Genomic DNA, 115,343 nt, shown 5'->3' with positions numbered 1-115,343 from the left:
TAAGGAAGAATGCAGTACGGTCAGAGATACGACGCGCCTGTTGCATTGAGTGGGTTACGATAACGATGGTGTAGTCCTTCTTCAACTCTTCCATCAGTTCTTCAATTTTGTGTGTCGCAATTGGGTCCAGTGCCGATGTTGGCTCATCCATTAGGATTACATCCGGTTCCATTGCAATTGTACGAGCGATACACAGACGCTGTTGCTGACCACCAGAAAGCCCAAATGCATGCGACTTAAGACGATCTTTCACTTCATCCCAAAGTGCTGCGCCACGAAGTGAACGTTCAACCACTTCATCAATGTGCTTTTTGTCTTTCACGCCTTGAGCACGTAAGCCGTAAGCCACGTTCTCGTAAATGCTCATTGGGAATGGGTTCGGTTTTTGGAATACCATACCGACTTTGATACGAAGATCCGCGACATCAATGTTGCCGTAAATGTCTTCGCCATCCATTGCCAGTTTTCCGGTGATCTTAACGCCTTCGATAAGATCGTTCATGCGGTTCAAACAACGTAGCAATGTTGACTTACCACAGCCTGACGGGCCGATAAGCGCCGTTACCTGGCGAACAGGAATAGGCAGGTGAATGGATTTCAGTGCTTGGTTTTCGCCGTAGAATAGGTCTAGGTTTTCAATGTCAAACTTGTTCATGTTCTTAATCTCTTAAATCTTGAATTCGTGTCTTTTAACGTGCGTTCTTAATTTATTTAGTTAGTAAGTTGCGGTGTTAAAACGTCTTGCAATCAGTTTAGTTACCATGTTGATCAAAAGCACAACCACGATAAGTACTGTTGCGGTACCGTATGCCTGATTCCATTCTTCAACGGTAAACAGTTCGGTAGTTAGTTTGTATAGGTGAACGGTTAACGTACGACCTGAATCGAATAGAGAATCAGGAATACGAGCCACCATACCTGCTGTCAAAAATACTGGAGCAGACTCACCAATGACACGACCAATACTTAGAATGACCGAGGTTAAGATACCTGGCATTGCGCTCGGAAGAATCAAACGCCAGATAGTGTAAATTTTAGAAGCGCCAAGGCCGTAAGAACCTTCACGATACGTTTGTGGTACTGCCATTAGTGCTTCTTCCGTTGTACGGATGATAACGGGCAGAATCAGAATACTTAGTGTCAGTGCGCCCGATAGAATCGAGAAACCAAGACCAAGAATGGCCACGAAGAAAGTCATACCAAACAGGCCGAAGATAATCGACGGGATACCTGCCAGGGATTCGGTACAGAATCGAATCACTTTCACCAAGCGGCTGCCCACTTTTGCGTATTCAGTCAGGTAAATTGCCGTCATGATACCCAATGGTGCTGCTACTGCGATTGATGCGATAACCATGTAGATGGTTGACACAATCATCGGGAAGATACCGTGCTCATCACCGGTACGTGTGTAGTCGTCAGTAATGAAGTTCCAGTCTACGTGTTGTAGACCGTTTGATAGGATGTACCAGATAATCCAGAACAAAAAACCTACCGTTAATCCAGCCGAGATCCAAACGAAAGCGTTAAAGACGTTATCTTTGAACTGGCGAGCTTGTTTTAATTTTGCGCGATCCATAATTGTCACCATTAACGAGCGATTACTTCGCTTTTTCTCGGTTTAGGTAAAGAAGTACAGCGTTCAACGTCATGATGAAGACCAGCAGTACCACACCTGTAGCGTAAAGTGCGTTTGCGTGAACACCACTTGCGTAAGACATTTCAATCGCAATGTTCGCCGTTAGTGTACGTGCAGAGTCCAGAATGCCTTCTGGCATAGCTGGTGCGTTACCCATTACCATGATGATTGCCATCGTCTCGCCTAAAGCACGACCGATACCAAGAATCACACCCGTCATAATTCCTGAACGAGCCGCAGGCACAAGTAATTTGAAGATGGTGTAAATCTTTGAAGCGCCAAGTGCCAGTGAACCTTCTTTGTATGCGCGAGGTACAGCACGGATAGAGGTTTCAGAGACCGTAATAACCGTCGGTAGAATCATCACACCAAGAACGATGATACCGGCAAGAATCGTGTTACCTGCTGGCACGTTGAAGATATTTTGAATCAATGGAACGATGATAACCAAACCAAAGAAGCCATAAACCACCGAAGGGATCCCCGCCAACAGCTCTACAGCCGGACGAATGACGTCAGCTAAACGCTTAGGCGCGATTTCAGCGATAAAGATTGCAGTCAAAACACCAACCGGAACACCGACCATTACCGCGCCAGCGGTTGAAACGATGGAGGCCACAATCATGGTTGCTACGCCGTAAAGCGCAGGTGGGAGCCAGTTTTGACCTAAAACGATGCCCGAAACCCCAACTTCTTGAAAGGCGGGAATACTTTCTCGAACAATAAAGTAGGCAATTACTGCTAATGATACGATGCCGATAACGGCACTGGTGAGAAACAAGCTGTGGAAGATACGCTCTTTCCAGTCAATGCTACGTTTTTCTCGTAGTCGTGGCTTGCTGATAGCTTTAGCGTCAGTATTCATAAGCTTTTCACTATTTGTCGCGATGGTCATTTTAAAATCTCACGGTTCTGGGCAATGGCCAGTGAACACTATGGATAGAAAGGCTCAGCCCTAAACGGCGGGCTGAGCAAATTTAAGCGTCTCGATGGGATTAGTGAACTGAGATGTAACCGTTTTGGTCAACTAGCTTTTGAGCATCTTCAGTTAGCATCCAATCTAGGAATTTTTGCGTTTCAGCAGATGGCTTGCCTTCTTTGTAAAGAACAAGGAAAGGACGAGCTACTTTGTAAGAACCGTTCTTAACGTTAGCCACTGTCGCATCTACGCTGTCGATTGCTAGCGCGTGAACTGTGTTGTCAACAGTACCTAGAGAGATGTAGCCGATTGCGTATGGGTTAGAAGCAACCATCGTTTTTAGAGCACCGTTACCGTTAGCAACTTGCGCACGTTGAGAGATTGCAGAAACTTTCTTACCAGAAACTTTCATTTTAAGAGACATGATGTCTTCGAATGCACCACGAGTACCAGAAGCAGTGTCACGAGTGATAGCTACGATTGGCTTGTCTTCACCGCCCACTTCTTTCCAGTTTGATACTTCACCCTTGTAGATAGAAGTTACTTGTTCCGCAGTAAGACCTTTTAGGTTGTTCTGTGGGTTAACGACAACCGCGATACCGTCGCGTGCAACCACTTCTTCAATAAGCGTTGCTTCTTTTTCAGAGTCTTTCAGGTTACGAGAAGACATACCTAGGTCAGCCGAACCATTTTTTGCTGCTTTAACACCAGCAGAAGAACCAGGACCCTGAACTTCGATAAATACTTCTGGGTTTGTCTTCATGTACGTTTCAGAGAAAACTTCCATCAGTGGAGTTACGCTGCTAGAACCCACTGCAGAGATAGTTTCTTTAGCAGAAACAGGAGTCACTGCCATTGCGCCTAGAAGTGCGATTGCACCGATTACTGTCTTTTTCATCACAATTTCCTTAAAGTGGCTTTATTGCCGTTGTGTTTCACTTGAACGGTGCTCACTTTAGAACTCGAATGTGACAGTTGTGTTTCACTTAGTTGAAGCCTCTATGACACATTACCTATCCAGCATGGAAATTGACCGATTAATCTGACGCTTACACATTTCCTCTCTATTCATTTTTACCACTTACTTACATTTCCCTTACAACTTGCATAGCCAATTAAAATTTAAACGTTTTTTATAACTACAGACCATAAGGATATAACTCTAACCTATTGATTTAAAAAAGAGATTGATTAGAATTCAAATCTAGAATAAAACACATAATAATTCATTCAGTTTGAGGGTAATCATGCGTCAATTTTTAAGCACGCTATCTATTAAATTACAGGTCTTTTTGCCTGTTTTGTTTACTGTTATTTTACTTGTTATAGGACTCACTGTCGGAATAAATAAGTTAGATCAAGCATTTAATAAGGTTTCAGTATCCACTCAAAGTCTTATCGTTCATAAAGATGAACTGAGCGCCATTGTCGATAATACCTATGCGATGCGCATTAAAGCCATTTACAGCCTTTTTCAAGCCGAGGATGTGCAATCGTTAAATCAAGAGTTATCGCAAAGACAAACAGAAAGCCGTGAATTCTTAGATTCCATTAATGATCTGCCTGGAGTTCAGTCAGAAGTCACCGCCATGCGAGAAGCAATGAACCATTATGTTGATTTCACACGTATCACCATGACGCCATTACTTGCTCAAAAGCACGCAAGTCAAACCACCACAGCTAGCTTTGATCAAAAATTCGAAATTGCCATGGAAAATTATCGAGTCGCGGGCGAGGAAATGATTACCGCTATTGATACCCTGTCTGAAAAGCTGAATCAGACTGTAATGAGCGACGTCCAAGCCAACGGAAAGGTGCATTCTGACACCTTGGCTCACAGTGCAATATCCATTGCAATTATTCTGTTAGCCGCATCCTTGATTAGTTGGATCTTAGCCAACTATATTGTGACTCCAATTCGTAACTTGCAAAACACCATGCGTGAGGTCGCGAAAGGAAACCTGTTAGTTACCGCTGAAGAAATCGGAAAAAACGAAGTATCCCAACTTTCTCATGATGTGAACCAGACTATCGTTCAGCTGCGTAGCACCGTAGGCTCACTGGTTCGTATCAGCGAAGATGTCGCTTCTGCTTCCACCGAGCTTGCAACGGTCATGACCCAGAGCAGTGCCAATTCCGATCAAGAAAAGCAGGAAGTCGAACAAGTGGCTTCTGCGATCAATCAAATGGAGTCTGCAGCGACAGAAGTTTCCAATAATGCTCAACTCGCAGACGGCGCTTCGACAGAGGCTAGACAGATCGCAACAGAAAGCTTAAACATGTTCGAAGAGAGTACTCGAGCAAGCGCGAAAATGGCCGAGCAGCTTAATGCAGCCGCAGTGGTTGTCACTTCATTAAAAGAACAATCTGAGCAAATTGGCCGTGTCATTGACGTTATTGAAGGCATTTCTGAGCAAACGAATTTGCTGGCTCTCAACGCAGCAATAGAAGCGGCTCGCGCAGGTGAAAGTGGTCGTGGCTTTGCTGTTGTGGCAGATGAAGTGCGTATGCTCGCGGCCAGAACTCAAGAATCCACCAAAGAAATCCAGGTCATCATTGAGGAGCTTCAGCAACAATCAGGGACAGCAAATGAAAGCATGCACTCTAGCCTGGCTATGTTGAAAGACAACCAAGCCATCGCAGAACAAGTCAGCCTTTCACTCAATAATATCAGTCAGTCTATTTCTGATTTGAATGCCATGAATACCCAGGTAGCCACAGCCTCAGAAGAGCAAAAGCAGGTCACTACAGACATCAACAATAACTTGTCAAACATCTATCAGCTGGTCAGCGAGAACGTTACAGGCATTACTCAATCAGCAGCTGCCGCGCAAGAACTGTCTGGCTTGGCAGAAAAACAGCAGCAGGAACTGAAGCAATTCCAGATTTAGTCACTTGTGCTTTCAAATTCGTAATATAAAAAAGCTCCGCGATTTTTGCGGAGCTTTTTTCTTGGTTAAAACAGGGTAACTATTCTAGAAATTAATCTTCTGCTTTCGGTTCTGCTGGCTTCTTTTTAGGGATGAAAACATCATCACCAACAGACACAGTTTTGTAGAAGGTCTTGTCTCGCTTAACTGGCTTCTTCGCAACTTTCTTAGCTTGAGGACGTGCTTTTTTCGGCTCGCCTTTCTTATTACGCATATCCGGCTTGCGTGGCTTCAGACCTTTGAACTTGCCTTTTAAGTCTTCGAAAACGGAGAACGACAGATCTTGCTGCAGGTATGCTTCAACACGTTTAAAGCTATCCCAGTCTTTTGGACCAACAAGAGAAATCGCGTCACCTTTATTACCCGCACGACCAGTACGGCCAACACGGTGAACGTACTCTTCCGTATGCTTCGGCATATCAAAGTTAATAACGTGCGTCACTGTCGCGATATCCAACCCACGAGAGGCGACGTCGGTGGTGACAAGAATCTTAAACACCGCGCGCTCAAACTGACTCATGATGGTATTACGTTGAGTCTGGTTTAAGTTACCGCTCAGAGCTACTGCCTTGAGTTTTTTCTCGTTCAGCTTCGCGGTCAAACGCTCAGTATCGTCTCGTGTTGCGGTAAAGATAATCACCTGACGGTATTCAGCTTCAGCCAGAACGCGATCTAGAATCGCTTCTTTATGATCAAGGTGATCACACAAGTAGAATTTCTGCGTGATATCTTTGTGCTCTTCGTTAGAAACACCGATAGAAATGCGTTTTGGCGCATTCAGCATCTCAGAGGCAATACTATTCACTTCCGCGTGATCGAGCGTTGCCGAGAACATCAACGTCTGACGACGGCGGTGTTTAGCAGCGTTGTGAATACGACGAAGCTCAGGTGCGAAGCCCAAATCCAACATACGGTCAGCTTCATCCAGAACCAGAGTTTCTAGTCCGTCAAGAAATAGAGAGCGGTGCTCCAGATGGTCCGCTAAACGTCCTGGTGTTGCCACGATGAATTTAGGGTAACGACGTAATGCTTTGACTTGATCGTTAAAGTTTTCGCCGCCAAGAATCAAAGTTGCTTCGTAAGACAAACCGACCAGCATCGAGCGCAGTTCACCATAGACTTGTTTGGCCAATTCACGCGTTGGCGCCAGAATGACCGCTCGAGGATCTTTCGCAGAAAACGATTTTGTCTTAAGTGACTTGTGAAGCATCGGCAATACAAACGCCAAAGTCTTGCCCGAACCCGTTTTCGAAGATGCCAATAGATCCTTGCCTGCAATCGCAACAGGAATTGCTTGCTGTTGGATCTCAGTCGCTTTTTTGAAATCGTAGTGTTTTAGGTTCTTCAACAATCGGTTGTCTAGGCCTAGATCTTTAAATTGCAAAGTATTCTCCAATAAATCAGTCAATATGAGCGCTGTGTAATGTCATTCCGCTCTAACGTAGCAAAAAATAAAAGCCCGCTATAATACCGCAAATCATAGGAGTATAGATAGAGATCACACAAACTAATTATTGAAGATAAGATAAAGGTACTTTTTAGGCTCAATTAAGTTAAAGCTGCACAGCAGCGAACTATGCCCTAAACTTAAGTGCATCAATACATGGCTGTGATATTGATAGCGCAGATTTTTCGGACTGATCCATGCATATTGCGTTTATTTGCGGATAGAAGCTTTCATTTGCGTCAATATCGTCTAAATTATTGATATCAGGAAGGTGGCAAAAATACCTGCTAAATGGACTGTTGTGGGAGCCAATGAAAGGTTGACTATTGCTTTTTGTTAGGCTCAGGTAAAAGTTAACGTCAGGTACTCCATGAAATTCTTGGATTTTTTTGACTTTTGCTACATCATGTACTGATACAATGTTTCCACTTTTAACCTCGCCTCTAATAAAAACTGTGGAGCGAGACTTTAACTATAAGCAAGGAGTTCTTATATGAACAAAACGTTGATCGCAGCTGCAGCAACTTCAGTACTTTTACTAGCAGGTTGTGCTTCTTCTGATGATGCAGCAACAGCTACTAAACTAGACGAGCTAAGCAACCAGGTTAGTATGCTAAACCAAGATGTACAATCTCTTAAATCTGACGTTCGCATGTCTAAAGACGCTGCAATGTCTGCACAAGAAGAAGCAGCACGTGCAAATGAGCGTATCGACAACATCGCTCAATCTTACACTAAGTAAGACGAATAAGTATAATAAACCATTATTTATCAAATACTTAAATATTTGATGCGGTTTAAATGGCGATAAAGTGGCGACATAAATTTATGTCGCCACTTTTGTTTTATGGGTACTGTCAGTTAGCCCCACAAACTATGGCCACTTAACGAGCGGTGGTTTCTGCTCACTCGCATCATCTCATCAATCAGTTTTTCAAGTTCTTGCTGTTGCATTTCTAATCTGGCTTGGAAGCTTTGATAGTCTGACTCATTAACCAAACGTAAACCTTTGAGCTTTGCCATTGCCAGTAAATGACGCATGTCTGGAGATGTGTTTTCCAATTCTGCCTGCATATCTCTACGGAGCACTGTTCGTGCGGCAGCTGCAATTAACTCGTTTTCTTTTGTCCAGTTTTGAGAATTAAACACGTTGCTATAATGGATACGAACCTGTTCAGTGCTAACGCCACGTAGTTGCGCGATTTCGTAGATTAGATCGTTGATTGGGATGTTACGGTCTGGCTTGTAATCGAGTAGCTGAGGTTCTTGGTCTTGCTGAAATACGATTTGGTCAAACGCGCGAATTACTTGGAGGTGAAATTTAGGGCTAATCCACATGGCATATGAGTAAACCAGTTCTTTGCATACCCAAGTTCCAGCATTTGCCCCACCACGCTTTGTCTTAACTGCAAAGTAAGAATTCTTACTTTGCTCAATCTCATCAACTAATTCTTGGGTTTGTTTGTTCTTTAGGAAATGAACAGGCTTATGTGTTTGCTTGCCACCGCTTGCTTTATGTAAATCATTTAATGAATACAAACCGTCGAACGAGCGAACATCGTTTGAAAGAATAGTTAGATTAGACATGATAGCCTCCTTTGTGATTTTTAAATCACCACTCAAAGGTACCAATCAATGGGTGGTGAACTGAACAGGGTTGGTACTACCGTCACAAAGGAACCGGCCAGCCGAAGCTGCCCCGCCCAGCCCACCATAATTCAGATAGTACGGTTTCTACGCGAAACGTCTATGTTCAGATGTGCTGAAGCCACACATAAAAAAAACCAGCAAAACGCTGGCACTTATGTGCCTTTGTGAATAATTCGGGGTACCAATCCCATCACTGGATTTTGCCAGTGAGTTTGTAGCGTAGGTCATAGCCCGTTTTGTGTCAATGGGTTATATTGGTGTGCATTGACTGTGTGGCAAGTTCGGGAAACGGGAATGTATATAAATAAGGCGATTAGCTTTCATGGTGGTTGGGAGTTGTTACGGAATAAAACTGGAGCAATTGATGAAATAAAGCAATTGCTCGACAAAGTCTCCTACTATTCCTTAAGTGAGTTGCAAAATAAAAGCAGTAATTCTAGCTCAGTTAATCGGGAAAACATAAGAAGTACGACAGTAAGCAGACAACTAAGAGTTGCAACTCGCCGTTCTGGTTGGTATCAAGCGAACAAAGACAGAAAAACAGCACTAGTACCTGATATTCCTTTGTTAAAATATGGAATTTCTCTAGCCTTTTCATTTGGCTCGGGACCAGCTCTGGAAAAGCACGTTGACCGTTGGTGCCTCGTTGAGACAGTAAGAGATCAGAACTATGACGAATGCGACATCAATCTACTTATAGTATTAGACGCGGTTCCTCAATGGCTTCATATCCCTCTATATCAGAGAGAAACCAATCCAGAATATAACAGTCAAACACTCATTCACTACATTGAGAGTAAAGTTCTTCCTCTGTATCACAAAAAACCTATGGTGATATTTACTGTATCTGAAGAAGACTCATCAATAGAAGTTATTGAGTTGAAGAGTAACTCTGAAACACCCACTTTCGAACGAGTACTGGAGTTCACTCCTGAAAACTATCAAGCAGGTGTTGGGATTTTGTCGTATTTCGGTGAAATTCTTAAGCAAAAATACCCTGATATAGATGCAAAGGTTCGGATTGAACAAGATGGTTGTCTTGTTCGGATGATCATTGACACTCCTGATGGTAATCAAGAAATCGTTGAAGAAGCATTGGATACCTATACACAAGTTGTTATTCGAGAGAAGGAACCTGAAGAGTTACTCGACAACAAAATTCAAATTAGTGAGCTCAAAATGCAACTTACTATGATTGAAACTCAGCTCGAGCATAAGAAAGAACTACTGATGTTAGCTGATGAACGTTACAAAAATGATGTAGTAGCCACTCGAAATGAAGTCGAATTCCTGCGCCAGTGTTTGAGTAATCAAATGCAACTCACACATGGTTCTCAAGTTCTTATTGGAAAACAGATAGACAAAGAAGAAAAAATCACACTAGCCCAACTGAACTGCTTCGACAACACTATACAATCCCTTGTTGACCAATCTTCTGGTAATCAAAAGCTTGCCGATGCACTTGGCCAGATCCAAAGCTTGTTGGATAACGGTGTTAGTGATAAGGATGAACAAGCTTCTAAAGAAGCTCTTGAGGTAATTCAAAAAGAGTCACCCAACACCTACAGCCAATTGTCAGAACTACTGAAAAATTCGATGTACGGCGTTAGTGGAAATATAATTTTCAATTGGATGACAGAACTAAGCAAAGTTCTGAGTTAGTTTATTTAAATGTAATAATTGAAATTTTTGAAAAGGCCTGAAGATCCCCTTTAGGCCTTATTCCATCTGGCTTCACCACAAATAAGTTAGATCTTTCATTCTACACACCAGATCTTCAAAAACCTGAAAAAAATCACAACACCCCATATAATTCAATCGGTTACAATTCAAACCAAGATCTTTTCTGATCATCATTTTTTCAGTTCATCGAAAAAAAGCGCAATTGTTGAAATTCTATCAGACACAATATAAGCCCTTTTCAGCGGATTTCCGTGTCTCTCGAAGCCCAGACAGCAAAAGGCTTTAGAGCGTGTTCTACGTCTATCTTAACCCAGTAGATTTTCACTAAATCAAAATTGCGAAAAAACCAGATCGAAAACGTCGCAGGTGGGGAGGAGGAGTGCGGATTCCGTCACCTATCGGTCGCCTTCCGTCACTGGATGCTCCTATTTGTGGTTTAGCCGCATCGGGCGCGTAATTGCTGCAGATGTTCGAGGTAAAAGAAAAGCGCCCTAAATAGGCGCTTACTTTGATAATTGTTATGGGCTGGAAGCTAAAGCTTTGATAGCTCGTTGATAATCAGAATAGAGGTATGAATTATTCCTAGGTATATCAGTAGGTCGTTTGGTGAAATGTTCAAGTTTCTTTGCTCCTATAGATTGGTTGATTTATCTATAGGGCAACGTAAAGATGTCTAACGCTGTGAGACAAGGTGTTAGGTGACTTGATAAGTACCAGCAGAGCTACCGCCAGTCACGGGAACCTCGGCGTTTTGCGTGATTTCGTCATACACAGCATTGGCGATTGCTTCTGCCATCTTCCCTGCCATGGCGAATTCGCCTGTAAGAACGAACCCTTGTGCTTTCAGCTCGTTCTCTAACTTCTCTTTGAGTGATGCTTTACTCATTGCCATGTTATTTACCTGCCTTAACTGTTGATGACAAATCAGAGTGAGGTTTGCCTGTGTAAGCACAAATGCAGTCACCTTGCACAACCCCTTTACCGCCATTCATGGTGATGAGGTCAGCGACTTCTATGATCTTCTTAGCAGTAGTGGTTTTGTTGTTTGTGATTTCTTCTATTTTGTCTTCCAACACTTTGATGCGTTGGTTTAAACATTCGGTGACGTTGTCTTTGTCTGTCTTGCTTTCGAAGTTGCCCGCTTCATCTACCAGGTGGTAAACACCTTGGCGTTGTTGGTAGCGGCTTTCACCTTGCTTAATCGCTGGTAACTTGAATCCCAATGGCAGAACACAACGAATGAAAGGCTTATCCGGTTGGCCGAACATAAAGCCTATTTCCACAATGCTACCGATTGCAGGCGGCTCAAGTCTTCCAGCATATTCGCCCACACCTGGTATCGGAAGCGGAACGGCCTGAAGTGGTGATTTGTCTTTGAACTCCACGCCCTTCTCATCAAGCAGCTGAACGTCCACCGCGTAATGCGGGTAAAATCGATCAGAGATGTCGCCCTCTTCTGGCAGCTCAGGTAACGCAACCACCTTACCCCAACGCGGTAAATGCCAGCGTCCGGTCAGCTCAGGAAACAGTCGGAAGATGATCCGCTTAATTGCATTTACGTCCATGTCAGCTTTACCTCTGTTCCTTGAAAATCAACGCCAACCAAGCGCAAGCCATTGACGATTGCACCCGGTCTTAGCTTAGGGCTCGCGGGTATTTTCACTGACTTGGCCGTGGTGTGCCCGGTCATCAAGTTATCTGGAATGGTAACCAGCTTATCTGCCCAGTAAGAGTCTTTCCAAGTGCCCACATAGATTTGGCCGTTGCCCTGTTGCTGCCAAAATAGATCATCAATACCGAAGGCTTGAGACAGCTCATCCATCACTCGATATCCATTACCATCACTGTAAAAGCAAGGGATTGATGTTTTACTGTAGGCCGCTTCTGGTACCACAAACTGCAGTCCGGTTTTGTTGGTCACATCGCTGAGTAATTGCATTAACGTTGGGTGGCGAAGCGTGATATCGATCGGCTTAAACAACAATGCCGCCAACTCGCGACAAAACAGTTCTGACCACCCTTTTTCTGATGCTTGAACCCGTTCGATGTAACCAAGAAATACCCGCGAAATGCTGTCACCCCACCCGATATCCACCGAGATAATGGTATTAACCTTCGGAGAACCTTCAACAGAAATCGAGCAGCGACCAGGTGTATTCACATCAAAGAGAATGCGATGGTTCTTTGCTTTAACCTTTTGACTACCAAGATAGGCTCGGCAAACAAACTTATGGTTTGGTTCCATAACCTCCCCTATGACAATATTTCGTCTAGTGATTTGAGAAATTTCATGATGCCCGTGAGTTCGACGCTGGTATCCGGTGGAACGTCTTCACTTTGCCCCGTTTCAACCGGAGTGGTTACCCCTTGCACCTGCTGTTGAGTTGCTGGCTTATCTTCCTGTCGCTGTTCAACACGCTCAGGAACGGACAAGTGCTCAACCAACTCGAAAGCGACGTTCCATTGTCGGTTGCTCTCTTGTTCATCGGCTCGAATCGTGCCTTGGAACTTTACCTGGCGAATTTTGAGTGCCGCGGCCGTGTTGTTGCTGATGCGGTAAATCTGGCGGGCACTGTTATCTTGCCCGCCAGCCATGGTGAAAAGGTTACTTAGGGTTTCACTCTTATTGAATGGGATCACGCCACTGACGGACAACACTTTGCCTTTGTTGCCCGTTTCGGCTTGGTCAGTCGATGAAGACTGGCCGGACATATCTTGTCCAGCAAGCTGCTGGCGAACGCTAATGCGCAGGTTCTTAAGTGAGATTTGAGTGCCGTTAAGGGTTAGCATGATGACCTCTATATACTACTCGACATAATAGAGTTCAGTTTTTGCATTGAAGCCCATTGCATCGCATATAGCAGCTCAATGTGGCGAATATTCCAAATCTCCTTAGGGTTACCAGCTTCATCTTTAATTGGCTTCGATTCATAGATTGGAGAATAGGTGCCATCTTCATTTTTTTGCTCACCGACTTTCACCATCTCCGTGACAGGGTCTTTACCAACAAAGCCATATTGAAACGCATCAATACCAATAGCTTCGAACTTACGATAGACTTCTTGTGCGGTTGGGCCCACATGATACCGAGCTTTGTCACCTTTTTTGGCGATTGCAGTAATCCAGCGCCAAATTCCTACATCATCTGCAATTTCACAAAGTGCATCGACGTACTCTATAGGAATGGCTTTGAAATCTGTTTTCTGAGTTTCATCGGAAGTCCCGGCAGGTGAGTCGACAAAGAATCCCCCTTTCCATCGCAAAGATGGGGTACCTAAGTCACTTTGACCATCCGTACCACCCGTTGTCGCATTCATTGATATCTTGAAAGCGACTTCAGCATTACCTCTCGGCAAGACTTCAACCGCTTTGCTATTGTCATAAGCGGATGAAGCATTGTATCGAATCGTCGCAAACTGATTGGACGAACCATCTCGTGGGTCTCGAATTGTTACCGCTGAACCAGACAAACCCATAGTTTGGCATTGAGACCTAAACGGATCAGGCATACTGTTACCGCCACTATCCGAATCATTGCCAAACTGATCATGCTCTGGATTGGGGATAGATATGTTAGGGCACTTCTCAAACTTCACTAATTCATTTTTGTTGGCTGATTTTGGAGTACCAACAATTTTTACTGCGCCGTATTCTCCCGTTAAGTCTGGGTTAAACCATAAGCCTGTGATTTTTTCGCCACGCGTACTCGAACCTTCGCCATCATGCCAAACTTCCCAATACCTACTGCTCACTCCATCAATTTTAGCTTCATTACAGTTGCGTTCTACATAACCGCCACTACTGATGAGACCACGGGTATCTGAGCCGCCGGCATTGGTTCGATAAATTCCTGGGCCATAGTTGTGCTCACTATTCGGATTCGTCTGCTTATAGCCGTGAACAAAACCGATGCCAATCCCCCAGTTAGCAACTCTTCCTTCAAATTCGTTAAATCGACGAGCCTCCCACTCCAACTGACTTTCATCCGGTAACTTACGGCCGTTAGAATGCGCTCTTGGACGTTGTATCTCAAATCCATTGACATCTAACCTCTCTGTCGTATCTGGTATCAAATTATCAAGAGGAATGCCAAAAGACAGCCCCGAACCATAGTTTTTGTAGGCAACAATATCTTTGAGCTTGTTGTACCAAGACTTAACAACATGCACACCACGGTATCTCGCGTTGACGACTACAATGTTTTCAGCCGAAGAATCATCACTGGCATAGTTTTCATACAAGCCAAATCCGCATCGAGCGTTACAATCCAACTTAAAGTTCTTTGCTTGATAATTTCTCGAATTGTTGGTGTCATAACCTATAGTTGCTCTAGAAAGCTTTAGCAGTGCAAAGACATCGATGATTTGGCCGATATACCTTAAAATCGTATGACCTGTTTCGCCCCCCCAACTAAAGCCAACCCCCTCATGGGTGGTTCTATCTCGTGAAGGAGAAAAACCCTGCGGATGTTCCGGATGATTACCTACGGCATAAATTACCGGACGATATTTAATATGGCGACTTGGAGACGATTTATCCGCACTTGATATAGCAAATATATCGTCGGACACGCCATCACCCTGAGCGCCCCACATTTCTGGTGTTTCATAGTTAGTTAGTTTCCTAACAAAACACCCCATACCGTCGGGGTCACTCTCTTCAACACCCCCAAGGAAGCTAGGTAACTGCTCTAAACTGCCATCAAATGGAACCGTTGGTGAAATGACAATACCGCCATCATGCTGACTCTTAGGCTTATTGGCATCATAAATGTATTCGCCTGCGCCAAGCTTGCTCTGCTCATCATCAACGATTAAATAAGCCTGAGTACTCCAAGTTTGACCATGCTTAAACTCAACAACTCCCAAGCCTGCTGAGTGTCCTTTAATCATGTCCGAAATTGTTTTGGTTGCTAAGTATGTTCCATCAGATATGCTTTTTTTAACATACATCTTCCCTTCATCTTCTGGTCGCAAATCACTCACACTGCCATCCGCCAACACCTCGGCAATCTTGCACACGAAATGCGGGATATATTTACCTGTTGATGAATCGATGTAATCGTCTTTCTCTTCGGCCGTGATAACAAAATCAAAAAGCGTAACCTGCTCACCTGTTGGTGTACCTTCACGGTGTGCATCGATGTAAATAAACGATGGTTTGTTGGGTACCTGAATGCTGCGGTCAAACTCCAAGCTCACACGATTGCCGGAAACATAACCGGCACCCGCTTTGATGTTGTAAGCGCTGCCTGATGGTGTAACCAGAAAGCCATCTTCGATAAACCAGTCTTTACCGTTCTGGTCGATGATGGATTGCGCCACATCGCTGTCCATCTTCTTCATACGGTCAGTGGCGTTATATTGCCAGCTGGATGCATCCACCGTGATGTTGGTGATTTCCGCGATGTCTTTATATTCAAGAACGACCGAACGCACCAAGGTATTACCCGCAACACCCGGCTCATCGGCTGTTTTAGGTGTAAGCGCGTGATGGTCAATCGTGACTAATACGCCATATTCAGAGCAGTAAGCACCCGTCCAGTTAAACTCAAACGGACCAACATCGCTGGTCAAGGTCGTGCTGTAAATCACCGAGTCTGCAGAAAGTCTGCCACGTTGTTCAACCTGCTCTTGATGAACAATGTCATCAGTTGGTACCACATCATCTGGCTGTGGGAACTCTGGGCGGTTTGGTACATTCGCGAATATCATCTTGTCGATGATTAGTGGTTTTTCTTCAGCGTTGAGCTGTGCCAACAGTGCTTTACCTGCGGCGGTTAAAATTGACTTGTCAGTGGTATTTGCCATTTTTAGTAATTCCTTAACCCTTCACTGTGGCTTGGTAATATTCGCAGTCGACGTTCAGCACACTTGGAAGCATGCCAACGTTGAGCCTGGTCTTAACGTGAGACGTGGTGTATTGCGCTTCGACGTTCTTGCTTCGCGCGGCCAACGGCATTTCGACATAACTGGTGTATTGATAGCGGCGGCAGGTTCTGCCGTATTGTCTGATTACTGTATCTAGCAGCTTGGGAACGTTGGTTAAATCGCCGTCGCGGATTTTTAGACTGATTACATCCCAATCCACATTGGCCAAACGCTCGTCTTGCCCAATGTGCGGATAACCCAACTTGGCGAACATATCTTCCCAGCCAGCTATCGTGCCTGCGTCACGCGCGAAGCCATAAGCGTGAGCTACACGGATTCGAAATAACTCTTCCGGCTCTTGCCCTAAGCGTTCTATCTCTCGTTGCCACGCTAAAATATTCACCAGTGCCATTGGGGCGGTTAACGGTTCATGCTGCTGCAGTGGCATTTCGAATGCAGCTCTCACATGTTCCCAGTAGTTACACATGGCTCTGGCGAACTTTGCCAGCTCGCCTCGGCCCATCCAGTAACGCAGGTTAATCTCAGGAATTTTCAATCGTCACCCCCAGAGTATTAATTCGCGGTACCGTTAGATTGTTAATGATGTCAGCGTTATCAAACTCGAGGGATTCAATCTCTGAGAACTGCGCATGCAGCTCCTGCCCTAACCTTGAGAAACTGAATCGAAGAACAGGATTGGTCACTGTTGGGGAGTAATCAGTGTTCTCACGGAAAGCAGCACCAATGAACTGCTCCACTTTTACGCGTAGTGCGTCTCGGTCTTCCATCGTTAGTGAACGCAGCGGCCAAACCCGGCAGACAATATCGTGGGTCGTTTCTGGCATGGCGAGCACCTGCAGATCATCACCATGACCGTGCTGACCTTCGACACGGATGTACTCATTCAAATCCGCTAACATTTCTGCAGATGGTTCACCCGTGTCTAAAAGGATGAGCGCGTTTGCAGTACCTGGTCCACGCGGTGCGTTGTGCTCAAAATAGACATTGTCGTCGTTGATGCCTGCGCGACTGGTGAGCAGTGAGCGATAAGCTGCATCGATGTGCCATCTTGCTACTGCGCTCCACTGGTTACGAATACGTAGGCGGAGTTCGTCATTGCTCTCTTTGTCTGCCCCTGCTTCATTCAACCATTCGGCAGGGTTGGTCACCGCGCCAATGCCCGGAATTGCAGTAGGCAAAATGTGGTAATAACCTTCACCTAAGTTGTAGGCCGCACCCTCGTTCTCCGCCTCCACTTCTGCCATTACCATGGTTTCGTTCTCTGGCATCGTGGTATCAGCAAGCACCTTCACTCGGTAAATCGTGCCGTTAATCGGTTCGGTTTGAACCCATGTATCTTTGGGGATCACTAACGCAGGGCCTTTAGCTGCGGAACGTTGAAAGGCGATCATGCCTTTGGCTTTGGTTGCGCCTTTTCGGGTGAGTTTGCATTGCCACGCCAACAAATCGAGCCATTGGTCAACGGCGGTTGCGACAAACATGTTCGGCAAGACATAGCCAACCAATAAGGTATTGATGAGCCACATCGTGACTTTCACTACCGTGGCTTCAATGAGTCGCCAAAATGGAGAGAACGGTGAGTCATTTGAGATGATGGAACCTTCTTTGTCCATTTCCTCTTTGAGTACTTTCTTCCATCCTGCTTCATCGGTTGGGATACCGGATTGCTTCACCAGTTCGGAATAATCTGGTTTTGGAATATCAGTCATTAACGCTCTCCGTTATTCACTATCTTTAATTGCAACTCGCCAAAGTCCATGGTGTCGGCGAACACGTAAATCGTGCCCTCGGTTGGTTCATCCAAACGAACGGTACCTGGTACCAATCGAACGTCTTCTTCAACGAGCAATTCCAGCTTGGTGCGGATATCGGCTTTCTTTGACGGGCTTCGCTCAGCGATTAAATCCACCGCTAAGTTGCTCTCGATGATGGCATGTTTGATGTCTTGGGCGATCACCGCTCGGTCTTGAATCAAGATTGGGTTGCGGCCTGCATCGAGCACCACATCCCCGTTCTCAATCAAAATGTCTTGGTATTTGTAATCCGCCATTAGCCTGCCGCCATTTCTATTTCACTCGCCATGTCTTGCGGGCTGTTCATGTAGGTTGGATAAATCGCCACTCCACCGTAGTTGGTCGAGCTGGTTTGGTAGCTGGCAATATTCTTGGCTGCGCCACCTGGTTGAATTTGTGCACGAGGCGTAGCGCTTTGAACAGACTTCGATTTCACTTGAGTAGATTCATCATCACCGCCGAAGCCAGGTATCCAATCAATGAGCCCTTTCACTGAGTCCCAAATTCCCGCCAGTCTCTGGGTAATCCAATTAAACACTCCGGAAAAAACTTCCTTCATTGAGTTGGCCATATCACCGATAAAGGCAAAACCACTGGTGTCGGTAAAGCCGCTCATAACCCATTGCCAACCTGCCTTGATGAACTCAAACATCGCTCTGAATGGGAGTGTGATTAAAGTGATCGCCCCTTCGAGTACTTGGAACCATGTTGTGTCACCAAACGAGGCTTTCAGGTCATCCCAGTAGAAAATCAGCGCACCAACTGCGGCGATTGCGGCAACGACAGCACCAACAATGAATCCAATGGGGTTCGCCATCATTGCGATATTTGCCGCTAACATTGCAACTCGAAGCGCTGCCATTCCTTTGGTTAGTAAAAAGTTCACCCCTGTAAACATCTTCATGGTGAGCATATAAGTCGCCATGGCTTGTTTACCGACACCCATCATTAAGGTAAAAGCACCACCTGCAGCAGCTGCACCTAAAATCGCCATGGCAGCAAAACCAATGTACTTTGTCAGGTTCGGGAACATCTCTGTCCATTCGATGATTTCCACCGCCCCATCGGCCAAGCTCGAAATCACTGGCAAGAGAGAAGGCAACAACGCCGCACCGAAAGCAGTGCGAACCGCAAATACCCCCTGTTCGAGTCGTTCCCATTGGTCGGTCATTGCTCCGGCCATATCAATTGCCGTATTTAGGTTACTGGCATCATTTAACTCTTTTACACTCGATTGCAGGTCACCCGTTTTATTGATCAAATCAGCGACAAGTAGCACTGCCTCATCAGATCCAAAAGCATCTTTTATCTGTCCAACTTCAAGAGAGTCTAAGTCACCAAATTTGTTACGCAGTTTCGACATAATGTCGAACATTGGCAGCATCTTCCCGTTGCTGTCGGTAAACGCCATGCCTAGCTTGTCTTGCGCTTTTACCACGCCGCTCATAAAGGCTTTATAACGAGTCCCCGCTTCACTTCCCGTCATAGAGCCTTGCAGCAGGCCAAGAACTGCCATTTGCTCTTGAATAGCCACGCCGTGAGTTTTACCTAACGCGCCTACTCCCTTAAACGCATCTGACATGCCTTGCCCCGTCGTTTTGAACATCTCGACGGATTTTGCGGTCATACCTGCTACTTGTTCAGCCCAGTTGTCTTTACCAATCCGCTCTGCTTGGTCTTTAAACACCGAGTACATGGTACCCATGTAGTTGGTAATGGTGGCCGTATCTGCTTTAGTCGCAGCGGCTAAAATAGCCGAGCTTCTTGTGACACCCGCCAGTTCATCACCTGTCATATCCCCCATCGCAGATTTGATATCATACGAAGCCGCCACGAATTCCGTTGCCGACTTACCGTACTCAACCGAAAACTTCATTGCAGTTTGGGTTAGGGTTTTTAGTTGATCATTAGCAACGCCAAGAGATTTCACTTCACCTAACGTCCTGTCCATTTCAATCGCTGGCATCAAGGCTTGTTGCAATGCAAAGCCAGCACCCACCATGCCTGCCGCTCCTGCCATCATGGTATGAGTACCCTGACGGTAGGTATTGGTGACATCATTCAAATTGCGTTGAATATTGCCCAGAGGTTTAGAAATCTGGTCAATCAATCCAACTTGAAATCTGAGTGCTTCTGGTAACATCGTGTTCCTTATCAGCTAAACGCCTTGGCAACCCCGTTAGCGGTGGCAGCTTGCATGTTTTCCCAATACTGACGCTCTAACCAAATTGCCCTTGCAAGGTTCTCTTCGCTGTCTGCCTCACCCGGCAACCACTTACGGCGCCAGGTGAGCATTTGTTCGAGCTCGTTGGAGTCCATAGCCCGAACAAGGGCATCTATTTTTTTACTTTGATTTGCAGCTTCGGCGTGTATTCCTTGAGAACTTCACCCACAACCTGAATCGCTGCACCTGGGTTATCGTTCGTCAATTCACGGAAGGCTTCTTTGCTTTCTTCTGTAACGGTGTTCATCAAAAAGTTATGCGCAGAGTTCACGATTTCACCCTGTGCCAACGCGTTCATGTAGTCGTTGTAATCCGCTTCTGTTGGTACGAACGTGATATCTGCATCACTGACCGTTAGTACAATTGATTTGCTCATGCTGCTTCTCGCTTTAGTGTTTCGTAAATTCGTGTGAGGCCATTTTCCAACTGACGTTCCAGACGCTCGAAGCCGTCATTCACTTCGTCTTTTTTGGCGTAGTACTCGGCCACATGGGTTTTGTATTCAGCAAGCTCTTTAGAAAGTGAAAACAGCTTGCTGATAAGAGCACCGGTTAACATCACCAAAAGGGTGGCAAGCGCAACCAGTGCTGATAACCAGGTTGGGTCCATCGCTATTCCTTCTGTGGAATTTCTTTCAAGCGTTTGCCTTGTAATGCATTGATGATGTCGTCCACGGTTTCTTGCAGAACATCGTTTGTGCTAAGGCTTTTCAAGGTTTCCAAGCCCCATACCACAAGGCGCGTGGCGAAACGTTCAAGGATGATTGACCAACCAATTTGAAAGAACAGGCCTTTCAGTACTTCCAACAATGTCTTGCCAACGATTCCAGTTAAGAAATTCATGTCACTAGTCCTTTAGAATTGTCAGGCTTGCAGGCTCACCGCCCAGCTCAGCCATTAGGTTGTTAAATGCAGCGGTTGAGTTCATAACTGCCCATTCGTCACCCACAAAGCCAAAATCAACACCGGGTGCTAAACAGCCTTGAAGCTGCTTTGGTGAATTCGCTTTATGGATCAAAATATGAGTTCGAAGGCTTGGCCCGTATCGAGTTACTCCAAGGTTTTTGCTTTCCAACGCGTAGCACTCACCAAACTTTGGCGATTGGTGTAGGTAAAGCGTGTAGTTACCTTCTGGGATACACGATTGAGATGGTTTGTTGTTTAGCCAAGGACGCTCAACTACACAACAAACCTGGCTACCATCGGCACGGTGCAGTGTTGAGTAGGTGCCGTGTTCAAAGTAACGGCGTTTCATCAAAAAATTCTTCATCGGGTCATTCGCTCCATTTCGCTTTGACAATGGGTGCAGTAGACGCAACCTGGTACTTTTTGGCGGCGTTCTTCTGGGATTGGGTCGCCACATTCGCCGCATTCATGTGCGCTTTCCCGTTTTTCAATTCGCTTAGCCCTTGCCAATTGGTTGGCAAGCGCCACTTCTGTGAACTGGGTTTCAAGACCGCAGGCATGGTCGATAACATCTGCCATCATGCCTCCTTGTTATTGAACCAAGTCTTCAGTTTCATCCGGACGCAGGTACGGCACACCGTTGATGCTGACAAAGTCCGGGCTGGTCACTTCGAACGGAAGCTTGTGAACTAATGCACTACCTCCATTCGAATCGGCATCAAGTAGATCAGAGATTTTGATACGGCATCCGAAGGCTTCAATTTTGAGCTCGTCTTTATCAATCTTGCCGTAGAACAGCGCGTCAAAATCAGGCATTCCACGCCAAGATCCGGCTTGTTTCGCTGCTTTGCTTAACAGGTTGAATTGCTGCGTGGTCAGCTCCATTTCACCACTAGCCTCAACATCCCCGTCAACGTAACCATCTGGCACACCAGAGGTTTTATTGATGGCGGAATTGTCGGTAATGGATAACGTGACTTTTTGTGCTTTGAGCTTGTAGTCACCCAAAGAGAAATGCATGTTCTTGCCAGAAATTCTCATGGATTACGCCTCCGAATCTGCAGGGTTAGTAAGATCAAGCGCGATGTTGACCACGATATGTTTCGGGCAGTTATGAGGGCGAACCATCAAACCGATCACTACTTTGGTTTTAGTCATCCACTGAATAGTCACATCACCATCTTCTGGCGGCATGATTTCACCAGGGAACGTAATCCCGCCAATCTCAGTGGTCTTCGACATATCACGCATGTCTTTGCGGAAGTAAGTGCGGTTCAGCTCAATACTCGGTGGCGTTGAGTTGAGAATGCGGTCGGCAATACGGCGAATCGCTTTGATACGTACACGGCGGTTAAGCTTGTGAACCGGGCGAACGTATTCGAGGTACTGATAATCACCACCTTTGGCTTCTAAGGTGGATGCATCTGACCAATACACTCCTTCTAAGTCGGCATACCATTGCGGCAGTGAGTAACGGGCGTCGGCCAACGTAGCGATGGTGCTCATCTGTAACGCTTTACCTGCACTGTCCGTTGGCATGTCACCCAAACTCAATACTGAGCCAGTTGCCACGCGCATTGGGCTGTCTGCTACTGTGACGCTTCGGTCACACAAACGACCAGCCAACACACCTAGGTTATTGCCGTTAAGCTGAGGAACGGGTGTCACGAGGTTGGCAGAAACATCTTTCACCAGATCAAGCATGGCGGTTTCGTACTCTGCCCACGTTTGGCCTGTATCAGGCGTTGAATCGATACCCGCACAAGCGGCAAGGAAGAACACCCAACGACCAAGTTTGCTGGTCAGCTCGGTTGCTTTCGACTGCATATCGTTGAATTCAGTTTTAACTGCGACCGGGTCACAAATGGCGATGCCTTCGAAAGAGTCGCTCAGGTTCGCTAACTCAACGGCGGCTTGCCAGGTATCATCGACACCTAAGCCGACAATCGCACCCGTCCAGTTTTGTTTGCCGTTAAGTTGGGCGGCTTTCACGTTCAGACCAAGCGCATCATCAGCGACAACTTCGTCAAGGTTGGTCATGTTATTAATGCGGGTAACCTGGCCTTGCAACTCTGCCTTGTCAGTACGCCCGATGAAAAGCACGTGACGTTCTATCTCAGGGATACCGCCTTGTGCCAAATTGAGATTGTTAACCTCTACCTTTCCGGTTGCCATTGGTTATTTCCTCTGTTTTGCCTGCTCAAATATCTTGATGAGCTGGCGGTTCACTTCACGTTCTTTACTACCGAGAATCTGACGCTCTGCTAATGGAATATCCCAACTGGTGATATTTGGCTGATTAGAGAGTTCTCGAATAAGTTGTCCTGCTTGTCCATGGGTGATGGTTGCCATCAACTCACGTAAACTGGGTTTCTTTCGTCCTTTACCGCTTTTTCTCGGTACCGTGTAACCCAGTTCTCTTAGCTTTCTCGCTTGCCCTTTGGTACAAGGCGCTGAGTAATCCGGTTTGCCCCATCGCTTTTGCATTTGGCGCTTGGTCATTTTTTGCTTTTGACCAAGGTGGTGCCTTGCTGCTATTTTTGCGGTTAACTTGTTACTCCAAGTCAAATCAAGCTGGTTGGCGTTTCTTACATAAGGCGTTAAGCCCTTTGCCATCCGCTTTAAAACTTTGCCTTTCTTTTTTCCTTTCCTTGGCTGCAGAGCGCTTCCGTTAATGTCTTTTTGGGAGCGAATGCGTTTGCGTGTATTGGCTTTTTCCCAACGGCCAAGGGTTTTCAGTATCCAAACTCGCTTTTTAGGTGGCAGAGCCAGCATGGCCAGCTTTTCCTGCATATTGAGCACATCGCGCTCATTGACCTTAATTTGCGGCTTCATTCACCAACTCCGCTTCTTCTGCGGTGTAGATTTCAACTGCCTGCACTCGGTAGGTTTCCCCTCGCCAAGTGATCATTCCCGCTGGGTCAGGAATTAGCTCTATCGGCTCCATCATTTCCAGTTCAATGGCAACGTCGGCGACTTCACTGCTGATCACATCAACCGAAAGGTCTGGGTCGCCTAACTCATCTTCATTACGCGTGGTGTCGTAATCGCTCAGCCAACAGGCAACCAATGCCAGCAGACAACGAGGGTCTAACAGACGATGCGGAAACTCTTCAATGCTGATCACTGCGTTGTACTTCCAGTGACAAGCGATGTAACCGCCGTTCCCTCGGTCTTCACCGTTTGGCACGATGGTGCCGTTTTCCTGCCAAGCGTCGATTTTGTTATCGAGCACATTGGAATTCAGGTGACTGACGATGTAATCCGTCAGGTGTTCCAGCTTGGTTTTGTTGTAAGTGGTTTCGCTCATATCGAGTCAATCCCATTAGCACTGCGGCCAAGTAGCGCCCGCACATCTTTGTTACTCTGGGCGAGAAAACGTGCCTCTTGTTCCGGTTCATCCGTTGCTACGCTTTCACCCTCTTTTCGGCGGTCTTGGGTCGCAAACTCTTTCAGCAGCTCAGCATGAGCCCGACCATAAACCGCACGTTTGTAGAGCATGGTTTTCGGTGCGCTCAGCACTGGCTTTTCGCCGTCGATGATCATGCTTTCTAATCGTTCTTGAATGTTCAGCGCGGCGATGGTCATCGCATAGTTCAAAGAGTCGTTATCAAACGTATGGGGAACACGGCGTAAACTGCGGAATTCAGCCGTGGATAAATCCGGCCACCCTTCACCTGGTATGGCGATATCGACTGCGCTGTTAACATTTCCGCCAAAGCTCATAACGGTTCCTTGCTTATTTAAATTAGGGCGCCTCTAAGCCACTGGGTCGACGGTATCGAGTTAGCCTATTGGCTTCTCTTACCTCACCAGCCGAGGCGCGGTGGCGTAGGAGTCTTTACAGGTTCTTGCCTTCGTTAATGGCGCGAATACGGGCTTCAATCTTCTTGATTTGGGTAGCCACCCCCACTTTGCTGTTCTTATCGTGCGCGTGTTGAAGTAGAGTCAATGCTTTTTCCAACGTTTCTACGTTGCCAACAGCTGTAGCTTGCGGCTGGCCTTCTTCATTTCGAATCAGGTATAAACCCGCGAACTTGTACCACTTAGCGTGAACCTTCTCGTGCAAGCGCCAATCTTTCTCTACCTTTTCGAATACCTGGGAGAAATAAGGCTCGATGGAATGACCACGTTCAGATTCTTGCTCCGCCCATGCCAACACTTCGTCAGCACAGAATGTCGGCCAATCACGGCGAAAGTTTTCTGGTGTTGGCAAGTCCAACTCAATGGCTTTCATGCACCACTCAATCGCGGAATCCAGCTCTTTAACGTCGAATAGCCAAACCACCAAGTTGGTAAAGATTGGGTTTTCGAACGCTTCGCCACTTTCTAAGTAGGCCTGAACATACGGCTTGTACTTCGGTACCAGCACTTCACGCTTGTGCTTAATTCGATCAGCGATGGCATTTAATGAGCGCAAATACTTGCGGTCTTCTTCAAATTCAATCAGCTTGATGTGCAGGCTGTCGGTATCTGCACCGGAAACGGCTTCCGGTGCAGACTGGTTAGCTTGCTTTTCAATGAGCTGTCGACGCTGTCTTGCTAATGGGCTAACCATGCATCACTCCTTAAGCTGCAGGCTCAACAACGGTCACCGCTTCAATCGCAGCGAACTTGTTCAGGTTGCCGATTGCATAACCTTCCATACGGATATGGTTTTGCTTGAAGCGAAGTGTGTCTTCATCGTTCTTTTGCTTGCGCCACTGCGTACCTTCCTGCGTGAGTACTTGCAGGTTTTTAGTGTTGGTGACCAAAACCATATCGGCAGGGAAGAAAGGCGGCGTATAGGCCTGTTTACCCGCAATGGTTTTAGCTAACTGCTGTGCGGCTTTGTGTTCCGTTGGTGTATTTGCCGCTTCCAATAGACGGTGCTGTTCTGCTGCAACCAGGTTAGAACCAACCATCACGACCAAATCAGGATCTTGACGATGCTCTGGTGCAATCGTGGTATTGATCAGGTCTTGAACCAACGAATCTAGGTTCTTGTAGGAATCCGCGGTTGCGCCAGTTGGGTCGAGTTGCGCCGAGGCAAGGACTTGGCTCGCTTTCTTCTCTTTGGCGATGGTCAGCCAGCCTTTGTTAACATCCTGACCAAGCGGATTAGCCACTGGGTCTGTTACCGCTGCAGCCGATGTACCATTGAAACCAACGCGCAGAATATCGAGAGCGAAACGGCGCGAGATGGCATTTTGCATCATCTTCAACCATTCATTTTTAGAGCCTGAGTTCGCCCATTGAGTCATGGTTTCCCAAAGAATGTGCGCGCCAGAGTCAGTTTTAACCAACTCGTAAGTGTTACCGCTTTGGCCTACTTCTACGCTAAAGCGCTCATTGTTGCCGCGACCTGTTGATAGACCATCGTTACCGACATCAACAACCTGGCCTTTGATTTGCTGTACAGGCAGCAACGCGATCATGCCTAAGAAGGCATCTGACTGCATGATTGCCTGACGCAGCTTGGTTTCCATTGGCGGCGTTAGGTTAAACATGTTTTGACCTGCTGACGCGCCTGCACTTGTCAACATGGTTGCAGAGAACTCTTGTAGGTATTGAGTTGAAATCGCATTCAGCATTACATCATGTCCTTAATAGAGAATTTATCGTCAGCACCAGAACCGTCTGGTTCTTGCCCCGGAACTTCTTTCGAAAGTTCAGCGAATTGGTTTTCAAGACCGTTCACTTTCTCAGCCAACGGTTTTAGTTTTTCGTCCAGAGTGGCAGAGAACAGCTCAACGCTTGTTCCCTTCTCTTCTGGCTCTGGCGTTTCTGGTTCGTCTTGCAAGTTGAACTCTTCTTTCAGCTCTTGCTTGAACTCGCCTTTGAATGCAGCAAACTGTTCTTTCAGTGCTGCTTTAAGTTGCTCTTCGGTCACGTCGGTGTCCTCTACTTTTGATGGAGTTTCTGGCACTTCATCGCCAGAAGAGAAAAATTCATTGAATGCCGCGAAAAAGCGGTCTTTGCGTGTGAAGCACTCGGAAAAATCGACTTCTTCCAACACGCTGCACTCTAATTCGGTGGTTTCACCAGATTGGCGAGAGAATTGAAGGAGCGAGGTACCTGTGGAGGCTGGGGAGTCAGTCGCAGCTAGGCCCGTTAAATAGCAACGCCCTTCACCCTTGTAATCGGGATTTGGCTCGATGGATGTGAACAACTTTTGCTTTTTGCGGTTGGCTTCCAGCATAAATTCGTTTGGCTCAAGCTTCGCAAACAGACGCATCTTGCCGCTTTCTTCTTCCGCTTTAAGCTCAACAACTTTGCCCCAGTTTTCACCGTAGCCATAAAATCGACGGTGCTCTGGCCAGATTAGCGCGGTGTACTCTTTCGGGTCATAGCTTGCCGCCATTTGCTCAATCCAATCACGGGTAATCTTGCGCCCGTCTACGGTTGGCCCCTCAGTAGCAATGATTTTCCAGTCACTAATCTTTGGCATTTTCGTACTCAAATTTGTCATTCACATATCGGTGTGAGCAAACAATACGCCTTTGAATAACGGCTTTCAGCCACTTCATTTCCTAAGAATTCGGATTTAGCCAAAATCCGAATTCATCCGAATTTTAGTTAGTCATTTGCGAGTTTTCGGCGCGTATGATGCAGCTATGGCATATTCAGATGAAATAAGAGAAGCCGCGAAAAAGCTCTATTTACGCGGTGTTCCTCCAAAAGAAATTGCAGCGCAACTGAACCTCAATAGTGAGCGCATCCTTTATACCTGGGCGGATAAATTCGGCTGGGCTTTGTTGCTGGATGAATTGTCTGTAGAGCAGATGATTAACCGCCGACTGGCGGTGCTGATAGATAAAGATGAGAAAACCGATCAGCAGCTCAAGGAAATGGACAAGCTTATCGATCACCACGTTAAGCTGTTAAAAGCTCAAGCTGATGCAAAAGCCAAAGCAGAGCGACACCTTTCGCAAGGCAGCTCACCAAAGAGTGATGGAGACTCATCAAAGCAAGGCAGCAGTAACGGCAACCGTAAAAGAAGCCGTAAGAAAAACAGCATTGAGCACCTGACAGAAGATGACTTTAAAGGCTGGCACGAATCTCTGTTCGAATACCAGCACACGATGCGCAATAACATCAAACAGCGTATTCGTAATATTCTCAAATCTCGCCAGATTGGTGCTACTTACTATTTCAGTGGTGAAGCCTTAGAAGATGCGATTCTGACTGGTGACAACCAAATCTTTCTTTCTGCATCACGCGCGCAGGCTGAAGTTTTTCGCAGCTACATCATTGCGATTGGTAAAGAGTTTTTAGACATCGAGTTAACCGGCAACCCTATCATTCTCTCCAATGGTGCCGAACTTCGCTTTTTGTCCACCAACAGCAAAACCGCGCAGAGTTATCACGGCCACGTTTATGTCGATGAATATTTCTGGATCCCTAAGTTCGACGAGCTGAACAAACTTGCCTCGGCAATGGCAACACATAAGAAGTGGCGTAAAACCTACTTTTCTACGCCATCGTCGAAAATGCATCAGTCTTACCCGTTCTGGACTGGCGACCAGTGGCGCAAAGGTAAAGACTCCCGCGCCCACATCGAATTCCCGACTTTTGATGAATTTCGAGATGGCGGGCGACTCTGTCCAGACAAACAGTGGCGTTATGTTGTCACCATTGAAGATGCGGCAAACGGTGGTTGTGACCTATTCGACATTGACGAACTGCGTGAAGAATACAGCGATGATGACTTCAAAAACCTGTTTATGTGTGTGTTTGTCGATGGTTCACTGTCTGTCTTCAAATTCTCTGACCTCGAAAAAGGCATGGTGGATGCCACTCACTGGCAAGACTTCAAACCAAATAACAAACGACCTTTTGCCACTCGGGAAGTTTGGTTGGGTTACGACCCAAGCCGAACCCGAGACAATGCCTGTTTGGTGGTTGTCGCTCCGCCTGTCGTAGCGGGTGAACGTTTCCGTGTATTAGAAAAGCATTATTGGAAAGGCCTGAACTTCCAATATCACGTTGCTGAAATAGATAAAGTCTTTCAGCGCTACAAAGTGACGTACATCGGAGTAGACACCACGGGCATTGGTGGCGGTGTTTGGGACTTAATTTCGAAGAAATATCCACGTGAAGATCACGCCATCCACTACAGCAACGAAAACAAAAACCGCTTGGTAATGAAGATGATTGATGTAGTAGAAGCCAAACGCCTGCAGTTTGATGCCGAACACAAAGACATTGCTATGGCGTTTATGGCGATTAAGCGCGTGCCAACGGCCAGCGGTAACGCCATGACCTTTAAAGCAGAGCGTAGTGAAACGACCGGACACGCCGATGCATTCTGGGCAATCTCTCACGCCATCATCAACGAGCCGTTAGATCACTCTAATCCAACTAAATCAACCTGGGCCACTGCAGCATGACCGAGCAAATGAACACTTTAGTCAAACAAGAAGAACACGCGCCAGAGTCGGTCTATCACATCGACTCCTCACCAGAGGCCATCGACTCAAACAGTTGGATGACCACCTATTCAGATTTGTTTTACAACGATGGTGACGACTATTGGGAGCCACCTATTTCACGTAGTGGTTTAGCAGATATCGCTCGGGCCAACGCCTATCACGGCTCACTGTTGATTGCTCGGGCAAACTACGTAGCCGGGCGTTTCCAAAGTGGAGGCGCAACACGCCGCCGTCATATCCAAGCTTTTTGCCGTGATTACTTCACCTTTGGTGATGCTGCTTTTCTTAAAATCCGCGATGGTTTCAAACGTGTGGTTCGCTTGCATCCATTACCTGGCATGTACCTGCGCCGACGCAAAAACGGCAATTTCGTCATTCTGGAACGCGACAACCAGCAGCGGGAATATAAAAAGGAAGATGTGATTTTCTTGCCTCAGTACGACCCGCAGCAACAAATCTACGGTTTGGCGGATTATTTGGGTAGCATTCAGAGCAGCTTGCTAAATAAAGACGCGACCTTGTTCCGCCGCCGCTACTACAAGAACGGCGCACACATGGGCTTTATCTTCTATGCAACGGACCCAAACCTTAGCGAAGACGATGAAGAAATGTTGAAGCAGAAAATTGCCAGCTCTAAAGGCGTGGGTAACTTCCGCAGTATGTTTGTGAACATTCCCAATGGTAAAGAGAAAGGGATTCAATTGATTCCGGTTGGCGATATCGCCACCAAAGATGAGTTTGAGCGCATCAAGAATATTACCGCGCAGGACATTCTTGTCGGCCACCGCTTCCCAGTAGATAAAGCAGGGATTATTCCGCAGGGCACGACCAGTTTAGGCGACCCAACGAAGATAGGCAGTGAATACGCCAAGGATGAGATCATTCCTGTATGTGAGCTGATTATGGACGAGGTGAACTCAGACCCAGAGGTACCTATGCATTTACGCCTTAATTTCAATTTAATACATGGAGATACGGCCTAAACCCTTACCCAAAACTGTATAAAAATACAGCCTTTTGACGTATGATTATTAAGTCAGTCAATAAGCTAGGTGTATTATATGAGAGTGTTGTGCCCAGAGTGCGGCGAAAAAAGTCGCATCCAGAAATCAAATAGAATGAGCACAAAATATGCTGATTTATATTGTTCGTGCAGTGACCCGGAATGTGGGCACACCTTTGTGATGAATTTATCTTATAGTCATACTCTAAGCCCCAGTGCCAAAACCACCTCGCAATTAGCTTTTAATATAGTTAAAGCCCTAGCACCAGAACATAGAGAAGAATTAAAGCAGCAGCTTTCGATTCTATAACTTAAAAGTAGGGCTCTCTGCCTCATCAGCCATCCCAATTATCGACTGGATGGCTTTTATTTTTTCGTCATCCAGTAAGTGAGAAAACCGCGGTAATATCCCCTCTAGTAAAACTCGCCCCGCTTCCTCTCTTCCCTCACCTACAGCACTGACGGCCACCCCATCAATGATTATATCCAGAGCGGATTGAAACAACTGCTTTTCTTTAGACATATCAACACCCTTACCAATTACAAGTGAAATATACTGTATATCCATACAGTTTTCCACAGTGGTTTTTAGACATAATTCACTCATTAGAATTTTCCTTTGTTACTTTGAGTTAATAGAAATCACGCTGCCACATCATTTAAACGAGCGGTAATGCATTTCCTAAATGGGCAAATGCGTTAATTACCAAACCAAGCTAACTTAGGTTCCTGATCGCGCAAGGCCTTAGAAAGTTGATACAACTCACAAAAACAATCTAGAAATCGAGCTTGCGGAATTTGGTACCCGTGTTAAAGACGGAGCTACCCTTTCCTTAAGAAAATTCACATGGGGGAGTTCGGGATGGAGTGTGTATTTATACTGCCAAATCAGTTTTACGAGTCAACAGCATTTTTTTAGCCGAAATTTAAAAATACAAAAAGTCTATTATTTTCAATTAATTAAAAGTTGACATTATAATGCCACAGTCATTTTTGTGAAGACAATCACAAAGGCGTCACATCATAGTGACGCCTCTTTCTTACTTACGATGCTATCGGTTCGACACCAAAAGCGATGTATTTATAGTAGTGGTTGAAGAAGTTGAACCTTAAAAGGTTCCATTCCGTACGAAGTGAGGTAGACCAGTTTGAATACTGTTTGATGATTGCTGTGTGGTGTATTGGTAGGGCGACTTGGTAAATAAATACAGATCCTACGCCCAGTATTGGATTTTGCCAATGTCGTCGATTAGCTGATGTGAACTATACTAGACTATTATATGCGATGGATATTGGTGAACACTGGTGCATATTGGTTAAGTTTTGACAATGCGACGATTGTGTGAGTTTAGCAATTGAGTTATATTCTCGTGCACTAACCTTAATTTGACTATTTTCTTAGCATTGTCCAACACATCAAGCAAATGGAGGCTATATGAACAGCACAGCAGCTAAAGCAAATGCCGCCATGCGTAGCGGCAAAAAGCTATCGTCTTACGACTTACCTACAGAGCTAAAAAGAAAAATAGCTTCACGTCGTTACTCTCAAGAAGAAATCAACGTGAAGTTCGCAGCTTACCGAGCAGCTAAGGCTGCTAGTTAGGAATGTGGACCCATAACTCTTTTGGTGACATTGTAGAGGGAGACGGCGATTTCGTTGGGTACGTCGCATATTCCCTCTACAAAGACGAAAAGGTTAAATGGATACATAATTTTAAAGCCCAAAATGGCGACTACCCAACGCCAACTCAAATAGATTGTTACTTCACCTCTTACAATTCTTCCCCTGAACGCATTGAGAAGTATCGTGATGATGCAGAAAGAATGCTCAACGACTATTTTGACTTCTCTTTTTCAGAAGAGCTGAATGCGTACAAAGAAGATCTAAAAGAAGAAGCTATCATCAAAGCAGTACATAAACCATTCAGAAAGGCTGTCTGGGAAAGTTTAGCATCTGGTCTTATCGCTTCATTTATAATAGCTGTATTATCTATTTTGCTCTGGCTGTACTCTGAAATGAAGTCAGCAGAAAGAAGAGCTGACTTAATTGACCGCATCCCAGTCGCAGAAGAAGTTAAAGACATATTAAAAGATAGCGACGAATAACCATTCACACCAACGGCCAGTCGTCCCCATCTGGGAAGAACGACAGGTCTGGTTGTTGATACTCTTGCTTTTCTGGTTGGGTAAATAGATTGTCCCACCCTTCAAAATCCATCCATTTCAGATCATCTGCAGGTGCACGGCTTACTTCGACCAGTTGCGCCGAACGTTTATTGCCTTGTTCGTCCACCTCCGCAGGACGGATTTGAATACTGGTTGCATCGTCGATGCGAATTGAGCTGCCTTTTAGCAGTGCGGCCAGTGCCGTTTCATCAATATGTGGCGGATTATTCGCCCGACTATTAACAGTGTCTAAAATTCGGGTTAGCTGATCGCTGACCTGTACCTCGCGATGCTCCGTACAGTTATTGACAGAACTCCGAGAGGAGCCGGAGGCTCCAATAGCGGTCGCTGCGCTCCCTTGGGTGATCGCTTCAGCTTCTTCGTTAACCTTTGATTTCTTCTGAATCGTCCAGACCTTAGTGCGAGTTTTCACAATCGCTTCCGGTGTTTGAAAACCTTCCACCTTACGCACGTCTTCACCGTGAGGTGATGCGAATGGAAGTACTTGATATGAATTGGTGATCAGCAAATCTTCGCGCTTAACGAATGGCCCACCCTGCCCCATGATGTAGCCTTGCCAGTTACCATGGTCTGCGGCTTTCATCGTGTCTACTATGCAAGCTTCATCAGATTGGATTCGTGCCTGGTAGTTTTTGCCGATCACTTCCACCAATTCTTTGTTGGTTAGGAGGTGATCAGGTTTTACCGGGCCAACGACATGGCGGTGCAGCATGTGGTACATATCCAACAGGTCAGCGCGTTCTTGCATGAACACGTATTCCATAAACGCTTTTTTGTTTTGGCTAGCAAAACGGCGCAGCTCTCTATAAGTCGTAACTGGCGCACCACCGAAGAATTGAAACTGACGGATTGCCCAGCGGCTTTTCCAAGCGCTGACGTTCTTCGCCATGTCTTTGACTGATTTGCCTGTTTCGTCGGACACTTCATCGTCCATAGCAAAGCCGTCGATGTTCTTAGAAATGTATTTAGCGATGTAGCCTGTTGCTGTGCCTTTCTCTGGGTCGATATAGCCAAAGTCACAACGTGGGCGGTAATCCATAGGACCAACATAAGTGCACTTACGAAATGGCTTTTGCTTTTCCTTTTCGTATTGCGGGTGCAGTTCTGCGCGGTCTTCTTGGGTAGCGTATGAAATAAAGATGTCACGCACTTGCGCCACTTCTTCCGGCTTTACCCAGATCAGCAAATGCCAGTGTGGTGTGCCATCGTGATGAGGCTCAGCAACACGTACGCCAAACCAGCGGATTTCTTCACGGCCTAACTTGGCGCGGATACGCTGCCAAGCATTGTTCAAGTACGCTTGCGCCTCGCGTGGGCTTGCCCCGTTCCAATGGTCGATGAAACCGCCTTTCTTGTAGGAGTTGTGGTATTTCGACGGCGTGGTCAGCGTCAGGAACAAGCCTTGCAAACCAAGTTCATTGCCGATGTCTTCACAACCACGACAACGCACCATCAACTCATGACGGCGAATCGCAGGGTTAGACACGCTTTTCAGAACCATTTCGGCTAGGTCTGCTTTCTCTTCGGTTTCTTCGTCGAAGAGTTCACACTGCTTGATGTATTCCCAGTTGCGCTTTTGTTGCTCTTGGTGCTCACGAACACAATCCCAAGACGCATAGGCAGAAGCTTTTGAAGACACTTGCCCCATTGCAATCGCAAGGTGCTCGCGCATAATTTTGCGAGCTTTAACCAAACGACCAAGCCACCACTTTTCGCTAATCATGCGAGAGATATCTTGCAGAGCGGAAAGCTCATTTTGCTTCTTGTATTTACAAGGCGGCTTGATGCCAAACTGAGAAGTGAATGCAGCTAGCTGATGGTAGCCTTCAACGACAGGACAGAATGTATCGTCCTTTTCCAACTCAGCTTCGGTAATGCTTGCCAACTTAGAAGAGATGATTTGGAAACGCGCATTCATGATTTTGCCAATCTTGAACGCCATTTCTTTGAGTTCGTCTTGTTCTAGCTCTGCCAAGATACGGTTCTTCACTGGCTTACGATTTTTCTCCGCTTGCTCAAAATCAAACGAAACTTGTTTACGCTGAATGTCTTCAGGGTTGCCATATTCTGTAAAGAACACGGGATGAAATGGATCTTCATCGTCTCCAAGTTCTTTAGACAATAGAGCAATTTTTTGTGTAGTTGGCAGGTCGTTATACTTTTGCATCACCAGGCGAACACGCTCGGTCGCAGGTTGCATTTTTTGACGCAAGAATGTGTTCGCGTCATTTGCACCTGTTTTTTCAAAAATATCTATGTATCGCTTTGCAAAGTATTTTGCTAGGTAAGCAGGTACATCATGGAAGAACTGTTTTCGCCATTCATGATCACGAGGGTTAGCTTCAAATAGCTTACGTTCCAGAACATTAAGATCATCAGGTTCTTGCGACTCATCAAAACGTCTTGCACCAAAGCAAGCATCCGCAATGTTTTTTGGCGCTTGCGGAAAAACGTGCAAACTTCCCCAACTTTGACAAGCCAGAGAAGCAGCACGTTTGTAGTCATGGTCAAAACCGAACTTGTCTAAGTTTAGTAGTTCGATTTCGGTGGGTTCGGTTAACGATTTCAATGTGTTAATCTCAAAATATTACAATGACAAAGGCTGACATATGAAAACTGCTCTTTTGAACGACTCATTTAACCTCAACTATTTCGATGGATTGCTTGAAGATTTCATCGAAGACAATTCAAACTCACTTGGCGGAAAAGAAATGACAATCGCAATCCTCCCGCCTATAGAACCAAAGAAATATCTCAATCCCATTCGCCCATATAGAACAATTACTACTACTGGGTTGAATGAGTTCGTATCAATCACTAACTTTCTCGAAGAACTAGAACTGTTTTGCATCAATAAAAACGCTGACTCTATTGAAGGTTTCGACTGTGTATTTATAATCCCCGAAGAAGAGTTTTATGAGTTATATCCAGAAAATGACCCTAACTATGAGCAAAAAATAGAAGCCCTTAGAGCCATGTTTAAAAAGTAGATTTACTGTGCTTGCCTTCTTCGGCTATAAGATAGCTTGCTGCGATTTCTTTTTTAACCGCCGTGACAGAAGGCAAATCCCCATGTTTAATTTGCTTTCGAATATATTTTTTTGCATAAGCAGTTAACTTCTTCATACCGCCTCCAACTCTTGTGTCGTTACCAACATAAAACCGCCTTTCCCGTTGCCTTTACTCAAAACACCTTTGGTTAGATGAGTGCAACTAAGGGAAACACATGCCTGTTCGATCGCTTGGTCTAGTGATTCGAAGTCGCCAACCATTACATTGGCAACTTCTTGCGTGTCTTCATGGCGAACAACACCGCCATCAGGACAAAGCATGATTGCTGCGTATTCCATTAGCCCACCTCCACTACACTTGGGCCATCGACTACGGTAAGCTCCCCTTCATCATCGAACTGAAACAACTGACCGCGATACAAAACACCTTCTTCAGTGAAAAAATGATTCGCTACTTGATCGCATTTTCCTGCCTCTTCGTGCAGATAAGCAGAGATTACGTCTTGTGCTGTTTGATATTTCTGCGATGCTTTCACTACGGCTTGACGCGCTTCTTTTTGCGCGTTACCGCTATCAATAACGTTGTCTAGTAAGTGCTTGATATTTTCTGAAATGGTTACTGAACACATGGATTACCCCTTAAATTTCGCTAGTGCATTGTTGTATTGAGCTGCATCAACCCAAACGATAAGAGCGGTCTTTTCGCCATCCGCTAGTTCGGTAGCACCAAGACCATCGGTTTTGAATTTGATTGTGGTGCGCCCTTTGTTGTATTGGGCTGAGTCCATACACTGGTGAAGCGCTTGAACCGTTACGTTCTCGTCACCAATTTCATTAAGTAGCTGAGTGAGTGATGCCATATCAAATTGCCTCCAACGTTGGGTAGCCATGCAGTGGTTCGCAGTCGCGCCACCACGTTTGCATGGTGGTGTTTTGGCTTGTGCTCTTGGTGCATGCAGAGATAAAGAAAAGTGCGCGGATGGCGCCGATTGCTTGATGATGCGTTGCGTTGTCTGTGGATTGGTTGAATACCACCACCCAGTAAACCCACCATGCGGTGATGAAATCTTCCAGACACAAGCCTTGCTCAGTGCCGTTCACGTTCACCAACATGGCGCGAGTAGAATCCAGCTCTAGCATGTTGCCTTGGCTTGATTCCACCGGATTGAATACACGAATAAACTGCTCGATTTTTCGCGAAGTAAAGCCTTCATGACGAAGGCCAAACTCTAGGTCTTTGCGATAGATAGTCAGAATGCTCATGCTCCCACCTCTGCTTTCGCTTCGGCTTCTTCACGGGCTTGAATGACGAGTTCTGTTATCTCGCTTTCGACTGCTAATAGTTGGGCAAAAGCATCTTCTTCACCGAGTCGAACTCGCTTCTGAAACAACCTATTTGCACCCGGTTCGTACTGGCATCCTTTCACATAAGCAATTGTCTCGAACCAATTTACGTTGGCTACAAAGCCGGTGTGAATTTCAATTACATCCTGATTACTGATCGCCAGCGCATTAATAGCGTTCACAATGTCTAACACTTCACGGTTGGTGTTCGGGCCACTAAATAGCTTTTGCTTTTGAGCCAGTGCTTCCGCTGGTAAATCTGCATGCCCAATCGTGCCGACATTACGGTTGAGAACTTGGTCTATGAGGCTTCTTGCTTCGGTTAACTTTTGATTGGTATTCATCTCTCTGCTCCTACGCTTAGACAAAAAAAAGCCCCCTTTCCTAGAGGAATACCGCGGGGGCAAGGCTGGCTTGGTGATTAATGGGTATTACTGAATTGGTAGTGTTTGAGGCGACGTACATCGCCGAGCGTGTTGTCAAAGCCCACGATCATTTCCTTTAGGTACTGCATGCCTGAACGGATTTTTTGCAGCTCTAAATCATCGAACGACTCGAACTCACGTTGATAATCTTTAGGTGACATACCGCCAGCGATAAGAACCAAACCACGGCTTTTGTCTGGCAGCTCGTTGAACATTTTTCTCAGCTTGCCGCGTGTTGCGGAACCATTGAAAAGCGCTTTGCATGCGGCAATGCTTTCGTTGGCGTTGGGAGCTTGTTGTAATTGTTCTTGTTGAATAGCTAACTGACTCATGGTTACTCCTTAAGCTAATCCAGGAAGTGGTGCACCGTTGGCAAGGAAATCTGAGCCCATTTGCATTAATGGCTGTAAGCCTGTGGTGCGGTTTTCGAGGTCATTGATAAGCAAGACCAAATTGCCTAAAGCCGCCTGTGCTTTGGCGAGTGTTTTGCGTTTGGTAGATCGCGGTAAACGCTCTGCGGTGCACATTGCCAACGCATCGCTAGAAAGCTCACCGGAATGGGAATTTAGTTTTAGAAATCGTTCAAGCAGGTTCAGATCATCTTCTGCTTTTGGTAGTGGGATAGTCACCACCCCATCATCGGCAAATAACGTGTTTACGATTGAATAGTCACCAGAAACACGGCTGATAGAAGCAAGCACAACTGGTTTAAGTACGTGCGATTGATTTGGGTTCAGCATGTTGCGAAGCATCGTGCCGTTAAGTTCTAGCTTTCGTGCAATCGCTTCTACATCGTGATTGACAACAAAATCACAGCAAGCTGCATCAAAAGCTTGTTGTTTGCGTTCACGCAATCCGCACATTGAGTTATTTGCGCCCATAACTAATACTCAAATAAAGAATAAAGGTACGAAAACAAATGCCCAGCCAAGGATATTTAGCCAGAGTGGGCACTTGTTCGGATATTTATCTTCCCAAGACTCACTCATCGCATCTTGCTGGGTGAGTTTGGTTTTAGGTAGGACAGCGAAGCTCATACTTGTTGCTCCGCTGCACGTTGGTAAACCTTTACGAGGTTAATAAGAACACTGCCGCGCTCTCCCTTCTTCTCTAGAATTGGGATTTCGCCAGCAGCAATAGCTCGGTCTAATGATGAACCTGACCAACCAGTGCGACGAAGAAACTCTTTTTTGGTACAAAAAGGTGCGTCAACCGCTATTTGAATACTTGCCATAAGTGGTATCCTACAGGTTTGAGTTTTGTTGATGCTTATTGGTAGCACATGACAGCATCAACTCGTATATGACATATTCTTGATCGTAAAAGTGAGCTGGTCAACTTTTAAATTCGACCAACTTCGTTAAAAGCGAGTGGAAAACACCATAAATGTGATCAGGAACGCACTAAATGTGCGCTAAAAGAATGAGTAAATATCGAAATGAGCAAAATCCCTGCAAAAGTACCCGCTTTCGACTACTTAAAAGGTAGAGATTTCACGGAAAAGCTTAAGGAAGTGACAGGTTGTTCTACATTTGACTTAGTAGCAGATCACTATGGCGTTCCTAAATCCACATTTTTCACTTGGCACACGCATAATCGAACTGGCTTTGAGTTGATTATTCGAGAACATTTAGCATCTGGCGCTTCAGTTCGTTACCTAGCGCTAGGTCAAGGCGAACCATTCCCAAAGAGTGAAACACCGTCAACAACAAACAGCATTGAAAAGTTTTCAATCGTAAACGGCGAACTAGAAAAAACAGGAACGGTTGAACTCGGCCTATCTACTCTAAATGAGTTCGGCCTTGTTAAAGAAAACCTAATCATCATTGAGCAGAATGGATGCCACTTGTATATAAACAAAGCTGAGTCTCAACCTGCGTCCGGTGACTACTTGCTAGATATTGATGGCGTTCTATCAGTTAACTATCTGCAACGATTACCTGGCAAAAAGTTAGCAATCGCATTCGACACATCAACGATTGAAGTATCCGAACAAGACATCAAGGTACTTGGGCGTGTGGCGATGGAAATGAAGAAGAGATAATTCTTTAAACCCATATTGAACTATATTCGTGTATCATTACCCTCAGAAGTAACTAACTAATTTTTTTTATGCTCGATAATTACAAGATTGTAGATTTATTCTGTGGCTGCGGCGGTTTTGGTTTAGGTGCAGAACTGGCGGGCTTCAACTCAATCGCTGCAGTAGATGTAGATGAAACCCTGCAGTCAGCATACAAGCTCAACTTTCCAAACGCGCGTGTTATCAAAGGTGACTTAGCTACTATGGATAAGGATAGTTGGAAGCTAATTCTACAAGATCAGCAAATAGATGGTGTCATCGGCGGGCCTCCTTGCCAAGGCTATAGTCGCATGGGTAAAAGAGAACTAGGCGACCCTCGTAACGAGCTACTTCACCATTACTTCAGACACATAAACATACTAAGGCCTAAATTCTTTGTTATGGAGAACGTTGAGGGCTTACTTGACGAGTGTTACCGCGACTCCTTTTTCGCCGCACTGGATTCAGTTACAGATAACTACACGGTCCTAGAGCCGGTCTTAATTGACGCATCCGATTACGGCGCAGCTACAAAACGCAAGCGTGTGATTGTTTTTGGGTATAAGCCAGAGTTCTTTGGTGAACTGACTCATAAAGACATTTTTTCACCAGTAAATGAAAACCTTAACGCTACTGTAAAAGATGCTATCGCTGATTTGCCTGAGCCGATATTGCAATCCAAAGACAAAACAGATTTTGGTTGGGCAAAATATAATCGGAAAAGAAATCTATCTGCCTACGCGCGAAAAATGAGAGCACTACCACCAGAGCATTTAGGTTCGCAATTAGCAGTCAATAATTTAAAGAAAAAAATGCTGTCAGGTTTTTTTGATACTGTTCATACAAAAAACGTGATGGACCGATATCTTGCTCTTGAGCCAGATTCTGTAGATAAGATTAGCCGCTCAAAGAAACTTGCATGGGATGGTGTTTGCCCAACTCTTAGGGCCGGAACTGGTTCAGACAAAGGCAGCTATCAAGCTGTTCGCCCTATACATCCAAGTAGCCCAAGAGTAATCACAGTACGTGAAGCTGCCAGACTCCAAGGCTTTCCTGATTGGTTCTGCTTCCACCCAACAAAATGGCATAGCTTTAGAATGATTGGCAACAGTGTATCGCCACTTGTATCTGAAAATATAATGACAAACATCAAAAATCATTTGGATGGAGTTAGACAAGAGCAAGAGGCTTTGTTAAATAACTAATAATAAAAGAGTTAAGGGTAGATACAGTCTACCCTTTTTATTTGGCTAGGATGAAATATGACTCAAGAAGAACAAAAGAAATTAAAGGTTATCGAAGCATTTCCTGCAAAACGTTTTTTTGTAGAAATGTTGACGAAAGATATAGAGCTACTCGATGCTGTACTCGATCTAATTGATAACTCCTTAGACGGTGCGATGCGAGAAATCACTCGCCTCAAAAAAAATCAACAAGATCGCAAGTACGAAGGTTATCAAGTTGAAATCACCTTTGATGATACACATTTTAAGATTAAAGATAATTGTGGCGGTATACCTAGAGACGTCGCTATCAATTCTGCATTTAGAATGGGACGCCCATCTACAGATATAGATAAAGATCTACCCACCGTTGGTGTTTACGGTATAGGAATGAAACGCTCTATATTCAAGATGGGGAGAAGCTGTAAAATAATCAGTAAGACTCCGGATACTACACTACACGTAGATATGACTCCAGAATGGATGTCTAATGACCAAGATTGGAGTCTTCCATATGAAGAACAAGCCGCCACTCCTGAAGACACCGGGACTGAAATACTAATTAATGACCTAGTCTCGGGAATAAAACACAGCTTCAGTGGGGGTCCTACTTTCTCTAACGATTTAAAAGAAGCAACAGAAGTATATTACTCTTCATTCATCGAGCAGGGATTTAAAATAGTAATAAATACTAAGACTATAAAACCTAACGCAAATGTTTTGGCAATAGAAGATAATTTTGCTTCGAAAGATGAAGCAATATCACCTTTCGTTTACATAGATAAAGTTGATGGCGTTGATATTTCAGTCGTCATTGGTTTTTACCGAAACTTTGTATCGATCGAAGAAGAAGAAAAAGAGCTACAAGGAACTAGTAGTAAAGCAAGCTCATCAAAAGCAGGTATCACCGTCATCTGTAATGACCGTGTGGTAATACATGCCGATAAAACACGGATGACTGGTTGGGGAGAAGCTGGTGTCCCAAGTTACCACACACAATTTATATCGATCACTGGTATCGTCAAGTTTCAAAGTACAGACCCTTCAAAGCTCCCCTTAACTACTACTAAACGTGGCATCGAGGGTAATTCAGAGCTTTATTTAAAAGTGAAAGATCGGATTAGAGAAGGTATTAAAACTTTCACTAGCTTTACTAACCGTTGGAAAAGCCGCGATGACAAAGGACAGCTTAGTATCCAAACAGGAAAGTCAAAAAACATCGCTCCAACAGAAGTTGTAACAAGCATTCCTGAGGACAAATGGGTTCAGATGAGGGGTGAGGCCAATGCCAAGAAGTTCGTCCCTAATCTTCCGATGCCTCCTAAAGACTCAACAAATCGCCGCATAACCTTCACTAGGCCAATCGAAGAGATCAAAACAATTTCTGAGTTTTACTTTGAAACGGGCTCCACTTCCCCTCAAGAAGTAGGAGAAAGATGTTTTGATGAGGCGCTACGGAGGGCGAAGTAATGTCAACTGGTTCAAGCATTCCGTATCATCTAAGACAAAATAAAGCTGTAGAGCGTATTCTTTTTGAAGAGCAATTGAAATTATTAGAACCGTGGATCGAACAAACAAACAATAAACCTATCAAAGATTATAGGTACATTAGTTTCGGCGGACCTTTTTTAGAGGACTTCAAAAGCATTCATCGAAACCTAAACATTAATGATATGACATCAATTGAAAATGATGAAAATACATTAATGAGACAAGAATTTAATAAGCCTATTTCTTGTATTAAGTTGCTAGATGATCCGATGGACTCAACAGACTTTATAGATCATGATCAGTTTCAGAAGGAAACAATTCTCTGGCTAGACTATGTTAATACTGAGTACGTATCCCAGCTAAATGATATCAAGAATGCAGTAGAAAAAATGGGAGAATTTGACATTTTAAAAGTCACGTTCAATGCTAATGTTGCTAACATTCGAGTAGAAGAAGGTAGTAACCTTCAGTTGCAACGGTATGAATTTTTTCAGAACTTGATACCAAATGACTACCTTCCGACGGATCTCGACCCAGACGATTTCACATACAAGAATTTCCACAAAGTGCTTGTTAAAACCATTAAAAATGCTTTTGATAGTGGAAACTATAATAAGTCGGGCATGACAGCTAAAATACTGAGTTCATTCCTATATAAGGACGGCCAGCCAATGTTAACTGTAAGCTGTATATTGTTGTCACATAAAAACCTACTCAATTTTGATCAAAACGCCAAATTAAAAGAGTGGGAATTTTATTACAACGATGACAGCTCAGTATTTGACATTTCACTACCATCTTTGTCCGCGCGGGAAAGGATCGAGATTGAACGGCTGTTACCAGAAGGGGACTTGGATGCGATAAAACAGCACCTGGGATATAGAATAACCAACAAAAAAGCAGAGAATGACTTGCTGCTAAAAAACTTTATCGACTACCATGCTCGCTTCCCTTGGTTCGGAAAAATCGCAATCTAATACACTCAAACGGTCTTATAATAGGCCGTTTTTTCTTGCTCATAGATTGTTCGCACATATTGATTTTATACATTGCACGTTTAGTTACATCGACGCACTATTTGTCAACACAACCAAACTAAAACCACTTAGATGATACTTAGCAGTAATCAAAAATAGTCAACGAACTATTATGACCATTCGAAACCTGAAAGACGGAAACAAAAAATCCTGGCTCTGTGAGTGTTACCCGCAGGGTCGCAACGGTGCCAGAAAACGTAAGCGCTTCGCCACCAAAGGTGAGGCAATTGCTTACGAAAAATTTCTGATGAAAGAGGTGGATGATAAGCCCTGGCTTGGCGACAGGAAGGATTTGCGCACACTTCAAGACTTAGTCGAACTCTGGTACAAGCTACACGGCCAGCACCTCAAATCCGCTGAAAAAGTTTACCCTCGCCTTTGCACAATAGTTGAAGAACTAGGGAACCCGTTTGCAATCAAGTTTACGGCAAAAGACTTTGTTCACTGGCGTTCTAGCCGAATAACGAAAGACCGATACGGGAAAGAGACTAATGCAGGTAAATTGATTTCTGCGCCAACCAACAATCTCGACTTGAGATATCTGCGGGCGGTTTTCAATGAGTTAACATCTCTTGGAGAGTGGACTCAACCAAACCCACTTGCCAGCGTTAAATCGATTCCCGTGACTGAATCTGAAATGGGCTTCTTCTCAAATGAAGATATTACTACGCTCTTTGACCGGATCAGCAAAAGCAAGAGAGCCAAAGAGTTCGAACTCGTGTGCAAAATTTGCTTATCGACAGGAGCACGAATTTCAGAAGCGAATAATCTTCGTCTTCCGCAGATTACGAAATACAAGATCACGTTTCTTGATACCAAGAGCAAAAAGAACCGTACTGTGCCAATCACGGAGAAGCTCTATAACGAGCTGATGGCGTTTGAGCGAACGGGAGAAAAGGACAAGTTGTTTAAGAATTGCGTCCATGGCATTACATATATAGTGAATCGGACATTTCCGGACTTACCGGATGGTCAAAGCACCCACGTCTTTCGTCATACGTTCGCAAGTCGGTTTATGGAGGCCGGAGGAAACATTCTGGTACTGCAAAAAATCCTTGGTCATAGCGATATCAAAATGACCATGCGTTATTCCCATTTTTCACCCGATCACCTCATCCAGGCGGCTGAGTTAAACCCTATTTCGAGCTTGGGGTTGTAGCCATAATTCCATAGATAAATGGCGACAAAATGGCGGCAAATTTTCTTAATATTGATGAATATTGAATAGAATTGACGAAACAGGCATTTTATAAGGCATTGAAATAGCTCGGGAAGCCTTGATTTTACTGGGTTGTAGAGATAGCTACTGATTACACTAAGTAAGTGATCGTGTTATGCCGCGCCTCACGGCGCGGTTATTTCTACCGGTACTCCATTCTGCGCGGCAATCACAGCTTTTGCCTTCACATCTTTTATACCAAATTCACTCAACCACCAGCCCAGCTCTTTGGGTAATTCCAGTTCATCTTTCTTACCGTTACTTCGAGTTAATGGTTCGTGTGCTTCAATGAAAACGCTTCTGTCTGGCTCTAATGCCACTTTAACCGGTTGGTTAATCACCCTGACTTTTTCGCCTCGGCGTACTTGTTCAAACAGCCATTCAATGTCACTCGGTTCCATACGGATACAGCCCGCACTGACGCGCATACCAATACCAAAATCTTTGTTGGTACCATGAATCAGGTATTCGCCATTCCCGTAGGCCAAACGCAGCGCGAACATACCTAATGGATTATCAGGACCAGCAGGAACAACCGCCGGTAAGTCGATGCCTTTTGCTTTGTATTCAGCACGAATAGAAGCTGGCGGTGTCCATGTCGGATTAGGACGCTTCTGACTGACACTGGTTGACATCACCGGAGTGTCACGCCCGATACGGCCTATACCAACCGGGAATACGTGCACGATGTTTTCGTCAGACGGGAAGTAGTACAAACGTAGCTCGGCCAGATTGATAACGATACCTTGATGAGCAACATCCGGCAGAATGAGTTGGGTAGGAACAGTAAGAACATGCCCTTCTTGAGGAAGAAAAGGGTCTACACCTTTATTCGCAGCCATTAAACCCAGCATACCAACGTCATAGAGCTTAGCAATATTGGCCATGGTTTCCCCGTCTTGCACAACGTGGTTTTCAATACGACCAATGATACGACTGCTGTCTGAGGGCAAGTCGTACATCTTAGCAAATGACAATCCACTCACTAATGACAATGATACTGATAACAGGGTTCGTTTCGCGATACTCATCGTTCGCCTTTTCCTAAGCATCTCACTCTATTCCTTGGCACTTTTGAAGAGTTGTAAGGTTATCTCTCTTTCTGCTTTATGATCAACCATCGGAGTGTGATAATCCAGTAAAGAAAACCCTTCCCAAGTCCATGGTTTGTGGAGGAACTTGTTCGGTACAGTTTTTATTTCTGGCACCCAATGACGTACAAAGCTGCCGTCTGGGTCAAACTTTTCTCCCTGACTAACGGGATTAAAAATTCGAAAGTAAGGCTGGCCATCACACCCCGTCGACGCAGACCATTGCCACCCTCCATTATTGGCGGCAAAATCACCATCGACCAGTTTACTCATAAAGTAAGTTTCACCCCAACGCCAATCGATGTGAAGATCTTTAGTAAGGAAGCTTGCGACTATCATGCGCAAGCGATTGTGCATCCAGCCCGTTTGGTTTAGCTGGCGCATAGCAGCATCAACAATTGGATAACCCGTGGTCCCGGTTGTCCAGCGCTCAAACGCTGTCTCATCGTAAGACCACTGAATCTTTTCTTCCCAATCAATAAACCCCTTGCCTTTAACTAGCTTTGGTTCAAACACCAACAAGTGTTGATAGAACTCACGCCAAATAATTTCACTTAACCAGGTTGCTTTGCCTTCCGTTAAATCCGATTGCTCATTCTCAGCGAACAACCTAGCAATACATTGTCTCGGTGACAAAGCGCCAATGGCTAAATAAGGAGAGAGCTGACTGGTACCGTCAGTGGCCGGGAAGTCACGCTGATCGCGGTATTCATTACTTCGCTCACGGGCAAACTCTCTTAACTGATTGAGAATATCACTCGTTGATGCCAACCAATGCTCACTGGATTCTCGCGGATAGCTGAATGTGAAATTGTCATCAAAACACTTCCCTTCTATCGCTTTCAACGTTTGTCGCGAAAGCATTTGTTGTGGATGAGGTTTTGTTACTATTGGTAATTGAAACTTCTTCAGCCAGGCTCGTTTGAAGGGAGTAAATACCTTAAAGTATTCACCCTGCTTATTCAGAACTGTCGTCGGCGCATGAACGCACTTGTCATGAAGTAACTCAAAGCTTGCACCAGACTTATTTAAAGCGTCAGAGACTTTTCGATCAAGCGCTTGCTCGTTCACTTCGTAGTGGATGTTAGCCATAACACTCTTCGCGTTTAGTAACTGCGCCCACTGACTTATCACCGCAGTGCAATCGGAGAATTCATCGACTTCATCATACAAAAATGGAATATTCAGTTCGGTGAGTTCTTGATTGAGGTGCGCTAAGCGACGAGCAATCAGATCCGCTTGCATCGGAGCCATATGATGCGCTTGCCACTGCTGCGGGGTTGCAATAAAACAGGCGACGACAGGTTGCCCTGTGTTTAAAGCGGCTTGTAATGCCGTGTGGTCTAACGTTCTTAAGTCGCGTCGGAACCATACCAGAACCATGATGCCTCCTTAGCTGTTCTCTACTGGATCAAGATGAAGTTTCTTTATCACCTCAGAACATTGAGCCTGGTCGGGAAATCGCGTTTGCATCGCTTTCAAGACCTCAACCTGTTTGGCTGGTAGCGCTTTATTCGAAAACAAAAAAATACGCTGATAGTGTTCGATGACCGGATGATCCGCCAAACCGGAAATATCATTCACGTTATCAATTAAAGTCGTGTGATAACCTTGCTCACAAAGTAATGCCGCCTGAATCCAGCTTTCTGCTTCTCGGGTTTGTTCAAAGCAAACCAGCAAACACTTCCCTTTAGAAGATGCCTTGTTTTCAGAATCAACAATAAGAGCTAGCCGTTTAATAAGACACGTCTGAAAAAGCCCCATCTGTATTGAACGAAGCGGCCCTTTGACGAGATCCAATGCGTCAAAAACTGGCTCGATAAACTGCTCAACCACTAGATTTAGGGGATACTCTTTCATCACCGATGACAGTACACTTTCTGTCTTGGCATGATTAAGATCGGATAGCGCGGAAAGCAGTGTTTCAACCTCTTCCAAAGCAGGTGCCTCATCGCCGATTTCTAACTCGTCACCTTTACCTAGCAAGCCTTTAACCTTACCAATGGCGATGCCTTTCGCCAGCCAGCTTTGTACCTCTTTAATCGTATCAATGTCCTGCTGGCGATACAGACGATGACCTTTCTCTGTTCGCTGAGGTTGAATCAGATTGTATCGCCTCTGCCATGCTCGCAGGGTGACGGGCTTTACCCCGGTTATCTCGGCAACATCTCTAATTGCGTACAGTTTTTCTTCTGAACTACAAGCCATAACGTAATCTCATCTCCTGCGGGTGTGGCTCTAAGTATTTTTGCTTCTGTAAATACTCATCTGGGTAAGTATTCAAATAGTGTTTGATGAGGGTTAGCGGGGCAAGTAGCGGCAGCACTCCGGTACGATAATCATGAATAACCGTTGCTAACTCTTCTTTCTCATCTTTGGATAATGCACGTTTAAAATAGCCCTGCAGATGCATCAATACATTGGTATTATTTTTGCGGCTCGCTCGATTTGAAAGAGCTTTCATTAGTCCCAGACGATACTCTGCATAAAAGTCTTCAATCTCGTAGCTTGCAACATCCGCAACTAAACGGCCTAACTCTCGGTATGATTCTGGATGATGCGCCATTAGCGTTAATTTATAACGAGAGTGAAAATCAATAATTTTGCCACGGGTTGGCTCTCCTGACATCGATTGATAAAAGTCATTCAGACAGTAGACGCGAGTAATAAAATTCTCTTTCAGAACTGGGTCATTTAAACGACCATCTTCTTCAACTGGCAGCCATGGCATCTTTTGCATCAGTGTTTGCGTATACAGCCCCACTCCTTCCTTAGAAGCATGGTGCTTGCTGTATACTTTTACGCGCTCCATGCCACACGTTGGCGACTTAGCACACACTATATAGCCACACAGCTGCTGCTCCTGCAGCTCATCCACTTTATCAGCAGAGTAAGCCAACATGTTATCCGTGTGGTCATTCTCGGGGTTTTTAGTCTCTACGAGAGCTATCCGTTCCTCATCAGAAATCAGACGAATGGTAGGTCTAGGAACTGGCATACCAACCCCGACTTCTGGACAAACAGAAACGAAGTCGAAGTAATTGCTGAGCTCCTTGGTCACAAAGTTGCTGACCTTATGACCAGAATCAAATCGAACACGCTCACCGAGTACACAAGAACTGATACCAACTTTGATTAAAGATTCCATAATAACGCCACCCCTATACAAAATTTTTACATGTATAACTTATAGCAAGTCAATCCAAATTGTACAAGAAATTAAATTGTACAATTTAATCGTTTTACTTCGCCATCGTGGATGTCGATCACCGAGAGTTTAAAAATAATTTCCGTTCACACCACCGATTCTGTGTGCGCGATCAACAAACCTACCTCAAGCAAATCGATTGCCTTTTCGTTTTCAACAGATTTGGTTATAATCATTGCCATTAGTTTCCATAAGGGTGTTTTTTGTGACCAACCTCTCAAGGGAATGGTGTACTCCCCGATACTATTGCCTCAACGAAAACGAACGAATTCAACAGAATTGGTAACAAGCATCTATACTAGATGCGTTTTATCAAACAAAACTTTGGAGAGCACTTATGGCAACCCCACACATCAACGCACAACCAGGTGATTTCGCTGAAACAGTTCTAATGCCTGGCGATCCTTTGCGAGCGAAATACATCGCAGAAACTTTCTTGGAAGATGTGCAGCAAGTTTGTGACGTTCGCAACATGTTCGGCTTTACTGGCACTTACAAAGGTAAAAAAGTATCAGTTATGGGCCACGGCATGGGTATCCCATCATGCTGCATCTACGTACACGAGTTGATCGCTGAGTACGGCGTGAAAAACGTTATCCGTGTTGGTAGCTGTGGCGCTGTGCGTGACGACGTAAAACTGATGGACGTTGTTATCGGCATGGGTGCTTCTACAGACTCAAAAGTAAACCGTATCCGTTTCAATAACCACGACTTCGCAGCAATCGCTGACTTCGGTCTTCTAGAAGAAGCTGTGAAACAAGCACGTGTACAAGAAGTTCCAGTAAAAGTGGGTAACGTATTCTCTGCCGACTTGTTCTACTCACCAGAAGCAGACCTGTTTGAGAAGATGGAAAAACTGGGCATTCTGGGTGTCGATATGGAAGCCGCAGGTATCTACGGTGTTGCTGCTGACCTAGGTGCAAAAGCACTGACTATCCTGACCGTTTCTGACCACATCATCCGTGGTGAAAAACTAAGTTCTGAAGAGCGTCAAAAGTCGTTCAACGACATGATGAAAGTTGCACTAGAAACCGCAATCAACATCTAAGCAATTAATTATCTGCAGCCAATGCCTGACTGGCTGCCCGAATTACCCAGAGGGGGCGATCGTGTCTAACGGCGAACTGCCAAAAGATGCAGATGGGTTACAACTCAACTTTTGTAAAACATTGGCGTGTGACAACTTTGGATTGAGTGATGCAAAACGTTACGTTCTGCAACGTGCTAACCCTAAGCGTCCGGCGATGGTATGCCGTGAATGTGGAGCTTTCCCCCCCTTACTTAACAACCGCGATGTCGTGAATGAACTTCATCGTCTACGTCACCTTCATAGTGACGGATTGCCTGCCTGTCGTAATAACGACTGCGAAAACTTTGGCCTTTCTGTCCACACACACAAACACCTCTACCACGCGTTTGGTTACAGTGGCGATCGCCAACGTTACCGTTGTAAAGCGTGTCAAAGTACTTTTGTTGACAAGTGGTCTGGTGCAAATAAAAAGCTTCTGTTCCAAGAGAACCTGATGGCATTATTGTTCACGGGTTACTCCGTGCGCGAGATCTGCCGCAAGCTCAGTATTAACCCAAAAACGTTTTACGACCATGTGGACCATATTGCCAGTCGCTGTCGGCGTAAATTAGCGACTATTGATGCGCGCTGGGTAAACCATGCGAGTCAGTATGAGTTAGCGTCAAACTACATCGCTTTGCAGCCAAAGAGTAACAATGGCGTTTACTGGATCGTTTCGGGCGAAGCACACTCTGGTTATATTCTTTGTCAGCACGTAAACTACGCTTCTGATGAAGAACCAACAGGCTCGCTTGATCACAACCCTTACGACCAGGTTTCTCGCTTTGTCTCTCAAGAGTACACCGCAGAAGCCAGCGAACCACCAGCTGCGCCTTCAAGCAAACTTCGCGAACGCATCGACCAGAAATACCAAACTATTTTGGCTCGCGGGAATGTGGAAGACCCGCTTGGAAATCTAGCCACCTTTCACTATCCATCCAAAGGGGCGCTTATTCGTCCTCCTTATACCTCATACGCGCATTATTTGCATGTTCTTGATATGTGTAGTCCGAGCAAGCGCGTGTCTATCTACATGCCTCAAGATCCACTGCTTCGCTCTGCGGCATTGAGCGTCTGTCTAGCTCGTATCAAAGAGAAAAATATCGACCTAATGTATGTAGACGAAGACCCAGCATGGGACATGAACTTACCATTGGGTAAAATTGATATCGCTTACATGAGTTGGTGGCGCGATCGCTGGGCAATTTCCAACCAAGGCAACAACAGCAAAGGAATTTGTTACCTAGCCGGTGATCACAATGAATCTGAAAAATGGTTCAATGTAGCAACAACACGTCAAGTACAGTTCTACCAACATAGATTCCAGCTACTTTTTGAAAGCTTCATCAACGAGCCGCGTCGCAAATTAAGACCTGGAGGTTTGTTGCCTCTTTTAGACATCTTCAGAGCTTGGCATAATTTGTGCTATCAAGATAAAGAAGGTCTCACTGCGGCTCAAAGGCTCGAAGTTACTGACGCTCCTTTGACGATTAAACAGCTCCTATCCTAACAGCCAGAATTATTAGGAGCCATGACGCTATCGATGAGATCTCAGATGATTTATGATGTAGTACTTGATCTGCTCTCGTCATGAAATGCGCACCTAACAGTGCAGTAAGGTGTAAATTCCAGTTCGGTAGTCATGGATATAAACGTTGGATAGAAGCAAAACTCAGCTAGAAAATGAACTAGCACGGCTTAAAAAGCAAATTAGATCTCAACCTGAATCCACTTTGTGCAAAGCAGAGCAGTTGCGTGCTAGAGCAGAACAAATGTTGTTTATCGAAGGAGAGATCCAGGCCCTTCTTATCATGGCACACTGCTGCTGGTGCGCCATGGATTATCGCCAAGGGTTAAAGCTGATCAAGATAGCCAACGATAAACAAAGCCAGCTCGATAGCGATGACCACCTTCCAGAGATTCTTCACACATCTGCGCTCCAGTATTGGGGACTAGCCAAATATTTTTCAGCTCAACAATTCTGGATTAACGCCCTCGAACAGTCCGCCCTTGTCGATAATATCGAAATCCAACTTGAATCACTGATCGGGCTTGGTAACGTTTGGCGTATCACCAATGAACATAAACTTGCCGCCTCAACCCATGAGTTAGCCGTCAAGGTGGCAAACAACCTCCGTATTTCCTGTCTGGAAGGTAAAGCCCGTATCTTACTAGCGTGGGATTACTACCTACTGAAGGATTACGTCAAAATGTTGACTGTTCTAGATGGCGCAACCGAAGCACTTAAAGATCATGAAGATTCGACATGGCAAGCAGAAATATGGGATTTCAGAGGGCTGGCTCTACTTGGATTAGAGCGACTAGACGCAGCAGAAGTTGCGACGAAAAAAGCGCATCAGATTGTGATGGAGCATGATCTCACCTGGATGAAAGCACATTCGTTCATCAGCAGGGCTCGCCTGGAACTCCTGCGTAACAATCCCGAAAGTGCAACAAGGTTGTTAGTGGCAGCAGAAGAGTCTGCGCGACATTTTGATCACGGTGAGCTACTTAGTCAGATTTGCTACCAACAATCACGTGTCGCAGAGGAACAAGGTCACTATGAAGTTGCATTCCACGCTTTCAAAAAATACCGAAAACACTCGCTTAAAATGCTAAAAGAGCAAAGGCATCAACTCAGTCAGGATAAAGCACAAAGTTCCAAGCGCAAACTGGAGCAACGCGCTCGTAAACTGATTAACCATATTCGTTCTCAGCATGAATATGACCCTGAGAAGCACCTCTCAAACCTTGTTTCAGAAACCTACTGGTGGGAGCAGCTAGTTCTGTTCAAAAGTGAGCTTAAACAGTCAAATCATGCGATTATCATGATCCGTCACGCCGAACCGGATTTTTTGGATGCCTGTACCGAACTCGTCCACGCTTTAACCGCACCAAAGGATTTAGTGTCCCGCCTTTCTACTGACAGACTTGCGATGTTGATAGCGGACAAAGGTCAGGCTGCTGAAACGATGTATAAAACGGTCCAGTCGATGGTTGAAATTTATCCATGGGAAAGGCAAGGCCTGAAAGGACCAGCACCCACACTGTATTTACAAGATATTCTGACTTTCCCGTTCACATTAGAGCAATTAGAACAAAGCCATAGAGAGGTAGCGAAAAATGGAGCAATTGCTTAATAAAGTGACTCAGGCTGGTATTGATCCATCTTCTGTAACTGGTGAAGAAGCGGTTGCACTGTGGAAACATATCCGAGTACACATTGCAGAGACTCGTATCGAAAAAGCACATTGTTATATCATCAGTGCAGAGTATCGCAGAGAGATAAGACAGCTAAACGACAGTATCACTGAACTGAGACAAGCCCTGGAACATCTCACCCTCCCAGAGAATGCGGACGATATTTTATCGGTTAAGTCGAGTTTGTGTGAACATCTCGTTGAGATCGGGGATTATGATTCAGCGATGGCAGTGTATGTTAAATCAACCAACATCGCGGTGGACTACGGCTTCATAGACGAATATGTGCTAGCCATCATCGGTATGGGTAACTTGTGTGATGCTTATGGTGATCACGAACGTGCACTACGATTTTACAAAAAAATCGAGTCGATAGATCATGCGATCAGCAGCCGATCGTTGCGTTTACGCTACAAACTATACATGCTCTCGTGTTATATCAGCCTCAAACATACCGATCAGGCCATGGAGCTACTCACTGAATGTGAAGAGCTCAGTATTTTGGTCAGTGATAAAAACCTCGCAGGTCAAATTCATCTTTACCAAGCTAAACTGCACCGCTTGAATAACGACTATACCAACGCGTTACTGTCACTATCTAATGTTCAGTATACTTCGGGTAGCTCTACAACGTTTTGGCTGTCTGCTATGGTCAAAATGGAAACGGCATACTGTCTGAATGGAAATGGGGATACCTCTTTAGCCAACCTAATAATGGGCTCGGTAGCGAAGCGAATAGAGAGACACTCTTCCGCTATGCTTGCATGCGGTTTTTATAATGCGATGAGCGAAATTAGAGCTTCTCAGGGTCAATTTGAACTCGCACTAGATTGCGAAAAACGTGCGTTTCGTATTGAATCGGAGTTGGTTAAACGTATTCCTATCTGCGAGTTGGGCACTGCACAGCTTCGTCGCTTAGATCGCTTTGAATTACAGCTCAAACTTATCTTGTCAGAGATTGAAAATAGAGAACTCAAAGAGACGACAAAACAACACAAGAACACCGTTGCTCAATTACAACAAGACGTCTTTACGGACCCATTAACGTCTTTGCACAATCGCCGCTGGTTGGAAGTGAAACTCAAAGACTTGCTGCTTCAAGAGACACGTTTTGCTTTGCTAGTAATTGATATTGACCACTTCAAGTCGATCAATGATGAACTGAGCCATTTAGTCGGTGACAAAGCGATCCAGAGCGTGTCTGAACATTTGTCTGACTACTTTAACTTTCCTGGAGCTTCGTGCATTCGTTTTGGTGGTGAAGAATTTCTCGTCATTCTGGAAAACGACAAGTTAACACATGCCGAAATCCACGCAGACCAATACCGAGAGCGAATTTACCAATACAATTGGAATGACATCCTAGGAGAGCGCGGCCTGACGGTTTCGATTGGTATTACCGTTCACCGAGAAGGAGAAAATACGCAGCGTACCTTTTATCGTGCCGATAAAGCGCTTTACCGTGCTAAAGCCAATGGCCGCAACCAAGTTTGTACCGAGTTGTAAATCGTCACCAGCGCTTGGACTACACTCCCGGTCTGCGATTGAGTGATGGCCAGCTCAACTCGTTGCTGTCTCTCCTAAGCACTGCAATTCTTTTCCATTCCTTCCCTTATCGGTCTATTACTTAAATATACTGGATGCTAGTCTGCTAATTGAGCTGGGACAAAGTACCTTAAAGTCAACTGAGCACAAAAGTCAAAAACACTTGATTCATTTATATTTGTATCAAATACTTAAACAACTCATTTACGTAACTTTTTTCATATAGCAACGAGCACGGGTAAGTAAGATGTTTCTAGATTATTTCGCACTTGGGATACTCATTTTCGTGGCTTTGGTCATTTTCTACGGGATCATCGTCATTCACGATATCCCCTATGAAATCGCCAAAGGACGTGAACACCCTCATCAGGACGCCATTCATTATGCCGGTTGGGTGAGTTTGTTCACTCTCCATGTTTTATGGCCTTTCCTGTGGATTTGGGCAACATTGTGGCGTAAAGAACGAGGCTGGGGCTTTAAACAACTGGAACAAGAAACACACGATATTCATCACCGCCTGGAAGAACTTATTGATGAAGTGACCGAATTAAAAAAAGAAGTATCGGTATTGAAGCAACAAACTCAACAACAACCGACCACTGACCTAAGTAAAGAGGAAAAATAATGGATTTATTGTTGATCCTGACTTATACAGCCTTCTGTATAGCGATTTTCAAAATTTTTAAGATTCCACTTAACAAATGGTCGGTTCCGACGGCAGTGCTAGGCGGGGTTGTATTGATAGGCACGCTCGTGCTTTTAATGAACTACAATCATCCCTTTACTCAGATAGGTAACCAGGTCTACCCGACAACACCTATCGTTTCTGGTGTTCGTGGCCGTGTAATCGAGGTGCCAGTACAACCTAACCAACCGTTAAAGACAGGCGATGTGCTGTTTAGAATCGACCCGACGCCTTTTGAAGCCGAAGTGGCACGCCTTGAAGCAAAAGTAAAAGAAGCAAGCCAAGGAGCTTTAGGCTTAGAATCAGGTGTACAGGAAGCGCGAGCTGGTGTAATCAAGGCTCAAGCCGAGCGTGACAAAGCCAAACGTGAGTATGATAGATACCAAAGAGGCTTTGATCGTGGCGCGTTCACCGAGCAAGATCTGGATACTCGACGCCAAGAGTACAAAGCCACAGAAGCGATGCTTGAAGTCGCACTACAACAGCAACAGCAAGCACAAATCGCACTAGACTCGGAAGTGGGTGGTGAAAATACTCAAGTTGCTCAATTGCTTGCAGAGTTACGCAAAGCCGAGTTCAACTTAGAGCAAACGGTGGTTCGCGCTCCGACCGACGGCTACGTAACCCAACTCGCATTGCGACCGGGCGTAATGGCAGTCCCTCTGCCACTTGCTCCGGCAATGACCTTTGTTCATACCGAAGACACCCAGTTCTATACTGGGGCATTTAGACAAAACTCGCTACAACGACTAGAACGGGGATTTGAAGCTGAATTCATGTTCCGTGCGATCCCGGGCCGTGTATTTCGAGGAGAAGTCGTCGAGGTCATTCCTGCGATTGGTGAAAGCCAGTTCCAAGCTCGTGGAGCCTTGGTAGGTACAGAGGCACTTCGCACCAGTGGACGAGTGTTCGTAAAACTCAAAATCACTGATGATTTAAGTGAATACCATCTTCCGATGGGTACCGCCGTTGAAGTCGCCGTTTACTCAGACAGCTTCCACCATGTTGCCATCATGCGTAAAGTGCTTATCCGCATGAAGAGTTGGCAAAACTATCTTTACCTCGACCATTAATACTTAGGACGGTACACATGTTCAAAAGAGGAGCGAATATCCGCTCCTCTTTTTTATCGACCCTTCCGCGATAGACGTGACTTTACTCACACGACGTCTCAAATAGATCTCGTTCCAATCCCAATCCACTTGGTTGCTGCTAAGCTGTAAGAGACAGCAAAATTAGCGATAATTCAATGTAATGTAAGTAAATGACACTCAAAGCCGACTACTAAGCAGAGGCTCTCTATGAATTTTTCAAGCAAAACTCTCATCGTTATTGCTACTGGTGCTTTACTCTACGGTATCGGCGGTTTACCCATGTTTGGCGTACCTGTCTTTGCGAATACAACATTGAAACCAGCCATGGTGATATTGGCCGTGTACTCGGTATTATTCGGCCCCATTGTTGGCTTTTTGGTGGGTATTATCGGCCACTGGATAACGGATCAGTTCGCGGGTTGGGGAGTATGGCTAACCTGGGTTGCGGGCTCTGGTGTCGTTGGTCTGGTTATTGGACTATTCCCTTACCTGACGCGCCATCGTTTAGACGGTGGGGACTTCAGCAGACAAGATTTTATACTCTTCGTCGTACTTGCTCTTATTGGTAATATTTTGGGTTATGGTTGCTCTGCTTATCTTGACACCATCTTCTATTCCGAACCATTTAATAAAGTATTGACGCAGATGCTAATCATTGTCGCAGGAAACACGATACTTATATCTCTTATTGGCTACTTCATCATCCGAACCATAGCTAAACGCAATAAGGGCAATGACAGGCTAACAGAGACTTAATCACACTAGTACTACGCTTTATATCGTCCTCTTCAGAGACAAAAATGGGATGCATCGGCATCCCATTTTTAAATCACCCAAACGTGAGTGGATGGCTAATTAAGCCCTAACTCCACCTCAACACGCGAGTTTCATTGCCTTCTTCTGGCTTGGCAGGAATGTTGAGCGAAAACAACAAACTCACTGCCGCCATGCCAGCGCCAATATAGAAAACACTAGAAGGTGAAACCAGCCAGATAACACCAAACGTAACTGGGATTACAACCGCTGCAATATGGTTGATGGTGAATGCTACGCCCGCCGTCGATGCCATATCTGCTGGATCAGCTATCTTCTGGAAGTAAGTTTTAATCGCCAATGCCAAAGCAAAGAACAGATGATCGACCACATACAGTGCTGCTGCCCATTCCGCAGTTTGAACTAATCCGTAACCAACAAACACAAAGATCAAACCGACGTATTCAAACATCAACGCCTTACGCTCTCCGACAACACCAATAAACCGACCAATTCGTTTAGCGAACAGGAAATTAAATAAGTAATTAATCAGAAATAGCAAGGTGATATCCGCCGCTGAATAGCCAAACTTCTCTACCATTAAGAACCCTGCAAAAACGGTGAAGATCTGACGACGAGCGCCACTCATAAACGTCAGCGCGTAGTAGAGCCAATAGCGTTTACGCAACACTAACTTCTTATTCTGCGGTACTGTCGATTTAAACTGAGGGAAAGCAAATGCCATCACCAGGATCAACACAAAGCCTATTCCACCCATAACCATATAAACCGTTTTAAAGTCCAGTTTAAGTTGCTCTAGCATCAGCCACAATGCGCCATAGGTAACCAAAGATGCCAGCGCACCTACCGAAATAAACTTACCAAGCATCTCTGGCGCTTCGTCTTTAGACAACCACTGTAACGAAAGGGACTGCTTCAACGTTTCGAAGTAATGGAATCCAGTAGACATCAACAAGGTCGTAAAAAGTAAGCCGTACAGAGAGGGAAAATAACCTGTTATTGCCGTGCCTAATGTCAGCATAGCCAGAGAGACCAGCATGAAGCGTTGCTCGCGAATAAACAGCAGCACAAATACGGCGGTAAACGACAAAAAGCCCGGTACTTCACGTACGCTTTGTAACAAACCGATGTCTGAGCCATCAAAGTTTGCTTTTTCAATAACGAAATTGTTAAGCAGTGCCATCCAAGTTGAAAAGGCGATAGGCACAATAATGGAGATAAGCAATAAGAAGTTTTGCGGTGTTCTCCAGCCTTGAGATGAGGTATTCATGATGCATCCTTTAGATATGAAGGCATCATCATAGCCCTAAATGTAACAAATTCGCAATATCATTCTAATTTGACGCAAAAGTAAAATAACGCTTAATCGATATTTTTTACGTTCAGACGATTTGTAAATTCAAAGACGTGTTCCGGACACACATCCAAACAACGTCCGCAGCTGATGCAGTTTTGATCCATCACCCGGCGATCCCCTTCTTTTAACGGTAACCTCAAAACCTCTGGTTCTGGACAGATATAAAAACAATCCATGCATTTTGTGCAAGCTTCACGTCGTACAGCGGCCACTCTGAGAATACTCTTTCTGCCGATGACACCGTAGGTTGCCCCAAGAGGGCATAAGTGACCACACCAGCCATGTTCCACCAGTAACAGATCCAGAACAAAGACAAGCCCAACTAAAACCCAACCCGCTCCCATGCCAAACACAAGCCCTCGGTGCAACGCGGCCACTGGGTCTATCCATGTCCAGAGAATCGTGCCTGATAATGCACTGCCTAACATCAACACTGGAATTAACCAGTAGCGCAGTGATGGAGACCAGCGATAACTCGCTTTAATATTCAGCTTTCGCCGCAGCCAGGCAGCAAAGTCTGTCACCACATTCAAAGGGCATACCCATGCGCAAAATGCTCGTGGCGCAAGAATCGCATAAAACACAATAACGATGGCTACCCCTAATAAGACATTAAACTCCGGAACATGCCCAGTAGCCAAAGACTGCAATACAATCAGCGGATCGCTCATAGGAACCGTATCGAGCAACATACTAGAGGAAAGGTTGCCCGAAAAAACACCTAGCGTTGGTCCAGCCATAAACAACGCGATAATAGTAAGTTGGCATAACCTGCGTAAGATTAGGAATCGGTGTGCTCGCCACCAGCCAAGCTTTTCGATCGCCTCTTTACCGGCATTTTGCGCTAAATTTTTAGCCATTACTTACCTCCTTTTAGAGACTCAAGTGCACCTGTCGGTACAGGGTTCTCTTCTGGAAGCACGTTCTCTAAAGGTTTATCTATTTCCTGCCAACCGAAGTTGTAGTGGCTACCCACTTTGCCTTTCGCTAAGTCCGTAGGCACCACTTTGATTGCAGAAACATCCAGTACACAGGCCTGCTCACATTTACCACAACCTGTACAGACCTCAGAATTAACGGTTGGGATCAACTTGGCGTGGTAGCCTGTGCGGTCGTTGTGAATTTTTTCTAAAGTAATCGCCTCGTCAATAAGAGGACAGACTCGATAACATACATCACAACGTAAGCCCTGCCAGTTAAGGCACGTTTCGTGATCGATGAGCACGGCAGTACCCATACGAGCATCATCGATATTGGTCAATTCAGGATCGAGAGCCCCACTTGGACACGCAACCACACAAGGAATATCATCACACATTTCGCACGGTATATCGCGGGCGTTAAAATAGGGTGAGCCGGTTGCAACTGGGGACAATAGTGTGGCAAGTTTTAATGTGTCGTACGGGCATGCTTGAACACATAACCCACAACGAATGCAAGCTGATTCAAAGTCGCCTTCCGGCAGTGCACCTGGCGGCCTTATTGGCACACCTTTGGTTTCTCGGGCTTGGCTTTGTAAAGACTGTAACCCCAAGACACAGGCAGCAGCACCAACGCCCATTGCAGTTCGAGCAGTATCACGCAAAAATCGGCGACGACTTTGGGATAATTTTGACGGGAGGGATTTCATCACGTTTCCTCAAAGCAGCTCCTTTATCAAGTTAAGCATAAATAGCCCGAAACGCCGTGCTTCCCTATACCCCATAAGAGGTAACTCCAACATCTATTGATACAAATCAACTGTAGGGTCTTACCTACTTCACAGTTTGAAAACCCTCTTTCTCCGCCAAAAAGCGAATTCACCACAATTGCCTATTAATGCGTCCAGCTTTAGTATAAAAATCCAACATATTTTCAATCTAGTCGCTATTTTCAGCCCTAAATCATTATATAAATTCAAAGCACCAAAAACATAACCCATTAATTTTAAAAGTTTAAATTTACTAAAACATAAAAAACACTATTCAAATTGAAGAATAGTAGTTAGATTAAGGTAAAACAAACATATAGGAGAGAAGCATGGCTTCGAGATCGAAGGCGAAGCAATTGATGGCTCCTTCCGCGATGGCGAATTCATCAATACCTATTACATGGCACGCATAAGACCGAGTAAGAATTAGAATTCAGCCTCCTCATGGAGGCTTTTTCATTCAGATTGGCCTTTCAGATAAGCAATCGCTCTCGCGGTCAACGCTTCAGTGTAGGGATTAATTTTCCGATGCTTTGGTATAAAGGGTTAATCATTGATGCTCCTATGCCAATAGATGCGCCCATTGTTGATTTTTACCGATGTAATGCCCGACATAAGGGCAAGCCGGAACAATTTTGTAGCCCAATGATTCAATTTCTGGCAACACAGCTTCCATCATCACCTTACCGCAACCTTTACCTCTTAGTTCTTCAGGAACCACTGTAGATGTGATATGCATTTCGCCATTGTGCAGTTGATACTCAACTTTGGCGCTGAAGCCTTGCTCTAGTTCAACCCAGAAAAGGCCATTTTCGACGTCGTGAGTCACTTTTTGCATAACTTACTTCCTTATTTCCCGTTAGCTTATTGAATCGAACTATATCACTGAATAAAATCAAAGCCACGCTAGGAAGCCCAGTCATTTCATATCAGCCCCTTTTCAGGTTCGACCATAATAATGAGAAATATGATAATCAAAGCCAGAGATGGCAAGCGACCTTCTCAAAGTCAGAGGGAACCAGAACGTCAGGCGACAACACTAAATAGCACCGATGCAATGGCAATGGTTGAACATGGTAGTGAAGTTTCTTTAAGTGTGACCACGCCAGTCGGAACCAAGTTTATGACCCACAGCACTTTTGTTGGCTGCCATTCCAACCATACCGCACTGGTAGAAGTGCCAAATATCTCAGAAGAAGATCTCAAGTTCTACTTTCAAGAGGGATTTTGGGTCAACATTAAAGCCTATTCGCAACGTGGTGAAGGTGCGGTTATTCCTTTTCGAGCACAAATACTGCATCGCTTAGGTGAACCTTATCCATTATTGGTTCTCAACCTGCCAAATACGATGCAAGTGTATCAGCTCAGGAAAGAAGTTCGTTACGAAGTCAATTTGAAAGCTCATGTACGCTTCGAAACACATCGCAATGAATGTGAGATAAGAGATATTTCACGAAGTGGCTGTCGCTTCGTAACTTCTCCCATGAGTCGTCCGCTACAAATTGGTGATTTGATTTGGTTAGATTTAGTCATTCCCGAAGAAAACCGTATGCTAACCCCACTTAACGGCCGAATCTGTAACTTGCAAAAATCGACACATTATTCCCGCTATGGCGTGGAGTTTGATGACGTAGGAAAAACCAATGCAAAGCGCTTACTGAGCAACCTCAAATTTGATGGCACAAAACTCACGTTAAAGTAGCACCGAGACTTACTTTATCGTTCTTCCTGTGCAAAAAGATGAGAAAAAGGCACTGAATGTGCCTTTTTCTTGTGTAGTTCAGTCAGAAAATTCTTGTGTAGTTCAGTCAGAAAATGGGGGCTTTGGCCATAATCCGGTCTACTTTCTCAATGCATTGAGCTTCGCTTGTGCAAGGCCAAAAATTGTATCAATCGGATAAGACCCCTCTTCTGTTGGCTCTCCTGCGACTTTTCCGGTGAACAGCTCAATCGCTTCGGTAACGTGGTCTATGGCCCATATATGAAACTCACCTTTTTCGACCGCTTTGACGATATCCGCGCGTAACATTAAGTTATGTGCATTAGACGCCGGAATGATGACTCCTTGATCATCATGACGCCCTTTGATGACACAGACATCATAAAAACCTTCAATCTTTTCATTTACGCCACCAATAGGCTGTGCTTCTCCAAACTGGTTCATTGAACCTGTGATGGCGATGTCCTGACGGTTTGGTTGCTTAGAAAAAGCAGACACAACCGCGCACAACTCGGCCATACTGGCACTGTCTCCATCAACTCCACCATAAGACTGCTCAAAGGTAATCGTAGTGGTGAGTGGAACACGTGCATTTTTACCAAACACAGACGACAAATAAGCCGATAAAATCATGACCCCTTTGGAGTGAATACTGCCACCGAGATCGACACTGCGTTCGATATCAATGACTTCGCCGTCACCGTAGCAAGTGGTTGCAGTAATACGGTTTGGTGCACCAAACATATAGTCGCTGGTACTCAGCACAGACAAAGCATTAACTTGTCCGACCGCCGCACCTTCTGTACGTATCAAAGTCGTACCATTGATATACGACTCCATCACACTGTCACGCAAGCGGCTCACACGCATTTCCTGATTCTTCAGCGCTTCTTGTACATGTCCGGTTCGAATCATGTTGGAGTTGGCCTGACGAGCAACGTAGTTTGACTCTCGGAGCAAGTTAGCAATGTTGGCAGAATGCAGCGACAGTTTGGATTGGTCCCCTGATAAGCGCGAACTATATTCGATAATACGGGCAATGGCTTTCTTATCACAATGCAGCATGTTGTTATCGTGGACGACACTAGAAATGAAACGCGCATAGTGCAGCTCAGACTCAGGCGTTCGGCTCATTTCATCTTCGAAATCGGCCGTAACCCGGAATAGCTCGCTAAATTCTGGATCGTAGTGCTGTAACAACTGATAAGTTCGGTAATCACCAAACAGGATTATTTTGATATCTAACGGAATCGGCTCTGGATCGAGTGACACCGCACCGGTTAACGTCACTTCTTTCTCTAGTGAGGTAAAGCTTAACTGACGCGACCGAATCGCACGCTTTAGGCCATCCCACACATAAGGCTGCTCCAGCACTTTCTGTGCATCCATCAAAAGGACGCCGCCATTGGCTTTGTGCAAACTACCTGCCCGGATAAGCGAGAAATCAGTAAACACGGTGCCTTTAAACGTTGCCGTTTCAATTGAACCAAATAGCGAGTGATAGTTAGGGTTCTCTTCGACAACAATTGGGAAATCACTGTTACAACGACTGACCAGTACATTCACTTTATAGCGACGCGGTAACTTCTTATCTAAAGACGCAGTCGCTATTTCGCCTTGCTCACCACTTTGGTCAAGGAAAATATCGGCGTTCTCGACGATGTCTTTTTGCAATTCAGTAAGGTAAGTTTTGATCTCTGGGTACTGTGAATAATCATCCTTAAGCGTCTTAATGAAGTGAGTAATCACATCCAGTGTTACTTCATCATTGAGCTTTTTGATCTTATCACTAAAGGTCTCTTCCCATTCCGTGAGTTCACGTACCATGGAGCGCAAAGCCACTTCCAATTCATCAATGGCATCGCTAAATTGCTCTTGCTCTTTTTTGCTCAAAGCATCAAAAGATTCTTCGGTATGCAGTTCATCGCCATTCATTGCGACGAATTGGTAGTCACCTTGTGTTGTGATCGTCAGGCTGATGCCTTTGTCTTTCGCTTCCTTACTGATACGATCTAACTCGTTCTGTTGCTTGCTGGCGAGTTGATTTTTTAAACGATCAGCGCGGCTAAAGTACATTTCATTATCGAAGGCCAATGGTAATGCATTGAGTAATTTACCCATTAAGGCTTCTATATCAACTCGCAGTTTATTACCGATACCGCAAGGCAGTTTCAATACTTTAGGTGTGCGGGTGTCTTCAAAATTTGCGACATAACACCAATCAAATAACGCTTCTACATCGTGTTGATGACGATTTAAGTAACGCAAAATCATAGTACGTTTACCTAAACCATTCTGACCGATTGCGTAAATATTGTACCCTTTCTCCTTGATAGACATCGCAAACTCAACCGCTTTTTGAGCGCGTTCCTGCCCCACGATTTCATCAATTGGAGGTAATTCCTTGGTAGACTTACATGGCATATTCTCTAGATCAGCTACAGAATACAACTGCTTAGGTTCTAGCCTTAGTATTGCCATATCCGCTTCCTTTTTCTTATTGTGTTCAATTGAGTGTAGAGATTATTTGTTTAATTTTAAGTGATTTACATTACATCGCGGTCTAACCGAACACTTTATGAACAACTAAACCATAAAAAATGACAACAACACACACTTGCAATTGATAACTATTTTCATTTAATATCATATACAATCTAATTTGGGGAGTTGGACATGGATATTGAACAATGCTGGATGCGCTACATGAAAGCTGGGCAATTAATACAAGAGGGTCATTGGCCTGAAGCTCATCGTTTATATGAAGACGTACTTAATCATTTACCCAATCACATCCATTCAGCATTGGAAAACGACCACACCAAGCCCTGCCAATTTATTTGTCTTATTAGCGGACTACGTGATGCTAGCGTGGCACAGTCCGAGATTCTTAATAGGCTCGGTTCGCAACGTGCAGCTTTTTCAGCACTCAACCAAACTTATGCGCTATTTCAATTTTTACAATTGGAAAGCCATGATCTGATTGAGCGCTTAAGTCACCTAATCGCGCAGCAAAGTGAAGACTTACTTGCACACATGGCAGCATTTTGTACCGCGCAACGTAACGCTGAATGGATGATTGAATTACAACACGTGACTCATGCACACGAACAATTTTTACATTTACAGGGCATGATATCTGGCGAATCAGCCGATATGCGTCTCTATAATTAAGCCTCAGTCCATGATTTAGGATCGACGCATCATTTGGCACAGAGAACTTTGTATTCACTGAAAATGGGCATAGCTGCCTTTCGGTTTGGCCGCCGAAACTGGTTGGTTCAAAGAGTCAGACATAGTCAATCTGATTCACTATACTGTTGTCAGTATGACTTGAGTTCCCCCAACCATGAAAAATGCCGCGATTTTATCGCGGCATTTTTTATTCTTCTAACTCATCGGTCGTTATACCGACTCGATGCCCATATTGTATAGGGTAAACGCATAGATATCGGTTGTAAGATCGATTTGTTTACTCAGCGGCATGCCCGCACCATGTCCTGCATTGACATCGATTCGAATCAATACCGGGTTTTCGCCTTGATGTTTATCTTGCAGTTCGGCAATGAATTTGTAGGAATGAGCAGGCACCACACGATCATCGTGATCGGCAGTGGTCACCAGCGTTGCAGGGTATTGCACGCCCTCTTTCACATTATGTACAGGCGAGTAACCAAGTAGATACTGGAACATCTCTTCACTTTGCGCAGACGTACCAAAGTCGTACTTCCAGCCTTCTCCAGAAGTGAATGTATGGTATCGAAGCATATCAAGCACTCCCACAGCTGGCAGTGCCACTTTGAACAGCTCTGGACGTTGAGTCATGCATGCACCGACCAACAACCCGCCATTCGAGCCACCACGAATCGCCAAGCGTTCTGAACTTGTGTAGTCGTTCTCGATCAAATATTCAGCTGCAGCGATAAAGTCGTCAAATACGTTCTGCTTTTGCAGCTGAGTGCCGGCATTGTGCCATGCCTTGCCGTATTCACCACCGCCTCGCATATTCGCTACCGCATAAACACCCCCTAGCTCGAGCCAGTTGGCCACATTGCCAGAGAACATTGGCGTCAAGCTGATATTAAAACCACCATAACCGTAAAGCATGGTCGGCGCACTGCCATCAAACTGAGTGCCTTTCTTATAGGAGATGATCATCGGTACTTGCGTACCGTCTTTTGAGGTGTAGAAAACCTGCTTTGACTCATACTCGTTACGATCAAATGGCGCTTTAGATTCTTGATAAAGCTTCGATTCACCGCTTTCTACATCAAAAGAGAAAATCGTCGGCGGGGTGACGTAATTGGTAAAGGTGTAATACAGCGTGGTTTGTTCTCTCTTCCCAGCCAAGCCATATGCCGTGCCTTCGTTCGGTAATTCAACATCACGAATCCATTCACCTTGGTAGTTGTATTGACGTACTTTCGACAGGACATCCACCATATAAGTAGCAAATAGATACCCGCCGCCTTTACCCACTTCTAACGGCTGCTCTTGCTCTGCAATGACCTCTGCCCATTGTGAGGTTTGCGTGTTGTAACTGACGACTTTGCCATTTGGCGCATCAAGGTTGGTATAAAACAGCAGGGTTTCGTCGTGATTATCGATTAGGTGCGTATCGCCTTGCGTGGTTTCACGTAACGTCACAATCTCTTGTGCTGCTGAGTTCAAATCGACATAGAACAGACGATTACCGGAAGTCGATTCCGCGCCAGAGATAATTAAATAGCGATCATCGGTCGTTGTCGACGCGAATACATAACGATGCGTCTGAGAGTCCAATCCGCCAAACACGACTTTATCTTCAGACTGTGCAGTCCCAAGCTCATGATAATAAAGTTTGTGCTGCTCAGTACGCGCTGACAGTTCGCTGCCTTCTGGCTTATCGTAGCTGGAATAGTAGAAGCCTTTGCTGCCCAACCAGGAAATGGAGGTAAATTTCGCGTCGACAATTTCTGGCTCCAGCTGAGCTTTGGTTTCCGCATCAATCACAAAGATCTTACGCCAGTCACTGCCACCTTCAGAGATAGAATACGCGACTAAACGGTTATCTTTTGAAAAGCTCACTTCACCAAGAGAAGTGGTCCCCTCTTCAGAAAAGGTGTTGGGGTCTAAAAATACTTCCGCCTCACCCTTTCCTTTGCGACGATAAAGTACGCTTTGGTTTTGCAAACCATCATTTTTATAAAAATAGGTGTAATCACCGCGAACAAATGGCTGTGAGTATTTCTCATAGTTTTGGCTGCTAGCGACCAGATCGCGGATTTTCTGGCGATAAGGGATCTGACCAAGTAGATCAAAAGTCACTGAGTTTTGGCTTGAGACCCAGTTTGCCGTTTCTTCACTGCGATCATCTTCTAACCAGCGATAAGGATCGGCGATATCGTTTCCAAAGTAGCTGTCCACGACAGAATCTTTGCGAGTTTTTGGGTAATGCATAACGTCCGTGTTGCTCCGTTTAATTATTTATTTTGATTTTAATTGAGAGTAATTCTCAACACATAGCTTAGGGCGCGAGTATTTGATTTCAACTAAAAGATTAAAACATTAATTAAATTGATACTTAACACGCAGTTTGTATTGACATGGGCATGTACCCAAAAACTAAAAATAATGTGAAATCGCTAAGTAACGATCACGAATGTGCTCTATTAATAGCTTTACTTTATTCGGTGGTTGGCGAGTAAACGGATATACCGCATAAATGCCCAACTTTTTGCCCACCAGTTCTGGGAAAATATCCACCAACTGGCCATTACGAATATCGTGATACACCAAGCACCTTGGTACGTAGGCGATACCATGGCCACCTAGTGCCGCTTTGCGAAGCGCGGTGGCGTTATCAGTAGAAAAACTGCCCGACACTTTAACAATGTAATTGCCGTCATCACTTTTAAACTCCCACTCGGAAGCGCCGGTGGTTTGGTAGGCGTATTGAAAACAGTTATGACGCGTCAAATCGATCGGTTCTACTGGTTTACCGTTTTTGGCTATATAAGAAGGAGAAGCACACACGACCCATTGAGAATCGAGGATATGCCTTGCAATTAAGCTGGAGTCTTCAAGATACCCGGTACGAATCACCAAATCGTAACCATCAGCCACGAGATCAACGAAGCGATTATCGAGCGACATATCGACCGTTAACCCGGGATGAAGGTTGCAAAATTCGGCAACTGCATCAGCTAGAATCAAGTCCCCAGAAATAGACGGCACGGACATCTTAATATGTCCGCTTACATTCTCTCCAAAGCCTGCAACTGCATCCATAGCCTCCTGAGTGGCTTGCTTCACATTTTTAGCACTATGTAATAACACCTTCCCCGCTTCCGTCAGGGTCAATTTGCGTGTTGTTCGATATAATAGCTGCGCGCCGATTTCTTCTTCCAATCTGGCAATTCTTTTACTAACTACCGAATTTGTAAGGTTATTTGCCTCAGCAACCTTACTAAAACTACCCAGTTCCATTACCTGAGAAAATAGGATTAAGTCGTCTGCTCTCATTTGATTATGTCACTTTTGGAATTAATTATTTTCATTATTTCCCTATATCTAAAAAAAATAAAGGAGTAGATTCACGCCAAATTAACAAAACCATTACAACAAAAAGTCGCCTCTACAACGGAAACATACCGTTCAAAAAAGTCTGCGAACGAAGGATGTACAAATGAGTGAAACCCTACTTGCCCTCGTGGCATTTTCGCCAATTGTTGTGGCCGCCATTTTATTGGTTGGTCTCAACTGGCCCGCAAAAAAAGCTATGCCTGTTGCGTTCGGTCTTACCGTCGCTATCGCCCTAATGTTTTGGGATATGTCAGCTACTCGCGTACTGGCCTCCGTATTCCAAGGTCTAGGAATTACCGTATCTGTTCTCTGGATCGTGTTTGGCGCCATCTTCTTGCTCAACACTTTAAAACACACTGGAGCGATCACAACTATCCGTAACGGCTTTACCGATATCTCTGCCGACCGCCGTGTTCAAACGATCATCATTGCATGGTGTTTTGGCTCGTTCATCGAAGGGGCATCTGGCTTCGGTACGCCAGCGGCGATTGCTGCGCCTTTACTCGTTGCGATTGGCTTCCCTGCAATGGCAGCCGTGCTAATGGGCATGATGATTCAGTCTACACCAGTATCATTTGGCGCTGTAGGCACACCGATCATCGTCGGTGTCAATAAAGGACTGGATTCACATAATATTACCGAGACATTGGTAACCCAAGGCTCATCATGGGAAGCATACCTACAGGACATTACTGCTCACGTAGCGGTTATCCACGCGGTTGTTGGTACTATGATTCCAGTGTTAATGGCAGTGATGTTAACACGATTCTTCGGTAAAAACAGAAGCTGGACAGAAGGGCTCGATATCCTGCCATTCGCTCTGTTTGCTGGTATCGCATTCACGGTTCCTTACGCATTAACTGGCGTATTCTTAGGTGCTGAGTTCCCATCTCTGATTGGTGGCCTTGTTGGTCTCGCAATCGTGGTAACTGCAGCGAAAAAAGGCTTCCTGGTACCAAAAACAAAATGGGATTTTGAAAGCGAAGACAAGTGGCCTGCAGAGTGGTTAGGCTCGCTGAAAATCAACATTCAAGAAAAATCTGCTAAGCCAATGAGCCTAGTAATGGCTTGGGTTCCTTACGTATTGTTGGCTGTGATTCTTGTTGCTAGCCGTGTAAGCGCAGAGTTCAAGGGCTTCCTGCAAAGCATCAGCTTATCTTTCAGCAATATTCTTGGTGAAGCGGGCGTTAGTGCTGCAATCCAACCGCTATACCTGCCTGGTGGCATCCTGGTGTTTGTTGCGCTACTTGCGGCACTACTGCAAAGCGGCAGCGCGAAACCACTTCGTGAAGCATTCGGCGAATCAAGCAAAACACTGATTGGTGCTGGCTTCGTACTGGTATTCACCATTCCAATGGTACGTATCTTCATTAACTCAGGTATCAATGGTGCCGACCTTGCGAGTATGCCGGTAACAACCGCGAACTTCGCCTCTGACCTTGTAGGTACTGCCTTCCCTGCATTGAGCGCAACGGTTGGTGCACTGGGCGCGTTCATCGCGGGTTCGAACACGGTATCAAACATGATGTTCAGCCAATTCCAGTTTGAAGTCGCTCAAACGCTGTCTATCTCAAGTGTAATTGTCGTTTCACTTCAAGCGGTAGGCGCAGCAGCGGGTAACATGATTGCGATTCACAACGTCGTAGCAGCATCAGCAACAGTAGGCCTGCTGGGACGTGAAGGTGCGACGCTACGTAAAACCGTTATCCCAACGTTCTACTACCTAGTTATGACGGGCATTATCGGTTTGGTACTGATTTACGGATTCAATATGACAGATCTCTTGATGAAGTAAACAAAAGCGCAGGGTGTCGCCGCCCTGCACGATTTTGACACAGCTATTAGCAACACTACCTGCATAGGTTATTTTACCTGCAAATCTCCCCCGGTAGCTGTGTCACCTTCAATCACTTTACATAACTGATTGAATAATTGGACTGATTGTTCAATCAATTATGTAAATTGGTTACTAGAATTACGCTATCTGATAGTAGTACTTCTTTGTTAAACCGTATTCTGATGTCGTCAGCTACTCCGTAGCGATGAGAAACAATGCTCCACAACTTTGCTTAGAATAAACGCTAGGACACAATTATGATTATATCTGCTTCTACCGATTACCGCGCAGCCGCTAAAGCCAAGCTACCTCCATTTTTATTCCACTATATTGATGGCGGCTCTTACGATGAACGTACTCTGAAGCGCAATACTGACGATTTAGGTGATGTCGCACTTCGTCAACGCGTCCTACGTGATATGGCTGATTTAAGCCTGGAAACCGAGATCTTTGGTGAGAAACTCGCCATGCCTATCGCACTTGCTCCTGTTGGTTTGACGGGCATGTACGCACGCCGCGGCGAAGTGCAGGCAGCACAAGCAGCAGAGAAAAAAGGCATTCCGTTCACCATGTCTACCGTTTCTGTTTGCCCAATTGAAGAAGTTGCTCCAGCAATTGAGCGTCCAATGTGGTTCCAGCTTTACGTGCTAAAAGACCGCGGCTTTATGAAAAACGTTCTGGAGCGCGCAAAAGCGGCAGGAGTAACGACGCTGGTCTTCACGGTTGATATGCCCGTACCAGGCGCGCGCTACCGCGACATGCACTCTGGTATGAGTGGCCCTAATGCCGCAATGCGCCGTGTATTTCAGGCGATGCGTCACCCAAGCTGGGCATTGGACGTAGGTATGCTGGGTAAGCCGCACGATTTAGGTAATATCTCCACTTACCGAGGTGAACCAACTAAGTTAGAAGATTACATTGGTTGGCTAGGCGCAAACTTTGACCCGTCAATTTCTTGGAAAGATCTAGAGTGGATTCGTGACTTTTGGGATGGCCCAATGGTGATCAAAGGCATTCTGGATGAAGAAGATGCAAAAGACGCGGTACGCTTTGGTGCAGATGGTATCGTGGTATCCAACCATGGTGGTCGTCAGCTAGACGGTGTGCTTTCTACCGCTAAAGCTCTGCCAAGCATCGCTGACGCGGTTAAAGGTGACCTGAAGATTTTTGCTGACTCTGGTATTCGTACTGGATTAGATGTCGTCCGCATGCTTGCTCTTGGCGCGGACTGTACCCTTCTGGGGCGTTCTTTTGTCTACGCACTGGCAGCACAAGGTGGGACTGGTGTAGAAAACCTGCTTGACCTGTACGACAAAGAAATGCGTGTAGCGATGACATTAACAGGTGCAAAAACGATTGCCGATCTTTCACAAGACTCACTGGTGAAAATACCCAACTAAAGCCAATATACGACTAAAAACGAGCCATTTAAGGCTCGTTTTTAGTATCTAATTAGCTAGGGACTGTAAACGTGGTCGAAGAGTCATTTTAAAAGTGAGTGAGACCAAACGACAGAGACTAGCTAACTTGATGCACGTATTCGATCACAACCTGGTTGCCGTCGATAAACACGTTACTTATGTCGCCATCCACCGTTACTCGACTTTGCAGGTGTACAGAACCAATCGCAGACATTTCTCGCTCATTCAAAGTCGGAATCACTTGACTAGGTCGCACATGTAACTGGTCACACAGCTGTTTAACAAAACCTAACGTCAGGGGTGAACTACCACGTAAAAAACCAGAAAACTCATGTAAGCTTACTCCCAGGCGTTTCGCCATATCCATTTGAGTAATGTGCATTTTGGCTTTTTGTGACATCCAAGTGTTATAGAGCGCATTTCTATCCTGCTCTGTAAATTCCATATCTGCCTCCGCTAATTTTAAGTGGCAATACCCTCTCATACTTGCTTCGGCTTAATGTTAGCGATAAGTCAAAGAACTTATAATTAAACGTTCAGGCCCTGTAAGGTAATGCTATTCAACTCTAACTACAATCATGCAGATTCAATACAATCCTGGTTAAATTTCTGGGGTGAGTGTTTAATATCTGCTACCTTTCTCAACAAGACTCATTCGAAATAAAGTTACTTATGTCACAGTGGTTTATCGACCTGCAAAATTACGTTCAGGCACACAGTCAGGATTGGAGCGGAAGCGTCCTTTTCATCACACTTGCGAGCTTTTTAGCCTGGGTAGCCTGGCGGTTAATTCGCTCCCGCCTAGCCATTTTGGTAGAAAAAACCCAATTCCATTGGGATGATATGCTACTACAGGCACTAAAAGCCCCCGTGAGCACACTCATATGGTGTTGGCCTGCGACCGTATCACTCGGCATTATTTTAGAAAGCGAGCTAAACGACAAGATAGACTGGCTGAGCACGCTCAAGCTCATTTTAGTTATCAGTATATTGGTTTGGACCTTGATGAGGTTAATCACCAATGTAGAAGAATACGTCCTCGAACAGCAAAAACGCGACGAAACGACAGTACAGGCTATCGCAAAAGTGGCTCGCTTGTTCTTCGCGACGCTGGGTATTCTCACGATCATGCAGGCATTTGGCCTTTCTCTGTCCGGTTTGCTCACTTTTGGTGGTGTCGGTGGCTTGATTGTGGGTTTAGCCGCCAAAGATTTACTGTCTAACTTCTTTGGTGGTTTGATGATCTATTTCGACCGTCCATTTAAAGTCGGGGATTGGGTTCGCTCACCAGACAGAGAGATTGAAGGTACCGTTGAACGTATTGGGTGGCGCATGACGATTATTCGCACGTTTGATAAACGCCCTCTGTACGTACCAAACTCGGTTTTCAGTAATATCGTGGTAGAAAACCCGTCTCGAATGCTCAACCGACGCATCTATGAAAAGATTGGCCTTCGCTATGATGACGCTGAAAAAGTGCCGGAGATCATTACCGCAATCAAAGAGATGCTAAAGACTCACAAAGACATCGACGCTCGTCAAACGCTGATTGTGAACTTTGATTCTTTTGGGCCATCGTCGTTAAACTTCTTTATTTATACCTTCACGAAGACGGTCAACTGGGTGCGCTACCACGAGGTGAAACAAGATGTCTTATTGCAAGTGATCACTATTATCAAAGAAAACAATGCAGACATTGCCTTCCCGACTCAAACGCTTAAGTTAGATCCAATTCAAATGGCCAATCAGACAGAACAAGACGACAGCGTTTTTTAACATTAAATAAAGCGAAGCCCACTCAATTGAGTGGGCTTTTTGCATCCTGATTTAAATACACTATTGAGTGGTTAAAACCATACGCGCATTCAATGGCTGAACTGGACGATTGTTCTCACCCATTACATTTTCAAACTTTTTGATTTGCTCGGCAGAGATCGTCTGCGGATCTTTAATCACTAACCAACGTACGCCTTCTGAACACGGCGGTGTCGTCAATGAACCATTGAAACGGTAATAGTCTTTGTCACTAGGGATAAGTGCACTCGCATCAAATGGCGCGCTAATTGTAACGTTGTTGTCTTTTTCAGGAACAGTCTCAAGCAAGTTGGTAAGCGCAGGGTTGGCATCACCTTCTTCAAAAAATACCGCTACCACCGCAAGGTTCCCTTGCTCATCAGCATGAACGTAGTGCGCCTCTAACGGGTAAGATTTACCATCAACATGATTTTCTGACGGGGTATGGAAGTGAAATTGCTTAAGGTTAAATGACTTTCCGTCAACAAGCAGATTGTTGTCGCCTTCTAGACTCGTTTGTAGCGTATGGCCATTGTTTGTCAGTGAAATAGCTTTACCATTGTAATCTAATTCCAGCTTGGCCAATTCCGCCTCAACCGCAGACTGAATATCAATTGGGCTTTGGTTTTTACCCTGAGCACATTCAGAAGCAAATTCCCCCCAATGTTCAGGGCCATGGTTACCCTCATATCCCCAATTTTCAGCCTGGGCAGTACCAACCAATGCCAGTGATAAACCTAACGCCATAAGTGACTTGTTCATTCTGTTACCTTATTCCATCAAGTGAAGTATTTAAACTCCGTTATACTAATCCCAGCGAGACCGATCGGAATAGTCTGAAAACTATGATTACGAACAAACTATGGAAGCAACCCCTCTGACCTTGTAATCGATAATTCTCCTACCTGTTACAGGTTCACTGCACATCACACAAAACCAAGTCAATAAACTACCTATGCCTAAAGCTAAGGACGAAAAGGAACAACCGCACATGCTAAGTATGTCAACGCACAATCTAGAACAATGATTTTAAGTGCGTGAAGCTAAAAAGCAGACCCATAACGAAATTTAATGAGCCTGCTTGCTGAACGAATTATGTATCAATACTCGACTCACCTATAAAGGCTTAACGTTGGTTGCACAGGGACCTTTCTGCCCTTGCCCCACTTCATATTCTACTTTCTGACCATCACTCAGCGATTTATAACCACTCATTTTAATTTCAGAGTGATGGACGAATAAATCTTTACTGCCATCATCTGGGGTGATGAAGCCAAATCCCTTATCCCCATTGAACCACTTAACTATTCCTGTACTCATATTCTCAATCTTCATATTTGGTGAACTCTGGATGGCTTACCTTGCTATCACCATCGCAAGAGCCGTTTTGTTTAAAGTTTGTATTAGCTCAAAAGAAGCTAATTGATTAAATACGAATAAAACGATCAGTAACCATTAGCTTAGTATGGACACTAGACAAAGAAATTGCTGAAAATAATTGGAATGACTGTTGTAAAAAAAGCAGATACTCACGAAACTGCCGCGTCTGAGAGCCAGTCATTCTCGCTGAACCAGGCATCTCGAGGTTATTTAGGTATAAGTGCTATATTTTCATATGCCGCTTATTTAACATTAAATTATGGGGCGAGTGTCACACCAATAGCTCAAAGTACAAACTAAGCTGTTGTATATAACTAAATTTCATACCGAATAAGGTATGCAACAATTTTTGTCAGTTCGTCAGTAGGTTAATTTATATGCAGCTTTATGGGTCGTGCCCTTATTGTAAGAAGAAAACGGTGTTTAATCGTATACACCGGACATTTATGGAAAGAGTTTTTCGAAGCAACTATTTAAAGTATGAGTGTGTAAGTTGTTCAGCAGAAGTCTTTTCTCACCGAACTCAGAGAGACATAGTGCTACATCGAGACGGGATATTAAATGAACATGGAAGCTTAGATGAACAATGAGAGTACCAGTACCGTTCAAACTGAATGGTTGTACCCTCTGCTCTGCCCACCAGAAGGCGATCGTGGTGGGCAGGTTTTTTTAATTACTAAGCTAAATCACGCTTGAGTGTAGCCGTTGCTTTCCAAGGACAACTCGGTCACGACTTTTTCTTTGGGGGGGCACTCGAGCAAGAGTCACAACCGCTTCCACAAGAATTTTTCTTTCTGAATATTCTTCTATACATGTAAAAACCTGCACCGATTACAACAATAGCGACGATTGCGATATCCCAAAACTGAAATGATTGCTCGTACATCGTTTAACTCCTTATATTCTTTACAGGAATTTCATCAGGAAGCATTTTACGTCTGATCCAGTCCTTAAAACCAAGTAGAAATAACAGCACAAATGCGAAGAAGTACACAGCCGACATCAGTTGCAGTCCGGTGAGTTCAAACGCATTACCTAGAGAGTAGACGGCGGTTGCTACCGTGAAACCTATTACTGTTGGGAGGAAAATAGATAATAACATCCACTTGTATTCACCCGTCTGAACCCTGATCATCATTACCGTTGCTAAGCATGGCGGGTACAGAATAAAAAACAAGATCAATGCTACCGCAGCTATTTCACCGTGGCCGCTCAATTCAGATGATTCACTCATACGATCTTCTAGCTTCTTGTTGCTCTCTTCATCCTGCTGAAAAAGAACCCCCAGCGTTGCTACACTGCTCTCACGGGCAGCAAATGAGGAGAACAAAGCAACATTAATTTTCCAATCAAAACCCGCAAATTGAGTAACAGGTTCGATAGAGCGTCCAAACATACCTAATAACGAGTTTTCCAAACGAAGTTCTTTCATCTCTCGACGAATGCTCTTGCGTTCAGACGTTAATTTACGCAACGCTTTATTCGCCTTCCTCGCCTCTTTATTGCCTTTAGGTGGAGCAATAATTGGGTAGAAGTCACTATTCATTGCATTAAACTTCTTACCCACTGCTTTCGACGCAGCAGCACCGTTTGCGTTAAGCTTTGCGCGTTTAAAGTCTGTATAGTAGTTGACTAATGCGGTCAGAGACTCTTCATCAAACTTGTTCTCATAACTTGTATTTTCCAACGATTTTTCAAACTTAATGACGGCAGTTTCTGCTCTTTGCTGGAAAACGTGTTTACTCTCATCGGGTAAGCCAGGAAATTGCAACAGTACAAATATAACCGTAGATACCGCTAATACAATTGTCCCTACTTTGCGAATATACATCCAGGTACGTTCAAGTGAACGGGTAACCACACTCCTCGCCGTTGGCAGGTTATAACGAGGGAGCTCCATAACAAACGGCGCAGTTTCCGTTTTCCGCAACACAGTTTTTGTCAGCAACTTAGCGACAAGCAGCGCGGCAATGATTGATATTGTCGAGATATAGAAAGTCATCACAGACTTATCTTCAACAAAAAATATGCCCAACATTAAAGTGTACAAAGGGATTTTCGCCAAACAGTTCATATAAGGAACAGTAAGGATAGTTGCTAACCTAGCTCGGTTATCGGGGATGCCTTTAGTCGCCATCACACCGGGTACGGCACAACCTCCTGCAAAAACGCCTGCCAATATCATAGGTAATGTACTTTGGCCATGGAGACCGAAGCGATGCAAGATCTTATCTGAGATAAAGGCGATCCTTGCCATATAACCGGAATCTTCCAAAATTGCGATCAACGCAAACAGGATAAGAAAGATAGGAATATAGTTAAGCAGCGTATTTGCCGAATCAACAACCCACAGACCTAAAGAGCGAACATAAGGGTCATATAGGAATCCCGCATCGGGCAGTATGCCAGCAACTATTTCTCTAAATGCTGCCAAATATGGCCACCAATAATTGGTTAGCTCGTAGCCGTATACAATAGAACTCTGGTATATGACAAATACGGTGGCGATCAAAAAGAGAGGAGCAGCAAACTTATTGAGTACGAAGCGATCAAATTTGTGCGTAAAAGACAGCTTTTCCTGACCTTGCTTAGTAAACTCGACACATTCTTCTAGAACTCGCGACACAGCTAATTGACGCATGGCGACAATGTAGTCATTGACCTGCGTGTCTAATTCGTTTGATAGACGCCTCTGCTCGCTTTCAACAACGCTTGCCAGGTTTGAGTAGCTTTGCTCGTCCAGAACAGACTTCAGCCAACTGATGGCCTCCTGATCACTTTCAAGTAAGCGCAAAGACAACCAACGAGCCGCGGGTTTATTTTCGCATTGGAGTGAATCAATTTCCTTCGTTACCTGCGAGATAGCGCTTTCAAGCAAAGGGTATGGGATAGTAAATTGGCTAGGCTTAGCCATACCAATTGCTCGCGCGATGTTGTCAACACCTTTTCCAAGTCGGCCAATACACTCTACAACAGGTAAACCTATTGCTTTCGATAGTCTGTCACTATCTATCTTTATCCCTTCAGATTGAGCAACATCCATCATGTTAAGCACAATGGCGACGGGTAACCCAAGCTCCAACAGTTGAAGCGAAAGGTGCATCGAACGGCTCACATTCGCCGCGTCCATCACGTTTAAAACAACGTCTGCGTTTTCTTCTCTCAATGCTTTACGTGCCACACGTTCTTCGAGAGAAAAACTAGTAAGGCTGTAGGTACCAGGCAAATCAATCAACTGATAGGAACCCAAATCATTAGAGAAGTATCCAACTTTCTTATCTACAGTGACACCAGGATAGTTCGCTACATGTTGCCTTGCACCTGTCAACATGTTGAACAAGGTTGATTTACCTGCGTTTTGTTGACCAGCAAGCAATATTTTCTTTCGTTGCATCATTTTTTTCCTGCTTCGCTATATCACTGCTCTACCTTCACCAAGACCGTTTCGGCTTCTGTCATTCTTATCACGACATTGGTTCGGCTCACTCTTATTTCGATTGGGTCTCCCATTGGTGCAAAGCGTACAAACTCTATGGCCATTCCCGGTATCAATCCTAAGTCCAGTAATCGCTGTCTAACAGCACCCTGTGACTGATGAGAAAAGATTACACCTTTATCACCGGGGGCTAATTTACTTAATTCTATTTTCACTATTAATCAACTGTTCGACGGAGCAATGTACTGACATTGTAAAGGTGCGTACTGGTGATAAAAATCGTTAATAAAAATAATTACCGTTTACATGATCTAAATCAATCAGAATGCAAACAATAATAGTTCTCAGTTATGATGATGATAAAGTGTTGATTATTCTATGGCAAAATTAGCGACGAACTAAATTAGCTACTTAGTTAATAAAATTAGAAACGTAGTTTTAAAAGGATAACGAAAATGAATAAAGCGACATTGACATTGCTGCTCGGTACCTTAATTCCATCAGTATCGATGGCTCACACTCCACTTTGCTCTTGTTATGACTTTGGTGACAACACTATTTTATGTGAAGGTGGTTTTTCTGATGGTTCTTCCGCTGCTGGAGTAGAGATGCTTGTGCTTGATGGTGCTGGCAACGAACTGATAAAAAGTGAAATCAACGAAGATGGTGAATTTGAATTCCAAAAACCTTCTGGTGATTACAAAGTCCTATTCAACGCAGGTCCTGGGCATTCTATAGAGATCGATGGCAAAGACATTGTTGAATAAATTTAATTACTTCAAAAACGTTTAGGGGAAAAAATGAAAAAACTTGCTTTAGCAACAGGCGTAGCTGCACTTGCTCTCTCAACCGCTTCTCAGGCTCACTTTCAATTATTGCACACACCCACTTCACAGTTAGACCAACCTACCACTCTTGACATGAAGTTAGTGTTTGGTCATCCGATGGACAATGGCCACGTAATGAATATGGGTCAACCAGAAGAGTTTTTTGTGATGTTTAAAGACAAGAAAACAGATCTTCTGAAAGACCTCAAACCAATCAAATGGGCTGGTCACGACAATGAAGCAGACGCCTACCAACTAGAGTATAAAGCACGTCGCAATGGAGATTACATTTTCGCTTTAGTACCTGCACCTTACTACGAAGGTGGCGAAGATATTTATATTCAACAGATCACTAAGCGCTATATAAACAAAGGTGGTCTTCCAACAGGTTGGGACACTCCTCTGGGCCTTAAGACCGAGATCGTACCAAAAAACAAACCTTATCAAGTATTTACTGGCAGCACATTTACTGGCCAACTTCTAAGTGAAGGTAAACCAGCCGCTGGTGTAGAGTGTGAAATCGAATTCTTGAACACAGATATTGATTCAGAAGCGAATGCATTTGGTAAAGATACTCACCGTGAGCCACCTGCATCAGCCATTGTAGCCGTGACAGATGAACAAGGTATGTTTACTTTCGGTATTCCTAAAGCGGGTAAATGGGGTTTTGCTTGTTTAGGTTCAGGGCCTGATACAGAGTTCAAGGGCAAAGAACTTTCTCAAGATGCGGTTCTGTGGATTGAAGCTCAAGATTTATAATGTCTAGAGTGCGATGGAACGCATGCGCTCCAAGCCATCATCACCATAGACACTCTTCGCTTCCGAATAGTGGTAACACCGGACTCTAGAAGGCATTATTCGATCAGTTCATGGGGATAACAGGTCAGATAAACCAAAAAGTTATTCTGCTGAAAAATGATGGGATTGGTTTATCGCTTGTCTAGAAAAGACAAAAAACCCGAGTGTTAAAGTAACACTCGGGTTTGACTTCCTTAAAGGACTTGACTGATTGGCATTACCCTTTAAGGAGCGCTTTTCTTATTTTGAATGGTCATTCCCAATCTAGGATAACTTTGCCAGACTGACCACTACGCATGACATCGAAGCCTTCTTGGAAGTCATCAATCTTGTAGTGGTGCGTGATGATTGGCGACAAATCCAGGCCAGATTGAATCAATGAAGCCATCTTGTACCAAGTTTCGAACATCTCACGACCGTAGATACCTTTGATAACCAAACCTTTGAAGATCACTTGGTTCCAGTCGATTCCCATGTCTGACGGCGGAATACCCAGAAGTGCAATACGGCCACCGTGGTTCATGGTTGACAGCATTGAGTTGAATGCAGCAGGGTTACCCGACATCTCTAGGCCAACGTCGAAGCCTTCAGTCATGTTCAACTCTGCCATTACATCTTCTAGCTTCTCTTCTGCTACGTTAACTGCGCGTGTTACACCCATCTTACGAGCAAGTTCGAGACGGTATTCGTTGACGTCTGTAATAACAACGTGACGAGCACCAACGTGTTTTGCAACTGCGGCGGCCATGATGCCGATTGGGCCAGCACCGGTGATCAGCACATCTTCACCAACCAAATCGAAAGAAAGTGCGGTGTGTACAGCGTTACCAAACGGGTCGAAGATTGATGCTAGATCGTCAGAGATCTCATCTGGAATCTTAAATGCATTGAACGCAGGGATAACCAAATATTCTGCAAATGCACCTTCACGGTTGACACCGACACCGATCGTATTACGACAAAGGTGTGTACGACCACCACGACAGTTACGGCAGTGACCACAAGTAATATGACCTTCACCAGATACGCGATCGCCGATTTCAAAGCCACGAACTTCCTGACCAATCGCTACAACTTCACCCACATATTCGTGGCCAACAACCATTGGTACTGGAATGGTTTTTTGCGACCATTCATCCCAGTTGTAGATATGTACATCTGTACCACAAATTGCCGTTTTCTTAATTTTGATCAGAATGTCATTGTGGCCAACTTCAGGTTTCTCAACCTCGGTCATCCAGATGCCTTCTTCAGGCTTTAGCTTTGATAATGCTTTAATTTTCATAATGTAACCTAAACGAAAGGTACTAAGTGCTAGCACCTAAAAGCCTTAAATAATGCCCATATCCTTACCAACTTGGATGAACGCGTCAATCGCACGATCCAATTGCTCACGAGAGTGCGCTGCTGACATTTGAGTGCGGATACGCGCCTGACCTTTAGGCACTACAGGGAATGAGAAGCCGATTACGTAGATGCCTTTTTCTAGTGCGCGTTCAGCGAACTCTGCCGCCACTTTTGCGTCACCAAGCATAATTGGGATGATTGCGTGATCTGCACCGCCCATGGTGAAGCCAGCGGCTTCCATACGTGCACGGAAATGCGCTGCGTTTTCCCACAGGCGGTCACGTAGGTCACCGCTTTCTTCTAGTAGATCCAGAACGCGGATTGACGCATTAACGATTGCCGGAGCAACCGAGTTTGAGAACAGGTATGGGCGAGAACGCTGACGTAGCCAGTCGATCACTTCAGCTTTACCCGATGTGTAGCCGCCTGAAGCGCCGCCCATTGCTTTACCAAGCGTACCTGTGATGATGTCGATACGGTCAACGACGTCATGGTATTCGTGAGTACCCGCACCAGTTTTACCCATAAAGCCAACCGCGTGGGAATCATCAACCATGGTCAGTGCACCGTATTTTTCTGCTAGATCACAAATAGCAGGAAGGTTTGCGACAACACCATCCATTGAGAACACGCCATCAGTCACGATAAGAATATGGCGAGCACCCGCTTCTTTTGCCGCAATCAGTTGTTGCTCTAGCTCTTCCATGTTGTTGTTTGAGTAACGGAAACGCATTGCTTTACAAAGGCGAACGCCATCAATGATAGACGCATGGTTTAACGCATCCGAGATAATCGCGTCTTCTTTACCAAGAATGGTTTCAAACAGACCGGCGTTTGCGTCAAAGCAAGAAGTGTAAAGAATCGTATCTTCTTTACCGAGGAACTTAGACAGTTTCTGCTCTAGTTCTTTGTGGATGTCTTGAGTACCACAAATAAAGCGTACTGACGCCATACCAAAACCATGCTCGTCCATACCTGCTTTACCTGCTTCAATCAGTGCAGGGTGGTTAGCAAGGCCTAGGTAGTTATTTGCACAGAAGTTCAGCACTTCTTCACCGGTAGATATTTTCACAGCAGCTTGCTGTTGAGACGTGATAATACGCTCTGCTTTGTAAAGACCTTCAGCCTTCACTTCTTCAATTTGCTGTTGAATCTGTTGGTAAAATGCAGAAGACATTCGCAATTCCTTCTTGATTACGTTGGCGAGTTTTTACTCGTTTTGAATTTGGTTTAGCCTTTATGTGACGGGCGTCACCGGCGATCACTTATCAATTAATTGTAGTGTAATTCAAAGCAGGAAGAGGGATTATCCCTTGAGATGGAAAAGCATTGATGAATATGAGGCACAAATATCACCAATGCTTTTCTATGGTGTTGTATTGAAAGGATTTATAGCCAACTTGGCTGTTTTAACAAGGCTTCAAATTCCTCTGCAGGTAGTGGGCGACTATAATAGAAACCTTGCCCGAACTCACAGTTTAGGTTGTTTAGGTAATCAACATGACGACTCTCTTCTATTCCTTCAGCAACAATTTCTAGATTAAGTGCTTTCGCCATCGCTACAATCACGTTGACCAATTCTCGGTCAGAGTCGTTTTCAAATACGTTTTGCATGAATGCTCGATCTATTTTCAAACGGTCAAATGGGAACTTTTGCAAGTAACTCAGTGCCGAATAGCCCGTACCGAAATCATCCATAGTTAATCTAGTCCCTAGTGCCCGTAGCTTATCTAGGATGTCCAACAGCTCTTGGTTATGGTTAAACAGCAAGCTTTCAGTTACTTCAACGTCAAACTTTTCTGGAGAAAGACCTGATTCTTTTAAACTTTGCTTAACGAACTCGAGTAAACGCTCACAATAACGAAACTGAACGCTTGAGAAATTGACCGACATAAAAAGAGGAGCGATAGTTTGCCATTGCGCCGCCTGATGACAGGCTTGATAAATCGCAAACTCACCCACTTGGTGAATCAAGCCATTTTTCTCTGCAATCGCAATAAATTCTTCAGGGTTAACAAAACCGTATTTGTCATCATGCCAGCGCATCAAAGCTTCTGCTCCGACAATCTTGCCACTCTTGAGTTCAACAATCGGCTGATAGTAAAGTTGTAACAACTGATTGGAAATGGCATTACGCAGACGACTTTCTAGATCGAGGTACCGCTGTAAATCGTGATTCATATTCTGGTTGTAAAAACAGAAAGCATCACGACCATCTTGTTTCACTCGATACATCGCCATGTCAGCGCAAGCAAGTAATTGCTCCGCAGTTTCACCATCATCAGGGAACACTGACATTCCGATACTGCTGGTTAGGAAAAATTCATGATTGTTCCACACCAAAGGCGCATCGAACGCAGATAATACACTTGAAGAAACACGTTTAGCCGCTTCACCATCAGGTAAGTCGGGTACGACTAATAAGAATTCGTCACCGCCAATTCTGGCCAATAAATCCGTTTTCCTCGCGACGCCATGCAGACGTTTTGCACTTAGCTTGAGGATTTCATCACCAACAAAATGTCCCATGGAATCGTTGATCTGTTTAAAGTGATCCAAATCGATAAACATAACCAGCACTTTGGATCCATTGCGAGAGGCACGCATCAACTCAAATTCAAGCCGCTCCGAACCATAGCTGCGGTTTGGTAAGTTTGTTAGTGTGTCATACTTGGCCTGAAACTCGAGTTCTTTTTCTGACGCTTTACGGCGTTCTATTTCATTGGTTAACTTTTCATTTTGCCGAGAGAGAAAATCTTTACGCTTTTTCTCTTCTTCTAATTTTACTTTTAATTCTATTTGATTATGGTTTGCAATAAATGCATAACACAAACCAATAACAATCATAACGGCAAAAATGCTTAAACCTAAAATAAATAAGCGAGAAGTGTAAATATCACTTTGACTTAAAGGCTCAAACCAGGCTCTTAATTTAAAATGGTATCGTTCAACCGGCACCTCAAAATATATTTTATTTGTCAGTTTTTTCAGTTGTAATGATCGCACGCGTTGTTTATCTGTAGAGTTCTTAGTTATTGAATCCCACACAACCATCTCAACGTTTTTAACATTGAGCACCATTCGACTGTAGCTATCTTCATGCTCTTGATTGGTCAATTGCTCAATCACTACATTTGTATTGATATCAGCAACAATAAAAGCGACTTGCTTACCTGAAAATTCGACTTTTTTGACCACTTGAATGAATGTGGCATCGCCCTCGTCAGACGCGTAGATCTCCTCATTATGACCTTGCTCTATAATAAGTTTATGGGCATCTATCGACTGTAAGGTTTGTTGCCCTGTAGAGATGATAATCTGTCCATCACGCCCCACCAGCGCTAACTTGTTATAAATATGACTGTTATTTATTTTCTTATTAGATATTTTACTATCAAAGCGATACTTTAGATTGATGAGACTCGCCCCTAAACCATACTCCATGGACATACCAGACGCCAAGTTGGCAAAAAATGTTTGAACGGTCTTGTCAGCGGATAAGTTCTCAATGTCTTCACTTGCAATCGTAAACAAGTTATCAAGTTTACTTGCATAATTTTTTACTTTTAAGTCTAACTCTCGATGCTGTGATTCTTTTAATTTATTTTGGCCTAGACTTGTAACAACAATAAGCATTGTCAAATAGACAGACACTAATATTGCACTTATTGTTATTATCTTTTTACTGGATATTTTTTTTACAGCCTTTTTCATTAATTTGTCTTACTTTCTTCTATGAAGTAATCATTATAAAAGTAGTAAATCGATGGGTAATATTTCTTCACCAACGTTTCATACGTTCCATTTTTTTTAATTAAGTTCAAGTAACTGTCAAATGCTTCACGTAGTTCTGGTGAATTTTTCCGAAATGCCACAGCCATCTTTTGGTTTTCTGATATTGGACCAATCACTTTTATTTCACCTGGCCATTTCTCAAGTGCGATAAGTGTGTCAGCGACATCTAACAAGGTACTTTCAGCATCGTTCTTCATGATAGCTGGAACCATCTCGTTAAGAAGGCGGTGACCATCCGGAAGAATGACTTTAGCACCCGTGTCGTATAAATCATAAAGATTGGGATCAAGGCATGAGTGCTCCAAAGCCAGTATCTCTCTACCGTCAATCAGATTTTTTACCATATCAATATCTTCCTCAATTGAACCTGTAGGCTTTATTGGAGAAAGGGAAGAATCGGTTCTGGAGACGACCCAAACACCAGAGGGGAAGTAATCCTGTGAAAAGTCGACAACCTCAGTTCTCCAGTCGAGGATGGTCACACCATTCGCGATTAAATCACCTTCAATGGGTGTCGTTTCTCCCAATACTGCTCCTTTTTCTTGGTAATGAGCATGCTGACCATTGAGCTTTCCGATCATATTGCTCCACTGCGCAGGCACGTATTCATAACGTAGCCCCAATGACTGAGCGAAACCTCTAACTATGTCTACATCAAACCCTGTGAGTGTATTCATTTCACCTTGTTCGATATAAGAAACAAAGTTGGCATAAGGAACACCAATATGGCGCAAGACTCCACGCTCGCGGATCTCTTTAAGATCATTCGACCAAACCGAAGAGGACATCACGGTAACTGTTATTACCCCTATCGCTGTTATGGTTCGTTTAAGTATCTGGACTGACATAGTGAATAACCTTTATTTTCACAAAGCGCCCAATCTCGGGCGCTTACGTGATCAACAACAACCTTAGAACGAGTAGTACAAGTCCGTAATAGCTTGCACTAACCCTTCTACATCTTGCTCATCATGGAACAAGTGTGTAGAGATACGAAGCGCATACGTATCGTCTTGATCATCTTTGTACAACTTAAAGCTCGTCGTACGGATGATGTAACCGTACTCCTCGCGTAAGCGATCTCGGAACTCCGTGAGAATGTCGCCGTCCATCACATTATCAAAAAATGGGTTGAACGTCGTGATACCACTGGTTAGACCTTCTACATTTGGCGAGAAAACTTTTGCTTGTGGCAAAGCCTCAGCGAGTAACTCTTTACACAGTCCACCTAAAGCTAGTACACGCTCTTCAATTCGATCTCGGCCAATTTCATCCCACATTTTACAGCTATCGGTTAACGCTTGTTTCGCAGGGAAGTTATCGTTGCCAATATACTGAAGCTGGATCTGTTTACCTAAGTAATCAGCGTGAGAAAGAGATGAATTAATTAGCCACAATGGGTTCTCACGTTGCCAATAATCATTCAAACGTTCGCCAAGAGTATTCTCACCTTTACGTACGTATAAAATACCAGTCGCACCCGCACCACACTGCCATTTATGACCAGAACCTGCATAAAAGTCACAGTCTAAGTCGTGGAAATCAAGATCGAACATGCCAATGGTGTGAGCACCATCGATCATCGTTGGGATTCGGTATTCTTTTGCAAGATCACAAATCGCCTTAGCGGGTAAAGTCGTACCCGTTTTGTAAGTGATATGAGAGAAAACGATCAGACGTACATTATCGTTCGATGCAATGGCATCGCGGAATGCTTCTACATAATCCTCTTCAGACACCTCTTCCGTGCCAGTAAACACCGGTAATTGGATCTCAACAACCTCTGCACCAAAACGCTGTTTTGCAACGTTGAGAGGCGAAAGAGCAGCCGCGTGTTCATGGTGCGTTGTTAGGATAACGTCACCTTCTTCGAAATGCAGTCCGTTGATGATTGTGCATAAACCATCAGTGGTGTTACGGCTAAGAATGATCTCTTCCGCATCTGCGCCAAAGCCCTGTGCAATTTCTGCCGCCATATCAGTAACGTGTGGCCAAGAACCAAACTTACCTTGCATATCCCATGGGTATTTTGCTACTAATTTGTTATTTTCTTCGTAGTTTTCCAGTACATGCTTCGGCATCGAGCCTGTTGTACCAACATTCATGTACGTAGTTTTCTTATCCAAAACGAACTGTTTTTGTACTTTACGCCAAAACTGTTTATCGTTTTTTCTACCTAAACCCTGGCTGCTCCAGTTAATTTTCTGCTCTCCTGCTTGTGCAATGCCTGTGAAGGCTGAAGCACTCACACCAGCAACAACGGCGCCCGTTGCTCCTTTCAGAAAATTACGGCGGCTGCGATCAGTCCTAGTAGATTCCTTGTTGCTCATCTTTTTCATTCCTTGTCGAAATTAGCCATCATATTGTTAATTAACTGCACGTAACTACTTGTTACTAAAACATTATTACTTAATAAAACTAGACTTTAATTCGTTTCTGCGCCGTTAAGTGATCTTTATTCCATTTTTATAACAAAGTGATGACATAAGAAACAACTCAACCATCACACACCATTAAAAATATCGTTAAAGCGGGACTGACACACTTGAACCAATCTCCGTCCTACCAGAAAATACCATCATCACGCAGCACAGAACCGAAACCTATGGTTAATCCAAAACTTATCGCCCTACTTCCGGATCTCGCCTCATTTATCCTGGTGGTGAACGAAGGCAGTTTTACCGCCGCCGCTAAACAGCTTGGGGTCACCCCTTCTGCGTTGAGTAAATTGATCACGCGACTAGAGCATGCACTTTCAGTGAAGTTATTTGAACGTACCACAAGGAAGCTGCTCATCACTCAAGCGGGTCAAAAAGTCTATGACCAAAGTATTGCGATGGTTAACGCCGCTCAGCAAGCCGTGGAACTGTCCGCTGAAGATCATACAGAACCCACTGGAGCACTCACTGTTGCCGCTCCAGAAGCGTTTTTAAATTCAGTGCTTCAGCCCTTTGTTTTGCCATTCTTACAGCGCTATCCGAAGATTCAGTTAAAGTTGCGTGCTGCAGATGGAGAAATCGACCTGTTTCGTCAAGGTATCGACGTCGCCTTCAAATTGACCGATAAACCTGACGAGAATCTGGTTTTAAAAGAGATCAGCAAAACCAACTTGGTGCTGTGTGCGTCACCGGAGTACCTGGCTGAGCGCGGGATGCCGGTTCACCCAACTCAGCTTGAACAGCACGATTGTATTTATCTGGCAGAAAACGATAAAGACAACATTTGGTCATTTTTTAAAGAAGAGGCATTCCACTCAGTTGCAGTAAATGGACGCTACGCGGTGAACCACTCACAAATGCGTCTAAATGGCGTTAAAGCAGGGTTAGGTATTGGCATTTTTCACGACTTTGTCGTTAAAGAGGCACTAGAAACTGGAGAAGTTGTCGAAGTGCTTGCAGATTGGATGATCAAGAGTAACTATCACGGTGCGATTGCCATGCAGTACCCCCAAACGAAATACATGCCAGCGCGTTTGCGTGTATTTATCGATTTCGTCAATGAACACTTGGTCACAAAGGAACCTAACCATGTTTAATGCGATTCATCATGTCGCCATCATATGTAACGATTACCCAACGTCTAAGCACTTTTATACCGAAATTTTAGGCCTGCCAATCATCGCGGAAAACTACCGTGAAGCGCGGGATTCTTACAAACTCGATCTCGCACTGCCTGATGGCAGTCAAATTGAACTATTCAGCTTTCCGGGTGCCCCAGAGCGTCCAAGTTTTCCAGAAGCTCAAGGCTTACGTCATCTGGCTTTCCAAGTTGATGACATTGAAGAGGCCAAAGCATACCTTGAATCAAAAAATATCGACGTAGAACCTATTCGGATAGATGAATTCACTGGTAAAGCATTTACGTTCTTCCAAGATCCGGACCGATTGCCTTTGGAGCTATATCAGAAGTAAGCATTGAGGTAGGAAAGCTGAAGTGTATTAAAGGAGTTCTGAGAGTATTTAAAGTGCATCAGAGTGATGCTTGATTTTTCTTCAGGCAATCAATGGGGGCGCCCGTGGAATTGGCGTTTCAAATCGTACACTTAGAGCCAAAAAAGTGTAACGGTCAGAAATAACCGAGCTCAGTCGTTGAAGTAAAGGTGTAGTTGGAAGTGAGTTGTGATGAAAGGGTGAAAAGTAACTGAATGGACAGGGTTTCCCCTTATGGGTAACGGAGTTGTCTCCCTCTTCAACCTGTATCAATTCAAAGCCGTTAAGCGTACATAGCGTCGCCCATACACCCATGCTGTTACCATGTGCATTTATAACAGGCATCAGGGTTACCAGCACCCAACTCAAGGCACTAACAAACAACATGGAGCGATAAAAAGGAATTAATCTACGCATAACGATGACTTAACAAATTTCATACAGCGTAACCAATTCTAAGTTCAAGCTCAATAAAGGATTTTAGACTCAGCGCTATTTTGCGTCACAAACAAAAAGACCCGCAACGTTGCGGGTCTTGAAATCATGAGACGGTTAGCAATATCAACCAAATAACTTACTCCAGATACTTGGATTGCGCTTGTCGTGATACTCTTCGCGCAAGCTATCAATTTCACGCAGTTGTTGTTTGGCTTCAGTTAGTTTACCTGCATCCAAATCTGCTTCGATTTTATCGAGCGTCACTGATAGCTTGTTGAAACCTTCCAGATACGTATCAAACTTTTCTGGTGGGTAATTACCGCGCTTAGATTGCTCTACGATCGCTTGTAGGCTATCAATTGCTGACTTCATGGTTTCAACATCCGACGCTTCCGCCGCTTGTTTGAAATCCATCTTCATTTGTTTCATGTTTTGTTTTAGATCGACAGCTTCCGCCATTGCGTAGCTTGAGCCCAACGCAATCGCACACCCTAAAACTAAAGGACGTAACATCTTCACTTCTCCATTTTTAGCGCCGAATTCTATGTCGGCTTTGTTTATCACCGCCATCCAGTATTAAGGATGATTGGGATAGTTAAGCTACGCAGTGTAAAGGAAACGCGCTAAGGGTGCATTCCCAAAATGTAATCAAGTTTATGCGCTACGCATGGCATCATATTCTGCAGTGGATTCTCGTCCACGACGCTTCAAGAACGACAGGAACGGCTTAGCCGAGTGTGTAATGACACTCTCGCTTTTAATACCCACACTGTCCATCAGTTCACCAACCAGATCGAGGTTACCGACATCATGGCAAAAATGTGCGTCGCTGCCAGTGGTAAAGAAAACACCGATGTCTTTGCCTATCTGAGCGATCTCATGGCAACGTACTATAAGCGTGGCTGCTGGCATACGTGTGTGTATGGGTATCAACCTTAAATTCCATCATTTACTCTCTTAGATTTGCAGGTTATCAGGTATTGTATACACAAACGATGTCACGATGCAGGTTATCGAGCCTAAACTCACCGTACCCTCTATGAACAAGCATCAATTGATCTACTCTAATAAAGAGCTCATACAAGTATGAATAAAGAGCAAGTATGAGCAACGTTGTGCTTGTTTGGATCTTGACCAATGTGAATTCAATAACTCTAACGATAAGGATCAGGTTATGAGGTTAAATCATGTTTTGATAAGCGGGGCTTTCCTCATTTTGCCTATGACGACTGTTGCGGATGCCGATACCACCCCCTCTGAACAAGACGTCTCTGCTGCTATCATTGGCGGAGAACCAACCACGTTGAATCAACTGCCATTTTTCGCTCGTTTGATACTCCATAAGACAGGGGCTAGCGCATTCTCTAATATCTGTGGCGGTTCTATTGTGAATGATCGCTACATTTTAACCGCGGCACATTGTGTGGAGTCAGATGTATTCACCGATGGCTGGAGCACTGATGATTTGCGTGTTTTAGTGAAAAATCCGACCATGGACGACGTTTATGTCTCCGAGTTTAAAGACGTTCGCAGTATCACCATTCACCCAGAATATAATTCGGCCTCCTTATGGATTAATGATCTGGCCCTGCTAGAACTATCCCAACCTATAACTGATAACGTGCAATCCATTACTCTGCCACAGGATTTCGGTGATTACAGTGACGAAGAGGTTTACCAAATTTTTGGTTTGGGACAGACCTCAACCAATGACACTTCGAGCACAAACTCTTTGCGCTGGGCAGAAGTTGAACCACTGACCGACTCAGAATGCGCCGCATTAGTTTCAGGCTTCAACGCTCAAGAAACGTTATGTGCAAATGGGTTTGAAGGCAGGGCATATACTGGTATCTGCAGTGGCGATTCCGGCGGACCACTCACCTACGTAGATGGTAACGGCATGTATCAACAGATCGGCATCGTCAGTTACGGATCATCCATTTGTGAATCTGCAGACATACCGAGTGTGTTTACCGAAATACTTAACTACGCTTCGTGGATCGAGCAGCAAACCAGTTCTGGTGTAAAAACCAGTTATGACGCGGAGTTAGCTGCTACAGAAGATTACCACAGTGAGGGAGATTCTCAGGTATCAGAACAAGATGGCAATGATGATGGAAGCAGTGGTGGTACAGTCGGAGCAAGCTTGTTGTTTATTGGGGGATGGCTTGGTTGGATACGTCGGCGTCAATCTAACAAATGTTCGGTGACTTAAAGATAACTGCGCTCCAAGCAGTGGACGTATGCTTGACCTTTAATGTCTTGCCAAAAAGAAAAACAGCCTTCAACTGAGATCGGAAGGCTGTTTTGCTTCTAGCGACGAATATAAATCGCAGTAGTGTCTAGCGCTTTTCCTTTCGGGATTCGAAAGCCCACTTTTAACATGGTGTTATGCAGTACTTTGTTAAACAATTCGAACTCCACCGTCTCTTTGAGTTGGTTTAGTTGCTGTGTTTTCAACTCAGGGAACTTCATTAGTGCTTCTTTACGTATCGCCTTTAACTCTTCGCTATTAATACTTTGTTTGCTCAGCAATTTATTGCCAATAAAGCTTTCATAAGCACGCGCGCATTTCATCAATCTTAAAACAAATTCATTCATTGTTATCTTTCTTTTTGCTGTAGCCTGACGTTAAGAACACGTGTTTATAATGTGCTCCTGCCTTCCGAGAAGATAACAAGAAGTGCCGCTAGTAGCGTGTAGGAAAAGTCCTAACAGGGTGAAAGAAAATACGCTTTATTTCTTTCCTTTCAAACATTTAACAAAAGCCCTACAATTTATAAAATTAGACTATTGAGTGATAATTTTATCGTTAGCCGAATGGTCATCAGCTAGCTCCCCACGCCTCAGATGGCAACTGGTATAACTAATCAATTAATCAACTAATTGAATAAGTAACTTTGCCGCTACACTCACTCTATGCACCCAATTTAAGGATTGAAGATGTTTACTTTTTTGCTGACCGTTGTTGTGATGCTCGCTTTTGCTGCCAACTCACTGTTATGTCGCGCAGCGTTGGTAGATGGACTGAGCGATGCGGGAAGCTTCACGATCATCCGCTTGATCTCCGGGGCGGCGACGCTTGTGTTTTTTCTTATCGCTACTGGAACCTGGCATTCAGAAAAGCCGACCAGTCGCTTTAAGGTACTTGCAGGTGTGACGCTATTTGGCTATGCGGTATTAATTTCGTACGCGTATCTGAATATGGATGCAGGTACTGGCGCACTACTCTTATTTGGGGCAGTACAGTTGACGCTTCTGACTTTACATTGGTGGCAAGGCGAACGATTTAAAACTTTAGAAGTGATTGGTATCGCCGTCTCCATTCTGGGTTTCGCTTGGTTAATGCTTCCATCTGCAACTCGGCCGGATACCTGGTCGACGCTACTTATCGTGATATCTGGAGTGTGTTGGGCGCTCTTTACAGCCCTTGGCAAGCATGCCCCTTCACCGAGCAGTGGTATTGCATGGGGCTTTATCGCCGCCTCTGTGATAAGCTTGCTCCTCTCTCCTTTTCTTCTCTCTTCGGTCAATCTCACCATTGAAGGTTTCTTACTTGCTATCACCTCCGGTGTGCTTGCATCGGGGATCGGTTATTTACTGTGGTATCACGTAATCCAGAAACTTACCCTACTTCAAGCCGCGATAAGTCAACTTTCTGTACCCGTTATAGCCTTAGTACTCGGGTCTATTCTGCTCGGTGAATCCTTGTCGCTTCATTCCATCCTCACCAGCACAATCATTTTAGGTGGTATCGCGCTGGTCTTTTTATCTCGCTCTCAAAGCGCGAGTAAAGTGTAATACAACCGATACAACTTGATAAAAAATAAAACTTTTCCCCTCAAATACCTATTCATCATCTATGCTTTTAAAGGCAGTGGCATAGATGACAATAGACACAAGCCCTGCTTAGCATCTGATGATTTAAAGAGAGCTTGGCTAGGAAATACCCGTAAATCTGTTTCATAAATAAGACTGCGCGTAAGTAGCAGTTTTGAGCATTTAACTCAAATCCCCAGCACTGACAAGGGATAGAGCCAGATTGACTACTTCATAGGCATCCGGTTTTTGACACTAGATTTACAATCCGCTTCTTTTTACTCGTTATATTCCGCCAACTCAAACACAGTTGGAACAATATCCAGCCTTAGCTTTAATAACAAAATCCATTAATTTAAGACGATAAGCCTGAGCAAACTTTGACTATGAACGACAAGATTAAATTTGCTATAAAAGTATCGCTTAGCCTCACCTTGGCTTATCTGATCCCCTTTGCGATGGGTTGGCCACAGGCATCGACTGCTGCAACCACAGTGATGCTGATCGCCACAACGGGAAGTCGCCGAGAATCTCTCGCCAAGGGCACATTACGTGTTCTCGGCACCTTGGTCGGAGCGGTTGTTGGCTTGTTACTCGTCGGGCTATTCGCGCAAGACCGTTTTCTTTATATGCTGAGCGTGTCACTCGTCGTCTCATTTATCTTTTATTTTCGTAACGCTTACCAAAAAGACCCTACGTTACTGATGCTAACTGGTGTGATGACATTGATGATGTCTAACGGTGGTGATGCAGACGGCGCCTTTCTTTATGGTGTCGATCGAGCCTATATGACGGTCTTTGGCGTGGTGGTTTATACCCTTGTCGGTACTTTTCTCTTCCCGGTCAAAACCGAACAAAACCTACGCCAGCTTATCGAGCAGTTAAATCAAACTCAGCAAGCGCTGTTCTCTGCGCTGGTCAATAGCTTAGAACAGAAACATGAGTCACATCCACCAGCCGTTGATGATTCTGAATCACCAGAGGAATCAGAACATGCAGCTTCTCAACTCAATATCGACAAACTCACTGAAGAAATGTTTGCCGCACAAAATAACCTGGAGCAACGGTTTGCGACAGTGAGTGCCGAATGCAGCGATGTGTCCGCTTACTTAAAAGAGTGGCGTCTGGCCGTGCACCTGAGCAAACAAATTACCCAGCAATTATCGGTTGCGGTACATGGCCACTTTAGCCTTGAAGAAGATCGCCAATGCATCACTAACTTTGATGAAACGATAAAAGAAATAGAGCAGCTGTTCCAAAAATGCCATCAGGTCTGGGAAGACAACGAACACGCTTATCGCGCTAAAGAATTTAAGGTTAATTACAATCAAGAGTTGTTAGATTCATCACCGCATCTTACTAAAGGTTCGGCGATCACTTTAGGATTTCTGCTGGAATCCATGCATCAGAACCTGTCGCGTCTGGCTGAGAGTATCAGCTGTATAGATTCGGTGACGAACAACGTCTCATTCCACGTTGAAATGCCAAAAACCAAAGGCAAGTTCTTATGGTGGGATGCAGAAAATTTTAAAACGGCGGTCAAAACCTTTGTCACTTATTGGGTGGCGGGATTCATCTGGATCTACTTTAACCCTCCGGGTGGCTACTCGTTTGTGATTTTCTCGACCATGTTTATGTCCCTGCTCTCCTTTGTGCCGGTGCATCCAATTTTGTTGCTGGTGCTGTTCACTTTTGGTTTCTTATTTGCGGTGCCATCTTACCTATTTATCTTGCCGCAACTGGATCTGGGACTAGAACTCGGTCTGTTTATCTTTATCTACACATTTATTGGTTTTTACCTTTTCAATGGACCAATAACCATCTTTTACATGGTCGGTCTCTTTGTACTCGGGCTGGACAATAATATGTTCTACCACTTCGGCATCCTAATGACGATCATGACGCTGTTCTACTTGGTCGTATTCATGATTATTTTTGCTCATTACTTTCCGTTCAGTTCAAGACCCGAGCACCTATTCTTAACCATAAAAGAACGCTATTTCCGGCATACACGCTCGCTATTTGTCACCTATCAAAAGCAGTCGGATTCTTTTCTCACGCCACTAAAACGCGCTTTGCATCTAGTGACATTGAACGTGTCGGCAAAAAAACTCAAAGTGTGGGGCTCAAAAATCAACCACAAACATTTTGACCAAACCACACCAGAAGCGATTGGGGCATTCAGCAAAGCTTGTGACGTGCTATGCAGCCACATCAATGTGCTCATGGTTGCAGAAAAGAAACTGTTGGCGAATCCGTTGATTAACCAACTTCGTCAACAACATCGTGACTCGATCATTCCATCAATGGCTGGTGCGTTAGCCAGCCACCAGGTTACAGAAGAACTCGACTCCGTTTTTAATCAGTACAGCCAGGATTACCAGTCTTTCGAAGATAAACTGGAAGATTTTTTTAATGAGTTGGATTTATCTGACTACGCTTATTCAGAGATAGCTGGTTTTTATATCTTGCTGAATTTAAAACGGAACGTGTTCGAAGCAATTAAACATTGCAAGCAAACCTATGAGGATATCGATTGGGTGAACTTACAACAGAAGCGGTTTTAAAGGTAGGGGTATGATACTGCAAAAATTAACCAAACCAAGCCTCGCCATAATAACTCTGATTGGACTCAGTGCGTGTACTGCTGTGGGGCCGGACTATGTCCATCCACAGCAATCGGCTTTACCAAGTGATTGGTCATTACAAAGGGCCGTTCAGGATACCGAGCAATCTGAGCAAAAGGTACAGCAGTGGTGGCAACAATTTAATGACCCAACGCTGAATCAACTGGTTGAGTTGGCCAGCCAGCAGAACCTTGATTTAGAGTCTGCTGGGTTACGTATTGTCCAAGCCCGTGCCTTAGTTGGTGTCGCATCTGGTTTGCAGTATCCACAAGTACAAACCGTATCCGGTAATTTGGCGCGTGCATACGTCAACGATCAAGGGTTCAATAATGCTGCGCTCTCTTTTGATGCAGCATGGGAGATGGATATTTGGGGTAAATACGCACGCGGTATTGAATCGGTAGAAGCGGGTTACTACGCAACGATTGCGTCTTACCACGACATCATGGTAACCATCACTTCCGAAGTAGTGCGTAATTACATCAACTATCGAACCTACCAAGAACGTATTCTGCTCTCGAAGCGAAACATCGAAATTCAAGAACGCGTGGTACACATTACTCAGGTTCAATTTGATTCAGGCAACGTGACGGAACTTGATGTCCAACAAGCGCAGAACCAGTTGTACACCACCAGAGCGGCCCAGCCGAGCCTAGAAATTGCGATGAAGCAGTCACGCACTGCTATTGCGCTTCTGTTAGGCGAATTACCAGAAGAGGTCGACGCGATACTGACATCAAACGGACTTCCTGAGCGTATCGCTGAGTACGAAACACAATTTAAATCGACAGGCAGAAAAACAGCATTATCTGGCAACGACGAAAACTCCATTGTCCCACATCCACCACTTTTAGAAACCCAAATCGACGCCAACTTGATCATGCGAAGACCGGACCTACAAGTTTCAGAGATGCAAGCCCGTGCGCAAAGTGCTCAAATTGGTGTAGCCGAAGCAGCATTGTATCCAAGCTTTTCTCTGTTTGGTTCGATTGGCATCGACAGTACAGTACCAGATGGCAGCAGCTTCAGTTTTAGTGACTCTCTCACGCTGGTCGCGGGTCCTGCATTTAGCTGGAACATTTTCCAGTATGGGCGTGTGAAAAATAACATTCGTTACGAAGATGCCCGTTTTCAAGAAACCTTAACCAACTACAACAAAGCAGTACTGCAAGCTGTTAACGAAGTTACCAACGCCTTAGAAGCTTATGACCTGTATTTACAACAAAAATCGCTACGTTTGCAGTCAGTAAACTCATCGATTCGTGCCTTCAACATTTCGATGACGCAATACGAAAATGGTCAAATATCTTTTGAACGCCTTCTCAACTCAGTAGAAAAAATGACACGTGCAGAAGACAGCTATGCCTCAATTAAGGGCGATGTCGCTAACCAGATCGTGGCTCTGTATAAGTCCCTTGGTGGCGGTTGGCAAGCGCAAACAGGTAAGCCCTTCTTATCTGACGAAATTGCGAGGCAGATGGTCGAACGCACCGATTGGGACGGGTATTTAGACCAAGAGAATCGTGTACTGCCTCCGCTTCCGATTGAACAGACAAACAGCACTGCACCCAAAGGGGAGGAACCATAATGCCTTATGAACTCTCTTGGGGAGATGTGTACTTTTCCCCACTACTGCTAGTGCTTTTTCTTGCAGTCACCGCAACCTGGATTACCGTGATCCTGTTAAACAAGACGCGCTTGTCTCGTTTTATCGCTTTTCCGTCGCTGACTTTCATCGCCATCATGGTCTTTTATGTGGTGGCAATCGACAGCTTTTATATTCAATTTTAGGTGCCAAACAAGATGAAAAAACTATTCGTAATTGCACTCAATCTTGTCATTCTTGGTGGCGCAGCTTGGCTCGGCTATCAAAAGTATGAAGAGTATTTTAATAACCCCTGGACACGTGATGGTCAGGTGCGTGCCAACGTCATCAAAGTCGCGCCTCGCGTATCCGGCCCGATCGTAAACGTTGCGGTCCAAGACAACCAGGAAGTAAAAACCGGCGACTTACTGTTTGAGATCGATCCAACCACCTATGAGGTTGCATTGTCGCAAGCCGAAGTCGGGCTGGAAAGGTCCATTGTCAGCTCTCGTGGTAAAAAAATCGAATATGACCGTTTAACCGATATCCGAGCGAAAGATCGTGGCGCGGTATCCCACAAAGATCTTATTCGCCGCGAGATCGCGTATGAAGAATCTCTACTACAAATCAAAGCGGCGGAAGAGCAGTTAAAGTCTGCGAAATTGAATCTTAGCTATACCAAGGTTTATGCCACCGTTGACGGTTTTGTTTCTAACCTGGATATCCGTAATGGTACTCAAGCCGTTGCCAACCAGCCTCTGCTTGCACTTATCGATAAACACAGCTTCTGGGTGTTTGGTTTCTTCCGTGAAAACCAGTTACAGCAAATTGAATCAGGTAGCAAAGCACAAGTTACGTTGATGTCTCACCCAGACACGCCCATTGACGCCACTGTCGATTCTATTGGCTGGGGGATTGCACCAAGAGACGGAACCGTGGGTTACAACTTACTGCCAAATGTGAACCCAGTATTCCAATGGATTCGTTTGGCACAGCGTATACCGGTTCGCATTGCCATCGACGAATTGCCGGAAGGCATTGAGCTTCGATTTGGACTTTCCGCCTCCATCATGGTGATGAAAGACTCATCAGAAAACAATGAATAGTTATTAAGTGAGAATAACGGTCATGGTCATTGGTAAAAAACTCAAAAACATTAATGAAGAGAATAACTTCTTCTACCTCACACTGTCACTTATCGTGTTGTTGATTGGCAGTGCGTCCACTCAGATGGTGAATGAGGGGGCCATCGAACATATTTTACAGGCATGCACGGTTATCACATTTATCGTCTGCTTCGCCAGCCTACGATTTGATAAAACCTGGTCTCGATTCCTTTACACCCTTTTTGCAGTCTGGGTGTTGGTCATCGTGATAAAAACGATTTTTCATATCAAAGAAATGAACGTCGTGATGCTCGCGTTAACCTTTGCGTTTTTCTTTGGCACCTTTAAATCTATTGCAAGACAAATCCTGTTTACTGGTCACGTCAACAGTAACAAAGTGATTGGTTCTGTTGCTTTATTCCTGTTGCTGGGTTTGATGTGGGCCATCGCCTACCTCATTGTGCTCGAGTTTTCACCACAGGCGTTTACTGGTATGGAGGCCATATCCTGGGGACAAAACTTCTCCAATGCAGCGTATTTCAGTTTCGTCACCCTGACCACTCTTGGTTACGGTGACATCAGCCCTCTGACTCCGTTGGCTCAAGTCATCGTTTATTTAGAGGCCATCACAGGTGTGTTTTATATGGCTATTGTGGTTTCTAGCCTCGTCAGTTCCAACATTGATCATCAGGTAAATAAAAATGGATAAATTATCGGAAAGAAATGAAAGTAAGATTTTCATCAGTAATATGGTGGAATCGGCAATACGTATTGGCTTGATCTTCGTATTGTTTGTGTTTACTTACGACATCATCAGGCCTTTCATCCTTCCCGTTATTTGGGGGGCAATCATTGCAGTAGCACTATTACCCGTCACTAAAAGGCTTCAGCGAGCCTATGGTGGCAGGCGTGGTTTGGCAGCAACCACCATTGCTTTGCTTGGTATCGCTCTGTTAGTGACGCCACTGGTAATGGTCTCTGGTTCCATTTACGACGGTGCAACCCACGCACTCCAAGTACTTCAAAGCGGTGAAGTTAAAATACCAGGGCCAAAACCATCCGTTGCTGACTGGCCTCTTGTCGGTGGTAAGCTCTATGACACCTGGACACTTTTCTCAACGAATTTAGAACAAGCCATTCAAACCTTTATGCCTCAGATTAAGTCAGCATTGACTTCCCTGCTTGGCATGATGGGTGGCGCTCTGGGTAGTGTATTACTTTCTATTTTATCTCTGGCGATTGCTGCTGGTTTTATGACTTACTCAGAATCATTAGCATCGGGCCTAACCACAATTGCCATTCGTACCGCAGGTGACAATGCCAAAAGCTGGGCGACGCTGATTGCTGCAACCATTAAGAGCGTACTGCTTGGCGTTGTCGGTGTGGCGGCAATTCAAGCGCTGCTGATTGGTGCCGGTTTCTTCGTATTTGGAGTGCCTGCCGCTGGCTTGCTTACTCTAATACTGATGATTTTGTGTATCGCTCAGTTACCTGCCCTGCTTGCCGTGCTACCTGTGATTGGCTACATGTACATGACTCAAGACAGCACAACTGCGACCCTGTTTACCGTTTGGGCGGTCGTTGGTGCGCTTTCTGAAAACTTGCTCAAACCAATGCTGATGGGTCGAGGCGTGGACACTCCGATGCCGATTATTCTGATTGGTGCCATCGGCGGTATGCTTGTCTACGGTATCGTAGGTCTATTCCTTGGCGCGGTCATTCTTTCAATTTGGTATGAGCTATTCGTTTGGTGGCTAAGCATTGAGAAAGCCCAACAAAAAGAAGAAATGGCCGAGCTACTAGAGGAACCTGGTGAACAAAGTGAGTCTGGTAACGGTGCAGGTATTTAAGTTCACCAAGCCTTCATTCGATACCTAATACGACAAGCCGTTGCATTGCAGCGGTTTGTTTTTATTCAGGTCACATTTTCCTCGCAATAAATATGAAAAATGAAGCTAATGTTAAATTTTCATACTTATTTCACTTGATTGTTGCAATCAAACACATAACGATGCACTCTCGATGCTCACATAGTGCTTAGGATAAAAACAATGAAATTGATCAAGCCTTTAACTTGCGCGCTCGCTCTGGCAATGAGTAGCATGGCATTCGCTGACGTAACCGTTAGTGTTCCTGACGACGTTTCGGTACTTGCTGCAAACGGTGAAAAAGTGAAGCTTTCTGGCGGTTTTCTCGCTTCAGAAAAAACATTAACGCTACCTGACGGGGTAAACCAAGTTGTCTTCCGCTTTTCGCCATTTTTCAACCAGGGAAATGATCGCGTTAGCGTTGAAAGTGATGTTATCGTCACTCGATTCTCTGCTTCGGACTCGAAGTTAACATTCCAACTTCCAGAGTACCGCAACTTAAATGATGCAGAAGATCACATCAAAGACTTAGACTGGAAACTGGTTGATGCATCTGGCAAGGCGATTGCTGTTAAGCAAGACAAGCTTATTAAAGAAGGCATGCAAATTGGCCGTGATTATGTTCGCGAATCAGAGGATTACAACAGAGCTGGCGGCGTGGCGGCAATCGCCATTGCAGGATCGATGGCTCAGCCGATGACTTTACCTGCTGAGATTCCTGAAGATATGAAGCAAATACGAGCGGCTGCAAAAGCAGATTCAACCGCGGAAGAAATGCTGCACTTCTGGTACCAAAAAGCGGATGCGGAAACGAAAGCTCGCTTCAAAGCGTACATCAACCAACAGTAACTTCTGGTTTATCTCAAATAAAAAGCCACATGAGATGTGGCTTTTTTAGTTTAGCAGACGAGCACTTTAACTAGATGCATTAGCCTGAGCTTGTGTCGCCTCATCCTGCTTTCTGAAACGAGCGAACACACGAGAGAAAAAACGCTTAATCGCTCTGAATATATTCTTGATATCTTCAAGCATCAGATACAAACAAGGCACCAATACTAACGTCAATATCGTCGCATACAGCACTGCGAAGCCTAACGCAACCGCCATTGGAATGACGAAGCGCGCCTGTAAACTCGTCTCGAACATGATAGGCAGAACACCAGCAAACGTCGTAATTGAAGTTAGAGTAATCGCGCGAAAACGAGCACATCCAGCTTCCACAACCGCTTGTTTGATGTTCATCCCCTTTTCTCTGACCTGGTTTATGTAGTCCGTCATGACGAGTGAGTCATTGATTACCACGCCCGCAGCGGCAATAAGACCAAAGGTGGACATCATACTGATGTCTAACCCAAGCCAGAAATGCCCCCAAATCGCGCCAGTCAAACTGAAAGGAATCACCGACATCACAATCAGCGGCTGCGTATAACTCTTCAGTGGCACCGCAAGTAGGATGTAGACAATGATCATCCCGGCAATAAAGAAGAGAATCTGCTCGTTACGCTGTGCAGCTTGCTCTTCGATGTCCCCACCCAACTCAGTCTTAACGCTTGGATACTGCTCCTTCATATCCGGCAAGATGCTTTCATCGATGATTTTCACCACTTCTTCTGGCTCAACCAACTCTTCATCAATAGAGCCATAAACATAAACCGTCTGATAACCACCCTCACGACGAATAGTACTCACGCCCGGTTGCTCATTAATCTGCACCACATCACCCAGCATAACCTTTTTGCCTGCAGGCGTTGTGATCACGGCATAGCGCAGCGATGAGAAAGCTTCACGGGTTAATTGCGGATAGCGCACCATTACTTTGATTTCTTCGCCCTCACGGATCAATCGCTGTGCTTCACCACCATAGAAACTGCCACCCACTTGTTGAGCAATCATGGTGAGATCCAAACCGAGATCGTAGGCAACAGGTGCTAGCGAAAGAAGCACTTCTTTACTACCTGAATCAATCGAAGATGAAATGTCGTACAGACCGTTCTGCTGCTGTAAGCGGTCAATCAAGTAACGACCCGCTTCATTCAGCTCGTTGATGTTCGAGCCAAATAACAGATACCCAAATTCGTCTCGATCGCCACCACCCGCGCTCTGTTCACGAATTTTGATACTCTTCATTCCCGGTATGGTTGGCATCGCTTCACGCCAACGACGAGCAAGTTCGAACGTGTTGAAAGGACGGAGATCCTCATCGACAAGTGGGACCAATACACGCCCTTCGGTACGGCTTCTGTTATAAGACAGGACATCACGAATCATTCCCTGACCATACTCTTCGATGGTCTGAGTTTCGACGTCCTGCATAACGCGCTCAATGGTTTTCAGTGCATCAATCGTCTGCTCACTTGAAACGGTATCATTCATTTCTATCGTGATCGCCGGATAATCGGTCGGTACTTTAGGGTTTGGAATGACACGTACGTAATTAGAGTTCACCAGCGCTGCACTGATTGCCAGCAAGCCACAGAACACAGCGAAAACACTCCAACGCCAGTGAGTGCACAGGGTAACAAAACGGCGATAAGTGCCATTAACAAAGCCAAAGAAGCGGGTATTGAAGCGATCTCGCCATCCACCAGCCTTAATAGGTTTGAAATGCGTATGTGCAAGGTGAGCAGGTAAGATCAACTTAGATTCAATCAGACTGAAGACTAAACATAAGATAACAACACCCGCGATGCCGTAGAAAAATGCACTATCAATGCCGCTAGAAAGCAAGAAAGGAGCAAATACAGCGATGGTCGTCAGAACGCCAAATGTCGCTGGCGTCGCAACGCGTTTAACACCACGGACTACGTTTTCGACACCTCCACCCTTTTCCTCAATTTCACTGTAGGCGCTTTCTCCCATGACGATGGCGTCATCTACGACAATCCCCAACACCATAATGAAGGCAAACAGAGAGACAATGTTCACTGTAATGCCAAGCGCAGGCATTAACATCACCGCACCCAGGAAACAGACAGGTAAACCGATCATCACCCACATGGCTAAGCGGAAGCGCAAGAAAATACTCAGCATAATGGCGACCAACGCGGCACCCTGCAGCAAGTTTTTCAGCATCATGTCGAGACGCCCATTGAGGTAATAAGTCATGTCGACCAGTACCTTGAGCTGAACGTCACTTGGTAGTGTTTTGTTTTTTGCCTCGATGTACTTATGAACCGACTCAGCGACAGGAATAATATTCTGGTCGCGCGTCGCTTCTACGGACATATAAATCGCGTTTTGTCCCGAATATTCAAAGTAACGCTCTTCTTCCGTAAAGCCATCTTTGATGGTTGCAATATCCTGAAGCAGAACTTTTGCCCCGTTAGCGCCTAACTTCACCGGAATATTTCTGAATTCATGACCGTGGTAATACTGGTTTTCAATGCGTACTGCGATCATCCCAGAGTTGGTTTTGACTTCACCCGCTGAAAAGTTGGCAGAGTAGCGTCGAATCGCGTCACTCACATCATTCAAAGTCAGATCGTACTTACGCAGCACAAGCGGGTCGACCTCAATCGCAATCTCTTCTTCAGGCGCACTCAAAGACACCAACATGACGTTTTTCAGTTGCAAAAGCTCATCTTCAATTTGCTTGGCGATGGGCTTTAACTCTTCGAGTGGTCTATCACCAACGAGCCCCATCTCAATCACGTCCTGACGCCACTCAACCTGATAGACATTAATTGGCTCCATACCCGCAGGTAAATTGGACAAGGTATCAATCCGTTGATTCACATCATCAAGCACGCGTTTGATGTCAGCATTTACATCCACTTCAATAGAGACATAAGCACTGCCTCGACTCGCTCGGGATACGACTTTCTTAATGCCCGTAACGTCTTTTATCGACTCTTCTACTTTGACGAGAATGCTCTCTTCTATTTCCTGAGGAGAGGCGCCAGGATAGGTTGCGCGCACATCAATGTAGTTAACTTCGATGTTAGGGAACATCTGTCTCTGAATGAATAGATAGCTTACGATGCCCATGACAATGATAAACACCATCAGCAGGTTCGCGGCCACAGGGTTATTGGCAAAATAGGCAATTATGCCCTTTTGATTGGTCTCTTCCATGACAAACTCCTACTTATTGTACGACGGTTTCGGAGTCGTCATTCTTTTTTGCGATTTGCACCGGCATGCCTTTTTGCGGGTACTCAGGCAGAGTTAACACCAGCTTATCGCTCTGTTCTAGACCGTCACCGACCAACATAAACTCGCCTTCCGCTCTCAGTATGGTAACAGTTCGAGGCTGGAGTTGGCTGTCGTCATTAACCACCCAGACTGTGCGGTTTTTAACCAACTCTTGAGGTAAGCGATAAATGTGTTTGAGCTCTTTACCGGTAAAGCTGACTTCAACATAAGAACCAAATTTGATTGGTGGTTGCTTATTATCAATCCCATACGGGTCCTCAACCTGAATCACCATATTGATCATCCGAGTTGCGCTGTCGATCATACCTAGATCACGAACCACTTTGCCTTCACGCGTCGTCGACAAAATACCTTGTTGAGTGACGGTGGCACGAAGTTCATTGATAGATTCTGGTAAGAATGCACTGTCAAATCCAGCAATTGGCACATGTATTTCAGCTACCTCAATATTGTTGAGCGTAGCAATACGGGACCCGGATGTAACGAACTGGCCGACGCCGATATCTCGCTCAACCACTAGCGCATCGTAGGGTGCAATGACTTTGCAGTTTTCCAGATCACGCTTAGCACGTTTCAACGACGCTTGTGCCGATTTCACCTGTGCTTCTGCGCTTAGTACATGCGGTATACGTAAATACAAGTCCGTTACTTGTTTATCACTCAGTTGTTTAGCCTGACGTTTGGCGACTTCCGCTTTTGCCTTCTCCTCGATCAACGTAGCACGAGCACTGGCCAAAGCAGCCTCAGCTTGAAGCACTGCCGCCTCGTAGTTATCGCTTTCAATCGTGAACAAGATTTCACCGCGCTTTACGATACCGCCAGTGACAAAGTTAGGGTGCCAACTGATGACTTCACCGCTCACTTGGGCAGAGAGGTGAGTTTTCTCAAACGGCACCAATTCGCCATGGCTGGTAATCACCACTTTGTGATCGGTAGGAAAAAGTGAAGATGCCTGAACCGTCGGCTCAGCAATGGTTTCTTTCGTCGACTCTTTTTCTGGAGCCGTTGCGGCTATTGCGGCATAACCTGCGTACGAGCCACCAGCAACAACGAAGGGTAAAAGCCAACGTAACATGGGTTTTGATAACATCCAAAAAATCCTTTTTTATTGTTTTTGTCACCGTTTAGCGCTTGATACGACCTACAGGCGTCACATACTGCCAGCCAACTCAAGTTCCTATGAGTAAACGGTGAGGTAGTTATACCAATCTAAACAACGATTTGATCATCTCGCTATTCGGATTGGTTTTGCATCTGAAATAGACTATTCTGTTCATCTCCAAGTAAAGGTAAGCACTGAAGAACCACCGAAACCTGGACTTCATAAGAGAACAATACTCACAAAGGCTTAAGACCGTAATCCACGGCAAGCTATCCTTTAAAAGCTCATAAAATTAACAAAATTTTAACTCACTTCGCAAGTTGTGTACCCTTACTCACACATCCCATACGCAAGCAGCATGCCAGGACATATAACCATTAAAAATCAATGAGTTAGTTATATTCGTGCAATTACCCTAGTCATGTATAGGTGAGAAATACCAGATATTAGTGAATCCAACCAATTAGAGTAAAAACATTAATTAAATAAATGATTTTGTGCGTCTAAAAAAGCGAGCCAACACAAACTTCTGCGAGAAAAATCAACCCAAATCACAACCTAAACGAGGCATTAAACGCCGGCAGCTAAAATTCTGCTAACTAATGTGTGTGATTGTGTATTCAGCCCTGCACGTTGAAACCATTTGCGTATATACTCAGCTTAAGTAACGTTCTGTATTACAAGGATATGTTCATTGTCTCATATGTTTACTAAGCTCATTTTCACTTGCATGTTTACTTTTCTGTCGGCCTGTTCAGCAATTGAGCACAGAGAGCCTAGTGAGAAGTCCACCACATTTCAGTACGGATACCAATCGGATTCGGCACTGGCACACTATTTTGAAGCTTACGGAAAGGACCCAAAAACGGAGACTGGCTTTTATCCTCTTAACCAAGGTCACGATGCGCTTCTTGCACGTACTTCCCTAATTGAATCTGCGCAAAAAAGTTTGGATCTTCAGTACTATATCTATCGAGGTGATGAGACCAGTAATTTCATTACCTGGCGACTGTACGAAGCCGCAAAACGAGGGGTTCGAATTCGCTTACTGCTTGATGACATGCAAAAGCGCAACGATAAGATGATGGCCGCAATGAATGCCCACCCAAACATCGAAATCCGTCTGTTTAATCCACACCAATATCGCTCGGCAAGGCTATTCGGGTTTGCGACAGACTTCGATCGTCTGAACCGCCGCATGCACAATAAATCGCTCGTTGCTGACAGTGTTGCGGCGGTAGTAGGTGGTCGAAATATCGGCAATGAATATTTCTCTTTCGAATCTGCAGTCTCATTCGGCGACTTCGACTTGCTGCTTTACGGAGAAGCAGTTCAACAAACGGCAGACCAATTTGATCTCTACTGGAACAGTGTTTATTCCATGCCGATGGAGTGGGTTTACCCAGGCTCTGAACAAATCTCAGAAGCGACAATTCAACAGCAAGTCGATAAACTGCAACTTACCGAAAAGTTCACTCAAGGCCGCTACAACTTCAATACCCTCGACATGTATCAAGAGTTGAAGAATGAAAAGCTCAAGCTTTATTGGGGTGAAGGAGACATCTGGTTCGACTTACCTGACAAAGTGGCGACGCACGAAAGCCAGCTGATTAGTAACTTGTCCGAGCTACTCAAAAGTGTGGACAACTCGTTCGTGCTTATCTCTCCATATTTTGTGCCAACCGAAGCAGGAACAAAAGCGCTGACCAACGCAGCGAAACGAGGTGTGGATATTACGATCGTCACCAACAGCCTCGCTTCGAACGATGTCTTTGCGGTACATGGCTGGTATTCAAAGTACCGAGAAGATCTGCTCGCTTCAGGTATCAAACTCTGGGAAGTAAAATCCAGTGCCAAACTTAAGAGCAAATGGAGTTTAACGGGTAGTAGCCGCGCAAGTTTGCATGCCAAAGCGATGCTGATCGATAAAGAGACGCTGTTTGTTGGTTCTATGAACTGGGATCCACGCTCGGCAAAACTCAACACCGAAATGGCAGCCGTAATTAAGCAGCCAGAATACGTGCAAGATTTTCTGGCAGCCTTACCAGAAATGCTCAATAACAACGCTTACCAAGTGATGCTCAGCGACGGAGAAATTGTCTGGACTGATAATAAAACAGGACAGGTATATGACTCAGAACCCGAAGCAAGCGTGTGGCGGAGAATGGGCTCTTGGTTCTCAGGTATTTTACCTATCGAAGATCAGCTTTAACGAATTGCGATAACAATATTCTAAAGTATTACCTAACCTTACTATCACCAGAGTATGACAGGGCTGAAAGGCGAGCAAAAAATAAGGCAAACATTTCTTTTCATAGAACTTTGCTAAACGTTTGTGCGATTTGCTATTGTTGCACGGTCTATCTGTATTGTTAACGCGAAAGGACGTTTTATGCGCTTATTCATTGCTATTTTTATCTCGCTGTTTCTTTCTCTTTCGTCCGCCGTGGCGTCTGAAGAAAAGTACTCCGAATCAGATTTGTTAGATAGACCGCTTATGGAGCGCTATATCTTAGACGAACTGAAAGCACTGCGTCAGGATTTCCAAAATTTAGAAAAGCGCACGATTACCGAAATCACCGACCGTGAACTTAGCGTCGCTGATAAATCACTCAACTACGCCAATGTGACCGTGACGTACTTCTTTTACATCATCGCTGGTGTTGCATCGCTTATCGCTTTCGTGGGCTGGCAGTCGCTACGTGAATTTAAACACAACACCAAAGAGATGGCCGACAAGCGATTGGATAAGATCGCAAGCGAATACGAGAAAAAGTTTGTTGCACTGGAAAGAGACTTAAAACGCAAGACTCGCATCATCAGTGAGAACAACAAAGAAATCGAGAAAATCAACGAAATCCATAACTTATGGCTGCGTGCACAAAGCTCTCAAACACCTGAGCAGCGAATTGAAATTTATGATGAAATTCTGGTTATTCGCCCTGGTGATTTGGAAGCGCTCACTTACAAAGCAGACGCCGCAATGGAAATTAATGAATACCATTGGGCACTAAGCATTTGTAATCGCGTTTTAGAAGTGGACTACACGAATGGTCCGGCACTTTATCAGCGTGCCTGTGCGTATTCACGATTGGGTGTTGAAGAACAAGCGATTGAAGATTTAGAGCGCTCGATTGAATACAGCCCTTCTATACGTGACCTGTTGGCTGAAGAGCGCGATCTTGAATTGCTACACGGCAACGAACGATTTGAGAAGCTGTTGCAACTCCATCACGAGTAACGGAATAAACACCATGAGCCGTCACTTTAACCTAGAGGATGCCAGCCAGGTATTGGTTGGCGCTTTTGCCCTAGCGGTACCGATTTCTTTTTCCGAAGAAGCGTGGCGTTTGGGTGAAAGCTTGCCGATGGCAAACCTGCTGATGCTGTTAAGCCTCTCGGTTATTTTCCTGAGTTTCTTTGCGTATCAGAGTGTGTTCCAAAGCCGAATTCGCCACCGCGTATCCATCTTTATTTTCCGAGTGATCATCGCTTACACCATTGCCGCTGTCGTTGTTGCACTGGTATTGCTTTGTCTTGATAAACTTCCTCTGCTGACAGAACCCTTGGTGGCAATAAAACGTATTATTGTCATCACGATGCCTGCCTCGATGGGTGCAATTGTCGTGGACAGCTTCGATAAAGAATAAAATTATTTTACTCTTCCAAAGTCAGGTTGGAGCCTGAATGATCTTTTCCTAACACATCTTCTGGGTTACGTAAGGCGCACGTTTCAAGCGAGAGGCAACCACATCCAATACAACCACCCAAATCATTCTGGAGTGCTTTCAACTGCTGAATTTTTTGCTCTAACTGCTCGTGCCATTGGCTCGCCATACTCTCCCATTGCGCTTTATTCGGTGCTTGATGCTTAGGCAAGTTATCCAGCGCTTGTTTGATTTCATCTAAAGACAAGCCCACCTGCTGCGCAGCCTTAATCACGGCAACACGGCGTAACACACTTCGGTGATAGCGGCGTTGATTGCCCTGATTGCGCCAGCTCGAAATTAATCCTTTTTGTTCATAAAAATGCAGTGCCGACACTTTTACTCCAGAACGTTTCGCTACTTCACCTACGCTGATTTCCATCCCTGACTCCCATTCCAATGATTTTGCAAAAAACACTTTACCTCAAGTTTACTTGAGGTTTTAGAGTGAGACCAAATCAATTATCGAGGCACAAATTATGAAAAACAAAACTCAGCCTTATTTAATCGGCAGGTTCTTCGACAGTATATCGTCAGGCTTATTTATGATGGCACTTCCCTGGGTTATGCTGGCTTCCCCAGGAATGGGAACATTTGTCGCGTTAGTTTCGCTTAGCTGTACCGCAGTCTCTTTCTTGGTCACACCATTCTTTTCTACTTTGACTGACCGCCATTCACGTAAAACGCTGCTGATTGTGAATCAATGGGTACAAGCGGGAATGGCTCTGGTGGTATTCGCCGCATACAGGCTTGAGCTAGAGTCCCACTGGTTATTGGCTTTTGCGCAGTTGGTGTACTGGGTATCCAGTAATGTTGCCTGGGCAACCAATAACGCATTTACTCAAGAAAACTATCAGCAACATGAATACGCCAAGATTTCTGGTCAGCAGGAAATCGTTATGCAATCCACGACTCTCGGTGCTGGTGCACTCGGCGTGGTGTTACTAGAAAAGTGGGGAATGATGGAGTTCGCTCTGTTTGCGGCAACGGCGTCATCGTTGGCTGCCATTTTTTATATGCTAACGCCTTACACTCGCCGATTGCGTGAGTCACACTCAGCTTCTTTCATGAACCAACTAAAAGAGAGTAAGCACATCTTTAGCCGTGAGCCTTACTTTTTCGGATTCATTTTACTTTCTTGCCTCTCTTATCCGATGTTGACGTACTTAAGCAAATTAGTCCCGATTTGGTTCTCGGAGCAGGACATTACTGGTGATTGGTTTGCCGGCTTTAACATCAGCTTTGGCTTGGGCTCCCTGTTTACCGGGTTGATTGTTACGAAGGTACTGAACCGCCTTCCACACGCCCATATTATCTTCGCATCAATGACGATTCTTTCTCTTACCCTGATTGGAATGAGTTTCTCATTACACCCAATGGGTATATTGATGCTAATAGCCCTATTTGGTGTATTTAACGCGTTGAACCGAATTGCGAGAATTAACTGGATGCATCACACGGTATCCATTCATCAGCGTGGCCGAGTGGATGGAGGAATCAGCATGTTCAGTACTACGGTACAATCACTCAGCTATGTCGTCATTGCCATGCTGAGTCACTATGACATGACACGCTACGGCTTTATCTTCGCTGCCGTTGTCATGATGGTGGCAGTGGGAGCGATGTGGGCACTGCACAAGAATATCGGTAACAACAACGAGTTAGCCCTCCAAACGGTAATGAAATGAGCCGCACTAAGGTTGGAAAATAAAAAAGGATGGCAGCCAACACTGTCATCCTTTTTGTTGTTAACGCTTAAACTAGCAAAACCTTAGAACCAAGTTTCCATCTGCAAAGCAAATACGGTTTCACCGCCACGTCCCATAGTGCTTGCACTGTCATCCACGCTCACAGAGTAATTATTAAGATCATCACTCCAGTCAACATAGCTCACCGCAAAGCGCAGTTCAGGGCGGTCAAAGAAACCCGCGGCCGTCGCTAGTTTTAGCGTTGGTGCTACTGTCGCTTTGTAGAAACCACCACTCGCTTGTTCAACACTGTTGTCTAGGTCCATGTACTGGTAGGTTCCCTCGTAAACCATTTCAAAGTTTTCTGTTAACTCTTGAGCCAAACGAACGTTCAACGAAGCCCACATGAACTCATCATTGGTTTTCACACGATCCTGGCTGTACTCCGCCATTAGTGCAGGTGCAATTCTCCAGTTATCCGCAAAACGCGTCACGCCGTATGAGAACAGACGAATCGCCTCAGCGTCATCGTTCAAATCGCCATTGGAACCGATGCCTTTTAGCTCAGCACCTAACCCCTGACCAATCGAAAAGCCTGTTTTAGAAAAACCGTCATTCACACCGTAAAAACTGTCAGCATGGTAAGCAAACAGAGCATGAACACCACTTTCTGCACGCTGAGTTGGTGACGTGTTGCTAGATGTTCTGTCTTCGTTGTCAGACGACACCATACCACTCAACATCACCTGGATATTGCCAATGCGGTTATTGGTAGTCGCAATGTAGTTCTCGATATCAGTACTTGAGCTGTCGATTTCACCAAAGTCACGACCATAAATTGAGAAGTTCGATTTCCACTCATCCGTGATCTGAACATCGTAAACACCTGCACCAGTGCCGGCTAGGAATACGATATCTGAATCGAAAAAGTGAATATCAAAGTTATCACGGTCGAAACGCTTACCCGCCCAAACTGTCGCATTATCAAACGCACCGCTGAACGATGGCAAATTCTTCAGCTCAGCGTAGACCTGACGAACATTTAATTGGCTGTCGTCAGCGGTCCAATCATTGCTGCTTTCGACACTGTCTGCCAACATGATATGGAATCGAGCACTTGAGCCATCATCCATGTAACGGTTGTGGATCAGGTTTGCTTCTAAGTAGTTATCATCCTCCAAGCCTAAGCGACCAACCGGAGCACCTATCGCACCAGCGGCAGTCATGTAAGGTCCTGTTCCCGTTGCGCCGTTCAGGTCATCATTAATCAAAATACCTGCACGCGCATATCCGTGGAACTCGAATTGCGATGCTGTGTTGTCGGCTTTATTCGCGACTTGCTCCGTTTGCTCTAATCGGGATTCCAACTCGCTAATACGAGCTTCTAGGGCATCCATGTCTTCATTTGCGTGGGCAAATGTTGTAGGTAACAGAGCGGTAGCGATACTTAATGCCAATACATTCGCTTTCATTATTTATTTCTCCAACATTAAATTGATTATTTCGAGACAGTGGCAAACGTTCCCGACAAAATCGATTAAATGTGGACTAAAACTCTAAAGAACAGACCAAAATTCTGTTATATGATCGAACTAAAATGAGTTAACGCCATAAATAATTCGTAAATCACTATATAAAACAAATCGGGAACGATCCCGATAATTGATAAGAAATATTAAGGCCATCACGATTTATTGAGTAAGCACTTGGTACTGATCACAGATTTGGGCCACCACGAAGAAGATGTTTATCTATGTCTATCCAGCTCTGTTCGAACTAGCCTCTTTACAACAACTTTCAAGTTTATGATCTCGATTAAAAAACAATCAGACCCAGCATGAAATAAGTCACATAAAAATCAAGGCTTTTGAGTCATGCTATATAAAGCAAGTGAATTGTTTTTGTATGAATGGGCTGACTTCTGCCAACAAGGTACTTTAAAAATGGTCAGCAACTTCTAATATCGTAATAACCTCTTAATCTGGTTCCCTCAGTAAGGCGGTGGTATGCATAAAGTCATCCGGAAAATGACATGGAAGACGAATAGGCGGTAAACCCGCCCTACTCCAATGCAGTTCGTGACCTAATAACAGGTTTATCTGGAAACTGTGGTTTCCGCACGCCATCTTGCAAGGAGGCTTTATGCCTATCAATAACATCCGCAACATCGCTTTTGTTGGTCAGACAGGAACCGGCAAAACGACCCTCGTCGAAAAACTGCTATTCACCTGTGACGCGACGCATCACTTAGGAAGCGTAGAAAAAGGCGATACCGTTACCGACTTCGACCCCCAATCTATTCAATATCAACATAGTATCGAAGCAACTCCTGTCGCGTTACGCTGGAATGATCATCGCCTGAATATTATCGACACTCCGGGACAGAGTGAATTACTCGGTAGAACGCTCAGTGTTTTTCCGGCCGTTGAAACCTCTGCACTGATTGTCGACCCACAAACGCCACTCAACCAAACCTCTGATCGCTTGTTTACCTTTGCTCAAGAACAACAAAAGTGTCAGATGATCATCATTAACAAGCTCGACAACCAAGGCAACCAGTTACAAATACTGATGGATAACATCGTTGAGCACTTTGGCGATAAGTGTTTACCGATAAACCTGCCTTCTGCCGATGGTCAGTCCGTTATCGACTGTTACTTCGAGCCTGAATTGGAGCGAGAAACGCAACTGGCTAAAGTCACCGAAGCACATGAAACCTTAATTGACCAGGTCATTGAAGTTGATGAAGAGTTAATGGAACTGTATTTGGAGCAAGGCTCAGAACTCACTGCTGAACAACTGCATGATCCATTTGAAGAGGCTCTAAGAACTGGTCACGTGATTCCTATCTGCTTTGTTTCTGCACTGACGGGAGCGGGTGTCGAGCTACTACTTCGTACCCTGGCTGAAATTATGCCGATGCCAAACGAAGGTAATCCGCCACTGCTTGAAAAAAACGGCAAGAAAATCAAAGTTAATTGTGAGTCTCTGGAACATACCGTTGCGCATGTTTATAAGGTGAGTGTCGACCCATATATGGGCAAACTGGCTTACCTTCGCGTTTACCAGGGTGAAATTAACGCTGGCAGTCAGCTTTACATCGGTGAAAGTAATAAAGCGTTCAAGGTTGGGCACTTGTACCAACTGCAAGGTAAAGAGCGGACAGAGATTCCACGTGCGATTGCGGGTGACTTCTGTGTATTAGCTAAAGTGGATGATCTTGAATTTGACTCTATCGTTCATGACTCCCATGACGAAGACGGCGTTGAGCTAAAAACACTCAATTTCCCAGACTCCATGTACTCTCTGTGCTTAAAACCACTAAAACGCGGAGACGAACAAAAACTGGGCGACGTACTTAACAAAATCGCCAGTGAAGATCCTTCGTTACGCATCGAACATCGAGCAAGAACCAACGAGACTATCATCAGTGGACAGGGCGAATTCCATCTCAAAGTCGCGCTGGAGAAAATGGCTAACGTATACAAGCTAGATGTCGAAACGTGCCAACCAAGTGTCGAATACTTCGAAACCATCACCAAACCTGCCGAAGGTCATTACCGACATAAGAAACAGAGTGGCGGCGCAGGTCAGTTTGGCGAAGTGCAGTTAAGAGTTCGTCCTTTGGAGCGTGGTGCTGGGTTCAAATTCATCAACAAAGTGGTTGGTGGCGCGATTCCTACCGCCCTTATTCCTGCGGTCGAGAAAGGCATATTGCAAGCATTGGAAGAAGGCGCTATCTCTGGTAACCCGATCAAAGATCTTGAAGTGACCGTTTATGATGGTAAATATCATTCTGTTGACTCTAAAGAGATAGCCTTTGTCATTGCGGGTAAAAAGGCGTTCTTAGATGCGGTTACTAATGCCGACCCAATTGTTCTTGAACCTATCATCCAGATGGAATTACACATTCCAACCATTAGTGTGGGGGATGTATCAGGTGATTTGTCTGGCAACCGAGGATTAATTGAAGGCACTGAGCCTGTGGATAATAACTTCACTCTGATCAGAGCGAAATCTCCAGTGAATGAGCTTCAAGACTACGCCCGAAGATTACGTGCGATTACCGGAGGTGAAGGCAGTTTCAGCATGACATTAAGTCATTATGAGCCAGCTCCACCAGCCGTTCAGCAACAAGTCTGTCAAAGTAGTACCCAACAGAACTAATATTTGCCAAACTCCGAAAATT

At 44.8% G+C, this 115,343-nt stretch carries 113 protein-coding genes and 2 pseudogenes (1 of these 115 running past the window's edge); 45 read left to right on the top strand and 70 right to left on the bottom strand.

Annotated elements, in window-relative coordinates; all coding sequences use genetic code 11:
* The 4 genes from pstB to OO774_RS19285 all read right to left on the bottom strand — a co-directional run.
* Positions 1-655, bottom strand: the 5' portion of a protein-coding gene (gene pstB / locus OO774_RS19300; protein WP_264908464.1) for a phosphate ABC transporter ATP-binding protein PstB. The gene continues 95 nt to the left of window position 1, outside the view; only the first 655 of its 750 coding nucleotides appear in the window; the start codon lies at positions 653-655; its stop codon lies off the left edge, out of view.
* A gap of 60 nt (positions 656-715) precedes the next feature.
* On the bottom strand, positions 716-1,579 hold the full coding sequence (gene pstA, locus OO774_RS19295) for a phosphate ABC transporter permease PstA (RefSeq protein ID WP_264908463.1): 864 nt from the start codon (positions 1,577-1,579) through the stop codon (positions 716-718).
* Positions 1,580-1,601: 22 nt separating this feature from the next.
* A complete protein-coding gene (gene pstC, locus OO774_RS19290) occupies positions 1,602-2,534 on the bottom strand; it encodes a phosphate ABC transporter permease subunit PstC (protein ID WP_264908461.1) in 933 nt (310 codons plus the stop codon).
* Positions 2,535-2,634: 100 nt separating this feature from the next.
* Positions 2,635-3,456, bottom strand: coding sequence for a phosphate ABC transporter substrate-binding protein (locus OO774_RS19285; protein WP_264908460.1), 822 nt, complete (start codon positions 3,454-3,456; stop codon positions 2,635-2,637).
* Positions 3,457-3,805: 349 nt separating this feature from the next.
* Here OO774_RS19285 and OO774_RS19280 point away from each other — a divergent pair, with 349 nt between their 5' ends.
* The gene (locus OO774_RS19280) at positions 3,806-5,449 is read left to right on the top strand and encodes a methyl-accepting chemotaxis protein (RefSeq protein ID WP_264908458.1); all 1,644 of its coding nucleotides are present in this window, start codon (positions 3,806-3,808) and stop codon (positions 5,447-5,449) included.
* A 91-nt stretch (positions 5,450-5,540) separates the two neighbouring features.
* Here the strand turns inward: OO774_RS19280 and OO774_RS19275 are convergent, their stop codons facing one another.
* Positions 5,541-6,884: a DEAD/DEAH box helicase gene (locus OO774_RS19275; RefSeq protein ID WP_264908656.1), complete on the bottom strand. Its 1,344-nt coding sequence runs from the start codon at positions 6,882-6,884 to the stop codon at positions 5,541-5,543.
* 544 nt (positions 6,885-7,428) lie between these two features.
* Between OO774_RS19275 and OO774_RS19270 the strand changes: the two genes are divergently transcribed.
* The gene (locus OO774_RS19270) at positions 7,429-7,677 is read left to right on the top strand and encodes an Lpp/OprI family alanine-zipper lipoprotein (RefSeq protein WP_264908456.1); all 249 of its coding nucleotides are present in this window, start codon (positions 7,429-7,431) and stop codon (positions 7,675-7,677) included.
* 119 nt (positions 7,678-7,796) lie between these two features.
* Here OO774_RS19270 and OO774_RS19265 read toward each other — a convergent pair whose 3' ends face one another.
* Entirely contained in the window at positions 7,797-8,522 is a 726-nt protein-coding gene (locus OO774_RS19265; RefSeq protein ID WP_264908454.1) for a KilA-N domain-containing protein, read from the bottom strand.
* Between the two features lie 357 nt (positions 8,523-8,879).
* On the opposite strand from OO774_RS19265, the gene OO774_RS19260 reads away from it, so the two are divergent.
* Complete coding sequence (locus OO774_RS19260; protein WP_264908452.1) at positions 8,880-10,247, top strand: hypothetical protein; 1,368 nt, start codon at positions 8,880-8,882, stop codon at positions 10,245-10,247.
* A 715-nt stretch (positions 10,248-10,962) separates the two neighbouring features.
* Here OO774_RS19260 and OO774_RS19255 read toward each other — a convergent pair.
* From OO774_RS19255 to OO774_RS19145, 23 genes are all read right to left on the bottom strand, one after another.
* Positions 10,963-11,160 carry a hypothetical protein gene (locus tag OO774_RS19255; RefSeq protein ID WP_264908451.1) on the bottom strand — a complete coding sequence of 66 codons (198 nt, stop codon included), beginning with the start codon at positions 11,158-11,160 and terminating at the stop codon, positions 10,963-10,965.
* Position 11,161: 1 nt separating this feature from the next.
* Positions 11,162-11,833 carry a hypothetical protein gene (locus tag OO774_RS19250; RefSeq protein WP_264908449.1) on the bottom strand — a complete coding sequence of 224 codons (672 nt, stop codon included), beginning with the start codon at positions 11,831-11,833 and terminating at the stop codon, positions 11,162-11,164.
* A complete protein-coding gene (locus OO774_RS19245; protein ID WP_264908447.1) occupies positions 11,824-12,513 on the bottom strand; it encodes a hypothetical protein in 690 nt (229 codons plus the stop codon). Before OO774_RS19245 ends, OO774_RS19250 begins: the two co-directional genes overlap by 10 nt.
* A gap of 8 nt (positions 12,514-12,521) precedes the next feature.
* Positions 12,522-13,058 (bottom strand): hypothetical protein, encoded by a 537-nt coding sequence (locus OO774_RS19240; RefSeq protein WP_045607489.1) that lies wholly within the window; start codon positions 13,056-13,058, stop codon positions 12,522-12,524.
* A gap of 8 nt (positions 13,059-13,066) precedes the next feature.
* The gene (locus OO774_RS19235; RefSeq protein WP_264908443.1) at positions 13,067-16,078 is read right to left on the bottom strand and encodes a phage tail protein; all 3,012 of its coding nucleotides are present in this window, start codon (positions 16,076-16,078) and stop codon (positions 13,067-13,069) included.
* A gap of 13 nt (positions 16,079-16,091) precedes the next feature.
* Positions 16,092-16,694, bottom strand: a complete 603-nt coding sequence (locus OO774_RS19230) for a phage tail protein (protein WP_264908441.1) — start codon at positions 16,692-16,694, stop codon at positions 16,092-16,094.
* Positions 16,681-17,868: a baseplate J/gp47 family protein gene (locus OO774_RS19225; RefSeq protein ID WP_264908439.1), complete on the bottom strand. Its 1,188-nt coding sequence runs from the start codon at positions 17,866-17,868 to the stop codon at positions 16,681-16,683. The genes OO774_RS19230 and OO774_RS19225 overlap by 14 nt, the downstream gene beginning before the upstream one ends.
* Positions 17,868-18,209, bottom strand: a complete 342-nt coding sequence (locus OO774_RS19220; protein WP_264908437.1) for a DUF2590 family protein — start codon at positions 18,207-18,209, stop codon at positions 17,868-17,870. The genes OO774_RS19225 and OO774_RS19220 overlap by 1 nt, the downstream gene beginning before the upstream one ends.
* The gene (locus OO774_RS19215; protein ID WP_264908435.1) at positions 18,209-20,095 is read right to left on the bottom strand and encodes a phage tail tape measure protein; all 1,887 of its coding nucleotides are present in this window, start codon (positions 20,093-20,095) and stop codon (positions 18,209-18,211) included. Before OO774_RS19215 ends, OO774_RS19220 begins: the two co-directional genes overlap by 1 nt.
* An 11-nt stretch (positions 20,096-20,106) precedes the next feature.
* On the bottom strand, positions 20,107-20,271 hold the full coding sequence (locus OO774_RS19210; RefSeq protein WP_264908742.1) for a hypothetical protein: 165 nt from the start codon (positions 20,269-20,271) through the stop codon (positions 20,107-20,109).
* 17 nt (positions 20,272-20,288) lie between these two features.
* A complete protein-coding gene (locus tag OO774_RS19205) occupies positions 20,289-20,552 on the bottom strand; it encodes a putative phage tail assembly chaperone (protein WP_264908433.1) in 264 nt (87 codons plus the stop codon).
* The gene (locus OO774_RS19200; RefSeq protein ID WP_025589374.1) at positions 20,549-20,785 is read right to left on the bottom strand and encodes a hypothetical protein; all 237 of its coding nucleotides are present in this window, start codon (positions 20,783-20,785) and stop codon (positions 20,549-20,551) included. Before OO774_RS19200 ends, OO774_RS19205 begins: the two co-directional genes overlap by 4 nt.
* A 2-nt stretch (positions 20,786-20,787) precedes the next feature.
* Entirely contained in the window at positions 20,788-21,018 is a 231-nt protein-coding gene (locus tag OO774_RS19195; RefSeq protein ID WP_264908429.1) for a hypothetical protein, read from the bottom strand.
* 4 nt (positions 21,019-21,022) lie between these two features.
* Complete coding sequence (locus OO774_RS19190) at positions 21,023-21,445, bottom strand: DUF5675 family protein (protein ID WP_264908427.1); 423 nt, start codon at positions 21,443-21,445, stop codon at positions 21,023-21,025.
* A complete protein-coding gene (locus tag OO774_RS19185; protein WP_264908655.1) occupies positions 21,442-21,660 on the bottom strand; it encodes a TraR/DksA C4-type zinc finger protein in 219 nt (72 codons plus the stop codon). The genes OO774_RS19190 and OO774_RS19185 overlap by 4 nt, the downstream gene beginning before the upstream one ends.
* Before the next feature lie 12 nt (positions 21,661-21,672).
* Positions 21,673-22,122 (bottom strand): phage protein, encoded by a 450-nt coding sequence (locus OO774_RS19180; protein WP_139060862.1) that lies wholly within the window; start codon positions 22,120-22,122, stop codon positions 21,673-21,675.
* Positions 22,123-22,125: 3 nt separating this feature from the next.
* The gene (locus tag OO774_RS19175; RefSeq protein WP_264908423.1) at positions 22,126-23,256 is read right to left on the bottom strand and encodes a DUF2586 domain-containing protein; all 1,131 of its coding nucleotides are present in this window, start codon (positions 23,254-23,256) and stop codon (positions 22,126-22,128) included.
* A 3-nt stretch (positions 23,257-23,259) separates the two neighbouring features.
* Positions 23,260-23,916 carry a virion morphogenesis protein gene (locus OO774_RS19170; RefSeq protein ID WP_264908422.1) on the bottom strand — a complete coding sequence of 219 codons (657 nt, stop codon included), beginning with the start codon at positions 23,914-23,916 and terminating at the stop codon, positions 23,260-23,262.
* A complete protein-coding gene (locus tag OO774_RS19165) occupies positions 23,900-24,391 on the bottom strand; it encodes a phage tail protein (RefSeq protein ID WP_264908420.1) in 492 nt (163 codons plus the stop codon). Before OO774_RS19165 ends, OO774_RS19170 begins: the two co-directional genes overlap by 17 nt.
* A complete protein-coding gene (locus OO774_RS19160) occupies positions 24,388-24,807 on the bottom strand; it encodes a head completion/stabilization protein (RefSeq protein WP_264908419.1) in 420 nt (139 codons plus the stop codon). The genes OO774_RS19165 and OO774_RS19160 overlap by 4 nt, the downstream gene beginning before the upstream one ends.
* Before the next feature lie 115 nt (positions 24,808-24,922).
* Positions 24,923-25,639, bottom strand: coding sequence for a phage terminase small subunit (gpM, locus tag OO774_RS19155; RefSeq protein WP_264908418.1), 717 nt, complete (start codon positions 25,637-25,639; stop codon positions 24,923-24,925).
* Between the two features lie 10 nt (positions 25,640-25,649).
* Positions 25,650-26,654, bottom strand: a complete 1,005-nt coding sequence (locus OO774_RS19150; RefSeq protein ID WP_264908416.1) for a phage major capsid protein, P2 family — start codon at positions 26,652-26,654, stop codon at positions 25,650-25,652.
* Entirely contained in the window at positions 26,654-27,511 is an 858-nt protein-coding gene (locus OO774_RS19145; RefSeq protein WP_264908414.1) for a GPO family capsid scaffolding protein, read from the bottom strand. Before OO774_RS19145 ends, OO774_RS19150 begins: the two co-directional genes overlap by 1 nt.
* Before the next feature lie 166 nt (positions 27,512-27,677).
* On the opposite strand from OO774_RS19145, the gene OO774_RS19140 reads away from it, so the two are divergent.
* From OO774_RS19140 to OO774_RS19130, 3 genes are all read left to right on the top strand, one after another.
* Positions 27,678-29,453 (top strand): terminase family protein, encoded by a 1,776-nt coding sequence (locus tag OO774_RS19140; RefSeq protein WP_264908413.1) that lies wholly within the window; start codon positions 27,678-27,680, stop codon positions 29,451-29,453.
* Positions 29,450-30,478, top strand: a complete 1,029-nt coding sequence (locus OO774_RS19135; protein ID WP_264908412.1) for a phage portal protein — start codon at positions 29,450-29,452, stop codon at positions 30,476-30,478. The genes OO774_RS19140 and OO774_RS19135 overlap by 4 nt, the downstream gene beginning before the upstream one ends.
* A gap of 78 nt (positions 30,479-30,556) precedes the next feature.
* Positions 30,557-30,808, top strand: a complete 252-nt coding sequence (locus tag OO774_RS19130) for an ogr/Delta-like zinc finger family protein (protein WP_193233266.1) — start codon at positions 30,557-30,559, stop codon at positions 30,806-30,808.
* On the opposite strand, the gene OO774_RS19125 is transcribed toward OO774_RS19130, so the two are convergent.
* Positions 30,803-31,105 carry a hypothetical protein gene (locus OO774_RS19125; RefSeq protein ID WP_193233265.1) on the bottom strand — a complete coding sequence of 101 codons (303 nt, stop codon included), beginning with the start codon at positions 31,103-31,105 and terminating at the stop codon, positions 30,803-30,805. The genes OO774_RS19130 and OO774_RS19125 overlap by 6 nt on opposite strands.
* A gap of 828 nt (positions 31,106-31,933) precedes the next feature.
* Between OO774_RS19125 and OO774_RS19120 the strand changes: the two genes are divergently transcribed.
* Together OO774_RS19120 and OO774_RS19115 are read left to right on the top strand one after the other, a co-directional pair.
* Entirely contained in the window at positions 31,934-32,101 is a 168-nt protein-coding gene (locus OO774_RS19120; protein WP_264908407.1) for a hypothetical protein, read from the top strand.
* A 2-nt stretch (positions 32,102-32,103) separates the two neighbouring features.
* Entirely contained in the window at positions 32,104-32,604 is a 501-nt protein-coding gene (locus OO774_RS19115) for a hypothetical protein (RefSeq protein ID WP_264908405.1), read from the top strand.
* 4 nt (positions 32,605-32,608) lie between these two features.
* Here the strand turns inward: OO774_RS19115 and OO774_RS19110 are convergent, their stop codons facing one another.
* Positions 32,609-35,143: a replication endonuclease gene (locus OO774_RS19110; RefSeq protein WP_264908654.1), complete on the bottom strand. Its 2,535-nt coding sequence runs from the start codon at positions 35,141-35,143 to the stop codon at positions 32,609-32,611.
* A 151-nt stretch (positions 35,144-35,294) separates the two neighbouring features.
* Between OO774_RS19110 and OO774_RS19105 the strand changes: the two genes are divergently transcribed.
* The gene (locus OO774_RS19105; RefSeq protein WP_264908404.1) at positions 35,295-35,675 is read left to right on the top strand and encodes a hypothetical protein; all 381 of its coding nucleotides are present in this window, start codon (positions 35,295-35,297) and stop codon (positions 35,673-35,675) included.
* On the opposite strand, the gene OO774_RS19100 is transcribed toward OO774_RS19105, so the two are convergent.
* The 10 genes from OO774_RS19100 to OO774_RS19055 form a co-directional block, all read right to left on the bottom strand.
* Positions 35,665-35,811 carry a hypothetical protein gene (locus tag OO774_RS19100; RefSeq protein ID WP_264908402.1) on the bottom strand — a complete coding sequence of 49 codons (147 nt, stop codon included), beginning with the start codon at positions 35,809-35,811 and terminating at the stop codon, positions 35,665-35,667. The two genes, OO774_RS19105 and OO774_RS19100, sit on opposite strands and share 11 nt — an antisense overlap.
* Complete coding sequence (locus tag OO774_RS19095) at positions 35,808-36,035, bottom strand: hypothetical protein (protein ID WP_203494251.1); 228 nt, start codon at positions 36,033-36,035, stop codon at positions 35,808-35,810. Before OO774_RS19095 ends, OO774_RS19100 begins: the two co-directional genes overlap by 4 nt.
* On the bottom strand, positions 36,035-36,325 hold the full coding sequence (locus OO774_RS19090) for a hypothetical protein (protein ID WP_264908399.1): 291 nt from the start codon (positions 36,323-36,325) through the stop codon (positions 36,035-36,037). Before OO774_RS19090 ends, OO774_RS19095 begins: the two co-directional genes overlap by 1 nt.
* A gap of 3 nt (positions 36,326-36,328) precedes the next feature.
* Complete coding sequence (locus tag OO774_RS19085) at positions 36,329-36,556, bottom strand: hypothetical protein (RefSeq protein ID WP_264908397.1); 228 nt, start codon at positions 36,554-36,556, stop codon at positions 36,329-36,331.
* A gap of 1 nt (position 36,557) precedes the next feature.
* A complete protein-coding gene (locus tag OO774_RS19080; protein ID WP_264908395.1) occupies positions 36,558-36,959 on the bottom strand; it encodes a hypothetical protein in 402 nt (133 codons plus the stop codon).
* Positions 36,956-37,384 carry a hypothetical protein gene (locus OO774_RS19075; RefSeq protein ID WP_264908393.1) on the bottom strand — a complete coding sequence of 143 codons (429 nt, stop codon included), beginning with the start codon at positions 37,382-37,384 and terminating at the stop codon, positions 36,956-36,958. Before OO774_RS19075 ends, OO774_RS19080 begins: the two co-directional genes overlap by 4 nt.
* A 77-nt stretch (positions 37,385-37,461) precedes the next feature.
* Positions 37,462-37,797, bottom strand: a complete 336-nt coding sequence (locus tag OO774_RS19070) for a hypothetical protein (RefSeq protein ID WP_025587973.1) — start codon at positions 37,795-37,797, stop codon at positions 37,462-37,464.
* Positions 37,798-37,806: 9 nt separating this feature from the next.
* Positions 37,807-38,346, bottom strand: a complete 540-nt coding sequence (locus tag OO774_RS19065; RefSeq protein ID WP_264908391.1) for a phage regulatory CII family protein — start codon at positions 38,344-38,346, stop codon at positions 37,807-37,809.
* A gap of 9 nt (positions 38,347-38,355) precedes the next feature.
* Entirely contained in the window at positions 38,356-38,502 is a 147-nt protein-coding gene (locus OO774_RS19060; protein ID WP_264908389.1) for a hypothetical protein, read from the bottom strand.
* A complete protein-coding gene (locus OO774_RS19055; RefSeq protein ID WP_053321709.1) occupies positions 38,499-38,699 on the bottom strand; it encodes a hypothetical protein in 201 nt (66 codons plus the stop codon). The genes OO774_RS19060 and OO774_RS19055 overlap by 4 nt, the downstream gene beginning before the upstream one ends.
* Positions 38,700-38,903: 204 nt before the next feature.
* Between OO774_RS19055 and OO774_RS19050 the strand changes: the two genes are divergently transcribed.
* The 5 genes from OO774_RS19050 to OO774_RS19030 all read left to right on the top strand — a co-directional run bounded on the left by OO774_RS19050 (position 38,904) and on the right by OO774_RS19030 (position 44,437).
* Positions 38,904-39,509 (top strand): phage repressor protein CI, encoded by a 606-nt coding sequence (locus tag OO774_RS19050; RefSeq protein WP_264908387.1) that lies wholly within the window; start codon positions 38,904-38,906, stop codon positions 39,507-39,509.
* A gap of 68 nt (positions 39,510-39,577) precedes the next feature.
* Complete coding sequence (locus OO774_RS19045; RefSeq protein ID WP_264908386.1) at positions 39,578-40,732, top strand: DNA cytosine methyltransferase; 1,155 nt, start codon at positions 39,578-39,580, stop codon at positions 40,730-40,732.
* A gap of 57 nt (positions 40,733-40,789) precedes the next feature.
* On the top strand, positions 40,790-42,220 hold the full coding sequence (locus OO774_RS19040; RefSeq protein WP_264908384.1) for an ATP-binding protein: 1,431 nt from the start codon (positions 40,790-40,792) through the stop codon (positions 42,218-42,220).
* Positions 42,220-43,218: an O-methyltransferase gene (locus OO774_RS19035; protein ID WP_264908382.1), complete on the top strand. Its 999-nt coding sequence runs from the start codon at positions 42,220-42,222 to the stop codon at positions 43,216-43,218. The genes OO774_RS19040 and OO774_RS19035 overlap by 1 nt, the downstream gene beginning before the upstream one ends.
* Before the next feature lie 172 nt (positions 43,219-43,390).
* On the top strand, positions 43,391-44,437 hold the full coding sequence (locus tag OO774_RS19030; protein ID WP_264908379.1) for a tyrosine-type recombinase/integrase: 1,047 nt from the start codon (positions 43,391-43,393) through the stop codon (positions 44,435-44,437).
* A gap of 185 nt (positions 44,438-44,622) precedes the next feature.
* On the opposite strand, the gene OO774_RS19025 is transcribed toward OO774_RS19030, so the two are convergent.
* Genes OO774_RS19025 through OO774_RS19010 form a run of 4 tightly spaced genes read right to left on the bottom strand, consistent with a single transcriptional unit; the run spans position 44,623 to position 48,736 of the window.
* Positions 44,623-45,549, bottom strand: a complete 927-nt coding sequence (locus OO774_RS19025; RefSeq protein WP_264908378.1) for a L,D-transpeptidase family protein — start codon at positions 45,547-45,549, stop codon at positions 44,623-44,625.
* A gap of 6 nt (positions 45,550-45,555) precedes the next feature.
* Positions 45,556-46,971: a deoxyribodipyrimidine photo-lyase gene (gene phrB / locus OO774_RS19020; protein ID WP_264908375.1), complete on the bottom strand. Its 1,416-nt coding sequence runs from the start codon at positions 46,969-46,971 to the stop codon at positions 45,556-45,558.
* A gap of 9 nt (positions 46,972-46,980) precedes the next feature.
* A complete protein-coding gene (locus OO774_RS19015; RefSeq protein ID WP_264908373.1) occupies positions 46,981-47,796 on the bottom strand; it encodes a MerR family transcriptional regulator in 816 nt (271 codons plus the stop codon).
* A complete protein-coding gene (locus OO774_RS19010) occupies positions 47,786-48,736 on the bottom strand; it encodes a DUF523 and DUF1722 domain-containing protein (protein ID WP_264908372.1) in 951 nt (316 codons plus the stop codon). Before OO774_RS19010 ends, OO774_RS19015 begins: the two co-directional genes overlap by 11 nt.
* Before the next feature lie 397 nt (positions 48,737-49,133).
* On the opposite strand from OO774_RS19010, the gene deoD reads away from it, so the two are divergent.
* The 7 genes from deoD to OO774_RS18975 all read left to right on the top strand — a co-directional run bounded on the left by deoD (position 49,134) and on the right by OO774_RS18975 (position 57,146).
* Positions 49,134-49,844: a purine-nucleoside phosphorylase gene (deoD, locus tag OO774_RS19005; RefSeq protein WP_264908370.1), complete on the top strand. Its 711-nt coding sequence runs from the start codon at positions 49,134-49,136 to the stop codon at positions 49,842-49,844.
* A gap of 61 nt (positions 49,845-49,905) precedes the next feature.
* Positions 49,906-51,375, top strand: a complete 1,470-nt coding sequence (locus OO774_RS19000; RefSeq protein WP_264908368.1) for a lactate dehydrogenase — start codon at positions 49,906-49,908, stop codon at positions 51,373-51,375.
* Positions 51,376-51,520: 145 nt separating this feature from the next.
* Positions 51,521-53,005: a hypothetical protein gene (locus tag OO774_RS18995; RefSeq protein WP_264908366.1), complete on the top strand. Its 1,485-nt coding sequence runs from the start codon at positions 51,521-51,523 to the stop codon at positions 53,003-53,005.
* Positions 52,989-54,572 carry a GGDEF domain-containing protein gene (locus OO774_RS18990; protein WP_264908364.1) on the top strand — a complete coding sequence of 528 codons (1,584 nt, stop codon included), beginning with the start codon at positions 52,989-52,991 and terminating at the stop codon, positions 54,570-54,572. Before OO774_RS18995 ends, OO774_RS18990 begins: the two co-directional genes overlap by 17 nt.
* 286 nt (positions 54,573-54,858) lie before the next feature.
* A complete protein-coding gene (locus OO774_RS18985) occupies positions 54,859-55,236 on the top strand; it encodes a DUF3302 domain-containing protein (RefSeq protein WP_264908363.1) in 378 nt (125 codons plus the stop codon).
* Positions 55,236-56,369 carry an HlyD family secretion protein gene (locus OO774_RS18980; protein ID WP_264908360.1) on the top strand — a complete coding sequence of 378 codons (1,134 nt, stop codon included), beginning with the start codon at positions 55,236-55,238 and terminating at the stop codon, positions 56,367-56,369. Before OO774_RS18985 ends, OO774_RS18980 begins: the two co-directional genes overlap by 1 nt.
* A 228-nt stretch (positions 56,370-56,597) precedes the next feature.
* On the top strand, positions 56,598-57,146 hold the full coding sequence (locus OO774_RS18975) for an ECF-type riboflavin transporter substrate-binding protein (RefSeq protein WP_264908359.1): 549 nt from the start codon (positions 56,598-56,600) through the stop codon (positions 57,144-57,146).
* Positions 57,147-57,252: 106 nt separating this feature from the next.
* Here the strand turns inward: OO774_RS18975 and OO774_RS18970 are convergent, their stop codons facing one another.
* The 3 genes from OO774_RS18970 to napG form a co-directional block, all read right to left on the bottom strand.
* The gene (locus OO774_RS18970; protein ID WP_264908357.1) at positions 57,253-58,434 is read right to left on the bottom strand and encodes an MFS transporter; all 1,182 of its coding nucleotides are present in this window, start codon (positions 58,432-58,434) and stop codon (positions 57,253-57,255) included.
* Between the two features lie 92 nt (positions 58,435-58,526).
* Positions 58,527-59,381, bottom strand: a complete 855-nt coding sequence (gene napH, locus OO774_RS18965; protein WP_264908355.1) for a quinol dehydrogenase ferredoxin subunit NapH — start codon at positions 59,379-59,381, stop codon at positions 58,527-58,529.
* The gene (gene napG / locus OO774_RS18960; RefSeq protein WP_264908353.1) at positions 59,381-60,151 is read right to left on the bottom strand and encodes a ferredoxin-type protein NapG; all 771 of its coding nucleotides are present in this window, start codon (positions 60,149-60,151) and stop codon (positions 59,381-59,383) included. The genes napH and napG overlap by 1 nt, the downstream gene beginning before the upstream one ends.
* Positions 60,152-60,527: 376 nt before the next feature.
* Between napG and OO774_RS18955 the strand changes: the two are divergent.
* Positions 60,528-60,641 (top strand): annotated as a pseudogene (locus OO774_RS18955) (GNAT family N-acetyltransferase); the annotation flags it as partial.
* A gap of 132 nt (positions 60,642-60,773) precedes the next feature.
* Here the strand turns inward: OO774_RS18955 and OO774_RS18950 are convergent.
* Positions 60,774-61,049, bottom strand: coding sequence for a GNAT family N-acetyltransferase (locus OO774_RS18950; RefSeq protein ID WP_264908352.1), 276 nt, complete (start codon positions 61,047-61,049; stop codon positions 60,774-60,776).
* A 129-nt stretch (positions 61,050-61,178) separates the two neighbouring features.
* On the opposite strand from OO774_RS18950, the gene OO774_RS18945 reads away from it, so the two are divergent.
* Positions 61,179-61,913, top strand: a complete 735-nt coding sequence (locus tag OO774_RS18945) for a flagellar brake protein (RefSeq protein WP_264908653.1) — start codon at positions 61,179-61,181, stop codon at positions 61,911-61,913.
* Positions 61,914-62,051: 138 nt separating this feature from the next.
* On the opposite strand, the gene OO774_RS18940 is transcribed toward OO774_RS18945, so the two are convergent.
* Positions 62,052-64,412, bottom strand: a complete 2,361-nt coding sequence (locus tag OO774_RS18940) for an AAA family ATPase (protein WP_264908350.1) — start codon at positions 64,410-64,412, stop codon at positions 62,052-62,054.
* Between the two features lie 195 nt (positions 64,413-64,607).
* On the opposite strand from OO774_RS18940, the gene OO774_RS18935 reads away from it, so the two are divergent.
* Entirely contained in the window at positions 64,608-65,105 is a 498-nt protein-coding gene (locus OO774_RS18935; protein ID WP_264908349.1) for a hypothetical protein, read from the top strand.
* 231 nt (positions 65,106-65,336) lie between these two features.
* Here OO774_RS18935 and OO774_RS18930 read toward each other — a convergent pair whose 3' ends face one another.
* Positions 65,337-67,370 (bottom strand): prolyl oligopeptidase family serine peptidase, encoded by a 2,034-nt coding sequence (locus OO774_RS18930; RefSeq protein WP_264908348.1) that lies wholly within the window; start codon positions 67,368-67,370, stop codon positions 65,337-65,339.
* Between the two features lie 165 nt (positions 67,371-67,535).
* Complete coding sequence (locus tag OO774_RS18925; protein WP_264908346.1) at positions 67,536-68,435, bottom strand: LysR family transcriptional regulator; 900 nt, start codon at positions 68,433-68,435, stop codon at positions 67,536-67,538.
* Between the two features lie 163 nt (positions 68,436-68,598).
* On the opposite strand from OO774_RS18925, the gene OO774_RS18920 reads away from it, so the two are divergent.
* A complete protein-coding gene (locus OO774_RS18920; protein ID WP_264908345.1) occupies positions 68,599-70,290 on the top strand; it encodes an L-lactate permease in 1,692 nt (563 codons plus the stop codon).
* A 299-nt stretch (positions 70,291-70,589) separates the two neighbouring features.
* Positions 70,590-71,732, top strand: a complete 1,143-nt coding sequence (gene lldD, locus OO774_RS18915) for an FMN-dependent L-lactate dehydrogenase LldD (protein WP_264908344.1) — start codon at positions 70,590-70,592, stop codon at positions 71,730-71,732.
* A 118-nt stretch (positions 71,733-71,850) separates the two neighbouring features.
* On the opposite strand, the gene OO774_RS18910 is transcribed toward lldD, so the two are convergent.
* On the bottom strand, positions 71,851-72,198 hold the full coding sequence (locus OO774_RS18910) for a helix-turn-helix transcriptional regulator (RefSeq protein WP_264908342.1): 348 nt from the start codon (positions 72,196-72,198) through the stop codon (positions 71,851-71,853).
* A gap of 227 nt (positions 72,199-72,425) precedes the next feature.
* On the opposite strand from OO774_RS18910, the gene OO774_RS18905 reads away from it, so the two are divergent.
* Positions 72,426-73,529 carry a mechanosensitive ion channel family protein gene (locus tag OO774_RS18905; protein WP_264908341.1) on the top strand — a complete coding sequence of 368 codons (1,104 nt, stop codon included), beginning with the start codon at positions 72,426-72,428 and terminating at the stop codon, positions 73,527-73,529.
* A gap of 60 nt (positions 73,530-73,589) precedes the next feature.
* On the opposite strand, the gene OO774_RS18900 is transcribed toward OO774_RS18905, so the two are convergent.
* The 4 genes from OO774_RS18900 to OO774_RS18885 all read right to left on the bottom strand — a co-directional run bounded on the left by OO774_RS18900 (position 73,590) and on the right by OO774_RS18885 (position 78,578).
* Positions 73,590-74,309, bottom strand: coding sequence for a carbonic anhydrase (locus OO774_RS18900; protein WP_264908339.1), 720 nt, complete (start codon positions 74,307-74,309; stop codon positions 73,590-73,592).
* Positions 74,310-74,663: 354 nt separating this feature from the next.
* Positions 74,664-74,867 (bottom strand): cold-shock protein, encoded by a 204-nt coding sequence (locus tag OO774_RS18895; RefSeq protein WP_264908337.1) that lies wholly within the window; start codon positions 74,865-74,867, stop codon positions 74,664-74,666.
* Positions 74,868-75,816: 949 nt separating this feature from the next.
* Entirely contained in the window at positions 75,817-78,324 is a 2,508-nt protein-coding gene (feoB, locus tag OO774_RS18890; RefSeq protein WP_264908335.1) for a ferrous iron transport protein B, read from the bottom strand.
* A gap of 20 nt (positions 78,325-78,344) precedes the next feature.
* Positions 78,345-78,578: a FeoA family protein gene (locus OO774_RS18885; protein WP_264908333.1), complete on the bottom strand. Its 234-nt coding sequence runs from the start codon at positions 78,576-78,578 to the stop codon at positions 78,345-78,347.
* 240 nt (positions 78,579-78,818) lie between these two features.
* Here OO774_RS18885 and OO774_RS18880 point away from each other — a divergent pair, with 240 nt between their 5' ends.
* On the top strand, positions 78,819-79,130 hold the full coding sequence (locus OO774_RS18880; RefSeq protein ID WP_264908332.1) for a hypothetical protein: 312 nt from the start codon (positions 78,819-78,821) through the stop codon (positions 79,128-79,130).
* Between the two features lie 33 nt (positions 79,131-79,163).
* Positions 79,164-79,949, top strand: coding sequence for a DUF4198 domain-containing protein (locus tag OO774_RS18875; protein WP_264908330.1), 786 nt, complete (start codon positions 79,164-79,166; stop codon positions 79,947-79,949).
* A gap of 292 nt (positions 79,950-80,241) precedes the next feature.
* Here the strand turns inward: OO774_RS18875 and tdh are convergent, their stop codons facing one another.
* From tdh to OO774_RS18850, 5 genes are all read right to left on the bottom strand, one after another.
* A complete protein-coding gene (gene tdh, locus OO774_RS18870) occupies positions 80,242-81,273 on the bottom strand; it encodes an L-threonine 3-dehydrogenase (protein ID WP_264908328.1) in 1,032 nt (343 codons plus the stop codon).
* A gap of 45 nt (positions 81,274-81,318) precedes the next feature.
* Positions 81,319-82,512, bottom strand: coding sequence for a glycine C-acetyltransferase (locus OO774_RS18865; protein ID WP_264908326.1), 1,194 nt, complete (start codon positions 82,510-82,512; stop codon positions 81,319-81,321).
* A 212-nt stretch (positions 82,513-82,724) separates the two neighbouring features.
* A complete protein-coding gene (locus OO774_RS18860) occupies positions 82,725-85,049 on the bottom strand; it encodes an EAL domain-containing protein (RefSeq protein WP_264908324.1) in 2,325 nt (774 codons plus the stop codon).
* Positions 85,049-85,978, bottom strand: coding sequence for a transporter substrate-binding domain-containing protein (locus OO774_RS18855; protein WP_264908322.1), 930 nt, complete (start codon positions 85,976-85,978; stop codon positions 85,049-85,051). The genes OO774_RS18860 and OO774_RS18855 overlap by 1 nt, the downstream gene beginning before the upstream one ends.
* A 63-nt stretch (positions 85,979-86,041) precedes the next feature.
* Entirely contained in the window at positions 86,042-87,460 is a 1,419-nt protein-coding gene (locus OO774_RS18850) for an aminotransferase class V-fold PLP-dependent enzyme (RefSeq protein WP_264908320.1), read from the bottom strand.
* 275 nt (positions 87,461-87,735) lie between these two features.
* On the opposite strand from OO774_RS18850, the gene OO774_RS18845 reads away from it, so the two are divergent.
* Both OO774_RS18845 and OO774_RS18840 read left to right on the top strand, forming a co-directional pair.
* A complete protein-coding gene (locus tag OO774_RS18845) occupies positions 87,736-88,665 on the top strand; it encodes a LysR family transcriptional regulator (protein WP_264908318.1) in 930 nt (309 codons plus the stop codon).
* Positions 88,658-89,041: a VOC family protein gene (locus OO774_RS18840; RefSeq protein WP_264908316.1), complete on the top strand. Its 384-nt coding sequence runs from the start codon at positions 88,658-88,660 to the stop codon at positions 89,039-89,041. The genes OO774_RS18845 and OO774_RS18840 overlap by 8 nt, the downstream gene beginning before the upstream one ends.
* Before the next feature lie 81 nt (positions 89,042-89,122).
* On the opposite strand, the gene OO774_RS18835 is transcribed toward OO774_RS18840, so the two are convergent.
* From OO774_RS18835 to OO774_RS18825, 3 genes and pseudogenes are all read right to left on the bottom strand, one after another.
* Positions 89,123-89,446: a hypothetical protein gene (locus OO774_RS18835; protein ID WP_264908652.1), complete on the bottom strand. Its 324-nt coding sequence runs from the start codon at positions 89,444-89,446 to the stop codon at positions 89,123-89,125.
* Between the two features lie 174 nt (positions 89,447-89,620).
* Positions 89,621-90,010, bottom strand: coding sequence for a cytochrome b562 (locus OO774_RS18830; protein ID WP_264908314.1), 390 nt, complete (start codon positions 90,008-90,010; stop codon positions 89,621-89,623).
* Positions 90,011-90,151: 141 nt separating this feature from the next.
* Positions 90,152-90,391, bottom strand: a pseudogene (locus tag OO774_RS18825) (phosphatase); the annotation flags it as partial.
* A gap of 280 nt (positions 90,392-90,671) precedes the next feature.
* Here OO774_RS18825 and OO774_RS18820 point away from each other — a divergent pair.
* Positions 90,672-91,712 (top strand): serine protease, encoded by a 1,041-nt coding sequence (locus OO774_RS18820; protein ID WP_264908313.1) that lies wholly within the window; start codon positions 90,672-90,674, stop codon positions 91,710-91,712.
* Positions 91,713-91,810: 98 nt separating this feature from the next.
* Here the strand turns inward: OO774_RS18820 and OO774_RS18815 are convergent, their stop codons facing one another.
* Positions 91,811-92,098 (bottom strand): hypothetical protein, encoded by a 288-nt coding sequence (locus OO774_RS18815; protein ID WP_264908312.1) that lies wholly within the window; start codon positions 92,096-92,098, stop codon positions 91,811-91,813.
* Between the two features lie 342 nt (positions 92,099-92,440).
* On the opposite strand from OO774_RS18815, the gene OO774_RS18810 reads away from it, so the two are divergent.
* The 8 genes from OO774_RS18810 to OO774_RS18775 all read left to right on the top strand — a co-directional run bounded on the left by OO774_RS18810 (position 92,441) and on the right by OO774_RS18775 (position 101,351).
* Positions 92,441-93,298, top strand: coding sequence for a DMT family transporter (locus OO774_RS18810; RefSeq protein ID WP_264908310.1), 858 nt, complete (start codon positions 92,441-92,443; stop codon positions 93,296-93,298).
* Between the two features lie 404 nt (positions 93,299-93,702).
* Positions 93,703-95,883, top strand: coding sequence for an FUSC family protein (locus tag OO774_RS18805; protein ID WP_264908308.1), 2,181 nt, complete (start codon positions 93,703-93,705; stop codon positions 95,881-95,883).
* Positions 95,884-95,893: 10 nt separating this feature from the next.
* Entirely contained in the window at positions 95,894-97,531 is a 1,638-nt protein-coding gene (locus OO774_RS18800) for a TolC family protein (protein WP_264908307.1), read from the top strand.
* The gene (locus OO774_RS18795) at positions 97,531-97,734 is read left to right on the top strand and encodes a DUF1656 domain-containing protein (protein ID WP_237314147.1); all 204 of its coding nucleotides are present in this window, start codon (positions 97,531-97,533) and stop codon (positions 97,732-97,734) included. The genes OO774_RS18800 and OO774_RS18795 overlap by 1 nt, the downstream gene beginning before the upstream one ends.
* Positions 97,735-97,746: 12 nt before the next feature.
* Positions 97,747-98,634, top strand: coding sequence for an HlyD family secretion protein (locus tag OO774_RS18790; RefSeq protein ID WP_264908304.1), 888 nt, complete (start codon positions 97,747-97,749; stop codon positions 98,632-98,634).
* A 22-nt stretch (positions 98,635-98,656) separates the two neighbouring features.
* On the top strand, positions 98,657-99,343 hold the full coding sequence (locus tag OO774_RS18785) for a potassium channel family protein (protein WP_264908303.1): 687 nt from the start codon (positions 98,657-98,659) through the stop codon (positions 99,341-99,343).
* A complete protein-coding gene (locus OO774_RS18780) occupies positions 99,336-100,484 on the top strand; it encodes an AI-2E family transporter (RefSeq protein ID WP_264908301.1) in 1,149 nt (382 codons plus the stop codon). Before OO774_RS18785 ends, OO774_RS18780 begins: the two co-directional genes overlap by 8 nt.
* Before the next feature lie 201 nt (positions 100,485-100,685).
* On the top strand, positions 100,686-101,351 hold the full coding sequence (locus tag OO774_RS18775; protein WP_264908298.1) for a DUF2057 domain-containing protein: 666 nt from the start codon (positions 100,686-100,688) through the stop codon (positions 101,349-101,351).
* Between the two features lie 66 nt (positions 101,352-101,417).
* Here the strand turns inward: OO774_RS18775 and OO774_RS18770 are convergent, their stop codons facing one another.
* Together OO774_RS18770 and OO774_RS18765 are read right to left on the bottom strand one after the other, a co-directional pair.
* Positions 101,418-104,576: an efflux RND transporter permease subunit gene (locus tag OO774_RS18770; protein ID WP_264908296.1), complete on the bottom strand. Its 3,159-nt coding sequence runs from the start codon at positions 104,574-104,576 to the stop codon at positions 101,418-101,420.
* 13 nt (positions 104,577-104,589) lie between these two features.
* Positions 104,590-105,747, bottom strand: coding sequence for an efflux RND transporter periplasmic adaptor subunit (locus OO774_RS18765; protein WP_264908294.1), 1,158 nt, complete (start codon positions 105,745-105,747; stop codon positions 104,590-104,592).
* 715 nt (positions 105,748-106,462) lie between these two features.
* Between OO774_RS18765 and OO774_RS18760 the strand changes: the two genes are divergently transcribed.
* From OO774_RS18760 to OO774_RS18750, 3 genes are all read left to right on the top strand, one after another.
* Positions 106,463-107,971: a phospholipase D family protein gene (locus tag OO774_RS18760; protein WP_264908651.1), complete on the top strand. Its 1,509-nt coding sequence runs from the start codon at positions 106,463-106,465 to the stop codon at positions 107,969-107,971.
* 180 nt (positions 107,972-108,151) lie between these two features.
* Positions 108,152-109,000 (top strand): hypothetical protein, encoded by an 849-nt coding sequence (locus tag OO774_RS18755; protein ID WP_264908292.1) that lies wholly within the window; start codon positions 108,152-108,154, stop codon positions 108,998-109,000.
* Between the two features lie 13 nt (positions 109,001-109,013).
* Complete coding sequence (locus OO774_RS18750; RefSeq protein ID WP_014233629.1) at positions 109,014-109,409, top strand: DUF2391 family protein; 396 nt, start codon at positions 109,014-109,016, stop codon at positions 109,407-109,409.
* Between the two features lie 7 nt (positions 109,410-109,416).
* Here OO774_RS18750 and soxR read toward each other — a convergent pair whose 3' ends face one another.
* A complete protein-coding gene (gene soxR / locus OO774_RS18745; protein ID WP_264908288.1) occupies positions 109,417-109,848 on the bottom strand; it encodes a redox-sensitive transcriptional activator SoxR in 432 nt (143 codons plus the stop codon).
* Between the two features lie 97 nt (positions 109,849-109,945).
* Here soxR and OO774_RS18740 point away from each other — a divergent pair, with 97 nt between their 5' ends.
* Positions 109,946-111,154, top strand: a complete 1,209-nt coding sequence (locus tag OO774_RS18740) for an MFS transporter (protein WP_264908286.1) — start codon at positions 109,946-109,948, stop codon at positions 111,152-111,154.
* 83 nt (positions 111,155-111,237) lie between these two features.
* On the opposite strand, the gene OO774_RS18735 is transcribed toward OO774_RS18740, so the two are convergent.
* Complete coding sequence (locus OO774_RS18735; protein ID WP_264908284.1) at positions 111,238-112,626, bottom strand: carbohydrate porin; 1,389 nt, start codon at positions 112,624-112,626, stop codon at positions 111,238-111,240.
* Between the two features lie 670 nt (positions 112,627-113,296).
* On the opposite strand from OO774_RS18735, the gene fusA reads away from it, so the two are divergent.
* Positions 113,297-115,321, top strand: a complete 2,025-nt coding sequence (fusA, locus tag OO774_RS18730; RefSeq protein ID WP_264908282.1) for an elongation factor G — start codon at positions 113,297-113,299, stop codon at positions 115,319-115,321.
* The last annotated feature ends 22 nt before the right edge of the window (positions 115,322-115,343 follow it).

This window comes from Vibrio sp. STUT-A11 (genome assembly GCF_026000435.1).
In the GTDB taxonomy this organism is placed as follows: Bacteria; Pseudomonadota; Gammaproteobacteria; order Enterobacterales; family Vibrionaceae; genus Vibrio.
Note: the sequence above shows the minus strand (reverse complement) of the source record. Positions and strands in the feature narration are given on the sequence as shown.

Bases quoted from the DNA above. Each gene is read 5' to 3' on its own strand.
- pstA (WP_264908463.1), bottom strand. From the start codon at position 1,579: ATGGATCGCGCAAAATTAAAACAAGCTCGCCAGTTCAAAGATAACGTC.
- pstC (WP_264908461.1), bottom strand. From the start codon at position 2,534: ATGACCATCGCGACAAATAGTGAAAAGCTTATGAATACTGACGCTAAA.
- OO774_RS19285 (WP_264908460.1), bottom strand. From the start codon at position 3,456: ATGAAAAAGACAGTAATCGGTGCAATCGCACTTCTAGGCGCAATGGCA.
- OO774_RS19280 (WP_264908458.1), top strand. From the start codon at position 3,806: ATGCGTCAATTTTTAAGCACGCTATCTATTAAATTACAGGTCTTTTTG.
- OO774_RS19270 (WP_264908456.1), top strand. From the start codon at position 7,429: ATGAACAAAACGTTGATCGCAGCTGCAGCAACTTCAGTACTTTTACTA.
- OO774_RS19265 (WP_264908454.1), bottom strand. From the start codon at position 8,522: ATGTCTAATCTAACTATTCTTTCAAACGATGTTCGCTCGTTCGACGGT.
- OO774_RS19260 (WP_264908452.1), top strand. From the start codon at position 8,880: ATGTATATAAATAAGGCGATTAGCTTTCATGGTGGTTGGGAGTTGTTA.
- OO774_RS19255 (WP_264908451.1), bottom strand. From the start codon at position 11,160: ATGGCAATGAGTAAAGCATCACTCAAAGAGAAGTTAGAGAACGAGCTG.
- OO774_RS19250 (WP_264908449.1), bottom strand. From the start codon at position 11,833: ATGGACGTAAATGCAATTAAGCGGATCATCTTCCGACTGTTTCCTGAG.
- OO774_RS19245 (WP_264908447.1), bottom strand. From the start codon at position 12,513: ATGGAACCAAACCATAAGTTTGTTTGCCGAGCCTATCTTGGTAGTCAA.
- OO774_RS19240 (WP_045607489.1), bottom strand. From the start codon at position 13,058: ATGCTAACCCTTAACGGCACTCAAATCTCACTTAAGAACCTGCGCATT.
- OO774_RS19235 (WP_264908443.1), bottom strand. From the start codon at position 16,078: ATGGCAAATACCACTGACAAGTCAATTTTAACCGCCGCAGGTAAAGCA.
- OO774_RS19225 (WP_264908439.1), bottom strand. From the start codon at position 17,868: ATGACTGATATTCCAAAACCAGATTATTCCGAACTGGTGAAGCAATCC.
- OO774_RS19220 (WP_264908437.1), bottom strand. From the start codon at position 18,209: ATGGCGGATTACAAATACCAAGACATTTTGATTGAGAACGGGGATGTG.
- OO774_RS19215 (WP_264908435.1), bottom strand. From the start codon at position 20,095: ATGTTACCAGAAGCACTCAGATTTCAAGTTGGATTGATTGACCAGATT.
- OO774_RS19210 (WP_264908742.1), bottom strand. From the start codon at position 20,271: ATGGACTCCAACGAGCTCGAACAAATGCTCACCTGGCGCCGTAAGTGG.
- OO774_RS19205 (WP_264908433.1), bottom strand. From the start codon at position 20,552: ATGAGCAAATCAATTGTACTAACGGTCAGTGATGCAGATATCACGTTC.
- OO774_RS19200 (WP_025589374.1), bottom strand. From the start codon at position 20,785: ATGGACCCAACCTGGTTATCAGCACTGGTTGCGCTTGCCACCCTTTTG.
- OO774_RS19195 (WP_264908429.1), bottom strand. From the start codon at position 21,018: ATGAATTTCTTAACTGGAATCGTTGGCAAGACATTGTTGGAAGTACTG.
- OO774_RS19190 (WP_264908427.1), bottom strand. From the start codon at position 21,445: ATGAAGAATTTTTTGATGAAACGCCGTTACTTTGAACACGGCACCTAC.
- OO774_RS19185 (WP_264908655.1), bottom strand. From the start codon at position 21,660: ATGGCAGATGTTATCGACCATGCCTGCGGTCTTGAAACCCAGTTCACA.
- OO774_RS19180 (WP_139060862.1), bottom strand. From the start codon at position 22,122: ATGAGAATTTCTGGCAAGAACATGCATTTCTCTTTGGGTGACTACAAG.
- OO774_RS19175 (WP_264908423.1), bottom strand. From the start codon at position 23,256: ATGGCAACCGGAAAGGTAGAGGTTAACAATCTCAATTTGGCACAAGGC.
- OO774_RS19170 (WP_264908422.1), bottom strand. From the start codon at position 23,916: ATGAAGCCGCAAATTAAGGTCAATGAGCGCGATGTGCTCAATATGCAG.
- OO774_RS19165 (WP_264908420.1), bottom strand. From the start codon at position 24,391: ATGAGCGAAACCACTTACAACAAAACCAAGCTGGAACACCTGACGGAT.
- OO774_RS19160 (WP_264908419.1), bottom strand. From the start codon at position 24,807: ATGAGCTTTGGCGGAAATGTTAACAGCGCAGTCGATATCGCCATACCA.
- gpM (WP_264908418.1), bottom strand. From the start codon at position 25,639: ATGGTTAGCCCATTAGCAAGACAGCGTCGACAGCTCATTGAAAAGCAA.
- OO774_RS19150 (WP_264908416.1), bottom strand. From the start codon at position 26,654: ATGCTGAATGCGATTTCAACTCAATACCTACAAGAGTTCTCTGCAACC.
- OO774_RS19145 (WP_264908414.1), bottom strand. From the start codon at position 27,511: ATGCCAAAGATTAGTGACTGGAAAATCATTGCTACTGAGGGGCCAACC.
- OO774_RS19140 (WP_264908413.1), top strand. From the start codon at position 27,678: ATGGCATATTCAGATGAAATAAGAGAAGCCGCGAAAAAGCTCTATTTA.
- OO774_RS19135 (WP_264908412.1), top strand. From the start codon at position 29,450: ATGACCGAGCAAATGAACACTTTAGTCAAACAAGAAGAACACGCGCCA.
- OO774_RS19130 (WP_193233266.1), top strand. From the start codon at position 30,557: ATGAGAGTGTTGTGCCCAGAGTGCGGCGAAAAAAGTCGCATCCAGAAA.
- OO774_RS19125 (WP_193233265.1), bottom strand. From the start codon at position 31,105: ATGAGTGAATTATGTCTAAAAACCACTGTGGAAAACTGTATGGATATA.
- OO774_RS19120 (WP_264908407.1), top strand. From the start codon at position 31,934: ATGAACAGCACAGCAGCTAAAGCAAATGCCGCCATGCGTAGCGGCAAA.
- OO774_RS19115 (WP_264908405.1), top strand. From the start codon at position 32,104: ATGTGGACCCATAACTCTTTTGGTGACATTGTAGAGGGAGACGGCGAT.
- OO774_RS19105 (WP_264908404.1), top strand. From the start codon at position 35,295: ATGAAAACTGCTCTTTTGAACGACTCATTTAACCTCAACTATTTCGAT.
- OO774_RS19100 (WP_264908402.1), bottom strand. From the start codon at position 35,811: ATGAAGAAGTTAACTGCTTATGCAAAAAAATATATTCGAAAGCAAATT.
- OO774_RS19095 (WP_203494251.1), bottom strand. From the start codon at position 36,035: ATGGAATACGCAGCAATCATGCTTTGTCCTGATGGCGGTGTTGTTCGC.
- OO774_RS19090 (WP_264908399.1), bottom strand. From the start codon at position 36,325: ATGTGTTCAGTAACCATTTCAGAAAATATCAAGCACTTACTAGACAAC.
- OO774_RS19085 (WP_264908397.1), bottom strand. From the start codon at position 36,556: ATGGCATCACTCACTCAGCTACTTAATGAAATTGGTGACGAGAACGTA.
- OO774_RS19080 (WP_264908395.1), bottom strand. From the start codon at position 36,959: ATGAGCATTCTGACTATCTATCGCAAAGACCTAGAGTTTGGCCTTCGT.
- OO774_RS19075 (WP_264908393.1), bottom strand. From the start codon at position 37,384: ATGAATACCAATCAAAAGTTAACCGAAGCAAGAAGCCTCATAGACCAA.
- OO774_RS19070 (WP_025587973.1), bottom strand. From the start codon at position 37,797: ATGAGTCAGTTAGCTATTCAACAAGAACAATTACAACAAGCTCCCAAC.
- OO774_RS19065 (WP_264908391.1), bottom strand. From the start codon at position 38,346: ATGGGCGCAAATAACTCAATGTGCGGATTGCGTGAACGCAAACAACAA.
- OO774_RS19060 (WP_264908389.1), bottom strand. From the start codon at position 38,502: ATGAGCTTCGCTGTCCTACCTAAAACCAAACTCACCCAGCAAGATGCG.
- OO774_RS19055 (WP_053321709.1), bottom strand. From the start codon at position 38,699: ATGGCAAGTATTCAAATAGCGGTTGACGCACCTTTTTGTACCAAAAAA.
- OO774_RS19050 (WP_264908387.1), top strand. From the start codon at position 38,904: ATGAGCAAAATCCCTGCAAAAGTACCCGCTTTCGACTACTTAAAAGGT.
- OO774_RS19045 (WP_264908386.1), top strand. From the start codon at position 39,578: ATGCTCGATAATTACAAGATTGTAGATTTATTCTGTGGCTGCGGCGGT.
- OO774_RS19040 (WP_264908384.1), top strand. From the start codon at position 40,790: ATGACTCAAGAAGAACAAAAGAAATTAAAGGTTATCGAAGCATTTCCT.
- OO774_RS19035 (WP_264908382.1), top strand. From the start codon at position 42,220: ATGTCAACTGGTTCAAGCATTCCGTATCATCTAAGACAAAATAAAGCT.
- OO774_RS19030 (WP_264908379.1), top strand. From the start codon at position 43,391: ATGACCATTCGAAACCTGAAAGACGGAAACAAAAAATCCTGGCTCTGT.
- OO774_RS19025 (WP_264908378.1), bottom strand. From the start codon at position 45,549: ATGCTTAGGAAAAGGCGAACGATGAGTATCGCGAAACGAACCCTGTTA.
- phrB (WP_264908375.1), bottom strand. From the start codon at position 46,971: ATGGTTCTGGTATGGTTCCGACGCGACTTAAGAACGTTAGACCACACG.
- OO774_RS19015 (WP_264908373.1), bottom strand. From the start codon at position 47,796: ATGGCTTGTAGTTCAGAAGAAAAACTGTACGCAATTAGAGATGTTGCC.
- OO774_RS19010 (WP_264908372.1), bottom strand. From the start codon at position 48,736: ATGGAATCTTTAATCAAAGTTGGTATCAGTTCTTGTGTACTCGGTGAG.
- deoD (WP_264908370.1), top strand. From the start codon at position 49,134: ATGGCAACCCCACACATCAACGCACAACCAGGTGATTTCGCTGAAACA.
- OO774_RS18990 (WP_264908364.1), top strand. From the start codon at position 52,989: ATGGAGCAATTGCTTAATAAAGTGACTCAGGCTGGTATTGATCCATCT.
- OO774_RS18985 (WP_264908363.1), top strand. From the start codon at position 54,859: ATGTTTCTAGATTATTTCGCACTTGGGATACTCATTTTCGTGGCTTTG.
- OO774_RS18980 (WP_264908360.1), top strand. From the start codon at position 55,236: ATGGATTTATTGTTGATCCTGACTTATACAGCCTTCTGTATAGCGATT.
- OO774_RS18975 (WP_264908359.1), top strand. From the start codon at position 56,598: ATGAATTTTTCAAGCAAAACTCTCATCGTTATTGCTACTGGTGCTTTA.
- OO774_RS18970 (WP_264908357.1), bottom strand. From the start codon at position 58,434: ATGAATACCTCATCTCAAGGCTGGAGAACACCGCAAAACTTCTTATTG.
- napH (WP_264908355.1), bottom strand. From the start codon at position 59,381: ATGGCTAAAAATTTAGCGCAAAATGCCGGTAAAGAGGCGATCGAAAAG.
- napG (WP_264908353.1), bottom strand. From the start codon at position 60,151: ATGAAATCCCTCCCGTCAAAATTATCCCAAAGTCGTCGCCGATTTTTG.
- OO774_RS18950 (WP_264908352.1), bottom strand. From the start codon at position 61,049: ATGCAAAAAGTGACTCACGACGTCGAAAATGGCCTTTTCTGGGTTGAA.
- OO774_RS18945 (WP_264908653.1), top strand. From the start codon at position 61,179: ATGATAATCAAAGCCAGAGATGGCAAGCGACCTTCTCAAAGTCAGAGG.
- OO774_RS18940 (WP_264908350.1), bottom strand. From the start codon at position 64,412: ATGGCAATACTAAGGCTAGAACCTAAGCAGTTGTATTCTGTAGCTGAT.
- OO774_RS18935 (WP_264908349.1), top strand. From the start codon at position 64,608: ATGGATATTGAACAATGCTGGATGCGCTACATGAAAGCTGGGCAATTA.
- OO774_RS18930 (WP_264908348.1), bottom strand. From the start codon at position 67,370: ATGCATTACCCAAAAACTCGCAAAGATTCTGTCGTGGACAGCTACTTT.
- OO774_RS18925 (WP_264908346.1), bottom strand. From the start codon at position 68,435: ATGAGAGCAGACGACTTAATCCTATTTTCTCAGGTAATGGAACTGGGT.
- OO774_RS18920 (WP_264908345.1), top strand. From the start codon at position 68,599: ATGAGTGAAACCCTACTTGCCCTCGTGGCATTTTCGCCAATTGTTGTG.
- lldD (WP_264908344.1), top strand. From the start codon at position 70,590: ATGATTATATCTGCTTCTACCGATTACCGCGCAGCCGCTAAAGCCAAG.
- OO774_RS18910 (WP_264908342.1), bottom strand. From the start codon at position 72,198: ATGGAATTTACAGAGCAGGATAGAAATGCGCTCTATAACACTTGGATG.
- OO774_RS18905 (WP_264908341.1), top strand. From the start codon at position 72,426: ATGTCACAGTGGTTTATCGACCTGCAAAATTACGTTCAGGCACACAGT.
- OO774_RS18900 (WP_264908339.1), bottom strand. From the start codon at position 74,309: ATGAACAAGTCACTTATGGCGTTAGGTTTATCACTGGCATTGGTTGGT.
- OO774_RS18895 (WP_264908337.1), bottom strand. From the start codon at position 74,867: ATGAGTACAGGAATAGTTAAGTGGTTCAATGGGGATAAGGGATTTGGC.
- feoB (WP_264908335.1), bottom strand. From the start codon at position 78,324: ATGATGCAACGAAAGAAAATATTGCTTGCTGGTCAACAAAACGCAGGT.
- OO774_RS18880 (WP_264908332.1), top strand. From the start codon at position 78,819: ATGAATAAAGCGACATTGACATTGCTGCTCGGTACCTTAATTCCATCA.
- OO774_RS18875 (WP_264908330.1), top strand. From the start codon at position 79,164: ATGAAAAAACTTGCTTTAGCAACAGGCGTAGCTGCACTTGCTCTCTCA.
- tdh (WP_264908328.1), bottom strand. From the start codon at position 81,273: ATGAAAATTAAAGCATTATCAAAGCTAAAGCCTGAAGAAGGCATCTGG.
- OO774_RS18865 (WP_264908326.1), bottom strand. From the start codon at position 82,512: ATGTCTTCTGCATTTTACCAACAGATTCAACAGCAAATTGAAGAAGTG.
- OO774_RS18860 (WP_264908324.1), bottom strand. From the start codon at position 85,049: ATGAAAAAGGCTGTAAAAAAAATATCCAGTAAAAAGATAATAACAATA.
- OO774_RS18855 (WP_264908322.1), bottom strand. From the start codon at position 85,978: ATGTCAGTCCAGATACTTAAACGAACCATAACAGCGATAGGGGTAATA.
- OO774_RS18850 (WP_264908320.1), bottom strand. From the start codon at position 87,460: ATGAGCAACAAGGAATCTACTAGGACTGATCGCAGCCGCCGTAATTTT.
- OO774_RS18845 (WP_264908318.1), top strand. From the start codon at position 87,736: ATGGTTAATCCAAAACTTATCGCCCTACTTCCGGATCTCGCCTCATTT.
- OO774_RS18840 (WP_264908316.1), top strand. From the start codon at position 88,658: ATGTTTAATGCGATTCATCATGTCGCCATCATATGTAACGATTACCCA.
- OO774_RS18835 (WP_264908652.1), bottom strand. From the start codon at position 89,446: ATGTTGTTTGTTAGTGCCTTGAGTTGGGTGCTGGTAACCCTGATGCCT.
- OO774_RS18830 (WP_264908314.1), bottom strand. From the start codon at position 90,010: ATGTTACGTCCTTTAGTTTTAGGGTGTGCGATTGCGTTGGGCTCAAGC.
- OO774_RS18820 (WP_264908313.1), top strand. From the start codon at position 90,672: ATGAGGTTAAATCATGTTTTGATAAGCGGGGCTTTCCTCATTTTGCCT.
- OO774_RS18815 (WP_264908312.1), bottom strand. From the start codon at position 92,098: ATGAATGAATTTGTTTTAAGATTGATGAAATGCGCGCGTGCTTATGAA.
- OO774_RS18810 (WP_264908310.1), top strand. From the start codon at position 92,441: ATGTTTACTTTTTTGCTGACCGTTGTTGTGATGCTCGCTTTTGCTGCC.
- OO774_RS18805 (WP_264908308.1), top strand. From the start codon at position 93,703: ATGAACGACAAGATTAAATTTGCTATAAAAGTATCGCTTAGCCTCACC.
- OO774_RS18800 (WP_264908307.1), top strand. From the start codon at position 95,894: ATGATACTGCAAAAATTAACCAAACCAAGCCTCGCCATAATAACTCTG.
- OO774_RS18795 (WP_237314147.1), top strand. From the start codon at position 97,531: ATGCCTTATGAACTCTCTTGGGGAGATGTGTACTTTTCCCCACTACTG.
- OO774_RS18790 (WP_264908304.1), top strand. From the start codon at position 97,747: ATGAAAAAACTATTCGTAATTGCACTCAATCTTGTCATTCTTGGTGGC.
- OO774_RS18785 (WP_264908303.1), top strand. From the start codon at position 98,657: ATGGTCATTGGTAAAAAACTCAAAAACATTAATGAAGAGAATAACTTC.
- OO774_RS18780 (WP_264908301.1), top strand. From the start codon at position 99,336: ATGGATAAATTATCGGAAAGAAATGAAAGTAAGATTTTCATCAGTAAT.
- OO774_RS18775 (WP_264908298.1), top strand. From the start codon at position 100,686: ATGAAATTGATCAAGCCTTTAACTTGCGCGCTCGCTCTGGCAATGAGT.
- OO774_RS18770 (WP_264908296.1), bottom strand. From the start codon at position 104,576: ATGGAAGAGACCAATCAAAAGGGCATAATTGCCTATTTTGCCAATAAC.
- OO774_RS18765 (WP_264908294.1), bottom strand. From the start codon at position 105,747: ATGTTATCAAAACCCATGTTACGTTGGCTTTTACCCTTCGTTGTTGCT.
- OO774_RS18760 (WP_264908651.1), top strand. From the start codon at position 106,463: ATGTTTACTAAGCTCATTTTCACTTGCATGTTTACTTTTCTGTCGGCC.
- OO774_RS18755 (WP_264908292.1), top strand. From the start codon at position 108,152: ATGCGCTTATTCATTGCTATTTTTATCTCGCTGTTTCTTTCTCTTTCG.
- OO774_RS18750 (WP_014233629.1), top strand. From the start codon at position 109,014: ATGAGCCGTCACTTTAACCTAGAGGATGCCAGCCAGGTATTGGTTGGC.
- soxR (WP_264908288.1), bottom strand. From the start codon at position 109,848: ATGGAAATCAGCGTAGGTGAAGTAGCGAAACGTTCTGGAGTAAAAGTG.
- OO774_RS18740 (WP_264908286.1), top strand. From the start codon at position 109,946: ATGAAAAACAAAACTCAGCCTTATTTAATCGGCAGGTTCTTCGACAGT.
- OO774_RS18735 (WP_264908284.1), bottom strand. From the start codon at position 112,626: ATGAAAGCGAATGTATTGGCATTAAGTATCGCTACCGCTCTGTTACCT.
- fusA (WP_264908282.1), top strand. From the start codon at position 113,297: ATGCCTATCAATAACATCCGCAACATCGCTTTTGTTGGTCAGACAGGA.